Raw genomic sequence first — 115,343 nt, 5'->3', positions numbered from 1 at the left:
CGGAATGGCGTATTGACAGATGTCGTTCTCGAAAGGGGACGGCATTTTTTGTTTTTGACAAATAACATTAAGTACGTTGACAATGCAAAAAATAAAACAATTACGGTTTCAGTCTATCGGGTCTGTCGGGGGGGGGTAGGTGATTTTTTCGCCACACCATAGGCGTTACACCGAATTGCTTGCGGAAATTGTTGGTAAAGCTGTTTTGCGAATCGTAACCGAGTTCGTTGGTGATGTGCGCCATGGAAAAATCGGTAGCCGACAGTAGCTCCAAAGCGTAGTTCATGCGTAAATCGGTGACGTACGATTCCAAAGTTTGCCCCAAATATTTTTTGAAAATGCGACTCAAATGTTCGCGACTGTAATTCGTGACTTTTGTCAACTCATCGATTTTCAAAGACAAATGTTCGGGATTGTTCAAATGTATCAAAAATTTACGCAACCAATCGGGATATGCGTTTTTACTGAGAACAGCGTATTCGATATAATAGGAGAGCAAATTGAAACAAATACAGGAATGCAAACTTTCGTAATCGAAAGAATGAAATGTTTTTTTGTTAAACAAAAACAGTTGATGTTCCAATATTCTCATTCTGCTTGCGCTGATATCGAAGTAAATCGGCTCGACAGAAACCGTAAGTTCATCAAACAGCGATGGAGATAAAAAGTCGCAAATTCTACGCATTTTTTCGGGACGGATATAAATATCCCGATGTAGATGCGGCTCGTCGGGAAATACATCGATAGTATGCCAATCGCCGGGGCGCATAAGCACTATGTTGCCCGGAACAAGAATACGAGAGGAATCGTTTACCGTATTTTGTACTTTGCCGCTGAGTTGAATTAGTATTTCAAAAGAGATGTGCAAATGCCGAGCGGAAATTTGATTCCACAGCTTTGTGTAATCGGAAGGACGCGGCGCGCCTTGCGAATGAATCGGTGGAGTTTTCATAGCGCAAGTATACCATAAACGGGTAGTTTTGGCAAGTAAATATCACAATTTTGCGATTTGTTGTCACATAATTTGTAGAAACCGCGTTTACACTATGTTATAATATAAGTACTGTAAAATATGTAGTTGGCGTAAAAGCAATCAAATCTTGAAAAAGAGGTGCAGGAAAGTGAAGAGAACGAACAAAATCAAAGGGTTACTGCTTGTAGCGGTGTTGGCGCTGATAGCGACGTTCGGCGTTGCATGCAACGATAAACTTGCGGCAACAGATGTCACCGTTACCGGTATGCCCGAAAACGGCGTTGCGATAATAACCGATACCGAAAACACATTGCAACTGAGCGCTACTCTTACGGGTGGCGGCGGTAGCGTGCAATGGCGCTCGGGCGATGAGGACGTTGCGACGGTAGACGGTAGCGGCAAAGTCACGCTTATGGACAGCGGCGCGGTTGTTATTACGGTAGCGCTTGCGAATAACTCGGCAATCAAAGCGGAAGTTCTTCTCACGGTAAAAGACGAGCGCGCCATTAACGATACGATTACATTGTCGGGCATGCCCGATACGAATACGGTAATATACGACGAAGGGAACGTACAGCTTTCGGCGGAGTGTTCGAATGCTTCGGCTACGCTTGTATGGATTTCATCGAACGATAGCGTAGCTACGGTAAACAACAGCGGATTGGTTACGCTTACGGGCGGTGGAAGTACGGATATTACAGTATATAAGAAAGGGCAGCGCGCGGTGAAAGCTACGGCTACGCTTACCGTGGTGCGTAAGGTGGAAAGCCTTGCAATAGCAGACGTGGCAAGCGGCGCGATTGTTGCGGGGCACGATTACAGATTCAATAAAACATACTCCTATGCTTTGCAAACCGAGCATGCGCCTTGGAACGCGAGTCCGTTTGAATTGGAGTGGAGTGTAAGCGATACAAACATTGCCGAGATTAGTGACGACGGCGTTATAACGGGCAAACAAGACGGCAAAGTGACCGTTACGGCGCAAGTAAAGGGCGACGAACTTAAAGCGACCAAAGAGTTCAAGGTGGTAAAACCCGACGACAAAAGCGAAGATTTTACGTATGCGGTAGGCAATCGGTGTATCGTCAATGCAGTTTGCACGGACGCATGGCTTGATTATACGGGCCCGAAAGTTACGTCGCACAACACCGACATTTTTATCGATGAGTACGACACGAATAAAAAGATGCTAATTGTGGAAAAGAACACCGATTGGGCGCATTGGACGCACGTGTGTTTGGGTTCTTGGAATTTGTCGCCCGGAAGATACGTGTTGACGGTGGACTTGGAAGTAACAAAAGGGGAATTTCAAGGTAAAATTAACGGCGCGCAATATAAAAATACGCCTGCCGAGTATGAGTACGGAATACGCCCCGATATAATCGGCGAATTGGATTTCGGCGAACTTTCGGATATTACGCCTACAGATAATAAATATGAAATAGGTTTTGAGCTTACGCAAAGTTACGAAAATTTCGGTATTATGTTTTATGACGATAACGGAACTATTGATCCGTATGCGTTGCATATCAAGTCGTTTTCGCTTGCACGTGCGAATTATTTTACCGTGCAAACGGATATTTATTCGGACGGAATGTTGATTGTCGGCGAAGATTACAAATTTGTTCCGAGTGAAATAGAAGATTGCACGTATACCTATACGTGGACGGGGAACGGCACAAGCAACAACGAATTCATAGAATTGAAAGACGGCAAATTAACGCCTAAGAAAGCAGGAAACAACATACATCTTACGGTATCCACTACGCTGAACGGAAATCCGCTCAGTAAAGAATACGATTTTTCGGTTATCGAAAATCCGTTCAAAAAAAATGAGGACGATTATCAATATGCGGTCGACGTGAAAAATCGCGGTAACCTTGTTTACGATGTGCGACGCACAAGCGTATACATGAGAACGCATAACTGGATCATGTCGATAGAAAAAGGAAGCGACGGAAGTCAATCGTTGAAGATGAAAAAGAATTATGCTCCTGCGTGGGACGGCTCCGTGCAATTTATGTTCGGAACCGTAAAAAAGGGCGTTTATGAAGTTTCGTTTACTTTGCGCGGCGACGATGTGAAAGTTTGGGATAAGTTCAAAGGATATATTTATCCTATCACGTTAAAAGAGGATTACGAAACTACGTTTACCAAAGACGGCGCATATACGCGCGGTGTAACTCCGTATGGCAACATTCACGATGATGACTGTGTAAATAACGACAATACGTATACTTATACGATTAAGGTAGACAAAGATACGAATAATTTCGGTTTGGAACTTTGCGGCGGTACCGAAACGGATTATACGGTTTATCTCGATGCGTTCAAGTTCGTGAAATTGCCGGACATAGAGTCTGCAAGCATTTCGGGTATCGAGGATGACGCTAAATTAAAGAGCGGGGAAGTAAAAGATTTGACGGCAACCGTTATGTATGAGGGCAATGCCGAAAAGGGTCCGCAGTACAAATGCGAATGGAGCGCGGCAGGCGGTGAAACGAACGGCGGAAGCGCGCGCATTATCGACGGTGAAAACGGTAAAAAACAGTTGCAAGGCTTAAAACCCGGCGCTATCGTCTTAACGCTTACTGTGACAAGCGCAACGGGAAAACAAATTACCGTTACGAAAAATCTTACGGTAGAGCTCGGCGAACTTGCTATAGATACGGATATGTATTCCGACGGTATTCTCGTGAAAGGCGAAACATACAAGTTTGCGCCCATCCCCCTTATAGACGGCATGACGTTCGCGTATAAGTACAAAAACACCGAGAATGCAACCGATACGACCGATACGTCCGAAATAGCGGAAGTGAAAGACGGAAAACTTACGGCGAAAAAAGCGGGCACGGTATGGATTGTTGTGTCTTCGAATATCGAAGGTACGTCCGTGAGTAAGACGGTTAAGATAACGGTAAAAGAGTACGGCGGCACGGTGGACGAGAGCTACAACGACGCAGTTAATCCTACACAACACGGCGATTTCTATGACATAGAGCGTACAAACGTCTATTTGCGTACGTTTAATATGAAGATAGAAAAAACCGCCGACAATAAACTGAAACTTACCAAAGCGTATGTTCCCGCATCGGGGGCGGCTGTGAGTTTCTATCTCGGAAACGTAGAGGCGGGGCGTTACCGCGTAACGGTGAAACTCGGCGGCGACTTAGCTTGGGATTGCTTTAAGGGGTATTTGTATGCGCTCAACTGGGAAGATGATTGGCAAACAACTTTTAGCGATAAGGCGTATAAAAAGTTCGATGCTCCTTACGGCAACATTCATACGGCAGGATTTTGTTTGTATAGCGGAAGCGGAAGTTCGACCACCGGCGGAACATATACCATGTATATCGACATTGCTTCCGCGCAAACGAATTTCGGATTGATGTTGGAAACGTGGAAAGAAGGTAGTGAGGAGAGCAAAGCGTTTTCCGTTACGTTAGAGTCGTTTGAATTTGTAAAAGAAGAACTTACAAAGACGATGGGTTTTGAAGATGCGTCTGTTTACAGTTACAGTATAGCCGACTACGGTTCGGGTATTACCGTTGCGGGAAAAGACGGCAGTATGGCAGTCACGAAAGCTGCGACAAGCGCGAGCGTAGCGGGGGGGGGAGCCTTGAAAGTGGCAACGCCCACGACTTGGTCGGAAATTGCGCTTTGTTTCGGAACGGTGAAAGCGGGCATCTACACGTTGCAACTGGATATTGCGGCGGTAGATATGACGGGCAATTATTGGTTTACGGGAGTCGTTTACAGCGGGACTTGCGTGAACGGAAAAATTACGCATGACGGAACAACAGGATTATTAAACAATAATGCGGCGGAAGTTACCCATGCGGCAACGACAAAAACCGTTACCCTTACGGTAACGGTTGCGGAAGATGTCGAGAATTTCGCAATCATTCTTGCTTCGAAAGGAGATTGCGGGCAAGCCGTGAATGTTCAGTTATCGAACATATCGCTGTCGGCAAGCGCAGATTAAACACACGGAGAAATATATGAATGTAGCAATAAATAAAAACGCACCCGTGAGGGTAGTTAAAAAGAAACCGCGGGAGCACCGCGTAACGCTTGCCGTACTGTGCGTTATTTACTTTGTATACGCCGCAACGCTGATATTTCCGTTTTTGTGGCTGGTATACAATTCCATGAAAAACAAAATCGAGTTTTCTGCAAATCCGTGGGGATTTCCCGTTGAACCCATTAAATCGCTCGGGAATTTCGGTAAAATCTTTTCGGAATTCAATTTGGGTTCTATGTTTCTCAATTCCATAATTCTGTCGGTTGCTATGCCGCTCATCAATTTGTTTTTCTGTGCATGTACGGCGTATGCGTACGCATTGCACGACTTTAAGGGAAAGCATGTGCTGTATTGGGTGGCTATGATACCTATGCTTGTAAATATTACGGGTACGTTGCCTTCGCAGTATAATTTGTTTGTGAAAATCGGCATATTCGACAGCATTCCCGGAATACTCCTCACGGCAACAAACGGCTTCGGATTTGCGTTTTTGTTGTTCGGCAGCGTGTTTCAAAACATTTCGCGCACGTATCACGAAGCGGCGGAGATAGACGGCGCGGGACATTGGCGAATCTTCTTGCAAATCTATTTGCCGCAACTTTCCGCCGTGTTCGGCGCGCAATGGCTACTCGGGTTTATCGGTATTTGGAACGACTATATGACGCCGTATTTGTATTTGCCTTCGCACCAAACGCTTTCAGTGGGTATTTACTACATTTCCACGCAGGTCACAAACGGCTTTTCGCAGTTTTCGGGCGATTATCCCAAACTATTCGCCGCAATGATAATCTCCATTGTGCCTGTGGTTGCGTTGTTTGCGGCGTTCCAAAAGAAGATTATGAGTTTCAGCATGGGCGGCGGAATCAAAGGATAAAACTAATTTCAAAAATTATATAAGGTGGTAATAAACATGAAAAACGTCAAAAAAATGTTGTGCGCCGTTCTTACGGTAGTCCTGTCGTTTTCGGTAATGGTAGGACTTACGGGGTGCAGTACGGCGCTTCAAACCGAAAAGGGCGTACTTACGATTCGGTATTTTGAAGGCGGATACGGCAGCGATTGGCTCGAGTATGCCGCAAAGAAATATCAAGATGAGCATCCCGGCTTTAAGTATAAGCTCATTCCCGACACTACGATTACAAACACGGTAAACACGTATCTCAAATCGGGACAAAACCTTGCCGACATTTATATGACGCAAGGCTCGACGGCTTGGACGGAATGGGTGTCGCTCGGTTATATCGAAAATCTCGAATCGGTATACGAAGCCGAAGTGAACACTTCTTCAGGCAAACGCAAGGTCAAAGATTTTATGGATGCGGACGTTGTGAAAAAGAATTATTCGCAACGTATTTACGGGCAAGGCTCGTACTATCCGTGGATGATGCCGTGGGCGAGCGTAGGCATGTCTATTGCGTACAATGAAACCATATTGCTTTCCACGTCGCACACTACCGCTAAAGAGGGCGCTTGGAATGTGGGCGACAAATGGACTGCGCCTCCCGAAACGGTGGAAGATCTTGCGGCGTACTGCGCCGACGTGCTTGCGCGAAACGACGGAATCAAACCGTTCTCGCTTCCTTTTGCCGACGGTATGCACTGGCTCGAATACTACATGGCGGTGTGGTGGGCGCAATACCAAGGCGTTTACGAAGAAAATACGCTCGCCGTGAACGAAGGCGACGGCGCGTATTACGATTTTTATAACTTCGAAAGCGCCGAAGTGTGGAAACAGAAAGGTATACAAAAGGCTATCGACCAGTGGCGTACGCTTATCGTAGGCGAAGGCGGGGAGTGGAAAAACACCGTTGCCAACATAGAAGAACATACCGTGCAAGAGGCCGAAAGAATTTTTGCACGTGGAGAAAGCGCGCTTGCGCTTGTCGGTTCGTTCAGCTATAAAGAGATGGAGGAGTATATTACCAACAAAGATCACGTTTTCAAAATGATGAGTATGCCTTTATTCGACGATGGTACGAAAGCAATGAAAAATGAGAACGGTATGTCGGCGAAGATAAATTACTTTATGAACGATGAAACGATTTTTATTCCGTCGGGAGCCGTAAACAAAGATATGGCGAAAGAGTTCCTTGTGTACTTGTGCAACGAAGAAATGCTTTTGGACTTTACAAAAAGGACGGGAACGATGCGTCCGTTTGATTATAATCCGCTCGAAGCGGAACCCGATTACGAATGGAGTCCGTATACGCAAAGTTATCTTGATATATATTTCGACTCCGATATCCGTGTTTCCAACTATCCCGCAAATAAAGCGGTGGAAGACGTTTCGCCTATGTATTTGTATAAGCGTCCTACCATGTTCGGTCGTACCGCAACGTCTTCCATTATAAACGATATGCGCACCATGACGGGCGAACAAATCATGGTAGGTGAGAAAAACAGCAGAAACGTATATACGGTAACAAAATCATATTTTAACACTTGGAAAACAGAACTCGGTATCGAATAGGAGAACGTATGGATACAGCAATCCCCGTAAAAAAGAAAAAATTCAAGCTGAACCGTACGGCACGAAAGTATCTCTTTATTCTGTCGCTTATTATTATTCCGGTAATCAATTTTGCGGTGTTTTGGGTGTATGTGAATTTCGATACGATATTGCTTACGCTCAAGCGATTCGACGTGCCTACGGCGTCGTACGTGTGGCGCGGACTTGAAGGGTATGTTTCGGTTTTCAAATCGATGATATTGGGCGGCGATCCGGGCGAATTCAACGCTTTTGTCAACAGTTTCAGAGCGATTCTTATAAACATTGTGATATTCCCCATATCGTTTATCATCGCGTACAGTTTCTACAAAAAGATTCGCTTTCGCAAATTCTTTCAAGTCGTATTTTTCCTGCCCAACATAATATCATTGGTTGTGCTTTGTATGATGGTTCGGCACATGTTCAGTTCGGATTTCGGACCTATTGCGTTGCTTGTGGAAAAACTCGTTGGGCATCGTGTTGATTGGCTCGGCTATAACTCGGATAAAATGTGGGGCATTATCATTGTGTTTTGCATTTGGGCGGGACTGGGCGGCAACACCGTGGTTTTGTGCGGCGCTATGCAACGCATTCCCGAAGATATTACCGAATCGGCAAGACTGGACGGAATCGGTTTTTGGCGAGAGGCGTGGTCGATTGTTTTGCCGCTTGTTATGTCTACCGTAGGCGTGTTTATGATAGGCGTAGTGACGAGCGTACTCAGTTTTACCATGCAACCTATGCTTATCGCGATAAATCCCGGCATAGACAACAAATTTATGACGATAGGGTGGTATATTTTTACGAGCGTGGATACGGGAGGATCGGGCAATATGATACAGGCGGCGACGATAGGCATGACGTTTTCGCTGATTATGTTGCCGATTATCATAGCCGTTCGCTTGCTTGTGAAAAAGTTTACGCCCGACGTTCAATTTTAAGGAGGAAAGAGAATGAGAAATTCACAAACAAAATGCAAAAAAAGATTTGCCGCATTGGGATTCACGGCGTTGTTGCTTGCCGCAGCTCTTGCGCTTGGCATGACGTCTGTTTCCGTAAGACAAAAGGCATACGCCGCCGAAATACAAGCCGATATTTTTTCCGAAGATTTTGACGGAACGACTTTTTCGGAAGAATGGAAAGACCCCGTGAACGCCGAGTTGCAAACGGGCGAATATTCGCTTCGGTATAACGGCGACAGCAGATGGGGCTCGTGTATCAGTCCTATGGAGCATCACGTTACCGACGATGTCGAGATTTCGTTCGATATGCAAGTAAGCGGCGGCGGGTGGATAGCGTTCGTGTTCGGGTTGCCCCGCTATAACAGCTCTATGGAATACGCCGACGTCGGCACTTGGTTTTGGCCGGATAACCGCACTACTTTGATGGACGATAAACAGGGTACGAGCGGCGGGCCCGTAGACACGACGCAAAGCAATTTCGCGTCATATTCGGTTTCGCCTTTTGGTTTTGCCAAAACGTCAATGCGGTATGTGCTGACAAAGAAAGAAGATAATCGTGAAAGCGACGGCGCTACGATGTATAAACTCGATTTGTATATGTATGAAGCGGGTACGTCATGTCCGTCGGCTCCGCAAGCATCGTACGACAATGTGGAATGCGACGGCTATTACGGGTTTACGTCTATGGGAAGCATCAAAATGACCGTTACGAATTTTGCGGTAAAAGAGAACGAGCAAACGGTTTTCGAAGACGATTTTACGCAAAGCGCGTTTATGTTCGACAACATGAAAGTGCCGAACGCAAAATGGGCGGTTACGTATTTCGATTCATCTACGCTTGCCGTGGGGCCTACGGCAGATGTGAAAATCGTTACGGGAAAACAAGACGGCACTATAACCAATGCGCGCGGCATTACGCGCGACGTACGCGTGGATAAGCAATTTGCGTTCTCGGTAGAAGCCGAACTTTCGCAAATATCGCCGTCTACCGTGTTCGGTATGGAACTGGGTGGCGGAAAGTTTTTTGCAGGATTGGAAAAGACAAGCAATAAGTCATATCGTGCGGTTACGGTAGCAGATGGCGCAATTACCGAAACGACCGAAGCGGAACAAATAGACGACAACAATACCGTTACGGTTGCGTTTGAAGGATACAGCGACGGAAGAATAAAAATTACAATAGGCGAAGCAACGTATACGCTAAAAGGCGGCGATTTCGGCGGGATATTTAAGCTCGGAACCAAACATATAGGCGAAAGCGAAACGACTGCGGGATACGTGGTATTCGACGACGCGCGCATGCAAGGCTATTCTTATGATGCGGTTATCGACGCGCAAAATCGCGCTATCAATTTCAAAGGTATGCGCACGTATGAGGAATCGGGCGAAACGCTGTATCAATATTATGTAAATCGAAACGAATGGCTTATGCAGGGGTGTACGAGTCCGTTGTATAAAGCGGGGCAAACAAGGAATTACGTGCAGTTTTCCGAAAGCGACGTGAACATGCTGTTTGGCCCCAAGCAAAAATACAGCGAATATATTTGCCGTTTTACCGTTACCGTAACCGACGATACGGCGAAAAACGAAACCGCTATGTTGTTCTCTTTCGGGAGGCAAACGCTTTCGGGCGCGGCTTGGAGTAATCCGTATATTGTATTTACCAAAAAAACGCGCGGTATGGAGATTGCGGGCGGCGGCGGTGTGTCGGGCAAAACCGTTATGGGCGATGTTTCTTTTTGGAACAACAGAGACGAAGAAAACAATTTGATAGCGTATAACGTAATGCTTGTAGTGATAGAGGGCGAAATCGAAGTATATTTTGCACCCGTCGGTGCGCCCGCTTCCGAAATGGGTATTTTGCGCGGCACGTTTGCATATAACGACACAAACGGTTACGTTGTAGTGGCGGGGCATAATGCGGCATCGTTCCGTATAAGCAGTTTCTCGGTAAACAATATAAACGCGCAAAACGAGAATGTTGCGCAAAGTTTAACAAAGAGCACCGATGCGCAAGACTTGGGAGAAAGCGTATTGCTTTCGGGCGGCGCCACGGCTACAACCAAAGATAAATTCGGTGACTTTATTATGTACGCTAAAGTCAAATCGGTAGTAAACGGCGCGATTGACGTAATGCTACCGAACGGCGTGGGTATTACGGCATCGGAAGGCGCGGTAATCGGAAAAGGAATCAAAACGATCAGCACGGGAGCGCGCGCAGCTAAAATAATGAGCGGAGAAAGCGGTATTTTATGCGTTCGCGTTCAAAACGGAAATCTTTCGATAGGATATGCCGCTACGAATGAACCTATAAAACTGATTTACGAGCCGGCGGCGGTATTCGAATTACCGCAAGATAGGGCATTCGGCGAACTTACTTTTTCGGTCGGCGACGGATCGGCGGTATTGCTCGATACGGTAAGCGTTCATTCTTTGGACGCCGAGATAGAAATCACAACGCAAGATTACGATCCGAATATCGACGATGATATCGATAAAGTAAAACCCGAATTCGGGGAGAACGAAAACCAAGCGGAAGAAAAGAAAGGTTGTGGCTGCGGTAGCGTTGCGAGTGCGGAAAGCGTTGCGGGTATCGTTTTTGTGTTTGCGGCATTAACTGCCGTAGCGGTGTTGCGTAGAACAAAGAGGGAAGAAAAATGAAAAAAAGTTTTGTAGCGATATTGTTGATTTTGTGTTGCGCGTTTGCGGGTTGTACTGCGGGCGGTAAAACGAACGGAAAAACCGAGCGGGAAAAAATTCCTACAACTACCGACGTTTTAACGATAGACCAAAATAAATATATGTTCGGATTGAGCGAATTGTCGTCGGAAATGAACGGCGGCGTAGATGTAGAGGTCGACAACGATTTCATTATCGGAAACGTCAAAGCACTCGGCGTAAAGAGTATGCGCGTGTGGATGCATTTGCACAATATTATTCGCAGAGCGCCCGATTCGGACGAAATCAGTATTTTGCAAGGAACGGCGAATATTTATCACGAATATTTTGCACGGCTCAAAGAAGCGGGCGTTGAACGTATTTTAGTTATGAACCACGCGTTTATATATCCGGTAGGGTGCCACAATTCCGACGTGCAATGTGTGCCGCACCCGACCGATGACCGCGAAATGTACGTTCGGTTTTTGAAACTATACGGCGACTGTTACGAATTGCTTGCTACCGAATTTCCGGAAATAACCTATTGGGAACCTGGCAACGAATTCGATATGGTAGACGGTACGTTTTTGCACCCGATCGGTTGGGTGAAAGGAAGCTCCAACGTATTTACCGAGAGCGAAGCGGCAAGAATTACCGCCGACCTTTGTTGGTACGCCAATCGCGGGTTGCAAAAGGTAGACAAAAAGAACGTAACGGTGTTTCCCGGTATGACGATGTCGCCCAGCACTGCTCTTTATTTGGAAGAAACGTATCGGTGGATAGAATCCAAAAAGATTCCCACGGGCGAAGAGTATTCGGATACGAATTCATGGAATTATTTTCAAATTTGCGCATGGCATCCCTATCCGGATTACAGAGGCGTAGCGGCTGCGGCGGATACATGCGAAGATTTGCATGACGTGATGGTAGAACACGGCGACGGCGATAAAAAAGTTTGGATTACCGAAACGGGATTCAGCGAAGATAGGTTCTCTTACGATCAAGAACGTATCGATAGGCTGTATAAGGATTTATTGGATATAACAAAAAGCAGACTAAAATTCGTAGAAACTCTGTTTTTGTTCCGTATGACCGACTGCTATACTACGCCGATCAGCGATTACGAAGACCATTTCGGGTTGTTTTATGCGCCCGGCGATTCGGTAAATAAGGGTAAGCCGAAGCCGTATACCGAAACGATATACAAATGGTTCTACGGCGAAAATGCGGATACGTCGGGTCTGTATTGGTATTCTGCGGCGCAAGAAGAATAGACAACGGAAAATACAAGAAAATGTTGCGGGTGCATTGCAATGCGGTAATGCGCCCGTGACTGTATTCTAAGCGGAAGGGAAATTTATGGCTATCGAAAATAAAGAAAAACAAAGCGTAGAGGAAATATTTGCAAATCCGCCCGCAGAATATCGCGGCGCGCCTTTTTGGGCGTGGAATACCGATTTGAAAGAAGACGTATTGTTGTGGCAAATAGACCGATTGAAAGAAATGGGTTTCGGCGGCTTTTTTATGCACACGCGAAGCGGCATGAGTACCGAGTATTTGGGAAAGGAATTTATGCGTCTTGTGCGCGCTTGCAACCAACGCGCTCGTAAAAACGGAATGCTTTCATATTTGTACGATGAAGACCGTTGGCCGAGTGGAGCCGCAGGCGGCTACGTAACGCAACACAAAGAGTTTCGGCAAAAGATGCTTGTGATTTCGCGCACTGCGCCCGAAGATATGCGGAGATTGCACGCAAGCGATGAGCGAGAACCCGAGTTTCTTGTCGTCTACGATATATTGTTCGATGCGCAAGGAAAAATCAAGACGTATGCCGTAGTTGCCGATAACGAAAAACCGAACGGAGAAAAATGGTATGCGTATATGTTGCTTGCCGAAAAGTCGGGTATATTTAATGGATATACGTATCTCGACACTATGAATGCTACGGCGGTGGAAAAGTTTATAGAGGTGACGCACGAAGCGTATAAGCGTGAACTCGGTGATGAATTCGGCAAATCCGTTCCCGCGATTTTTACCGATGAGCCGAGCTATTACACAATGACGTTCAAACAGTACGCGCGCGACGGAAAAGACGTTGCGTATCCGTGGACGCAAGCATTTCGTTCTTCTTTCGAACAACAGTACGGATACGATATCGTTGCGCGTATGCCCGAAGTGGTTTGGGATAAAAACGACGGAACGCCCCATACCGCGCGGTATCATTTTTTTGCGCACGCAACCGAATTATTCGCCGTGAATTTCAGCGATAAAATCGGTAAATGGTGCAATGAAAACGGCATTGCCTTTACGGGGCATTATATGGAAGAGCCGTGGCTACTCTCGCAAATGCGGGCAATAGGCGAAGCAATGCGGCACTATCGTACATTTGAAATCCCCGGTATCGATATGCTGTGTAACCGTAAAGAATTCACTACGGCAAAGCAAGCGCAGTCGGCGGCGCATCAGTACGGCAGAAACGAAATGATGAGCGAAGAATACGGCGTAACAGGCTGGGACTACGATTTTCGCGGACACAAATTTCAAGGCGATTGGCAGGCGGCGCTCGGCGTAACGCTCCGCGTTCCGCATTTGTCTTGGGTGAGTATGCGAGGTTCGGCAAAACGCGACTATCCCGCAAGCATAAGTTATCAATCGGGTTGGTTTACTGAATACGGCTACATCGAAGACCATTTCGCGCGGCTCAATACGGCGCTTACGCGCGGCAAGTCTATGGTAAACGTGGCGGTACTCCATCCGATAGAAAGCGCTTGGCTCATAGGCGGCGTAAGAGAATATACGGCAACCGACATGGAAACGCTCGATACACAGTTTGTGAACATAACGGCGTGGCTGCTTCGCGGACAAATCGACTTCGACTTTTTCAGCGAAAGTCTGTTGCCTGAATTGTATCAAAAAAACCAAAACGGGTTTTGCGTGGGCGAAATGCAATACAAAGCCGTACTTATCCCGCCGATTAAAACCATGCGCTCCACTACGCTTGCCGCGCTCAACGAGTTTGCAGACTGCGGCGGCAAAGTTTTGGTATGCGGAGATTGTCCCGATTGCGTGGACGGAATACTTGATAATGCGGCGCAATCGCTTTGGAATAAGTCAAAAAGAGTCGGATTTTCACAATCGGAAATTTTGGACGCGCTCGGCGACGAACGCGAAATTTCGGTATTTGGCGGTAACGGCGAGCGAAGAAACGATTTGATTTACAATTTGCGGCAAGACGGCGAAAACAAGTGGCTTTTCATCGCGCATTGCGACGATATGACGCGCATGGACGGAAATGACTGCGCTTACGATGAATTACGCATTACCGTAAAAGGTATGTTTACGCCTTCGCTGTATAATACGCTCGATGGTACGATACGGCAAGCGGACTATATTCACGAAAACGGCAATACGGTGATTTTTGCCCCCTGTTATCCGCTCGATTCGTTTTTGTATTCGCTTGCGCCGAGCAAAGAAAAAACAGAGAAAAGAGTGCCGACAACGCAGACGAAAAAGGTTGCTCAACAAATAGCCGTTCCCGATTTTGTTTCGTATGTTCGCAGTGAGCCTAACGCACTTGTACTCGATATGCCCGAATGGTCGCGCGATGGCGAGCGATTTATGCCGCGCGAAGAAATTTTGCGCATTGACCGCATTGTGCGCTCCGAGTTGGGGTATCCCGCCGCCGACGGGTGCGATGTGCAGCCTTGGCGATTATCTGCTATCGAGCCGTGCGAATTCGTATGGTTGCGTTATACAATTGAAAGTGAAACAGCCGTGCCGTGTATGCTCGGATACGAGTATGCCGATTCGGTGCGGTTTAACGGTAAGGATATTCCCGTTGCAAAAGACGGTTGGTATGTGGATAAAGAAATTTATACGATGCGATTGCCGTCGCTCGTAAAGGGCAAAAACGAATTGCTCGTTCGCGTTCCCGTAAGCGCGCGAATCAGCATGGAGAATCTTTTTTTGCTCGGCGATTTCGGTGTGGAAACTCTCGGCGCACATGCTAAAATTACCGCGCTACCCTCCGTTATCACGTTCGATGCGTTGCGCAAACAGGGTATGCCGTTTTACGGAGCGAATGTTACGTACAAAATTCCTTTTACGTGCGAGGCGGGTGACCTTACAGTTACGACTGATTATTATATCGGCGCGCTTGTAAGCGCACGGTTGGACGGTAACGATGTGGGCAAAATAGTGTTGCCTCCGTATAAGTTGCAAATCGAAAACGTGGCAAAAGGCGAACATATGTTGGAACTCACGCTTTGCGGCACGCGCGGCAATACGTTCGGTACTTTACATTTGACAACGCCGAAAGATTGGAAAGGACCGGATATGTGGTATTCGGGTAACAATATGTGGTCGTATGAATATTGTTTGCACGATATGGGCATTATGAAAAAACCTGAGTTGACATTGGGAAAATAAGGTGTATCGGGATAAAAGTATGAATATTAAAGAATACTTTTTGCGCAATGCGTACAGGGTTTTGAAAAAGCCGATAGGCGAACTGCAATATCCCTTTCTCGATCCCGGTTCGGGATACGAGGGCGATTTATGGGATTGGGATTCCTATTTTACCGCCAAAGCGTTGTGCGCGGCGTTTTCGGTTTGTTCAAACGAGGAAATGCAAACGGCAGGTTGTTCGCGCGAAACGGTGGCGGCGCACGTAAAAGGTTGCGTGCAAAATTTTTTGTCGGCGCAGGAAAGCGATGGGTATATTCCCATTATGCTCTCGGGCAACGGACTGTTTGCGGGATATTTTCACGCCGAGCATGAAAAGGGCGTGCCATTAAATCAGCATAAGCCGTTTTTATGTCAGTCGGCATTGCAGGCGGGGGAATTTGCAAACGATTATGGTTGGATAGACGAAGACAAACTTGCGGCGTATTTACGGTATTACGAAACACGGCAATTCGATGCACGTAGCGAATTGTTTATATGGCAAGACGATATCATGATAGGAATAGACAACAATCCCACCGTGTATTACCGCGCGCCGCGCTCGTCTGCGGATATATACCTCAACAGCTTTATGATTGCCGAATACGACGCTATGGCGCAAATTTTGCGGCAAAAGGGCAAAGACGCTACCCAATTTGAACAAAAGGCGGCGGCATTGCGTACGACTGTCAATAGTCAAATGTGGGACGAAAAAGATGGCATTTACTATTCGCAAGACGTGGGATTTTTTAAAACAGAACGATCGTATAACGGATTTACGTTCCACGAAGGTTTTGCGCCCAAATGGAAAACCGTGCCGCTTAAAATTCGTTTTTTCGGTTGTTTTTTGCCGCTGTATGCAGGTATTTGCAACGATGAGCAAGCCGAACGGTTGTGCGTGCATTTACAGGATGCGGACGTTATGGCGTCATACGGGATTCGCACGCTTGCGCGCAACGAAAAAATGTATAATTTGGAAAAGAGCAACAACCCGTCTAATTGGTTGGGCGCAATTTGGACGGTGGCGAATTATCTTGCGTATAAAGGCTTATTGCGATATAATAAAACCGAATTGGCCGAAGAATTGCGCAATAAAGCTGTTTTACTGTTACAAAAGAGTTTAACGGAGTACGGCGAAATGTTCGAAAGTTATCATCCCGACACGGGAGAGCCGAATCTGTTTCCGGGATTTTTGAGTTGGAATTTATTGGCAATCGATCTTTGCGGAAAATTGCATAGCAACAAAGGAGAAGCGGAATGAAAAGAAAAGATATTCATATCAGAGATCCGTTTGTATTTACGGAAAACGGAATGTATTATTTGCTCGGTACAATCGGCGATGGCTCTTGGGGAAAGGGTAGCGATTTAACGCTGTTTGTTTCATCGGATTTGGAAAACTTCGAACTGAAAAACACCATGGTCACGGATGGTTCGCTTGACTCGTACACCAATATATGGGCGCCGGAACTGCACAAATATAGCGGAAGCTATTATTTAATACTTTCCGCTTTTCGGCAAGATAAAGGGCGCGGATGTTTTGTCTATCAATCGGATAGTTTGGAAAAGGACTTTACCGCGCTTACGGGCGAATACGTTACGCCGAACGGTTGGGAGTGTTTGGACGCAACACTGTTCGTATACGAAAACAAACCGTATCTTTGCTTTTCCAACGAGTGGGTGGCGCCCGTTACAAACGACGGCGACGGTAGTCTTTATATGTGTGAACTGAAAGACGATTTAACGGCGCTTGCGGGAGAACCTCAAAAAATCGTAAGCGGAAAATATTGCGGTTTTTCCGTTGAAGTGCATCATGGCGGCAAAAGCGGATATGTTGCGGAAGGTCCGTTTCTCTATGAAGAAAACGGCAAAATCGTATTGCTATGGTCTACCTTTACGCAAAATGGCTATGCGGTTGTAAAAAGCGTGAGCAGTAGCGGCGTTATGGGGGATTATGCTTTTGAAAAATTGTTATACGACCGCGACGGCGGTCACAGTATGAGTTTCGTTGATTTGCAAGGAAAGCGCAATCTTACGTTTCATCAACCGAATCGCACGCCCGAAGAACGTATGCAATACTTTTTATTGGAATAAGAAACACGGAGAGCCTTATGCAACACAACTATAAATACGAAACGTACGAACGGACAGGCGTAGAGCCGCCGCGCAGTTATTATGTGCCGTTTGGAGAGACGCAGGAGTTTGCGTTTACGCACGGCATTTTGGATAGAACGAAAAGCGACAGATTTATATCTTTGGACGGAGAGTGGGAATTCAAGGCGCACGAGGATATTGCGGACGTAGAAGTCGGGGAAGAACTGCCCGATAAAATTCCCGTGCCGAGTTGCGTGCAAATGCACGGGTACGACCAAATTCAGTACATAAACGTACGCTATCCGTTTCCCGTAGACCCGCCGTATATCCGCGTGACAAACCCTGCGTTTCATTATCGCCGCACGTTTGAAATTAAGGATATTTCGCAGAAATATTATCTGAACTTCGAGGGCGTGGATAGCTTTTTCTATGTGTATGTAAACGGTAAACAGATAGGATACAGTCAAATATCCCACGCGACGAGCGAGTGGGATATTAGCGGCTATATAAAAGCGGGTCAAAATACGCTGGACGTTATCGTCTTAAAATGGAGCGCGGGGAGCTATTTGGAATGTCAGGATAAGTTTCGTTTTTCGGGTATTTTTCGTAGCGTGTATCTGCTTGTTCGTCCGCAAGAGCATATCCGCGATTTTAAGATAGAAACAAAGTTACAGGGCAAAGTCGGCGTGCTTACCGTGCGTAACGACGGGGATATTCCGTTTACCGTATTGTTTGAAGATGAAAATAAAACCGTTGCCCCGCAAAAATCGGTGGAATTTACGGTAAAGCAAGTAGAAAAATGGACGGCGGAAAATCCGAAGTTATATGATATCGTTTTATCCGCGAACGGCGAAAAGATTTTACAACGCATGGGCTTCCGCACGAGCATAATTGAGAACGGCGTATATAAGATTAACTGTGAGAAGATTAAATTAAAAGGCGTGAACCGCCATGAGTTTTCGCCTACGGGCGGCGCGACTGTGACGGTAGAAGAAACAATCCGCGACCTTGAACTGATGAAAGCGGCGAACGTCAACGCGATTCGCACGTGCCACTATCCCGATTGCCCCGAGTTTTACGATTTGTGCGACGCGATGGGGTTTTACGTAATGGACGAAGCCGATGTGGAAACGCACGGCATGATAGAACGGCGCGTTGGTTACGGGCGGGAAAATTGGCAGGAATTTGCCGACAGCGGCATAGCGGATAAAGGCGTGACGGATAGGGAAATCACGCTGTACGAGCGCGATAAAAACCGCACGTGCGTAGTTATTTGGTCGCTCGGCAACGAATCGAGCTACGGCAAAATGTTTCATGCGGGCGCGGATTATATTCATGCGCACGATAATCGCCCTATTCATTACGAAAGCGCATGGGAGTTGGCGGATAAGTCGGACTATTATACCAAGCGCATAGATATGGCAAGTCGTATGTATCCGCCGCTCGAATTTTTCAACGAGTTTTTACAAGATAAAAAGGAAACGCGCCCGCTCGTGCTGTGCGAGTTTTCGCACGCAATGGGCAACAGCAACGGCGACTTAAACGACTACTGGAAGATAATTGACTCTAACGACCGCTTTATGGGCGGTTTTGTATGGGAGTGGCGCGACCATGCGATTAAGGCCGAAAAAGGCTACTTATACGGCGGCGACTTCGGGGAGAGCGAACACGACGGTAACTTTTGCGTGGACGGCTTACTCAACCCCGATTGTACGCCCAAAAGCGGTTACTACGAAATGCAGGCGGTATACGGAGGTAAACGGGAAAAGAAATTTGCGCCGCCGAAGTGCGAGCCGATAGAAAAACTTGCGGCGGATAAGCCGCTTGAATACAAGCTCGGCAAAAACGGAGAACTGTTGCAAGTCGGCGATGTAAAATTTTCGGAGCCGCTGAAAATAAATATTTTCCGTGCATATACGGATAACGACCGAAATATCCGTAGCGAATGGCAACGGTACGAGAACGCCGCGCAAATAGCCTATGATATTGCAGAGAACGGAAATACGGTGAAAGTAACGGGCAAAATGCTGAAAGCTTGTTTCGCGCCGATTATGGATTTTGTTCTTACGTATACGTTTTATAACAGTGCGGTAGACGCGGAACTTGACTACAAAGTTGCCGACTACGTTTCGTATTTGCCTCGAATAGGGATTACGTTCGCACTGCCCAAAAGCGCGGCGAACAAATTCACCTATAAAGGGTACGGTCCGCACGAGAGTTATATAGATAAGCATTTGGCAAGTGCATACGGTGAATATACTACGAACGCGGAAAAAGAATACTTCCGATATGTGAAACCGCAAGAAAGCGGAAGTCACTTTGCGAGCACGGAAGTTGTATTCGATAACGGCATAAAAATAACCGCCGCAAAACCGTTTTCGTTTTCGGTGTTGCCGTATTCGGCGACTTCGCTTGCGTGTGCCGCGCACGATTTCGAACTACAAGAAGACGGCAACGTATACGTGAGTTTGGATATAGCCATGAGCGGCGTGGGCACTAACTCCTGCGGACCCGAACTGAAAAACGAGTATCGCGCTCCCAAAGAGGGAAAGAATACATTTCGGATTACAATAAAGTAAAAAACAGAGAGAATATGTAACCAATTATGAAACATGGAGCGGAACAAAAGATACGGGGATTGGTTCTGTATGAAATATTGCAGGAGCAGACGGACGAGAAGAACGGACTGACCGCGCGGGAGATTATAGAGGAGCTTGGTATACGCGGAATATCTGTTGTGCGTAAAACCGTGTATGAAGATATAGCGGTGCTGAACGAGTACGGCTATGAAGTGCTGAGTGAGAAAGAGGGTAAGAGCAACCGCTATTACGTGGTAGACCGTAAGTTCGACCGCACCGAAGTGCAAATACTACTGCAAGCCGTTCGGTCGGCAAGATTTTTGACGGAAAGCAAAACAAAGAAGCTCACGGAGAAACTACTGAAACTATTGGGAAAGACCGAGGCGGAGCAACTGCAAAGCATAACGGCGGCAACGGCAGATAAGTCGAACAACGAGCGAATTTATTACAGCATAGACGCAATCACCACCGCCATAGCCGAGCGTAAACAGCTTTCGTTCTTGTATTTCGATACAGCTCCCAACGGCGAACGAATATACCGCAAAGAAAGGAAGCGATACATAGTAAACCCGCTCGGCATCACGTATAACAAAGAGAATTTGTATTTGGTGTGCTATTCGGAGAAATACGGCAATGCGGTAAACTACCGTGTGGACAGAATGGACGAAGCGAGAGCGGAAGAAACGGAGATACAAGAATTGCCGCAGTATAAAGACTTTAATATGACGGCGTATATGCACGAGCGGTTCGAGATGTACGGCGGCGAAAGCGAAACGGTGGAACTTACCTTTGGGCAAGAATTGGCGGAACTTGCAATAGAACGGTTCGGTGCGGAAAACGTGCATATAACGAATAATATGGCAGTTGTCCGCGCGAAAGTGCAAATAAGCAAGCCGTTTTTCGCTTGGCTTACCACGTTCGAGGGGAGAGCGAAAATACAGTCGCCGCCCAAAGTTAAAGAACGCTACAAAGAGTTTTTGGAAAACACATTAAGAGAGCTAATCGGTAACGTATAAGAAACACAACGAATTGAATTGTGTTTCTTTTTATGTTATACTGACTGCACTGAATATCTTACTGCGCCCGCCCCGGGCAATAAGATATTGGCGACAAGCGTATAGGCGTACTGCGTTCTCGGAAATCCCGACCGAAACAAAGCAGTTGTCTAAATCTACGGGCGTATTGTCGTTAAGGGAGAACGGAGGTATAGAAAGATGGCAAAGAGAACGGAGTTGAAATGCCCGCTTTGCGGCGCGTTGCAGATTCGAGTGAGAGTGTGTAAGGAGGTAGAGATTGTGTGCCATAAGTGTAGTGCATCGTTGCTAATATCCAAAGAGGAAGACGGCGCGTGCGTGGTAAGCGCAAGACCGTCGGAACAAAGTACGGCAGCACAGCAGTAGAAAAATAAGAGAAAAAAGAATAAGGAAAAAGACGTATCCGAAGTTGCGGACAGAGGCAGTAACCAACCGTAAGACCGAACTGCGCGCGCGGATATAAGTTGTAAGAAACAGAAGCTATCCGTAAAAGGAAGTTATCCACGCCTTGCAAGGATTAAACCCCGATAGGGTAATTCTTGCGAGGCTTTTTTATTGCCCCGTTTGCCCGATTTGCGGTTTAGTCCGACCGCGGTCGGGCGTTTTTCATATTACGGCAAATCCGCCCGATTGTGTTTTCAAAAACCAAAAACATAAATCGGAGGATTTTATATATGCAAAAATTCAAAATCAAAGTAATGAGAAAAAGCGGGGATGAGCGGACTGTTACGGTGTACTTGGACGATACTACCGCCGAACTGCTCAAACAAACAGACGATTCGGAACTGTTAGATACTTACTTGCGCGAGGAATATAAGGACAGCCGAAAGGCGCGGCAAGAAGCGTTTTGGAATCGCTCGTTGGATGAAGATTTGGAAAACGGCGTGGACTATGAGGACAAGCATACTTACGGCGATTATTCATTCGACAATATGAACGATGAGCGCTTGCAAGCGGCAATCGAACAGCTAACGCCGCGACAGCAAGAGATACTACGGCTTTTATACATAGAGGGCAGAACACAAAAGGAAATTGCAAAGATTTTACATAGAGCGGAATCGTCAATTTGCGAGAATTTACAGACGATTTACAAACAGCTCAAAGCAATTTTAGAAAAAAACTAAAAAATTTTTCGGCAAACCCGAATTATTGCCCGTTTCAACCGCTTTACAGTGAAGGGGTTTGTTTCAAACACCAAAAAGTATAGAGGTAAGAAAACAAATGGCAGACAGTAAAGTGAAGCAATTCATTCAAAATCTCGGTGCGACGAAACTGACGGAGAATGAAATTGCTATTGTTAAAGCGCATCACGAATACCACAAAGATAGGCAAATACAAATCATCGGCGCATTGCCGCAAAGAGCTGTATTCGTTAAAGTTATTGACCACATCGGGTATTGCGATTCGGTAATAGACGTTTTTTGTTACGAAAACGATTGTTCCGAAGCTTGCTTTATCCGAAACGCAAGCGAACGGCGAGAAATCAATTTTATCAAGAAATGGCTAAAAAATAATTTGTCTGATGGCGAATTGCAAAAGTTGACGGCGGAGGGAAAGATATGATGCAAGAATCGCAAAAAGGTTACTCGCTCAAAAAGCGCAAGTTGAAAGATTGGATATACGATAACGGCAAAACACAGCCGTATGTGGCGCGTAAACTCGGTATAACAAAAACCGAATTGCAACGTAAGCTCAACGAACACGAGCTGTTTGACGAAGAACAGATACGAAGCCTTGTGTATCTTGTGGGAGCGGAAGCGGCGATAGAAATCATATATTTTCCCACGATAAAAGAGAAATACAAGGTGTGGCAAAAGACCTTTGCGCAAAAGAGGTGAAGATACAATGAGCGATATGAAAAGACTGACAAATCGTAACGCACAAGTGGCGGCTATGCTTGCGGACGGCGAACAACTCAAAAACTTTTATAGGTTTATCGCACAAAACCCGCACATCAACTTGCACGACGCTTGCCAGATAGTCATAGAACGCCCGAACGCTACGGTTTGTTTTTCATTCAACGAATGGGCGGCTATGGATAGACGTGTAACAAAGGGAAGAAAAGGTATAGCCTATTACGACAATGACGGATATAAGCAATTCGTTTTCGATGCAAACGATACGCACGGCGACAACCGCTATTCGCGCCCCATACTTCCTATGAAGCGTTTGCTCGGCGGCTTGGACGAACTGAACGGTACGGACTTAACGCAAGACGAGCGGAGCGATTATAGTAAAATACATAAAGGCGTACAGCTTTACTTGCAGGAGCAGGACGCGCTTACGGGCAACAACGAAAGGGATAAGTTGCTTATAGAGGGTATTGCGTATTCGCTATATGCGAAAACGGGATTTCCGAAAAGCGCGGGAATCGCTATGAGCGGCTTGCCGTATTCTTATATTCAAAACGCCGAGTTTGTAAAGGACGTTTATATTCGTGCGGACAGTTTGACGCAGGATATAGAGGAAGCGTATTCGGATGCGCAGAACAAAACGGAAGAAATCAATATCGTAAACGATATTGATGAAGAAGCGGTATCGGACGAGCCTACTGTGCCCGTAGAACATACGGAAGTAATAAAGCCTATCGAACAGACAGAGCAAATTTCCGAAACGCCGAACCGCCCGTTATTGCCGATGTACGAGCAGTATATGAAAGCGCAGAACACAATGCCGAACGCGGTGGTTTTAATTCGCTTGGGCGATTTTTACGAGGTATTCGGCGAGGGTGCAAAAGCCGTAGCCAAAGAACTCGACTTAACGCTTACGGGGCGGGAAGTAGGCTTGCCCGAAAGAGTGCCTATGTGCGGTATGCCGTTTTACGCTGTGGATAGGTATTTGGACAAAATACTTGAATTCAGCGGCGTATTGGTTGTAGAACCGAACGGAGAAGCGAAATATTATCTTTCCCACGCGGAAACGCGCGAGCAATTCGGAACAAAAACAAAAGAGCCGAAGCCCGTATTGACGGAAAATGTGAACGATGAGCCTACATTGTTTGATGACGAACAGTCGGAAACGGAAGATTGGCGTAGCGAGCTTATTGCCGAGCTTGAAGAAACGGACGACGAGCAGTCCGAAGATGACGCCGAGTTTAACGAAAGCGAGGAATCGGACGAAATCGACGAGGATTTTGACGAGAATGAAGTCGAAGAACAAGATGAGTTTGACGAATCGGACGAGCCGACCGAAAGCATGGGCGAACAGCCGAAAGACAAGGTCAAGTCCACGCCGAGGAAAGAAGAAAAGGGTATCAAAGACCGCAAGCGCAAGCCTAAGCCGCAACTGTCTATGTTCGATTTGCTCAACTCGCAGGAACAAACGGCGGAAGAAGCTCTTATCGAACGCCAATTAAAATACGGAAGCGGTGTAGAATACGGCAAATTCCGCATTTGGGACAAATACCAAGAAAACCCGTCGGCAAAGACGTTTGCGAATTTTTTGAAAAAGGAATACGGTTGGGGCGGACACGGTTGTTGGGGCGGCGATGATGAAATGCACGACGCCAAAGGCATTAAAATGTCCGTTCGCGGCGAAAAAGGAGAATACCTTGTTCAAGTTTCGCTCAAATGGCCCGAGGTCGCTATCCGTATAGCCGACCTTATAGACGACGACAACTACTTATCCGAACAAGAAAAGAAACAGTACGTTGCATATAAAGAAGAACAAAACCGCTTACGCGAACAGCGATTGGAGCAGGAACGCCGGAGAAACAATTTTATCGAAAAGATATTGACGGACGAGCCGCGAGAACGAAAAGAACGGATAGCGGAAGCATATCATAATGCCGCAAGTTCGGAAGAATTCATAAATTTTATTAAGGGCGAATACGGAACATATACCACCAAAGAGCTTGACGGACAAAGCATTGTTTTCAACGATTACGGTGTGTTCGTGTCGGAAAGCGGCGATATGGGCGATATATCGAGCAGATATTCGGTAAGTTGGGTAGATGTGGAAAAGAGGTTTGTATCGCTCATCGAATCAAACAGTTATATCGAGCCGTTTCCGCAAACCGAGCAACCGTATTCGGACGCGAAAGAAGATGAAGATTTGGACGCGCTTATCGATGCAAGGTTTTCTCAACCCGTAGTGCATGAATTATCAAACGAAGATCGCGTCACAGCGTTGGTCGATTATATGATAGAAACGGGCACGAGTGAAGCGGAAGAAGGATATAAAACATTTTACATTGATGAATTGCCTGAAACGGAAGAATTTATACGAGAGTATATCGCAGATATTCAAGACGAAATTTATTCGAGCGAAAAAGCAATAGAAATTGATATCGATCTTGAAAAATGCAAAACTATCGGAATCAATTTTTACCTTGATTTTTGCACAAATCTTTCGGATGAAATCATCGAAGAATTTTACGGTGATAATACCGACTTAAACGGCGTGTTAGACCAAAGCGAGCTTGGCGGGGCAAAGACGAGATTTCATAACAACGTAGAAGCAATAAAGCTCGCAAATATGCTGTATGCCGAAAACCGCAACGCTACGGACGCCGAGAAAAAGGTATTGTCACGGTTTGTCGGTTGGGGCGGACTGAGCCAAGCGTTCGACGCGAACAACGAAAGTTGGAAAAAAGAATATGTCGAGCTGAAAGACTTGCTTTCTGCGGAAGATTACGAGCAAGCGCGTTCAAGTACGCTCAACGCCTATTATACGCCGAAAGACGTAATATGCGGTATTTATGCCGCGCTTGACCGTTTCGGCGTGAAAGGCAATAACCGAATCCTTGAACCGTCTATGGGAACGGGCAATTTCTTTGGTTTTATGCCGCAGGAGATAGCGGACGGCAGCAGACTGTACGGCGTGGAATTGGATAATCTTACGGGCAGAATCGCCGCTAAATTGTACCCGCAAGCGAATGTGCAAATTAAAGGCTTCGAGGATACGAGCTTTCCCGATGATAAGTTCGACGTCGTTGTGGGCAACGTGCCGTTCGGCGGTTACGGCGTAGCCGACAGCGCGTATAACCGTTATAATTTCCGTGTCCACGATTACTTTCTCGCCAAGTCCATAGATAAGGTAAAACCGAACGGTATCGTAGCTATCGTTACGAGCAAAGGCACAATGGATAAGCTCAACCCTTTGGCACGAAAATACGTTGCCGAGCGCGCCGAGCTGTTGGGAGCGATACGACTTCCGAACACGGCGTTCAAGCAAACGGCGGGAACGGAAGCCGTTGCGGACATCTTGTTCTTTCGTAAACGCACGGAGCGCATTAACACCGACACGGAAAACATAGAGTGGCTGGGCACGGGCAAGACCGAAGAAGGATACGAGATAAATAATTACTTTATCAACCACCCGGAAATGATACTCGGCACGCTTGCGGAAGAAACGGGACTGTACGGTGGCAAAGACGTAACGGTAAAACCGGACGGACGCGATCTGTCGCTTGCGCTATCGGAAGCAATAAAAAATTTGCCGCAAGGCTTTTATTTGCCCGCCGAAAATCAACCGATTGCAGACGAAAAAGAGGTTGACTACGATATAAAACCTATGTGCTATAAAGCGGAGAGCGGCAGACTGTATATGCGCGTGGGCGACGAAATGGTAGAACAACGCATACCCGCTTTCCCGAAAGACGCATACCAAAGAATTTGCTCAATGATAGCTTTGCGCGAAGAATTACATCACATTTTGGATATCCAAATAAAAGGCTGTTCGGACGAAACCTTGGCGGAAGAACAGGAGCGGCTAAACGGTATGTATGACTCGTTTGTAAGTAAATACGATAAACTGAACAGTCAAACGAACGTAAAACTTTTTAGCGGCGACGGCGACGCGGCATTACTGTTTGCTTGCGAAGACATAGATAAGGAAACAAAGAAAGTAAGCAAAGCGGAAGTTTTCTATAAACGCACAATAAGACCGTATATCGTACCCACGAATACGGACGACCCGTTCGAAGCGTTGCAAATAAGCAAGAACGAGCGCGGCAGAGTGGACATAGCGTATATCGAGGAGCTGACAAACAAGGACTACGATACCGTGCTATACGAGCTTGGCGACAGCGTGTTCCGCAACCCTGTAAAAGTAGCGCCGAACGACAAATATTCGGGTTTTGAAATAGCCGAAGAATACTTGTCGGGCAATGTTGCGAAAAAGCTCAACGATGCCAAATACCATGCCGAACAAAATGCCGAATATAAGCGCAACGTAACGGCGCTCACGCAAGTGCAACCTACGCCGCTCACGGCAAGCGAGATTTCCGTGCGGCTCGGAGCCACTTGGGTGGATAAAGAATATTTCAAAGAGTTTTATTGCGAGCTTATCGGATTATATTGGTGGGAGCGGAGCGACGTACAGCTCTTTTATAACCCGTTCGACAGCAGTTGGCGGTTAGACCAAAAAGACCAAGTGCGCCACAAAACGCAAATGAAGCAAAAGGAAGTGTTCGGAACGCACCGTGCGCCCGCGTATAGGCTGTTTATAGACGCAATGAATATGCGGGCGACTACGATTTACGACACGATAGTGGACGCGGACGGAAACGAGCGCAGGGTACTCAATCAACCCGAAACGATAGCGGCGCGAGAAAAGCAAAACCAAATAAAAGAGCTGTTTGCGAATTGGATATATTCCAAACCAGAACGGCGCGAAGAATTGGAAACAACGTATAATCGGCTGTTTAATCAAATACGTCTGCCGAACTATGACGGAAGCTATCTTAAATTCCCCGAAATGAATCCCGCGATAGAACTCAATCCGCACCAAAATAACGCCGTACACCGCATTATAACAAGTCCCGGCAGTACGCTTTTGCACCATGTTGTAGGAAGCGGCAAGACGTATACTATGGTTGCGTCCATAATGAAAATGCGACAGCTCGGTATCTGCAAAAAAGCCATGGTAGCCGTGCCGAATCATTTGGTGCAGCAATGGGCGGGCGAGTGGCGCAAGCTGTATCCGAACGCCAAAATCCTCGTGGCGACCAAAGAGGATTTGGAAAAGGATAACCGACAGAGATTTGTAAGTAAAGTCGCGTTCGGCGATTGGGACGGAATTATCATCGCGCAGTCGAGCTTTGCCAAGATTCCCGTATCGCAGGAACGGCAGATAGGGAATTTAGTTAAAGAAATAACGCGGATAGAAGAAACGATTCGAGCCGCGTGGGAAGAAAACGGTATGCCGCGCGGCGCGGTCAAGAACTTGGAACGAATCAAAAAGAGTCGCAAAGTTGCGCTCAAAAAACTGATGGACGGCAACAAGAAAGACGACGTGCTTACGTTCGAGAATTTGGGTGTGGACTATCTGTATATAGACGAAGCGCACTACTATAAGAATTTGTTCTTGTTTACGAAGATGAACAACGTGGCTGGCGTATCGAACGCGGCAAGCCAAAGGGCGAGCGATATAAAGCTCAAATGTGAATACTTGCAAGAACTTCACGGTAGCGACAGAGGCGTGGTGTTCGGCACGGGAACGCCTATCAGCAATTCGATGTCGGAAATGTATACGATGCAAAATTACTTGCAACCGCAAGCATTGGCGGCAAGCGGCATCACGTTTTTCGACGGTTGGGCGGCAGACTTCGGCGAAACGATAACGAGCATGGAGCTTGCGCCGAGCGGAGAAGGATACAGGGCGCGAACGCGATTCAGTAAGTTTACGAACTTACCCGAATTACTTGCAATGTATCGAAGTTTTGCGGACGTGCAAACGGCGGAGATGGTAAAGCTCAACGTACCCGAAGCCGAGCGGCACGTTATAAACCTTAAACCGAGCGATACGGTATTGGAACTTGCGCGGCAAATTACGGAACGAGCGGAAAAAATACATAACCGAGAAGTAAGTCCGTATGAAGACAATATGCTTAAAATAACGTCGGACGGAAAGAAGCTTGCGTTAGATCCGCGCTGTTTCGTACCCGAATCTGCGGACGAAGCGGGCAGTAAGCTCAACGTGGCTTCCGAGTATATTCACGAAATATGGGAGCGCACGTCGGACATTAAGGGAACGCAGATTGTCTTTTGCGATTTGTCCACGCCGAAGAAGCGGTTTGAGGACTACGAGTACGGCACGGACTTCGATGCATACAACGACTTGAAATACAAGCTCGTGCAGCGCGGTATTCCGCCGGAGGAAATCGCATACATTCACGAAGCGAATACCGATGAGCAAAAGCAAACTCTTTTCGATAAAGTCAACAGCGGAGCTATACGGGTACTTATCGGCAGTACGGAAAAGTGCGGCGCGGGAACCAACGTGCAAAAGCGACTTGTGGCTTTGCACCATTTGGATACGCCGTACCGTCCGTCGGATATGGAACAGCGCGAGGGCAGAATCATCCGACAAGGCAACGAGAACAAAAAGGTAGATATTTATACCTACGTTACAGAGCGCACGTTCGACAGTTACAGCTATCAGATACTCGAAAACAAGCAAAAGTTCATATCGCAAATCAATAAGGGCGATTTAACGGTGCGCGAAGCGGAGGATATAGACGAAACCACTTTGAGCTACGCCGAGATAAAGGCGATAACGGCGGCTAACCCGAAGATAAAGCGCAAAATGGAGGTGGACGCGGAAATCAGCAGACTGCGCGTATTGGAAGGGCAGTATAAAAAGAATATTTGCAATTTGCAAAACAAAATTCTCAAAGACTTTCCCGAAGATATTCGCAAGCAGGAGTTGCTTTTAGAGCGTGTAACGCTTGACTTAAAGCATTTGCAGGAAAACAAACCGCAAGACCCCGAAGCGTTTGCGTTAAGCGTGAACGGCACGGTTTATACGGACAAAAAAGAGGGCGGCAAAGCGCTTACGGAAGCGCTGTATAAAAGTAAACCCGAAACGGTTGTCGCGGAATATTGCGGGTTCAAAATCAGTATGCAACCCATATCTTTATTGGCAAACGAACGGGAAATAACGCTTGCGGCGAACGGGCAATATACGTTGGGCATTGGCGAAAGCGCAAGCGGAAATCTCACGCGCTTAGAGAACTTTATAGAGGACTTCCCGAAGCGTAAAGAGCGGCTTGAAAACAATCTTAAACAGTTAAAGAACGATTTGCAGACGGCAAAAGAGCAAGTGAAAAAACCTTTTGAACATAAGGAGCGTTTACAAGAACTTATGAAAGAAGAAACGGAACTGAACGTAGAACTTAATTTGGATAAACCCGAAGAAGAAATAGCGGGCGATGAAAACGATTTTGGCGATGATAATTTTATGGCGTTGCCCGCACAAAGAAAATTTAAGGAGGAAGATACTATCATAGATAAGGAAGATAAGACCGCTTTAATGCAGGTGGATTTATTGCCCGATTACACCGTAGACGCAAACGATATGCACGAATACGGCTATACATGGGATGGAATGTTGCCCATAAGAAAGAGAGCGGCACAGCGAATCTTTAATAACGGCATACAAGTATATAAACTCGGCAAGGACGATACCGAAACGGAAATAGAGCGATTGGACGATTTTGAGGACGGAGCGCTTTACGGCGTGGAAAAGCCGTTATGGAAAAATTATACGGAATCGGAAAACGGCAGAGCATATTTGGCGGCACGATTGGAGGTTGCAAAGGCGGCGAGTAAAACGGCTTCGAAAGATATGGACTATGTTGACGAGCGTTTCACGATAGACTTTATAGAGAGCAATTTTACCGAAAAAGCGGCGTTGAATAAATATGCGGCGGATAAATCGGAGCCTACAGCGGAAGCTATGCAACCGTATGTGTCGCAACTTTTGGACGAATATGCCGCACGTATTTGGAGCGATGCGCTCGGTTATTACGGATGGGACGAAATATCCGTAAAGCGTTCGATAGCGGAGAATATAGAAAATGCGGAGTTGAAAGAAGCGGCATATGAACTTACGAGATTCAAATTCGATCCCGAGAAAGAACTGATGACCGCACTCGGTAAGTTTAGCGAAGAAGAAATAAAAGATATGAATTTGCCTGCGTTCGACGACGAACTGACCGTTGTCGCAAAAGAACGGGCGCATTTGCTAAGCGAAGGCAGCAGTATAAAAAAGTATGCGGAAGGCTTATTGCTTTTCGAAAATAATGCAAAAGATACTTGGTATGTTCTGAACGATACGTTCGTACTCAATAAAGACGGCGAAAAGCTCGACGTCGGGGACAAAACGAACGTAATGACGGTGCTTGCTTATAACGGACTGCACAACGGGAATCCCTTGCGGAAATTCGATGCGGAAGAAGATGCGCATAGGTATTTTGAGGAAAAGGTAAAAGAAATCCGTGCGGTAAGATTATCTGCGGCAAGGCATGATTCGCTTATTGTAAACAACGGAACGACGCAAGAAAGAATTCTTGCCATTATAGAAGATTATTGCGACGGAACGGAACGTATGCACGGCGGAACGCAAGACAGTATCGATACGGATTTGTTGGCGGAAAATGCGGGATGCTCGGAAGACGACGTGAAAGCGTTTGCGGTAAAGTATGGCGCAAGCATAGACGCGGGTACGCTACGGCTTAACGATGCACTGCAATTCGAGCGGCAAGTCATAGCGGCGCGTCCCAACTTCTTGGACTTTGTAGGGGAGCTTCGTAAAGCCTATTTTATCTCGCAAAGAAAGCCGGACTATGTAAACGAAGTTATCCGATCGGTTGAAAGCGAGTACGATGCGTTTAAGGCAGATATGTTGCAACAACCGGCGGAAGAAATCTTTTACAATAACTATAAGATACATCTGTATAACGAATTTTCGGAAGTCATACAGTACGGCGAGGGGTATCTATCGGAGAAAGAATTCAGAGCGCTGTATGAAGATAAAGGGCATATTTTGGGTAGCCTTTACGACGATTACGTTGGAGCGGAAAATTACAGCGTGGAAACATACAGCGATACGGCGCAATTCATAAAAGACTACTGCGAAGATTTTCATAATGAAACCTACTATCCCACAACGTATTACGGCAAAGACACCGAGAACAGAGCGTATTTTTATATGACGCAAGACTTATCCGTTGCAAACATTTGGCGTTTGGAAGAGATGACCGATGCCGAAATGATTACGGTTGCCGCGCCCGGTTGCTATATAAGCCAAGACAAGCTGGATAAAAAGCATATTTTCTTCTTGAATATAGGGCGGGATATTTCGGAAGAACAGCTTGAAGGAAAAGAAGCTATGCGCAATATGATGGACGCTATGGATAACTATAAGCGGATATATCCGTTGTATCTCAATACGGGCGCGTATGCCCGCGAGCATAATGAAATCATCGCGCACCGCAATTCGCGGAAATCGAATATAGAGTGCAAACTTGCAATCGAGGACGCTATTCGTAACAACTACGACGGTATGCACTTAAACGAGGGTATTGAGGATAAGATTATCGAGCGCTTCGGTATGGAGCGCGTGGCGTTCGTATTGGCAACAACCGTCAACGAGCATGATTGGGACGGAAGATACAGCAAGGAGAATAAAGAATGGGCGAAGACTATTCCTATGTCGGAAGACGAAAACGTGCGGCGCGAGTGTTACCTTAACACGCACCCTGCCGTATTGGACGCCTTTATAAATCGTATCCGCGGAAAAATAAAAGAAAATTCGGAGGAAAACAAAGAAATGGCACAGGACAAATTCAAAAACTTTACCGCACGGGGCGATAAGGTATTAAGCATTATCAAAGACCGCGACAATAGGAATATCGCTATAATTCAAAGAGAGAAAATGGGCGATTTCGTAGTCGCGGCAAGATACGATACGATGGACGGAAAGTGGGGAGCGGCAAAATACGATTTTCCCACACTGGAAGCCGCCGAGCAATACAGAACGGAAAAATACGGTTTCGAAAACGTAGAAGATTCCGGAAAAAAGACGGTAAAGTTCAAAATAAGTCCCGAAGCGCTTATTAAAAAGTATCAATTCAATTCGCGTTTCATGATGCCCAAGGACAGCGGGTATGCGGGTTGCGCTTACAGTATATTCAACGATCATATTTACGAGAGTACGTTTACTGCGGACGCGGAAAGCGATACGCGTGAAAGAGCGTTGGAGATTCGCTTGCCCGAAGATTATAAAATCGATTTGTACGATGGCGGCGAAAAGGTCATGGACTTCCGCGCGTGGGAGTTGGCTAAAATGTTGGACGGAACTACGGCGGATAAGTACGAGCGCGAAGCGAGAATAAACATATACTTGCCGCGCGATGCCGTTATAAAAGATTACGAAACCTCGTTGCTTATCGCTATGCCCGCAAATTCGGAGTATGAAGGGTATGTGTATTATCTTCCGCAATCGGTGGTAAACGAAGATAAAAAAAGCGAGAACGGCGATTTGATTGCAAACGTAGGCGAAAATTTCAGAATCATTTTGCGGAAAGGCGAGGAGAAAAAAGAGCTTACGGCAAAACAGCTTTTTGACGATATAAACGGCAAAAACAATTATAAGCGCGAGCTTACCGCTATGGACGGGCATGAACAACAGGACGACGATGAGAAAAAGTGGGCAACGGTTCAAATGAGCGAGAACGCCGTTATCGCCAACTACGAAAACAGTACGCTGTTCAAAATGCCGAAAGGCGAGTATGCGGGATTCGTGTATTACATACCGAGCGGAATGGTGAGAAAGGAAAAAGACGGACTGTATTTGCGTATTCCCGAAGATTTTACCGCGCACTTAAAAGACGGCGAAGATAATAAAGATTTGTCGGCGCAGGAGTTTGTTGCGGCGATAGACGGCAAGACGGATGCGGATTACAAGAGCGTTTACCGTGCGCCGAGCGAGGAAGCAAAAGCGCAGTTTGCAAAGGTGGAACAGCAGTTGCGGCAAAACGTACCCGAAGAAATGCGGAATAAGCCGAATTGGGCGGTTTTGCGTACCCGCCGCAATAATGCAACGGGTAAATTGGACAAGTTCCTTATAAACGCACACACAGGCGATTATGCCGAGAGCGACAATCCCAAAACTTGGGCGGACTTCGATACGGCTTGCGCGTATGCGAGAGAGAACGGCGGCGTATGCCTTGCCTACGCATTGGACGGAAAAGACAATATCGCTTGTATCGACCTTGACGGGTGTATGCAGGAGAACGGCGATTTTTCGGAGATTGCGCAAAAGACGTTTATAGCGGCAAGCGGCAGTTATGCGGAAAAATCGATAAGCGGAAAGGGTTTGCATATCTTCGGTAAAACGAAAGGCGCGGACTTGCGCTCGTTCAGCAAAGACAAGACTATGGAGTATTATCAAGGCGGACAATTTATCGCAATGACGGGCGATTATTACGGCAGTTCCGAGCTTAAAAGCTTCGATACGCCTATGATGCAGAATGTTCTCGAAAGCAAGCTCGAAAAGCGTACCGAGTGGAAGCATACGGGCGAGGGCATAGAGGGACTTTCTTCTATGGACGACAGAGAAATGCTCGAAAAGGCGTTTGCGGCAAAGAACGGCGATACCGTAAAAAGACTGTATAACGGCGAGGACTTGCGCGGCAATCACAGCAATTCGGATATGAGCCTTATGAACTACCTTGCGTTTTGGAGCAATCACGACATAGACCAAATGCTTCGCGTATTTGCTACGAGCGGACTATACCGCGCCGAAAAGCCGCAGAGCTATTACGAGCATACGGCGATAAAGGCAATAAAGGAAACACCCGTTTATAACCCGCCCAAGGCAAGCAACAACAAGCCGAGCGGCAACGAAAGCAGTAGCGGCAAGGGCGGTAAGTAAGAGAAAGAAAAGCGGCTGTCCGTATGGGCGGACAGCCGTGAAAGCTGAGATTATTTGAGTAAATCTTCTATGGAGCAATCTAAAACCTTTGCGAGAGCATAAAGTGTTTCGGCTTGGGCATTGCTTATATTTATATCGCCCTGTTCGTAACATTGAATGGAGCGAAGTTTTACGCCGCTTAAATCCGATAGCTGTTTTTGAGATAAATTGCGCAAGAGGCGAATTCGTTTTAATGATGATTCTGCGGGGAATAAACTTTTGATATATTCTGCGGTTTTTAGCTCATTGGCTTCGTGGTAGGGGTGATATAACGAAATAAGTTTATCAAACGGTATTACATATAAAATTTCGGAAAACGGCTTGTCGAGATACCATTGCGTATAGGCGAGAACCCAACCTGCCCAATATTCGGGAGATCTGTCGAGCGGTATTTGTGTAAAAGCAACATTTTTGTCTAAAAGTTCCGATAAAAGTTCCGTAGCGGATTTTCCGCAAAGATATTTCGGGTTGCCTTTTTCGATTCCGCTTGCAATAGCGGATTTGGAAAAGCGCAAAGCAATATCATTGGGATCGAGTTCCATTGCATTTACGGCAATATCAAACATGGCGGACAAATTGCGCATTACGCCGCTTAAATAGATTTCATTGTAAGCGTGGATCATTAGCTTTTATACCCCCGCGGATAATATCAATCATAAGCAGACTGTCGGTGGGCAATATGCCGCCTTGTCGGTTTGTAAGATAGGCAGAGCGGGCAAGCTCATCGCGTTTTTTGCGTAAAGGATAATGGATTTGTTGAGGCGCTTCTTCGTAACCTAAAAATTCAATACGGGAAAAGGCGAGTTGGGATTTTAACACGATTTGATTCCCGAGATTTCCGAGTTTCATGACTTGGGTTAGCCGCTTTACGGTTATCGTATTGCTCAAAAAATCACGTGCATATGAAAAATAAGAATCATCGGCGCGATACCCTTTGATGATATCGTAGTTTTCAGTGTCAACAGAGAAATTGTCTAAAATATAGTACATCGCCGCCGTTTCTATATCGGATGAAAGCGTAACTTTACGGTTTTTCAAAAGTACGGAAATCCAATGGATAATGGAATAATCTTTTCCGTTTAGATTGAGAATTTTCAGTCCCGTTGTATTGAGCGCGTATTTATTTGCGTAACCGCCGGAAATCTGGTCACACGCCCATTCTTGGGCAAGGTTTAGATGTTCGGTGCAATAGAAACCGAGTCCGTAATCGTTATCCGGATTACCTTTTCCGAAAGTCGGCTTATCGACTATATTATGCGAGCCGTGATAAATAATCAATTCTTTTTTCATGACACATGTTCCTTATGGGGATATTATACCATTGTAATGGTATAAAGTCAAGAATAAATAACAATTAGAAGAATAGATTTATTGAAAATTTTGCAGGAGGTCAAAAAAATTGAAAAAGAAGAACAACATCATACCCGAAATCGTAATACCGAAAGGCTACGAGATAGACGAAATCTTGGATATGTCGGACGACTTCGGGGACGAGAAACCTAACTTGACGGAGGAGGTGAAAATACGTTTTGAGCGATAAAGACAAAAAATGCGTCTATGATAAACTCACGCCGCAGAGAAAACGGCTTGTCGATACGATTATGACAAACCTTGAAAATAACCATAGCCTTTGGCGGCAAGGTTGGAAAGTTACGGGCGCGCCCGTATCTGCAATCACGGGGAAACGGTATAACGGCGTAAACAGACTGTTCTTGTCGGCGGCAACAATGGAGCGCGGCTACTCGGATAACCGTTGGCTTACATACAACCAAATGAAAGAAAAGGGTTGGGATTTTAAGCGCGATGAAGAAGGCAACAGTATGGGCAAAAAAGCGGGCGTATCTATCGAATACTTTTCGCTTTATGATAAGCAAACCAAACAGGCTTTTGACAGAAATACGCTCGATGGACTGACGGAAGCCGAGCGGGACGATTATATGGACGAAAATGTAATCGCGCTTCGTAAATACTATTGCGTGTTCAACGGCGACGTTATAGCGGGTATTCCCGAACGTGAAAAACATGTTGTAGACGAGAGCGGAAAGAACAGCCGCGCGGAAGAACTTTTGCAGTATTGGAGCGACAACGAAGCAAAGATTATCTATGGTGGAAGCGAAGCGTTTTACCGTAAAGCTACCGATGAAATTCATCTGCCGGAACGCGATGCGTTTGTGGACTTGCCCGAATTTTACGCAACGGCTATGCACGAAGTCGGGCACAGCACAGGACACGTAACAAGACTTAACCGCGAATTGAACGGCGATAAAGGAACGCCCGAATATGCCGAAGAAGAATTACGCGCCGAGATAGCGTCTATGTTCATCGAGCAGGACTTGGGTATAGAAACAAGCGAAAAGCACATTGAGAACAACAGCGCGTATATTCAGTGGTGGCACGATAAAATCAAAGAAGACCCCAATATTTTGTTCAAGGCGATAGCCGATGCGGAAAAGATTTGTAAGTTCATAATAGAAAAAGATAAACAGGCAAAGGCAGAAAAAATGGCGCGACTTAGCGCCGTAGAGGAGGAACGGTCGGAAGTGTTTTTGCCGCCGAGCGAGGTCGCGGCGGAAGTCACGGACGAAGCGGCGGCAATTACGGCGGTAGCCGCAGTTGAAACAGCGGGCAGGGGAATAGATAGCCTTACGCGAATGGACGATAGGGACGTTGTTGACAAAGCGAGTAAGACGAAACGCGGAGATCAATTCCTTGCGTTATGGAACGGCAAATCGGTATATGGAACGGAAGAAAATAACGAACGGGCGCTTATGGCAAGATTGGCTGTGCATACGAGCGATACGCAACAGCTCTTGCGAATATTCCGCGCGTCATATCAGTTCCGCGAGGATAAGCCGAACGCCTATTACGAACAAATGGCAAAAGACGAAACGGCGTTTATTGCAAGTGTGCGGACGCCGAAAATATCCGATGTAGCCGCAAAAGCTACGGGCAGTCGATTTGCAAACACAAAATCATAAAAAAACGGAGGTAACTATGAAAAACATCAATATCAAGAGAGAGCATTACGATATGCTCAAAGAACTTACGGACAAACAAGCGGGTGAGTTCGTAAAAGGCGTATGCGCCTACGCTTTCGAGGGCAAGCCTTTTTTGACCAAAGACCGATATTTGAAAGGTCTGTTTATGTACGCAAAACGCGCGTTGGACGTATCGGAGATGAACAGCGTAAACGGCAAGAAGGGCGCGGATAAACTTGCGGAGAACAAGCGTAGAAATAAGACGGTCGGCGTTTTAGTCGGGAGCGTTATCATGCCTCGTGCGATAAAAAAGGAAAACGCGGACGGTGAATAAAATTCTTTGCGGCGACGCGGCGGAAGCGCTGAAAACGCTTCCGCCCGAAAGCGTCGATATGTGCGTAACATCTCCGCCGTATTACGGCTTACGGGACTACGGCGAAATCGGACAAATCGGGATCGAGCAAACACCTGACGAATACATAGCGCGGCTTGTTAAAGTCTTTGACGAGGTTTACCGCGTTCTGAAAAAGGACGGAACGCTATGGCTGAATATCGGAGATAGCTACGCGGGAAGCGGTAAGGGTCCGATGACGCTTGCAAAAGGCGGCAAAAACGAGAGCGTGTTTGATATGCAAAACCGCGTCTATGAAGTGCCGAAAAAGTGGAGCGGAATAAAGCCGAAAGATTTAATCGGCATACCGTGGATGCTTGCTTTTGCTTTAAGGGAACGGGGTTGGTATTTGCGCTCGGACATCATTTGGCACAAGAAAAACTGTCTGCCCGAAAGCGCGAAAGACCGCCCTACAAAGTGCCACGAGTATATATTCTTGCTGTCAAAATCGAGCAAATATTACTTCGATTACAAGGCGATACAAGAGCCGTTGAAAGAGGTAAGCAAGGCGCGTTACAAGCGCGGGCGTTCGGATCATTCCAAATATACGGGACAGGAATTACAGCAAAATATAAACCGACAGCACAAAGATTTTTCGGAATTTGACCAAGAGTTCCGCCGTAAGCGCGACGTATGGGAGGTAAGCACGAACACCTACAAAATGGACGAGCATTTTGCGATGTTTCCCGAACGGCTTATAGAGCCGTGTATCCTTGCGGGGAGCGCGGTAGGCGGCGTTGTGTTAGACCCGTTCTTCGGGAGCGGCACAACGGGCGCAGTTGCCAAGCGGCTTAACAGAGAGTATATCGGGATAGACCTAAACGCGCGGTATTGCGAAAAAGCAAAAGCGCGGATAGATAAAGTCTTAACCGAAACAGCGTAGGGAAACCTAATTTAACCGCAGGGAAAGGGCGGGGAAAGTGGTATCTTTTCAAAGAAAAAGGTAAGCAGGATAAGGAAGGTGGTATTATTTCCCACCTTCGAGGGGCAACAAGCGGGAAACCCGCTTTTGCGGCTACGCCGTATGGGAGATAATTATTTGACGGAGAAAAAAGAAAAAATCGGGATACAAAAACATATCCGCATAACCGACAGCGATATAACCGAGCAAATAAACCGCGTAATGAAACTACCCGAATACAAGAGTTTTAGTAAGGTAGTAAACGACGCGCTTTTCTACGGCTTGCCTATTCTTTGCGAAAAGCTGTTCGGGGAAACGAAATTACAGGAAGAACAAACGCCGCCTTCGGTGCGCGGGCAAGTGGGCGGCTTGGACGAAAAAAGTTTTGCGGTTATCGTAAAGCTACTCAAAGAAACGGTGTTGAACGTAACAATAAACAAATCAATTCTATCGTCGGTGTTCCACGATTTGAAAGGCATAAATAAAGCCTTGAACGTGGACGGGGAACAGTACGAGCAAGGCCTTTTAAGCGACACGCCGGACTATCTCTACGAGTACGAAATGAGCGGAATAAAAAAGATAAGAAGATAATTTGACTGTTGCCAAAGATTTTACGGAGAAAAGGAGGGATTCGATATAAGCAATCAACCCGTAATATTCAACGTGCAGTACACGCCGTATAAATTGCCGAAAGGCGCAAGCGCGGACGAAATCGCGGAACACGCAGGTAAGCGGGCGTTTTACGATATGACGGGCGCGGACAATATTTACAAGTATATCACGACGGAGGGCAAGCGCACGGGAAAGCGTACCGCGCTCGAATACTTGCAAAAGAATACGGGTGTTTTTAATGGAAGCGGTATGCTTTCCGAACAAACAGTAAAAGAAATGAAAGCGCAGCTCAAAGAAAACAAAGGGCATATCTTTCACGGCTTTATATCGCTGAACGAGGAGCAGTCGTACAAGATAGACACACCCGAAAAATGCATCGAACTTATAAGGCGCACGTTCCCGCAGTTTTTGGCGGACGCGAAATTCCATAAGGACAACGTGGACTTGATGTGCGCGTTGCACTTGGATAGACCGCACCATTTACATATCCACTTTGTGTTTTGGGAGAAAGAGCCGAAATATAAAAGCAAGGACGGGACGCCGCGATATAGGCGGCACGGCAAGATAGATAAGAAAAGCATAGATAATATGTTTGTGCGGCTCGGCTTATATTTGTCGGACAGCAAAGACAAGGTTTACAAAAGCCGCGACAAGGCACTCGCCGAGCTGAAAGAGCTGTTGGGCGTTCGCGCGGTAATGGCAAGCGACGAGCAAATCAAAAAAGAAATCATATCGCTTGCCAAAGACTTGCCGAAAAGCGGGCGCATAACCTACGGCAGTAAAGATATGGAGAGCTTCCGTCCGAGAATAGACAGAATAGTACAGCTTTTAATAGGCTCGGACGTAAAGGCTATGAAAGCGAACAGGCGGTTTTACGAAGCGGTGGCGGAACGGGAACGCGAAGTCAAAAACATCTGCGGGGAACGTACCGTTCCATCGAGTAAAGGCAAATCCGAAACCGTAGAGCGCGATCTGCCGAAGTACGGGAACAAAATCGATGAGAGCAATATTCACGTTATCGAGGAACTGAAAGCGGACTATAAACGGCGGCAGGGGAATTTGGTGCTGAACTTATGCAAGTTTATCAAACCCGAATTTTTTGAGTATAAGCGTAGGCATAAGCCTAACGATACGAAGCTCAAGCGTTCGCTCGGAATGTCAAGGAACAAGATAAACCGCGCTTGCCGAAAATTCTTCCGTTCGTTCGGGAACGAGAGCGAATTGTTGGAAAGAGATTTTACCCGCCGCTTGCAGGAAATCGAAGAAGAAATCGAGCGGGAGCGGAAGAAAAATCAAAGCTCGTCGGGCGGCAACGGGAGCGGAGAAACAAAGTAAAAAAATTTGGAGGAAACGAAATTTGAATGAATAGAAAGGAAGCACACAAACACAAAAAGCGCAAGGGGTGGAAAACTTGGCTTATAGTCGGCGCGTATATAGCCGTGTTTGTAAGTATTTTAATAGCGCTTTTGTTTTCTCTCGGCGGCAAAAATTTTGCGGATATATTCGGGAACAAAAACTATTGGCTTACGGTAGGCGTTGCAAACGGACTGTTGCTTGTCGGCTTTCTGATGCTATACCGAATAGACGCGCAGAACTTGGCGCTCAAAGAGAACGACTTGGAAGATACCGAGTGGCTGACGGTAAAACGCCTACGGAAAATGAAAGAGTTTACCGTAACGACTTGGGACGGTGTAACGGAAAAAGACGACGAAATCGTAATCGGCGCGGAAAAGAAAGGCAAGGTTTTGGAGCTAATATCTACAAGCCAACTACACGCGCTAATTGTAGGAACTACGGGTAGCGGTAAAACTACGGGGTTTGTAGACCAAAATATAGCGGTGCTTGGAAGAAGCAAAGGCAAGCCGAGTATGCTAATAGCCGACCCGAAGAAAGAGCTGTATGAGAAACACGCCGAGCAGTTAAAGAGCGAGGGATACACAATCTCTACGCTTGACCTCAGAGAGCCGTATTCTTCGGCAAGGTGGAATCCTATGCAAGTGCTTATAAGGCGTATCCGGCAAGTAAAGGAATTGCAAAATAACTTGCAATGCAAGGACGGGAAATATTGCGCTTGCGGCGAAGTTTTCTTGTCTTACGATGACGCGCGGACGAGAGTGCAGGAGTTAAAGGACGAAATCTTCGAGAACACAATGGACTTGGTATATACGCTATGCCCCGTGCAGAACAAAGACCAACCCACTTGGGAGGAGGGCGCGAGAAATCTGATTTTCGGACTAATCTTAGCGTTCTGCGAGGACGTAATAAGCGGCAAAATGGAAGAAAAGCAGTTACAGCTTTTCAACGTGTACCATAACATCACGAAGTATTGCTCGGAAGATACAACGGCGTTAAAGCAATATCTTTTGGAAGGGCGCGACGAGTATTCAAAAGTGCGCGGGCTTGTAAATACCGTACTCATCACAAGCGACAAAACGCTTACGAGCTATCTTTCGGAAGTAAACGCCTACATACAGCAGTTGTCGGACGACGGAATACTCTCAATGACAAGCGAGAACGACATCGACATTGTGAATATGGACGAAAGCCCGAACGCAATATTCGTAATCGTTCCCGACGAGCGGTTCACGCGCCACCGTTTTGTTACGCTGTTTATAACGCAAACCTACAAGGAGCTTGTGGAAAAAGCAAACTTGAATTTGCGGCGCAAGGATACGGAAACGGCGATATTAAAACGCAAAGCGTACTTCATCTTGGACGAGTTCGGCAATCTGCCGAAGCTCGAAAATATAGAGGGTATGGTAACGGTAGGGCGTTCCCGCGGCATACGGTATTTATTCGTCTTGCAGAGCTTTTCACAGCTCAATGCAAAGTACGGCAAGGACGTAGCCGACATTGTTAAGACTAACTGTAACGTGAAAATCTTTATAGGCAGCGACGACCCAGAAACAAGACGCGAGTTTTCGGAATTATGCGGACAGAAGAAGATTAAAAACTTCTCGGTCAATACAAGCGCGGAAGTGAACGCAAGCAGTAACACGGGCGCAAGCAATCAACCGCTTATAACGGTGGGTATGCTTGAAAGACTGAACGGCGATGAAAAGGGCGATGCCATTGTGAGCGTTCGCGGTTACGAGCCGATATGGTCAAGGTTTACGCCGTCATACGAACTGAAAGACGTTTACTTTGCGGCGGGGAAAGCGGATATAAGTAAGCGCGAAGCAAGGTTGTTTGAGAAGCGCGATTATGTATTTGACATTCTCGGCGGAAGTCAAACGAAAGAGGAAGATAAAGCATTGGATGCGATTGACCGCAGGGAACAGGAACAAGAAAAGCAAAAGCCGATTGTGGACGTTGCGGACTTGGACAAACAATGGAAAGCCAAAGTGGACGAGGTACACAAGAAGATTTTCAAAGCGGCGGAAGCACTCTTGGAAGAAGATGCGGCGGCATTACTTGAAGCCAAGCTCGAAAACAAGATTACGCTTATCCGTCTGATGATAGAAAACTACGACATAAGCGTACAGCAAAAGTTAAAGGCGTTGATTGCTTATTTGGAGCAGGAACTACCGAAACTTTTGGAATTGCAGGAACAGGCAAAAAACAAATAAAAATTATGGAGGACAAAATGACTAAAACAATCAAATCTACCATTGTAACGCTTGCGGCAAGCGCGGTGTTATTTTTAACCGTTTTCATGACTACCGGGTATGTGTCGGCAAGCGCGAATGAAGTTTGCGACCATGTTTACGTTGCTACGGAAATTGCGGCAACGTGTACGGAGCAGGGTTATACGCTTTACACTTGCACCGAGTGCGGCGACGAGAAAAAGGACAATTATACCGAAGCCAAAGGGCATAACTACACGGAAACGGCGGTCGCGGCAACGTGTACGACTGCGGCATATACTTTGTATTCGTGCGCGGACTGCGGACATACATACACCGAGCAAACGGAAAACGCAAAAGGGCATACCTTTGAAGTTGTCGTTGTGCCGAATACTTGTACGCATAAAGGCTATACCACGCACTTCTGTATTGTCTGCGGTTATGAGTATTCGGACAATTATACGGACGAACTCGGACACGACTATAAGGAAAAAGAGATTGCGCCCACTTGTACCGAACGCGGCTATACGGAACATACTTGCGAAGTCTGCGGCGACGTGTACTTCGATAACTATATCGACGCGCTCGAACACAATTACGAAGAAGTAATAACCGAGCCGACGTGCTTGGAGGGCGGTTATACGACATATACTTGCGCGACTTGCGGAGATGAGTATATTGCGGACTATACCGAGCCTAATGGACACGCTTATACCGAAACGGTAAACGCGGCGACGTGCGTAACCTACGGCTACACCGACCACGTTTGTAACGACTGCGGCGACAGATTCGTAACGGACTATGTTGCGCCCAAAGGACACAAGTATTTGGACGTGCTTGTACCCGCGACGCCCGAAAGTCTTGGCTATACGCGCCATATCTGCGTTGATTGCAATTATAGCTTTTTAAGCGACTATGTAACGAGCGGCGACGACGGATACATTCCCGAACCCGAAGAACCTGTTATTCCCGAAATTCACAAGCATACCTACGAATTGCAAGTGCAGGACGATAGCCAAAATATGAGTCTTTTGGTAATGCGCGTATGCGCTTGCGGCGACGTGAAAAACGGATACTTTGCGGTAACTTTCACGAACGACGAGGGGAACGTAACCGAGAGCAAAGAAACGGGAAACAAGATTGACTATTCCGAAATGTACGGACAAGTCATTATCACGCTTGCGGACGAGAACGGCGAACAGTTAAAGACGGTGGTAGTAACGGCGAAAGAAAAACCCGTAGAGCCTACCGAACCCGATACCCCCGTCGTACCCGATGAGCCGAGCGAACCTACCAACCCCGACGAACCTACCGAGCCTACTACGCCGGACGAACCGAACGTACCCGACGAGCCTACTACGCCGAACGAGCCGAACGTACCCGACGAGCCGAACGCGGACGTAACCGAAACGGAAAATAGCGGCAACGGCGTGGCGATTGCCTTGTTCGTAATTCTCGTTGTGCTTGCGGTAGGCGGCGTTGCGGGATTCATCATCTTAAGAAAATCAAGGCGAAGAAAGCACTGAAATAAAAGGAGGAACAGAATATAGTGTTTAATATCAATTTATTGGCGGCAGACGAAGGCTTGAACGGAAGCCTTGCTCAAATCGTCGAAAAATTAAAAGGACTTATGGACAGCTTTTGGCTGTACATCGTAATCGCGCTTGCGGCGGTAGTCGTAATTTGGGGCGCGTATATCGGTATCAAAATCGCAATCGCACACCGCAACGAAGAAAAAATCAATGCCCGCGATATGGTCAAAAACCTTATCATCGGCATAGTGATTATCTTTGTCGTGGCTATGGGCGCGCCGCTTCTTATCAATGGGTTGTCCGCTTGGGTGTCGGCGTGATTTGAAAGCGTAGTAAATAAAAATTGAAAGCGCAGTCGCGCGCAAGAGAAGAAAGCCGAGCGTTTTGCGAGAGAGTTTAGTTAAAGCTAAATGACCGAGCAAAGCGCAAAGGCTGACGCTCTATTTGCGCGATGAATGCGGTTTCAAAGGAGGAAAAATGCTAATCTTTTTTCAAGAATTATGCCTGCAATTATTCCTATGGCTGTTACAGCTCATAGACGGACTAATGGACATATTCTCGGCAATCGCGGGAGTAACGAACGTAAGAGTGAACGGACAGTCCGTGAACATAATCGAATACCTTGCGGGCAATAGTACGGTAGGCACGATATTTTGGTGCATCTTTATTTTGGCGGTAGGCTTGACGTGCATTTTCACAATAGTCGGTTTAGTCAAAAATATGATAGCTAACAATCGCAACATAAGCTCGATCGTCGGCAAATTCTTTTTGGCTCTGCTCGGCACAATGGCTATGCTTGCGGTGGTATTCTTGGGCATACTTATCGCTAACGCGCTGTTACAGCTGCTTGCGAGAATATTCCGCTTGGACGGATCTACGAAGCTCTCAAACGCTTTGTTTAATGCTTGCGTAGGGGATTGGATAAACGGCTACAACATCAACAAAATCAACGTGAGCGATTTATCGGTGTCGGATATTTTCGGCACATATAAGTCGGCGTTGTTCGGAGTATGGCCCACAAGTTGGAAGTGCAACGGAATGGTAAACCCGAATACGTTTATGTATCTGCCCGCGCTTATATCGAGCATCGCGCTCGGAATCGCGCTTATTATCGCCGTACTCAATCTTGCAAAGCGCATATATGAAATCATTTACTTGTACTTCTGTATGCCCGTTTCTATGTCAACCTTACCTTTGGACGACGGTGCGCGGTTTAAGAATTGGCGCGAACAGTTCGTAACGAAAATCATACTTGCCTACGGCGCGGTTTTGTCGGTCAATGTGTTTGTGCTTTTATTGCCGCTCATACAGCAGATGAGTATTCCCAACTTGGGTAGCTTTGGAAATGCCATATTCACTATATTTATGATAGTCGGCGGAGCTATGGTAATACCCGCAGGGCAGACGCTATTTGCTCGGCTTTTCGGAACGGCGGACGATATGCACGCAAGCGGCGGTTGGTTGCGTTCCGCGTACTACGGCGGTAGAGTCGTAGGAGCAATGACGATTGGACTTGCGGCAAAAGGCGTGAAAGGAATTTATCATGCGGTACGGCATCATAAAGAATCCAACAACGGCGGTAAATCCGGCGGTGATAGTTCGGCGGATAATGGCGAAGATGAAAAATATTCGGACGACGGAAGCGCGGATACGAGCGCAACGGAAGGAGGTGGGGAATGAGAATTATACCTAAAAAAATCAAGGTTAAAAATACGGTATGGAAGTGCTACGGTATGGCGGACATTATCGTTGCGCTCATTGTGTTCGGCATTATCTTTATCGCCGTTACAATGGGACAATGGGTAATCGCCGTAATACTTGGGGCTACGGCGGTGGGTATGTTTATTCCTACGCCGGACGGAATTTTCTATACTTGCGTGTATGAGAACATACGGTTTCTGTTCTCGAAAAAGAAATACACGTTAGAAGCGAAGAACGCAAAGGAAAGCGTGGACGCGCTCATTGACTTAAAAGAAATCAAGGACAGCGGTTTGATTGTCTATAAAGGCGGCACGTTCGGCAGAGTAATCAAAGTCGGACAAAAGAATTTCGGCATCGAGGACGTCGTTCAGCAGAATATAGACATCAATTACTTTGCGAACGCATTAAAACAATTAGACCAAAACCAGAGCGCGGACATCGTAAAGATAGACAGACCCGTGAACTTGGACGGTTTTGCAAGCGAGCTGTTTGGGCGGCTTACGGCGATGGACGGAAGCGACGAGGAAAAGTATATAAAGGCTATCAAGCAGAACATTTTGCGTGAACGCATTGACCGTATCGACAGTCTGAACAACATCCGCAAACAGTATCTTTCGGATTTTTATATTGTCGTATACGGGAGAAATGCGCTCGACCTCGACAGTACGGCGGTAAACGTGGCAAGCGAGATCGCAAAATGCGGACTCGGCACACAGCTTCTTGGGTTACGCGATACGGCGGTATTCTTGAAATACAGCTTCTCGCGCAACTTCGACGAGCGCGACATCAAGGACTTGAAAGACGAGGAGCTTGTCGATTGGGTGAAGCCGAAAGAGATAATATTCCACGCGAATAGATACAAAGTGGACGGAACGGAAGCGGCGGTTATGGCGGTGTCCGATTATCCCTTGCGCGTCAAGAACGCTTGGGGCGCGGAGCTGTTTAACATACCGAATACCAAAGTTGTAATGCACGTTAAGCCCGTAGATAAATTCAAAGCGATTCGCCGCATTGACAAGTGTATTGGCGAGATGCAGACGAAACAAATTCTGTCGGATAAGGCAAGCGAAGCGAACAGCGCGGAAGTATACCAAGAAACGATGGACACGCTCTTAAACGCTTTGCAGACGGAAAACGAAACGCTGTTCGATGTAACGCTTACGGTAACAGCGTATAACTACACGGGCAACGATAATTACAAAAAGAACGCGCGGCGGGCAATGCTTACGGGCAATTTCAGACCGTCCACGCTTTACGGCTTGCAAATCGAAGGCTTCAAATCGGCGGCGGTATCGCCCGTATCTACGCTCAAAAGCCAAGAGCGCGGTATAAACAGTTCGTCGCTTGCGGCGGCATTCCCGTTTGTTCGCACGTTCGTAATGGACGACGGCGGCATTATGCTCGGCGAGAACAACAAGAACGGCTTTCCGTTCATCTTCAATATTTGGAAGCGCGGGAACTTGTATCAGAATAGTAACGCTTTCGTTATAGGTAAATCGGGGAGCGGCAAATCGTATTTCCTTAAAAACCTTATCTTGAATGAGTGGTCTAACGGAACGCGTATTATTATGTTGGATCCCGAAGCGGAGTATCTTGCGCTAACAAGGAATTTGTACGGCAATGTCATAAACGTGGGTAACGCGAGAGAGGGCAGAATCAACCCTTTCCATATATATAAAATACTCACGGAGGACGGAACACCCGCCGAGCCGAGAGTTACTTTCAATACGCACTTAAAGATGTTGGAGAGCTTTTATAAAATCGTACTTGCGGACGCGCCGCTCGACGTGATAGAGCTTATAAACAATCTTACGGTAGAAACGTATGCGAGAATGGGTATCACGGAGGACACAGATTGTTCGGAGTTCCCCGCAGACTATTTCCCGTTGTTCTCGGATTTGCTCGATACGCTTAAAAGCAAAGGCACGGCGCAGATGGACGAGCTGACGAAAAGAGATATGAAAACGGCGGAACTGTATTTGCAAAAGTTTGTAAACGGCAGATACAGCGATATATGGAACGCGCCGAGTACGCTTAAAGTAAACGCCGATCTAATAGACTTCGATTTCCAAAGTCTGTTTGCGAACAAGAACAACGTAGTGGCTAACGCACAGATGTTGCTTGTTTTCCGCTTCATAGAACAGGAAGTCATAAACGCGCGAGAGAAGAACAAGAACGGCGCGAACTTGCGAACGCTTATCATAGCAGACGAAGCGCACCTTTACATAGACCCGAAGTTCCCTATAGCGTTGGACTTTTTCTATTCGATGTCAAAGAGAATACGAAAATATAACGGCAGTTTTATACCGGCTACGCAGAACATAGCCGATTGGAACGCGAACGAGGAACTCCGCGGCAAGACGAGCGCAATCATCAAAAATTCGCAGTACACGTTCATATTCAAATTGAGTGCGCCCGATATGAAAGACGTATTGGACGTTTACAGAGCGGGCGACAGTTTTAATGACGAGGAACAGCGTATGATTATCTCGGCGGTTACGGGACAGGCGTTTTTTGTAGGCAGTACGGAATTACGCGCTTGCGTTCGTATCAATGCGGGCAAATGCGCGAGAGAATTATTCAGCGAAGAAAAGAAAGAGGAGGGAGAAAATTGAAAACCAAAACAAAAGGTTTTTTGACGGGCGCGGCGATAGTGCTATTTACGGCGTTGGTTGTGTTGCTTGCCGTTTTTACGGAAAGTCCTACAACGGCAAGCGCAACATCTACGCCGCGATATGCGGTGGCTTTTGACTATAAGGCAACATATACATACGGCGCGGGCGGTGGCGTGTCGCAACATCCGAGTTCGGGAACGGGTGTGTATAGCGCTTCGTTTACATACGGAGCAAATAAGTCCAACTATACGCTTTCGGTAAATTTGTACGGCGGCTCGACTTCGGGCGCAGGCGCTTTTGAAAACGGCGGCTATATTGATTCGACGGATATTACGGTGGAAATTTTGTCAAACGTAAGTATGACCGTTACGATAAAAAATTCGAGCGGAACGAGCGTAGGGTCGGGGAATAAGAAAGCGACTGCGTCGAATTTGACCGAGGGAACATATACGGTGTCTATATCCGGTAGCGGCGGAGGTCCGATCAACTCGCGTGCGGGATGGTCATACGGTTTCAGCGGTTCGTTTACTTTCAATATAGACCAAGGCGCGCCAACGATAAACGGAGCGAGTACGTCTACAACGGGGAAATACACGAACAGCGCATTTACGGTTTCGGCATCGGATAGCGGTTGCGGCGTAAAAGCTATGTATATGAAAGTTCCGAATAACAGCACGTTTTATTCGGTGGGTGCTTCTACAACGGTAAACAAAGGGAGCGCAAACGGTAGATATACCTTTTATGCGGAAGATAATGCGGGCAACAAGTCGGGGTATTATTATGTGAATTTCGACGATACGCCGCCTACACTGAGCTGTTCGGGCGCGAGCTTCGGCTCGAATACGAATAAGAGCTTTACCGTAAAAGCCGAAGATAATTCGGGAAGCGTAACGCTCTACCGTAAAGTAGACGATGGCAGTTGGACGGCAAGCGGAAGCAGCTTTACCGTGTCAGATACGGCAGAAGACGCAACATACTATTTTTATGCTGTCGATGAATACTACGGGAATAAGACAAGCGAGGTGTGGATAAAACTCGGCGCGGAATTAAGTGGCGAGTTCGTAAAGTCGGACAGCGACAACAGTGTGTATTTCACTTGGGACAGACCGTCTTGGTCGGCAACGCTCGATGGAGAGCCGTATACAAGAGGCGCGTGGATAAGAGCCGAGGGAGAACACATAATTAAGTTATCTTCCAAAACAAAGAGCGCGGTGTATCCGTATAAGATAGACCATTATTATGTTCAGATGTTGGAAAAGCCTACGTGTACGAACGGCGGCTATTTGCAGTATGATTGCATTCAATGCGGCAACAGTTACACCGATTATTCCATAGAAGAAACAGGGCATTACTACGTTGCATCCACGACAGTAGCAACTTGTACGAGCGGCGGCTATACCGTATATACTTGCACTCGTTGCGGCGACAGCTATACGGATAATTATACCAATCCGCTCGGACATAATTATGAAGCAACGTATATGCCCGCTTCTTGCACGGAGTACGGAAAGACGGTGTTTACTTGCCAAGTCTGTGGTAGCGGATATTATGAAACGGACGGAACGCTTCCTACGGGGCATAACTACACCAACGAAGTAATAACCGCGCCGACGTGTACGACGGACGGACTGCGGCGTAGCACTTGCGAGATTTGCGGCGACGTCTTCGATACGAAAATAACCGCCAACGGGCATAGCTATTCCATTACAGAATCTATTACGATAAAAGGCAAAACCACAAGGACATATACATGTTCGGTTTGCGGACACAGTTATAAACAAGAGCTTGGCGATCAGTACGAGTAGGTAACGAGTTACGTTGAGTATCTGTTTGAACGGTATGAGCCTTATATGTGGTGGGTGCTGCTTGCTTCGGCGGGAGTATGGAGTATAGTAATCGGCGTGATGATAGCCATAGCGCAGAAGAACGAGGACAAGGAGAAAGCAAAGAAGATGCTTATAAACTACGTCATCGGTTTGGTTGTAATAGCTGTAATAGTCGTTGCTTGCCCGTATTTGATAAAAGGAATAGCGGCGCTTATAACATAAGAAAGTCGGTAGGGATGCGCTCGAAAACGAGCGTATCCCGTAGCCGAAAAATTTTCCTCGAAAAGTTTATAAAAAAACTTGACATTATCGTGATATCACGATATAATAGAGAAAACTAAAACATTTGGAGGTAGGATAATGGAAGCGCAGGAAATCATAAGAAAAGCGGACGCGGGCGAGGGACTTACGGTAGAAGAAATTAAAATCTACCGAGAAGCGGTAAAACCCGTAAAGCACGTATACGGAAAATACGGTACGCTTAAACGCAAGTATCTCGAAGAAAAGGGGATAGATTGGACGATTGCCGATTTGCCGACCTATCTTCACGGTGTAGATAAGCAAGCGGATGAATTGGAAGAAACGATGCGGGCGAAGCTCGCTCGTGACGAGCGGTTTACGCGGACGGGCAACTATATAGAAGATTGCCGCAGACTGAACGAAATGCAACGGCTCATCGAAGAAGAAATTCTACACGAAATCGTGTATGTGGCATAAGGAGCGATAAATGGAAAAGAAACCGGAAACGCCGATGCGGAAAGCGCGGCGAAAGTACGAAGAAGTAAACAAAGAGTACCGCGACCAAGCAACGAAGCAATTCAATACGCGGCTGTCGCGTGAAACGCACGATGAAATATGCGACTTTCTCAAAAAGCACCGCATAACGAAAGTAGAACTCATATACGCAGGGTATATGGCTCTGCAAACTCAGTATGGCCCGAAAACAACCGAATAAACGAATTAAGTAGCGATGGCGTATGGCCCTCGCTACTTTCAGTTATACGGCAAAAAATATTTTTGAAAGGAGCAAAACAATGGCAAAAGTAGGGATATATATTTATACATCACGGGGCGATGTGCTTATAGAACCGCAAATGAAAAAGTTGCAAGATTACGCAAGCGCACATGGCGACGTAGTTGTAAATAGATATTTGGATCGAGGATACGTGGGCGGAAAAAGGTGTAGAGCGGCATTAAACCGTTTAATGCAAGATTGCGCGGAGGGCAAATTGGAGAAAGTATTGGTTTTTCGCGTAAGGCATTTGAGTCTAAACGGCAATGAGTTTTTCAAAATATACAAACAAATTACCGAGAATAACGTGGCGTTAGATATATTGGAAGACCCTGTTGACAAAAATATCCTAAACCGCTTGGAAATTATAGGTGTTTTACAAGGAAATATCAAGCGCACTTCCCAAGAGTTTATTCTTGCGGGATATCAAGCTCTTGTAAATGCGCATGGCTCCAAAATATCTGAGTAGGTAACGATAAAAGCGATATTCGCTTTTATATATACACAATTTAATATTGCCGAACGGCATAACGAAGAAAGACATCGAAAGATGCGAGCGTTTCAAAGTTATGCCGTGTGCACTTGCATCTTTCAAAGGAGTGAAAGTTGGAAGCAACGGCAGAACAAGAAAAATATAAAAAAGAATTTACTTACCTTGCGGCGTATTCGCTTATAAAGCAAGTGCAGGCGCAAGGCGACGTGGATATTGTTATATTGAAACGATTAAATAAGCGATGTGCGGAAATTATGGGGTGCGAACCTATTCCGCTGTAAAAACATAAAGGAGGTGTGCCGCGTGAATAACGTAAAAGAAGTACGAATAATAAAAGCAACAAGACAGGATGATTTGTCGGATAAATTGCGTGTCGCGGCATATTGCCGTGTAAGTTCGGATGAGAACGACCATCTCGATTCGTTTTACGCGCAGGTGAGATATTACACCGATTATATCCGTGTAAACGAGAATATGCGTCTTGTGGATATTTATGCCGACGAGGGCATAACGGGCACAAGCATGGCAAAACGCGATGATTTCAAGCGTCTTGTAGCGGATATAAAAAAGAAGAAAATAGACAGAGTGCTTGTAAAAAGCGTAACCCGCTTTGCCCGAAATTCTTTGGAATGTATAGAAAACGTGCGGTTATTCAAAGCGCACGGGGCAAGCATATTCTTCGAGAACGATAACATAGACACCGAGCGAATGAACTCGGAAATGATACTGTATATTAAAAGCGCGTTTGCGCAAGGAGAAGCGATTTCGGCATCACGAAGAATGTGCGTATCCAATCGTATGAGAATGGCGGACGGCACATACAATCTCTCAAAAGCGCCGTTCGGATATAGATTGGATAAAGACGGACTTGTAGTAGAGCCGCGAGAAGCCGAAATTGTCAAAAAGATATTCGAGTTGTATTTGTCGGGTATGGGCGATTGCCTTATCTCGCAGACCGTAAACGAACAGTATAAAGAGCAAAGATTTACCATAAAAGCCATAAGTTATATTTTATCCAACGAGCGGTATATAGGGGATTGCTTATTGCAAAAAAGCTATTCGACCAATACGTTGCCGCTGACGAAGAAAGTAAATAACGGCGAGTTGCCCAAATACTACTATACGGGGACGCACGAGCCTATATTAGATAAAGCCGTGTTCTATAAAGTGCAAGCTATGCGCAAAGAACGAAAAGACAAGTTTTACGTGAATACGGGTGTATCCGATACAAATGTGTTTTTGCAAAAGAAAGTGTATTGTAGGCATTGCGGGTGGGCGTATAAAAAGAAAATACGCAACGGCGAACTGTATTGGTGCTGTCATAAGCAAGGAATGACAACCGATGCATGCAGAGCGCCGGCTTATGCGGATAGAACGCTTCGGCAAGCCTTTGTCAAAATGTTCAATACGCTCAAACAAAATTCTCGTGCCGTTATCCATGAAACGCTTTTGCAAATGCAAACGCTGAAAATGCGGGCAAACGGCGGTAAGAATGAGATAGCGGAGATAGACAAAGAAATACTGTCTTTATCCGAACAAAACAGAATCTATTCCGAATTGTTTGCACAGCACATTTTGGACGAAGTGTCGTTTTACGAACAAACGGACAAGTTGCAAAACAGAATAACGGAACTGCGTAGCAGACGTCTTAAAATTCTCAACGATGATGAAGACGAAAACAGTATAGAACAATTGCGCGCATTGGAACGTATCGTAGCGGAATATGATTTTCTTGCAATGTTCGATGCGGGTTTATTCGGTAAAGTAGCGGAACGAATATATGTGGAAAGCAGTGGAGATTTGACGTTTCGGTTGCGGTGCGGAATGGAACTTACGGTAAAAACGGAGGACGGAATATGAGAAACAGAACATTGCCGCTCGGATATAGAACGGAGAACGGCGCGGTTGTTATTACGGATAGCGAAGCAGAGATAGTAAAAACTATTTTTACCCAATACGGTAACGGCACGTCGCTAAAAGAGTTAGTCGGCCTTTTGAACGAACAAAATATTGAATTCAAACAAAACGCTGTGCCGTGGAATAAAGGAAGGGTGTATCATATTCTTACGGATAGCCGTTATACAGGCGAAAAGAATTTTCCGCAAATAATAACCGTCGATGTTTTCGAGAAGGTCAATCGATTAAAGAACAGTAAAGGCGGCAACAAAAAGGAATTATCCGAAACGGTTAGCTGTTTGAAAAAACTAATGTTTTGCGGAAAGTGCGGCGGAAAACTTTTGCGTAATGCAAACGGTAGGTGGTCTTGCGCTAACGGTTGTGCGTTTCACCGCCGTCCGACGGACGAGATGTTATTGTCTGCGATTGCGGAAATCATAGAAAAAGCAAACCGTTTGCCCGAATTGCTTTCCGTTGCGCATAAAGATACCGGGTATAAGCAGACACCCGAAATTATGCGGCTAACGAACGAGATGGCAAGAATGAACGAGCAAATGATACCGAGCTTTAACACGGGCAAAGCAATTCTTTTTCGGCTTGCGGCAAGTAAGTTTGCGGCTTGCAAGGAAGATAAAAGCGTATATACGGAATATGTTTCGGAGCAAGTTAAATGCGCGGCAATAAGTCAAGCCATAGATAAAGAGTTTTTGCAAAATGCCGTACAAAAAATTTTAATAGTCGGAAAGGACGAATACGAAATGGTTTTTGTCAACGGGGCGGTGGTATCCAATAAGGCGGTGGCGGAAAATGCAAGCTAAACTTGTAACCAAAATAGACGCCAATCCGTTGTTATCCAATCATACGAACGAGGACGCGCTTTTGCGTGTGGCGGCATACTGCCGCGTAAGTACCGATGCGAGCGATCAAATAGAAAGTTATAAAGCGCAAGTATCGCACTATTCGGCGGCGATTGCAAAAAATCCGAGATGGCGTTTTGTGGATATTTATGCAGACGAGTACATTCATTATGGGGAACAAAAATAACATATAAGAAACCAAAGCAATTTTTCACTTAAAATTACAATTTAGTATCCATGAAAATATTAAAAACAAATTTGCGTCTAATGTATTGACATTGGGCGCATATTTTGCTATAATGACAATATACTATAAATGGAGGGCTATTATGAAGGCAAATATGAATATAAAAGTTGATACGGACGTAAGAGATGCGGCAAAGAGTATATTCGGGCAAATGGGTTTGGATATGACGACTGCGGTCAATATGTTTTTGCTTGCGGCAATAAGAGAAAAGGGTATACCATTTGAACTTACCACGGTTTCGAAAGCAAGCGATGACGAAATAATCGAATTACTTGCAAGGAAACTCCGTAATGCCGAGGCGCAGGAGAAAGCGGGACAAATGAGAAATTTCGATGATTTTGCTGCGGAGATGAAATCCAAGTATGGAAGAGTGTAAATACAAAAGAGTCATCTTGCCGCAAGCGGAGCAAGACATTGAAGAGGCATTAAACTATATATCTAACGAATTATGCAATCCCGATGCGGCAAACAAATTGATTGATAATATGGTAGAAATAATGGAAAACGTTTCAATGTTTCCTTATTCGCTCCCGACGCTTAAGGATAAAAGATTGGCGCAGGGTAACGAATATCGTCGTGCCGATGTGAATAATTTTGTGCTAATTTATAAAGTTGCGGAAGATGTGCGGGAAGTGCGTGTAATGGCAGCGTTATATGCGCCGTCCGACGTTGTAGCGCGATTGCTGAAAAGGCTCTAAATCGATTGAGTACAAAAGATTCGGTGATTGTTGCAACATTACCGATTTGTAATTAAAATTGAATATTAAAATATGGGAAGCCGTAAGTCATTAAATGACCTGCGGCTTTTTTTGCATTTCCGAGATTAAAGAAAATCCGAATTTATATTAAAATTATTATAGTCTACGATAGGAGATAAACTTTATGCAATACAAAGAATGGTTAAACGAATGGCTTGAATGTTATGTTAAGCCGACAACGAAAAGCAAGACGTATATAAGATATTCGGAAATTGTACGCGGACATATTATTCCGAAAATCGGCAGTTATGAAATAGGCGAATTGACGCCACTCGTTTTGCAAAGATTCGTTACCGAATTATTAAGCGGCGGGAATTTGAAAACCGGAACGGGACTTTCGTCCAATTCGGTAAACGGAATTATTACCGTTATTCAAAATTCGCTAAAATCGGCATTTGCGATCGGGATTGTTCCCGAGTATAATGCGGATAAAATCAAACGTCCAAAAGTAAAAGAAAAGCAAGTCGTTTGCTTTACGAAGCAAGAACAGCGGCAGATTGAACAAGCGATATTAGACGGGTACAAAAGCAAATTATACGGTGTTATATTATGTCTTTATACGGGACTTCGAATAGGAGAATTGCTTGCGCTCGAATGGTCGGACGTGGATTTACAAAAAGGGATCATATCGGTAAATAAGACGCGACACGACGGAAAGGGGAATAGCGTGAATTCGCCCAAAACGGAGACTTCGCGCAGAATGATTCCCATACCCAAACAGTTGTTGCCGTTTATGAAGGAATGGAAAAAGAATAGCCTGTCGCGGTTTGTTGTATCGAATGGCGAAAAGTATATATCCGTGCGTGGGTATCAGAGAATGTTTGAAAGGCTTTTGAATCGGATTGGCATAGAGCATAAAGGTTTTCACGCTTTGCGCCATACATTTGCTACGCGGGCACTTGAGTGCGGAATGGACGTGAAAACGCTGTCGGAAATTCTCGGACATAAGAACGCGACGGTTACGTTAAACCGTTATGTACATAGTCTTGTTGAGCATAAACAAGAGATGATGAATGTGTTGGGTAAATTGATTTATGCAACGCAAAGTAAATCGAGAGTAACGATTGGCGAAATATAAAATGTGCGCCTAATAAAATAATAGGCGGTCGTTTTCTTGCCGTAACGACCGCCTAAAAGAACGTATTTGAACTTTATTGCAAAAATTTTTCCGTGAATGCCTATTATCTATTGATTTTTGAGTCATAATAAGGTATAATAATACCGTGAATGTGCGCCTATTATTTTATTAGGTGGATGTTTGCGAGTGTGTTTTGTACACCTATTATGAACCCGTGCGGAGCGTTCGTAGGCAAGGACTCGACGCAAAACGCGGCGGATATATCGGATATGCTTTCGTCCAAGACCTTGTGCGAAACGGCGAAGCATACCATTTTTATTTGATTATGATAGATTTATTCCCACACAACTTAACAGCCTACGAATCGGCGGTCGAAATGTTAGCCGAAACGGGCAAAGCGGCGATTATCCATCCCACGGGGTCGGGTAAGTCTTTTATTGCCTTTAAGTTGTGCGAGGATAACGAAGATAAGCGCGTACTGTGGCTTTCTCCGTCCGAATACATTTTCAAAACGCAAGTCGAAAATCTGAAAGCTGTGTCGAATGGCTATTGTCCGAATAATATTATATTCTATACCTATGCGAAACTCATGTATATGGGAGCAGACGAGATTGCCGAGATAAAACCCGATTATATCGTTCTCGACGAGTTTCATCGTTGCGGCGCAGAAGTGTGGGGAAAAGGCGTTCAGAATGTATTAAGCGCATATCCGAATATTCCCGTGCTCGGACTTTCGGCGACCAATATCCGCTATCTCGACAACCAACGCGATATGGCAGACGAGCTGTTTGACGGCAATATGGCGAGCGAAATGACGCTCGGCGAAGCAATCGTGCGCGGTATACTCAATCCACCTAAGTATGTGCTTTCGGTGTTCCAATATCAAAAGGATTTGGATAAGTACGCCTATCGTGTTCGCCACGCAAAAAACAAGGCGGTGCGCGACAGCGGCGAGAAATATCTCGAAGCGTTACGCAGAGCTTTGGATAAAGCGGACGGACTTCCCGAGATATTCAACAAGCATATCCCGAATCAAAACGGCAAGTATATCGTGTTTTGCGCGAACGTCGAGCATATGGACGAAATGGTGTCGCACGTGCAGGAGTGGTTCGGCGGCATAGACAGCGAGCTGCACGTTTACAAGGCGTATGCCGACGATCCCGAAACGAGCAAAGCGTTTGCCAATTTCAAGAAAGACGACAGCACTCACCTCAAATTGCTTTTCTGTATAGATATGCTCAATGAGGGCGTTCACGTCGAGGACGTAAGCGGCGTTATTTTGCTTCGTCCGACCGTATCGCCCATTATTTATAAGCAACAAATCGGACGCGCTCTGTCGGCAAGCAAAACGACGAATGCCGTTATTTTCGATGTTGTGATGAATATAGACAATTTGTATTCTATCGGCACAATTCAAGACGAAATGCAAGTTGTTATGACGTACTACCGCGAGCGCGGACTTGAAAGCGAGATAGTCAACAGCTCGTTTAAAGTTGTGGACGAGGTGCGCGACTGCATTGAACTGTTTGAAAAGCTCAACGATACGCTTGTCGCGTCGTGGGACTATATGTTCGCCGAGGCGAAAAAGTATTATGAACAACACGGCAATCTCGAAGCGCCGACAAAGTACAAGACCGAGCAAGGGTATTCGCTCGGGCATTGGCTTGCCACGCAGAGAAAAGTGCGGCGCGGCGAGCAGTTCGGAATACTCGGCGAGGATAGGATAGCAAAGCTCGATAGTATCGGCATGGTTTGGGATGGCTATAAAGACTTGTCTTGGAAGAAGAACTATGCTGCAGCGAAAGCGTATTATGCCGAATACGGCGATTTAAGAATTCCTGCCACATATACGACAGAAGCGGGTATCAAACTCGGCGCTTGGATAACGAATTTGCGCAATTATAGGAAAAACGGCGCACAAACCAATTATTTGACCGAAGAACGCATTGCCGCGCTTGACGAGATAGGCATGGTGTGGGATGTCCCGGATATGTTATGGGAGCGCAACTACGCCGCCGCGAGAGATTATTATGCAGAGCATGGCAATCTCGACGTGCCTATAAGTTATGTTACGAGCGATGGAATTAAGCTCGGAATCATACTTTGCAATCTTCGCAATGCCTATCGCGGAACCAATAAATCATATAAGCTCACGCAGGCGCAAATCGACGCATTAAACGAAATCGGCATAATATGGACGCCACGTTTCGACAGAGCGTGGGAGAAAGGATACGCTTATTTGCAAGCGTATTATGAGGAAAACGGTAATGCCGACGTACCGACGACGTATGTTACGAATGACGGATATAGGCTTGGCGCATGGGTATGCGACCAAAGAGAACGTGTTGACAAGATAACAGATGAGCGTAAAGCGCGGCTTGACAGTTTGGGGTTTGTTTGGAATAAAGAAAAGTCGTGGGATAAAGCGTTTGCCGTTGCGTTGGATTTTTATACAGAATACGGGCATTTGAATGTACCGTATTCGTATAGAGTAAACGGTATATGGCTCAACAAATGGCTCAATGAACAGAAACAGATTTATAACGGAAATCGCGGGACAAGAATGCTTGACCACGAACAGATTGTAAAACTCGAATCGATAGGAATATGTTGGGAACTCGGCAGTAAAAGAAGAATCGACGCGGCATGGGAAGAAATGTATGCGGAAGCCGAGAGGTTTTATGCCGAAAATAAGCATTTGAATATTCCGGGCGAGTATAGAACGGTAAGCGGGAAGAAATTGCAAATATGGATTACCCGTCAGCGAAAAGCATATAAAAGCGGCGAACTCACGCAAGTGCAGATACAAAAACTCGAAACGATCGGCATGGTTTGGCAGTTCGACGATCCGTGGGAAATCGGTTTTTCTCATGCGAAGGAGTATGCCGTTAAATATGGCGATTTGCTTTTGCCTATAAGTTATGTTTGCGACGATGGTTATAAACTCGGCAATTGGATTGCCAATCAACGAAACAATAAAGACAGCGATGATAAGTATAGACGGTTGAGTGTGGAACAGATTGAGCACCTTGATTCTATCGGTATGGTGTGGGATGTCGCTGAGTATGCTTGGACGAGAGGATATGAACAGGTATTGCGTTATTGGCAAGAAAACGGGCATATCCGTGTTCCGCGCGGAACGAGAATAAACGGTGTCGATTTGCAGTCTTGGGTTTGCGAGCAACGAAAGAGTTTTAAGAAAGGAAAACTTTCGCAAGAGAAGATTTTGAAGTTGGTTGCTATCGGCGTGATCGTTTTACCCGATGTGCGTATAGAAAACAGAAGCAGAAAGGCGGTGGCGAGCGTATGAATGAAAAACTATTGATTATCGGCGAGTGTACTGCCGAAATAAAAAAGTTACTATTGCAACTGTTTACGGCAGAAACAGAGAGTATTCAATGTTTTCCTACTGACAACGATTCGTTTATTTGTGTTGCGGAGGGACAAGCAGAAACACAAGAGCAATTAAAATCACTTGGCTACAAAACTGTTACGATAGCCTATACCAATGATCTTATAAATAAGATAATCGGCAACAGTGATTTAGAAAAGCACGGGTATAAATTTGAGGACGGTGTGTGATATGAATATTAAATTTTCGCCACCCGATATATCCGAAAAAGAAATAAAAGAGGTTGCCGAGGCCTTGAGTTCGGGTTGGATAACAACCGGACCGAGAGTAAAGAAACTCGAAAAAAAGATTGCGGAATATGTAGGAACGCCTAAGTGCGTTTGTCTTAATTCGCAAACGGCTTGTGCCGAAATGGCTTTGCGCGTCCTCGGGATCGGCGAAGGCGATGAGGTGATTACATCGGCATATACATACACCGCGTCGGCATCGGTTGTATGTCATGTCGGGGCAAAGCTCATCCTTGTGGATACACAAAAAGACAGTCTTGAACCGGATTATAAGGCATTGGAAAACGCGATTACCGATCGTACAAAAGCCATTATTCCTATTGATTTGGGTGGAGTGCCTTGCGACTACGACAAGATATTCGAGATTGTAAACCGCAAGAATAATCTGTTTGTGCCGAATAACGATATACAAAAAGCAATCGGCAGAGTTGCGGTTTTAGCAGACACCGCCCATGCTTTCGGCGCGGAATGGCACGGTAAAAAAGTGGGGAGTATTGCCGATTTCTCGTCTTTTAGTTTTCATGCTGTGAAAAATTTTACAACAGGCGAGGGCGGTGCGCTTACTTGGAAGCATATCGACGGCATTGACGACGAGGCTATTTATAAGCAACTGCAACTGCTGTCGCTTCACGGGCAGAATAAGGACGCGCTTGCAAAGACACAGCTCGGCGCGTGGGAGTACGACATTATCGGTACTTGGTATAAGTGCAATATGACCGACGTTGCGGCGGCAATGGGATTGGCGCAGTTCGAGCGTTATCCGCAAATGTTAAAGCGGCGGCGCGAAATTATCGAAAAATACGATAAAGCGTTTAAGCCGCTCGGCATAAAGGCTTTGCCGCATTATACGGACGAGCATACTTCGTCGGGGCATTTGTATATAACGCGAGTACCGAATATAACAGCCGAACAGCGCAGTGAAATCATCACTCTTATGGCGCAAAAGGGAATCGCTTGTAACGTGCATTATAAGCCATTGCCTATGCACACGGCATATAAGCAAATGGGGTTCGATATACGAAATTATCCGAATGCTTATGCGCAGTTTGCAAATGAAATCACTTTACCGCTACACACTTGTCTTACCGATGTGGAAGTGGATTATATCATCGAAAACTATTGCGAAATCGTTACCGAGTATTTGTATGCTGATTAAGAAATGGAAAAAAATTCCCGAAGAAATGAAGAATGACGCAGTATATCAATATTGGTTAATGCTTCGCAAAAAGAATTTTTCGTTGTTTTGGAAGCGCGTGTTTGACATTGTAGTGTCGTTATTGATGCTGATACTTTTGTCGCCGTTGTATTTGATTCTCGCGATAGCGATTAAGTGCGATTCGAAAGGACCCGTGTTTTATAGGCAAGAGAGAGTAACGCAGTACGGGTGCAGATTCCGTATTCATAAGTTCAGAACGATGTATGTGCATGATGAAACGGGCAATGACGTTACTGTAGCGAACGACGATAGAATAACAAGGCTTGGACGCAAAATCAGACACCTAAGATTGGATGAAACCGCACAAATTTTTGATGTATTCTTGGGTTCTATGACATTCGTAGGCACACGCCCGGAAGTGCCGAAATATGTGGAGCAGTATACCGACGAAATGAAAGCAACTTTACTGCTTCCCGCAGGGGTTACGAGTCTTGCAAGCATTAAGTATAAGGACGAAGATAAGTTGCTCGAAAATGCCGAAAACACCGATGAAACGTATGTAAACGAGGTGCTTCCCGGCAAGATGGAATATAACTTACGGGCTTTACGCAAATACGGCTTTTGGCGAGATATAGGCACAATGTTTCAAACCGTAGGTGCGGTGCTAAAGAGGTAGAGAATGTACGGAAAAGTTTCAATCATAATGCCCAATTATAATTGCGAAAAGTTTATCGAAGAAACGATAAGCTCTGTTTTGGCGCAAACTTATGAGAATTGGGAATTGTTGATAGTTGACGATTGTTCAACGGACAGTTCGGTGGAAATAATAAAGAATTACTGCAAAAATGACGATAGAATTAAGTTGTTTATCAATGAAAGAAACAGCGGTGCGGCGTCTTCCCGAAATTGGGCGTTGCGGGAAGCAACAGGTAAATGGATAGCATTTCTTGACAGTGATGATATATGGTTTCCCGAAAAACTTGAAAAACAACTCGCTTTTATGGTTGAAAATGGGTACAAATTTACGTTTACAAAATATAAGCAGATCGATGAACAATCTCAACCGTTAGGAAAGGTAGTTATAGGACCGCCAAAAATCTCAAAAAGGAAGATGAAGTATTGTTGTTGTTATTTGGGCTGTTTGACGGTTATGTATGATGCTGAAACGGTGGGGGTTATTCAAATCGATGAGTCTATTAGAAAACGCAATGACGATGCTATGTGGTTAAAAGTTCGTAAGTTTGCCGATGCATATTATCTTGACGAGTTGTTAGCGGCATATAGAGTTAGAAAAGGCTCTATCTCACATCAAGGCAAATGGAGTCTTGTGAAATATCATTATAAATTATATCGCATCGGGGATAACAGAAATCCGATAAGTGCGTTTTTTTGTATGATAAAAAATATCGCAAAAGTGTTCAAGAAAAAGAAGAAGTACGTAATAAACGAGGGAGTAAAATGATAAAAATAGCTGTCGCTGGAACGGGCTACGTGGGATTGGCAAATGCAATATTACTATCGCAACATAATGAAGTAGTAGCAGTTGATATTGTTCCCGAAAAAGTAGAAAAAATAAACAATAAGATTTCCCCAATTGCTGATAAAGAAATTGAGGAATATTTGACCGCAAAAAATTTGCATTTAACGGCAACTACCGATGCCGAGTCGGCTTATCGCGATGCCGAATTCGTCATTATAAGTACGCCTACAAATTATGATGACGAGAAAAACTATTTTGATACAAGTTCCGTAGAAAATGCTATAGAAACTGTGCTTGCCGTCAATCGCAATGCAACAATTGTAATTAAATCTACGATTCCCGTCGGCTATACGGAAAGTATAATCGCAAAATATAAATACAATAAAATCTTGTTTTCGCCCGAGTTTTTGAGAGAGGGAAAAGCTCTTTATGACAATTTGTATCCGTCGAGAATTATTGTGGGCAGTCCACAAGGCGTAGATGACATGAAAACACAAGCAGAGAAATTTTCACGACTATTACAGAAGGGTGCGATTAAACAAGAAATTCCCACATTGATTATGCAAGCGACCGAAGCCGAAGCTGTGAAGTTATTTGCTAATACCTATTTAGCGTTGCGCGTGTCTTACTTTAATGAATTGGACACCTATGCCGAAATTAAGGGGTTGGACACAAAATCAATTATTGAGGGCATAGGTTATGATCCACGAATAGGCAATTATTATAATAATCCATCTTTTGGTTATGGCGGTTATTGCTTGCCTAAAGATACCAAACAGCTTAGGGCGAATTATAAAGATGTGCCGGAGAATTTGATTAGTGCAATCGTTCAAGCAAACGAAACACGAAAAGATTTTATAGCAAGCGATATAATAAGATTTCTGGAAAGTAAAAAATCCGATAAACCCGTTGTTGGAATTTATAGACTTACAATGAAATCTGGTTCTGATAATTTTAGGCAGAGTGCCATACAAGGAATAATAGAAAGGTTGTTAAAGTGTAGCATAACGGTTTGTATTTATGAGCCAACGCTTTCATCGAGCGTTTATATGAATTGCAGTGTTATAAAAAATATTGATATTTTTAAGTCGGAGTCCACGATAATCGTTACCAATCGGTTTGAGAATCAGTTAAAAAATGTGGTAGGTAAGATTTATACTAGGGATATTTATAGTAGGGATTAAATATTGAAAACTCAATTATTATTTCCATCTAGAATAATTCTGTTATTCAAAAATAAAGTATTAAGTATAACTAAAAATGGAGTGAAGATTATAAGTGAAGGTATTGGTGTTGGCAACCGATTATCCGGATAATAACGGTAAAGTTTCTCTGATGTATATTCATACAAGAAATTTAGCTTATATTAAAAACGGGTATGAAGTGGTTGTTTTGAATTTTTCGGCAGAAGTCGGATATTTGAAAGACGGTATACGCGTAATAACTTTTCAAGAGTACAAGCAGAATATAGAGCCTGCCGATATTTTGTTGTGTCATGCTGCAAATTTGAGAAATCATTACAAGTTTTTAAAAAAATATCAAAAGTTATATGAGTCAATTGTGTTTTTCTATCATGGACACGAGGTTTTGAAAATCAATAAAGTATATTCCAAACCTTATTTCTATAAAAAGGAAAACGGATTTAAAGTTGTATTGAGAAATTGGTACGATTCTTTTAAGTTGCATGTTTGGCGAAAGTATTTGCCAAAAATTATGCATAAAAGTAAGTTGATATTCGTTTCGAACTGGATGAAAAATGAGTTTGAAAAATGGGTTTTTCCTTTGAAAGATTATTCAAACAGAGTATTTATTACGTATAATTGCGTTGGTAAAGAATTTGAGACATTACAGTTCGATTCGAAGAAAGATAAAGAATACGATTTTATAACTGTACGTTCGTTCTTAGACGGTTCGAAATATGCGGTAGACTTAGTAATTAAGATAGCTTCTAAATATCCACAGTACAAATTTTGCGTAATCGGTCGCGGAGAAATATTTAAGTATTTCGGTAAACCGGATAATATTACTTGGATTGATCGATATATGAGCCATGATGATATTTTGGCACAGTTGAATAATGCAAAGTTTGCTTTAATGCCGACCAGAACAGATGCGCAAGGTTTAATGGCTTGTGAAATGGCTACATTTGGAATGCCGCTAATAACCTCTACGATTCCGGTGTGTTATGAGATTTTTGATTCTTTCAAAAATGTTGCTTATATAGATAATGACAGTGAATTCGAGAATTTTGATCAACTGATTAATAATTTGTCTGCGGTAAAAGAAAAAAACACTAAATACTTTGAATGTAATACAATAGCAAACGAATTGCAAATTTTCGAGCGGGAGATACAGGAATGAAGAAAGTAATGTTAGTATTCGGGACTCGTCCGGAGGCAATAAAAATGTGTCCGCTTGTCAACGAATTAAAAAAAAGGGAAAATATAGAAACGGTAGTTTGTGTTACGGGACAACATAGACAAATGCTTGATCAAGTATTGCAGGCGTTTAATGTTATTCCCGATTATGACCTTAGTATAATGAAGGATAAGCAAACTTTGTTTGACATTACTACTAACATTATGAACTCAATAAAAACAGTTTTGGAAGAAGCCCAACCGGATGTTGTATTGGTGCATGGGGATACGTCCACAACTTTTGTAACTGCATTGGCGTGTTATTATTTACGGATTCCGGTCGGACATGTTGAAGCAGGATTGCGCACATATAACATATACAGCCCTTATCCAGAAGAATTTAATAGACAAGCGGTATCTATAATAAGCAGCTATAATTTTGCGCCTACGGAACTGTCCCGACAAAATCTTATTAGAGAGGGACATAAAGAAGAGAGTATATATGTGACCGGAAATACTGCTATTGATGCACTCAAAACTACAGTGCGAAAAGATTATGTTCATTCTGAATTGGAGTGGGCATCGGATAGTAGGCTTATTATGATTACGGCGCATAGACGTGAAAACTTGGGACAACCCATGCACAATATGTTTCGTGCGATTCGTAAAGTTATGGAAGAATATAGCGACACAAAAGCTATATACCCTATACACATGAATCCTGTTGTGCGCAAGGCTGCCGAAGAAGAATTGGGTGATTTTGACAGAATTCATATAATAGAACCATTGGATGTGTTGGATTTCCATAATTTCTTGGCTAAGTCATATTTGATTCTTACAGATAGCGGCGGCATACAAGAAGAAGCCCCGTCATTGGGCAAGCCGGTTTTGGTAATGCGAGATACTACCGAGCGTCCCGAGGGTATAGAAGCGGGTACATTAAAGTTAGTGGGGACAATGGAAGATGTTATTTATAATAATTTCAGCCGTCTTTTATCGGATGAACATGAATATCAAAAGATGGCGCATGCAAGTAATCCTTATGGAGATGGTTTAGCTTCTAAACGTATTGCTGATATTTTATCTCAAAAAGTGTGATAAGTTTACGATAAATTAAATTTATACTAATTTATTTGTTAATGTGAAAAGTAAGGTAACTATTACTAATAAATGATGATTTATTTTTGTTTGGTAATATGGCTTCTTATAATTGGAAAGATTTGTTTTCCTAATTATAGAAAATGTTATTCTAAAGCAACGCGTAAGAGTTTTATAGTGTTGTTCTTTTTTGCTTGTGCAATTTTAAGCGGTTTTAGGTGTTTGCATGTTGGAGTAGATACAATAAATTATAAACATCAATTTGACTTGGTTGCCGCCTCATCTTGGAGCGATATATTTAGTTCATTCTATTTTAATAGCATGGAAATCGGTTACGTGCTATTCATGAAATTATGTTCAACAATATTTAATAATTATATTATTTTTCAAGTAATAGAATCAGTTATTTTTTTGTGCCTATTTGGAAGATTTATTATAGATAGTACGAATCATGTGTTTTTAGCGTGTTGCGTGTTTTTGGGTATAGGTATTTTTTTGGATTTTATGAACGTAACTCGACAAGTGTTTGCTGTTGCTGTAGTAATCAATGGACTATGTGATTTAAGGAAAAAACACGCTATAAGAGCATTTATAGTGTTGATTATTGCAGTTACTATTCAAATTAGTTCAGCAGTATTTTTAATATCATACATCTTGTATTTTTTGAGAAATAAGAATTTAATAATGAAATTACTTCCATTGTGTAGCATATTTGTGCTCGTTTTTTCCGAATTATTTGTAAATATAGTAATCGCATTTTTTCCTAAATATGAGAATTATCTTATGAGAAATTCAATCAACCAGTCAGCGCATTTTATTATTTTGGTATGGTTGATTATTGTTTTTATGGCACTGTTGACCATTTATGGACGAAAGAAAGCGAATCCTTTTAGTAATGTAATTGCTTTATTTTGTATTTTTTACGTGATATGTAATTGTTTGGGATTTAAATATAATTATTTTGAGAGAGTTGGTTTGTATTTTGTTCCGTTTGTTTTATTGCTCTTGCCAGAATTTGTAGCAAGAATAAAAAATAAACGATTAAAGGACGCTATAAACTTTTGTATGGTCTTTGGATTTACTATGCTTTTTTTAATTAGTTCAACTGGTTCAAAGCAATATCAGAATTACCATTTATTAGGTGGAGATGATTTATGAGTTTAGTATCTATAATAGTTCCTATATACAATGTTGAAAGGTATATTAATGATTGTGTTAAAAGCCTACTAAAGCAAACTTACAATAATATTGAGATTATATTGGTAGATGATGGATCTACTGATATGTCGGGTATGATATGTGACAACTTAAAATCGAACGATAATAGGATTAAAGTAATTCACAAACGGAATGGGGGCTTATCTGATGCGCGGAATGAAGGGATAAACATTGCATCTGGCAAGTATTTAACATTTATTGATAGTGATGATGTGGTTGAAATTGACTTTGTGGAATATTTATATAATCTTTTAATCGAAAATGATGCTGAAATGTCGGTGTGTCATTATAGAAAAATAGATGAGCAAGGAAACATTATAAGCGAGACTATAAAAGATAATGATGAGCTTGTAATAGGAAATAATTCTTGCATGGAGAAGTTTTTTAAAGGCAATGATATAGGTACCGTAGCGTGGGGCAAGCTCTATAAAACAGAATTGTTTAGAAAAATAAGATATCCCGTGGGTAAATATCATGAGGATGTATTTACGACTTATAAAGTTGTTGCTCTATGCGACAAAATAGCAATCGGGGCAAAGGCGAAATATTTATATCGACTAAGGCATAACAGTATTGTGAATCAAGAATTTTCTCTTAAACACTTGGATGCAGTGGAGGCTAATATTGAACGATCGCAATTTATACTTGCGACATATCCAAAATTGTATGATTACGCTTGTGCTGGAATAATATATGCCGCAAATCAATGTGTGATGAAATTGATACAAACCAAAAAAAATTATCCAATACAAGTGTCATATTTAAAATGTCAATATAAAAATTATAGTAAATATTATCTCAAAATAACCCACAGTAAATTAAAAAAATTATTTGTAAGATTTGCTAAACTAAATCTTTCACTATTCATAAAGATATGTAAACCATTTAGAGGCTTTTTAAATGAATATAAAGGTAGATAATATATTTGTAGACTATTTTGATACAATAGCTTTCCGAAACATTCATCCGGATAAAACAAAAGAACTGTGGGCGCAAAGAATGGCGCGTGCAGTTGACTATTCTGTATTGCCCGACCAACTTTTGAAATATCGTTTATCGTCCGAAAAAATGCTGGCGATGTGGGTAGAAAACGGGCAGTATTCATATAATGAGTTAATGCAGTCTATATATAACAAGATAGAAAGACATACGCACGGCTACGCAATCACTAAAGATGAATTTATAAATATTGCAAAAAATATTGAGGAAGAAATTGAATGTGAAAGTCAGTATCCGAATATAAAAATCATTGATTTTTTGCGACAAGCAAAATTATCCGGTAAGCGCGTATATCTTGTGTCGGATTTTTATTTGGGTAAGGATTCATATAGTAAATTTTTTGAAAAACTTGGTATTAATGATTTATTCGATAAAATCTATATTTCGTGTGATTGCAAAGCAAGCAAAGCAAACGGTTCATTATATCGGTTTATTATGGAGCAAGAAACAATTGCTGCATATGACATAATTATGATAGGCGACACAAAAAGCTCCGATTATCTTGTCCCCAAACAAATGGGCATATCAGTAAAATACATTCCGAATAAACAACAAAAGAAAATGTATAAAAATCAAGTTAAGCAGAGCAATAAAAAAAGAGCAATACGAATTTCCAATAAGAGATCTTCGTGGAGCAACTACTCTTACTCGTTATATTTGTTCTGCGATAGATTATATGTAGAGTGTAAGCAAAAGAATGTAAATAAACTCTTTTTTTTGGCGAGGGAAGGCAAATTTTTAAAATTACTTTTTGACCGATATTTACAAACTAAGAAGGATGGTATTTCGACCGCATATTTATATGTTTCGCGTAATTCTACATTTATAGCTTCTATGCAAGATTTGAGTGCAGAAACTTTTGATGTGCTCTTTCGACAATATAATAAGTTTTCCATTAGATCATTTTTGAAAGCGTTATGCTTTACCGATAGCGAAATTGAGACTATATCTTGCGATAATAAAGATGAAATAATAATAGATTTTCAAAAGAGTTCGACTTTTGAAAAATTGAAATCCGATGATACATTCTGTGATATATATGACAGGAAACGAATGGAGCAGAAAAACAATTTTATTAAGCATTTGAAAAATGTCGGGTATAGTGAAGGAGATAATATAAATATAGTTGATGTTGGTTGGAAAGGCTCAATGCAAGACAACATACACAGAATAATGGGACATGGTATATCAATAAACGGTTATTATTTGGGGCTTGTCGGACAAGGAAATTTATCATCCGATAACGATAAAATAGGGTTACTGTTCGATTGGGCAACAAACCGTTCGATTGCTCATTCAGACGTTTATTTATATGAATATATTTTGTATGAGATGATTTTATCGGCGGATCACGGAAAGACAATAGGGTATGACGATAACGGACAACCTATCATTAAAGACGATGAAGATGTGCAGGCTTATAAGCGGTATGTGGGTAAAATTCAAAATGGCATATTAAAGAAATTTAGCGAAATATGCAAGCTATATGACGGCGATATTTTGATAAATAACGATATTAACATATTTGAAAAAATTCATTTGAGGCTTTTCAAACACATGTCGTTTAATGAAATAAACACATGGTATAATTTGTTGGTGTTACACCGTGATAGCTTTTTGGGCTTGAATTGTAATGAGTATTCACGAATTTCTTTTTTAATAAAGAAGAAAGTTAAACCTTATATAAGATTGAAACAATACGTGTTGCGGAGTATATGATAATGAAAAAACGAATGTTGATTTGCCATTGGAATATGGTAATAGGCGGAATAGAGACTGCGCTTATTAATATGTTAAAGCGCATCGATCCCAATCAATTTGAAGTTGATTTGTTATTGGAAGAAAAGCGAGGAGATTTTCTTGAATTTATTCCTGCTTATGTAAATGTGTTTGATAGTGCTTCTATAGGCTTATTGCACGGTAGCACCAAAAAAGCGTTATTACATGAGCTTAAACGCTTTAGATTTATTTCTGCCGCAAAGGTATTGTACTATTGGGAAAAAAGAGATTTGCGTCGATTTGATTGTTTTTATCGAAAGGCTAAACATATGCAATATGATATTGCAATTAGTTATAGTATGCATTCTCTCGGATTGTTGAGATTTGTCAACGATTACGTCGAAGCTCCGATAAAATTGGTCTTTTTGCATGGAGAACCGACTCGTGATAAAACTGATTCTTGTAAATTCTTGATGTTGGACAGGGAAAAATGCTTATATAATTATGATGGTATTTTTGGAGTTTCAAACGGAATTACAGAGAAATTTACATCATTATATCCTCAGTATGCGGATAAATGCCAAACGATATACAATTTTATGGATGTTGAGCGATATTATGAAAGAGCAGACGAGTTCCATTGTGTAGAAATGACACCCGAAAATGTAAATATCCTTTCGGTTGGAAGATTTGCTCAAGAAAAGAATTTTTTAATTATACCATATGTGTGTGAAGAATTAAATCGTAAAGGAATAAATTACAAGTGGTTTATTATCGGTGACGGTAGCGAACGTGAACAAGCGCAAGCAGAAATAGCTAAGAGAGGATTACAGAATAGATTATATTTGTTGGGAGCTAAAAAAAATCCATATCCATACTATAAAGCTTGTGATTTATATTGTCAGACCTCTAAGTCGGAGGCTTATTGTACGACTGTAAATGAAGCGCGCATCTTTAATAAACCGATTGTATCGACCATGTTTCCTGGGATAACCGAGCAACTTGCTGATGGACAAGGGGGAATTATAGTAGAAATCACCCCTCGGGCTATTGCCGAAGGCATTATTAAAATCATTGAGATGAGTGAGCTTGATAAGCAAAATATGCTAAAAAAATCGGCTTACCCTAACGCGCTTGAAGAAAACGCGGGAAATAAATTTTTTGAAATTATAGGGCAGAAAACTAATTAAATGGATAAAAAACGCGGCATACTTAACGTATCGATTTCAATAATATTCAAACTTGTCATTCTAGTAGTGAGTATTGTGACAAGAAGATTTTTGATACGTTATGTCGGTAACGAGGCAAACGGATTAGACTCACTATACACAAGCATAGTGGGGGTTTTATCGATTGCCGAATTGGGTATAGGTACGGCAATCGTTTTTTGTATGTACAAGCCCATAGTAGAAGGCGATTCGGACAAGGTGTCGGCGCTTTACGGATTATTCAAAAGAGTATATCTCATCATCGGCGGAATTATTGCTGTCTGCGGTTGCCTTGTTATGCCGTTGCTTCCGTACCTTGCAAAAGATTATCAAGCTATGGACGTCAATTTGTATTTGACGTTCGGACTAATGCTGATATCGGTTGTGCTTACTTATGCGTTCAGTGCAAAAATATCGCTAATCAATGCTTATAAAAACAACTATATCACTACAACAATCAATTCCGGCGGGCAACTGTTGCAATATGGATTGCAAATCATTGTTCTATTGTGCACGCAGTCGTTTGTATGGTATCTTGTCTGCCGCATCATTGCGGTTGCCGTACAGTGGGGTGTGACGGAAGTAGTTGCACACATCAAATATAAAACCGTTATCAAGAATAAGCGCGCCATAGACTCCGACACGAAAAAGGAAGTCACCAAAAACGTCAAAGCTATGTTTATGCATAAAATCGGCGGTGTGCTCGTCAATACCGCCGACAGTATCATCATATCTGCGTTTATCGGTGTCGTAATACTCGGAAAATACACTAATTATACCGTGATAATGACGGCGATGACGGGAACGATCACTTTATTTTTTACGCCGCTGACCTCGGTTATCGGACACATGTGTGTGGAAGAAAATAAGGAGCAAATACAAAAATATTATAATTTCTTTTATACATTTAATTATATTCTCGGTTTGATTTTCTTTTTGGGATATTATTCGGTAATAGACAATCTTGTCACGATATGTTTTGGTGGAAATTTGGAAATGGCAAAATCGATATCCCTTGTCATTACCGTAAATTATTTTATACAGTTCATGCGGCAATCAACACTGCTTTTCAAAGACGCAACCGGTATGTTCTATTATGATAGGTGGAAACCGTTAATAGAAGGAGTGTTAAATATAGGGCTGTCAATAGGTTTTGTATATTTGTTTGAATATCTTTGGGGTGCGGAGTTCGCTGTTGTCGGTGTAATTGCCGCTACAGTAGTTACAAATTTGACGATTTGTCATATAGTGGAGCCGTATGTATTATATAAACATGCATTACAAACGAGCGTCAAGCCATATTATATTCGCAATTATCTGTATATCGCAGTGTTTATTGGATTATTGTTTGCATTGCATTTTTCAATGATACAAGATGATAATCAATGGTTGGAGTTGTTTTCCAACGGGGGCATTTCGCTCGCGTATTCTTTGACGGTATCGGCAGTAGTTGTCCTTATAAATAAAGATTTTCGTCATTATGCCAAGAATTTCTTACTACGACTTAAACGGCATAAAGATAAGAAACTGCAGACCGTTGTTGACACGAGTGGAGTGGGTGCAGAGCAGACATTTGAAGATGTGAATATATCGAATGAGAATAGTATTATCAATGAAGATGCAAACAGTGATGTGGTTGTCGAAAAAGATAGTCTTGTCGTTAAAAATTCAGATGATAACAACAAAACTTAATGGGTAAGTTATAAGTTCAATAAGTTACATTTGCTCTTGAGATAATCAGGAGCAAATTTTTTATCCGAAACTAAATTAGGTGAGAGCGTCATTGCTTGATTAAGCGACAGGTTTATGGTATAATTTCCTTATGCAAAAGGGCTATAGAATAATCTCCGTTGAGGCGGCGGATATATACAAACACGAACAAGAAAACGGCGTTGCTGTCGGGTACAAGTTGCCTGATATAAAAAGCGACGCCTATTTTTGGTTATTCAAAAACAAATTGGATTATTCGTTGGATAGCATTGAGCTCGAAAAGGTGTATACTCGAATTTGCCGTAAGAAGTTTGCCTTTGTGGACGAACATAATAATAGCTATACCCTCGCCGTTGTCAATGTGAAGTTTAATTATACATATAAGCCGGAGAACGGCAAACCTATAAAAGTCAAACAACTGCGAAAATACTTTTATACCAACGGTTTTAACGTGAACGGTATTCACTATGTCAGATATAAGCGTAGTGCGGGAAGTTCGCGCGAAGGCACTTGCTTATTCATAGACGAGCGGTTATATAAACACATGACGAAATGGAGCGAGTGCGGGCTGAAACCGAAAAGCGATCTGGCTTCGTGGGAATCGTATAGAGCTTTGTCGCTTTCTTCCATTAAAGGCATAATAAACATTCCTCTCAACGGTATCCTTTTCGTTCCTGACTATAAAAGCATATTTACAGATGAAGTTGTTTCCGTAGAAATGCAGGACGGTAAATTGACCGCTCAAACGAAACAAACGCAAATCTGTAACGACATTTGGGACGGAGAAAGCCTTTTAGATGAGAGCTTGTTCGTAGGTAATTACGCGGATAAGCATATGCTACTTTTGCGAAATAAGTTTTTCAAATCGTGCGCCTTTAAGACAAAACTTCAAAAATGGATGCGCGTCAAAAACATTACTCTCGCCGATCTAAAAGCGCGTGGCTTTATCACGCTTGCAATGGACATAAGTCAAATTGTAATGGTAACAACGCCTAACAGCCTAAAATATCTTAAATTTGTTGGCGCGCTTAACGAAAAGAATTTTCGCCAATGGGCAGAGAGCGTAAACAGCACATTCGGCGTAGTCAAATGGGATAAACGTACAAGATATTTCGGCGGAAGATTAGTACAGAGCAGTTATCAACTGTTGAATACTCTTGGATTAAACGAACAACAAGCCGAACAGCTACTGCAACCGAGCATAAACTATATTTCTCTTATTCGTAAAGATATAGATTTTATGCGCTATCATTTCACCGATGCTTTTGCAAGGGAAAAGGATGAGGAATCGGAGAATCTCAACGGACTTGCCGAACGTGCCGACGTTATTTTTACTTTGATGCATAAGTGCCCGCATTTTGACGAAACCGAGCTGTATGCCAACTTCCGTGACGACGTGGTCGGGAGCTTAAAAGAAAGATTAAGGCGCGGACATATTCTTTTGAATGGCACGAACGCTACTCTGTTTGGTAACGGCGCGGAGCTGTTAAAATATATTGCGGGCGAAGAAATTACAAGCGAATTAAAGCACGGACAGATTCGCTGTGAAAGATTCGAGAACGGCACAAAGCTATTGTGCGCTCGTTCGCCGCATATAACTATGGGAAACATCTATCTCGTTGAAAACAATCTCGACGGAGATATTTGGAATTACTTTGATTTGGGAGAGAACATTGTCTGCGTAAACGCTATAAACGAAAACATACAGCAACGGCTAAACGGTTGTGACTACGATTCAGATACAATGCTCATTACGGACGATAAGTTGTTAGTTGAAGCGGCGGAGAAGTATAATGACTTTTTCAAAGTTCCCGTTTGTAGTATAGCGTCTGTAGGCGAAGCGAGTAACGCGCTTTCGGAACTCGACCACAAGACAAGCGAAAATAAAATCGGCGAAATCGTTAATTTATCGCAAAAGCTCAACAGCCTTATTTGGGATAAACTCAATAATGGTGCAAGTGTGCCAGATATACTTCCTATCTATGAGGACGTTTGTAAGCTTGCCGTTCTTTCGGGATTGGAAATAGACAAAGCCAAACGCGCCTACGACAATGTGAATGTCGGTACGGAGCTTAATGCCCTACGTAAAAAGTACAACGATCCCGCGCCTATATTCTTTCGGGAGATAGACGAAAATGCGAAAGACAAGCAATATGCTTTTTACAATACCGCGATGGATTACATATACAAGCTCGTAAATAAAGTGCAGTTTCGCAAAGGAAGAGAGCAATTCAATTTAACGATTCCTATTTCTATGAGCTTGTCATATAATATTGCTTCTGGTAACGCAACGGAATATAGACACAAGGATAGGATTGTCGAGATAATCGATGAGTATAAAGCAAGCATAAATCAGCTGTATATGGCGCTTCGCTCTGCGGACGAGCACGAACGTGAAGTTATATACGAAAGGATTTTCAATGAGAAAACGGAGCGAGATAAACAAGTTTCCAAATGGTTGACAAATGAGAACGTGTTTATTCTTGTGCTGCGGCATTACGAAAAGAACAGCGCTTCCGATTGGCATATATATGCAGCGCTTATAAATCACCCTATGTTTTCGGATCTTCTTACCGAACTATACGATAGATTTATTATCAAGGTAGTGGAAGATCCCAATGGCGAGTATTCTCTATACGGTCAAAAATTTGCAAAAAAGTTCTGAAAAATGAGAATGAGCTGATACGAAAGTGGTACTATTTGTGCCACAACCTGCGGCAATAACTACGTTAAATTACCTAAAACGGCTCAATTTAGGTTGAATTAAGGCTATTTTACAGAAAAAACTGTGGCAATTTGGTACACATAAATAATTCTCTAATCGGCGTAATAGGACGCGAACGAACAGAACGCGAATACGGCTCGACTGTGAACAACGGTCGGGCTTTTATATTGCTTGAACAAAGCATATAGCAAATAGATTTTCAAGGAGGAACAAGCAAACAAAAAACAAGGCGTAGCCGTAAGCCTTAAAATAACGGTAAACGACAATTAAATATTAGAAGTGAAAACTGTGTCTGTCGGTAATAGCGAGGAACGTATTTGGCTTGCCAAATACCCGCCGACAAGTCGTTGCCTCGTTAGGGGCAAGCCCCTAATACCCCAGATAAACGGAACGAACAAGGAGGGAAAATTATAGGTAACAGAACAAGACCGTTTGCTTATACATTCAGGGCAACGGACAAAGAAAGACAAATCATTGATGAGAAGATAAAACAAAGCGGACTTACTATGACCGAGTTTATAATAAGGGCGATTAAGGACAAGCCTATCACCGTAATCGAGAACGCCGGCGAAATTTTGACTGAACTGAAACGGCAAGGAAACAATCTCAATCAAGCGGTAAGGAATAATTATTACGGCATAGAAACGGAACGAGAGTTAAATGACTGCATTGGAGAACTCAAAAATTTATACCGTAAAAATTCTATTGCTATGGGCGGTGCGTAATGCCGCTTCTTAAATGCAGTGCCGGAAAAGCAAAACCGCAATCTGCTATCGGGTACATAACAAACCCGAATAAAGCGGAAATAGTATCTGTAAGGAATCTATTCGAGGATGAGGACTACGCCAAGCAGTTCGAAGAAACAGCGGCTATGTACGGAAAAGGCAAAGGATATAACGAGCGCAAGTATTATCATTTCAAGCTGTCGTGTGCGCGGCAAGATAACCTTACTCCACAAGAAGCACATAAGTTTGCGGAAGAAGTTGCGGAAAAGCTGTTTGGAGATTACGAATGCGTATTAGCCACGCATACGGATACCAATACGGTTCACAGTCATATAATCGTAAACGCCGTGGATCCGCTTACGGGCAAGAAGTTACAGTTCGGCCCCAAAGATTACGTTTCAATGAAAGATGAAGTGAATCGTTTGGGTAAAGAACACGGCTATACCGAAACAGACTTTCGTAAACGCGGCAAGAACAGTCGTACCGCCGCAGAAAGAAAGATTATACTCAACGGCGGCGTGTCTTGGAAAGAGGAATTGCGAGAAGTCATTGTTGAAGCTATCGGGAAATCTCATAACGAGCAAGAGTTCAAAGACTATCTCAAAGCGTGCTACGGCGTCGAGATAACACGAAGCGGTAAAGATTATTCCTATCTACATCCGCAAAAACAAAAGCCTATCCGAGGGGCAAAGCTCGGAACAAATTATACAAAAAGCGAGGTATTAGGAAAACTTGGAGAACAAAATAACGGGATTAAGTCCACGGAAAATAACGGACGAGAACGAAGCGGTGGATTTGTCGGACAATCTTCCGGCACAGGCATTGTGCGAGCAAATAGATCTACTCACCGCGGAAGCGCGGGAAGGGCTATTGTACAAAGCCTTGACTGTATCGAACGCGAAATGCAACAAATTAGTTTCGGAGCAGAATGCGCGAATCGAGGAACTGACGCGGCAAGTGAAGAACGTAAGATTGAGCGTGAACGAGCTCGAATGGAATCAGAAAGAAGAAAACGAGAGCTTGCTCGGCAGAATGCGGCAGCAGTCCGAGAATATGCAGACGAGCATAAAGGAGAATGTTCGAGAGCTGAAGAATCTGACGGAGCAGATACAAACCGAAGTAAGAACAGCTACAGCAAAGGCGACTGACGAGGCGGCAAAGGTTTTAACAAAACGGATTAACGACATGACAAATGACACAATAGAAAAAGTAAACGCACGTGCTGCCGCGATTACCGAGAAAGTAAAAGCCGCCGAACAAGAGATAGTCCATGTAAAAGATGACATACATTACGAGCGCGGCTTTCGTAAATTCTTCTTTTGGGCAACGCCGATAATGTTGCTCATACAAACCGTTGCCATAATCATCTTGGCAATTTAATTAAAGTAATATAAGAAATCGACCGTGAAGAATATGTCCATAGGAATATGAAAGAGCAAAGGATTGAAAGAGTATTCACGGCATTTTAATATGGAAAACCATAGTAATTCCGAGTGTAAGGCGTTTTGCATAATTTTATGCGAAGCGTCTTATAGAACGGATAACACAGAAAAATATGTCTCATTTCTGTGTTAAGATACGTGCATAGAACACGGAGGAAATCGAATATGAAAAACAGAAATTATTTGTAAAGAAATTTTGGAGGGAAAGTGGCGAGAAATCATAAACAGGGAGATAGTACGGATTATTTGTCCGCACCGAAAACGAGTGCGACTATGAATCTAAACGGGACGAGCTATTTGGTAGAAAGCTATTATACCGGGAATAAAAACATCCACGATACTATAATAAGGATAGCGGAAAATGCGGCGTATGCGGAAATGTACGATGATAGAAAAATTAAAGGAGCGCACATCGCATGATCCGCTTGAATTTAAGAGGTAAATATGATAGAATATAAGCAAGTGAAAAAATTGCTTTGGTTCGGGAGGTAAAACATGGGACCTAAGCAAAACAAAAACTACATAGTAGGAATTTATGTAAGACTCAGCAGAGACGACGAACGCGCGGGCGAATCGCTGTCTATCGAAAACCAAAAGATATTGGTTACCAAGTACGTTAAAGAGAAAGGTTGGCAAATCAAAGACGTCTATGTCGACGACGGCTACAGCGGCACGAATTTCGAGCGACCGGGAATCAAATGGTTGCTCGACGACGCGAAAGCGGGAGAGATCAATACGATTGTCGTAAAAGACTTATCCCGTTTCGGCAGAAATTATATTCTTGTCGGGCAATATATCGATTATGTGTTTCCATCGTTCGGAATACGGTTTATAGCCATAGAAGATAGAGTCGATACGGAAAGTAAAGATACTTCCGCAATGGATATGCTTCCGATCATGAATGTGTTCAATGAATGGCATTCCGCAAATACGAGCAAAAAGATTCGCGCCGTCAGAGCGTCGTGTGCGCAAGCCGGGAAGTATTTGGCGTCGAAAGCTCCGTACGGTTACACAAGGGCAGAAGATAAGTGCCATACGCCGATTATAGACGAAGAAGCGGCGCAAGTTGTGCGACATATTTTCGAACGACGTGCTCAAGGCGAAAGTCCGTATAAGATAGCGCTTGATTTGCAAGCGGCGGGAGTTCCGTCTCCCGCCGTGTATGCGGAAAGAAAGTTCGGCAAGCAATATACTCGTTCGAAATGGAATCTATGGTCCGCCGCGTCGGTGAAAATCATTTTGGCACAACCGCTTTATGTGGGAGATTTGGTACAGCAGAAAGTCAAGCACATTTCCTATAAGAACAAGAAAGTCGTAAAAGTTCCGCAGGAAGAACAAGTCGTAATTCCGAATAATCACGAGCCGATTATAAGCCGTGAGCTTTGGGATAAGGTAAAGGAAGTAGAAACGGCGGCAAGTAAAGGCAAGATGACGAAAGAGCGGGTTACGCCGCCGCTTTCGGGAATCATGCGGTGTTCGACGTGCGGTTGCGCTATGGAGTATCATAGGACGGCAAGCGGCAAAAGGCGTAAAGTTATCGTGACGTATGAATGCGGTAGAAGAAATCGATTCGGCGTGGACAAATGCACGAGCCATTATATCAACGGGGAAGTGATAGATAAAATCATTCTCGAAGATATACGCTCGAAAGCAAAGATCGTAGCCGAGGACGAGGATAGAATTCGCCAAAGGTTTATCGAACGCAACGCTCTGCTTGCGAAACAATCGGATAAAGAGGCGGTTAAGTCGATACAAGCGAAAAAGGCGAGAATCGCTACCTTGGACGGCTTGATGAGCAAGGCATACGAAGATAAACTATTGGGTAAAATGCCCGAAGAACTTTGTGTGAAGTTTATCGATCGATATACTGCCGAGCAAGCGACGTTGCAAAAGGTAGTCGCGGATTTGGAAGCCGGCTTGAAACAGGCAAAGGACATGCGCGAGAATATCGACGACTTTATGAGCCGAATCAAAAAGTATTTGGACGTTACCGTTATAACGCGCGAAATGGTACTCGAACTATTCGATCGGATTATCATAGGCGAGAAATTTACGCCTAACGGCGAGCCGCGTGTAATTCAACTGGTTTATAAGGTAGATATAAATTCTATTTTGTAGACCGAAACGGCGTAGAAACTGTTCCCCATACGGTAATTACGCAGACGAAGGTATCACGGGTACTATGGCAAAGAAGCGCCCGGATTTTCTGCGAATGATACGCGACTGCCGCAAAGGGAAAATAGACCTAATACTCACGAAATCCGTAGCGCGGTTTGCGCGTAATACGGTGGACAGTTTGAATTACGTGCGGCAGTTAAAGGCGCAGGGAATAGGCGTATATTTTGAAGAACAGAATATAGACTCGCTGAAAACCGACAGCGAAATGCTTATAGGCTTCCATAGCGTTATGGCGCAGGCGGAGAGCGAGAACATAAGCGCGAATGTGCGATGGGGCATACAACAGCGAATGAAATCGGGTACGTTTGCGTTTCGGTATAACATTTTGGGTTATAAAAAGGGAGAGAACGGCGAACCCGAAATCGTGCCGGAGGAAGCCGAAATCATAAGAGAAATATACAATTTGTTTTTGGACGGCAACAGCTTAGACCAAATCAAGGCATATTTGGAAGATCGGCACATAAAGACTGCGCGCGGTAATTCCGTTTGGGAAAAACACGCCATACAAAATATTCTTACCAACGAGCGATACACGGGAGATATGCTTTTGCAAAAGACGTTTACCGAAAATTGCTTGACGAAGAAAGTAAAAAAGAATCGCGGAGAAATGGCGAAATATTTGGTGGTGAACAATCACCCCGCCATTATAGAGAAAGATATGTTCAAACTCGTTCAAATGGAAATGGCAAGACGCAGCAATAAACGGGTAAAGTCCGATAAGAGTATCACGGGCAAAGGAAAGCACAGCGGCAAATTTGCCTTAACGGATTTGTTGATATGCGGTGAATGCGGCAGCGCTTATAGGCGCAGGACGTGGGCGAAAAACGGTAAAAGCAAAAAGATGTGGCGTTGTATGAGCAGATTGGAACATGGAACGGAATTTTGCCCGCATTCGATTAGCGTTGAAGAAACAAAGCTATACGATGCAATCCACAGAGCTATGCGGAAAGTTACGGAACAAAAGGACGCAATGGATTTGATTATGGCGGGACTGTCTTATGCAGTAACGGGCGATGACGAGGTGTTGAACGTCGGGGCAATAGAACAGGAAATAAAGGCATTGACCGAAACGATGAAAAGCTACGTTGCGATTATGGCGTCTACCGAGGGCGATAGGGAACGGTATAAGGCGGATATACAAACCATACAGAAAAAGATAACTGCGCTTCGCGGGCAACTTGAAACCGCAAAAGCGGTAATAGCATCGAGCGAAAAAGTGAACGCCGAAATAGAACGTTTGAAGAAACGGTTTGAAAATATAGACAACATCTTCGATTTACCCGACGAATTGATTCTACGTAAAATGGTTGAATACATACGGGTGATGAGCGAGGGCAAAATAATCATTACTTTCAAAGGCGGGATGCAAATAGAAGAAAACTTATAAATAATTCCGAGTCGGGGAACGGCTCGGAATTGTTTTTGTATTAGATAGAGGGTTGCAATTTATGACAATATATTGTATAATAAAATTATGTATTTCAAAGAGGAGTGACATTAAATATGGCAGAGCACAATTGTATTATGTGCAATAGGACATGTAGTGATTATCAAGAAAATGGTAATAAGGAATTGCGTGTTTTGCATTGCCCAATATGTGGCTGCTATATCGCGCCGCTTTACAATCCTTTGCTTTTTGATGTTAAATATATAGGAAACCCTTATGATGCGGAAAAGACTTCAATTTATATGTTTTATAATCAACGCACGGAATATCCTTTTTTCTTGGGGCAAGAAGCAAGATTTAATTCATATAAAAAAGATGTTTCCCATTCAAAGGCTAAATTTTTAGCAGTTGCTGATATTGAAAGTTGGTATCCTAAAACGATTGATGAGAAGATTGACAAAGTTATATTGAAAATTAAAGACTTGTCGCGTTATGATGGTGATACGATAAGTGTTAGTTTTAGCAAGGCAAAAGCCTTATTCTTTGTGCATATAAAAGATTGTTCAGAAGAAGTAGATGAAGATATAGTTGCGCAACAGCAAATTGAATTCTTAATAGAAGCTTTAATTGAACTAAATTATATATCGGTTGATGATTGGGATAATATCAAATCGAGTATGATGTCCTCAAAGACTTTTTTGCACATTATGCTTACCCCCAAAGGCTTGGCACAAGTTTATTATTTGCAAAAGACTCATGTGACAAATAAAGAAGTGTTTGTGGCGATGTCTTTTCATAAATCGGCAAATGCTATAAGAAAATCAATCAAGCAGGGAATAGAGGATGCGCAATACTCATCACTTTTAATGGATGAGGTAGTGCACAATCATCAAATTGTTCCGGAAATGTTACGTCTAATAAAAGAAACGCGATTTATGATTATGGATATAACACAGCCTAATTTTGGAGCATATTATGAGGCGGGTTATGCGCAAGGATTGGGAAAAGAAGTTATTATAACGTGTCGGCAAGATGTTTGGGAGCAAAAAGATTTTTCTTGTGAGTTTGACAAAAATTGTTATTATAAACAAGTGGCAACTAAACCGCATTTTGATATAGCTCAAAAACAAATATTAAAATGGAAAGATTATGCTGATTTAACCAAACAACTTGCAGAATGGATTATGCATATTATAGGATAGATAAAAAGATTTGTTTGAATAAAAAGTTGCTATACATAGTTAAATTTGATATAATTACAATATGCTTGCGGAAACAGTGTCCATAAGTCGATTTTATATGGAATGGATAGGGGTTCATTTCGTGTAGTGTAGACAAACAGCATATAAGGGCGCGTCTTGCGCCCTTTTTGCATGTCTTGCGCTCGGTCATTTACGTTTATGTAATCCCTATCGGGCTGCTCTTTTTTTCATGATTTTTTGCGAAAGAGTCGTTAAAACTTTGTTTTTACGAGGGAATAGGTGGGGCGGAAGAGAGCGCATTCGCCGTTTTGCCATTGTCCCGCAAAGTCGAATTCGCCGGGTCCTATGGCTACGGGTTCGTCGTCGGGCGCAAAGTGATGAGGTCCCAAAAGATTGCGGAGCGAGGTGGTGAGCGTTACTCGCACGGTGTTTACTCCGCCATGCGCCATGCCCGATACGTCGGCGGCGGTGTCGAACAGTAAGTCTTGAGTTTTGCCGTTCATTTCAACGGTTGCGGTCTGCCATCTGCCGCCTATTTCGAGCAGACGGTTGCCGTCGCCCATATCTATTTCGCTCTCGAGAGTTACGCTGCCCGCAAAGGTGGCGAGTCCGTCGGTGAGGAAATCGCGTATTTCGGTTTTGGGCGCGCCGAGCACGAAGCCGTCGGCTACGGCGGTGTTATCGGTCATGCCGCCGCGCAGGTTTACGGGATAAACTCCGAAATCGCCGATAAGATAAACGCTTTCGAGCGCGGTGTTGTATACCATGCAGTTTCTCAGGCTTTCGGTGACTCCTTCGCCGAAAAGCGCGTAGTATACGCTGTCGCTTTGGTAGTAATCGAGAGTTATAACTATTTCGTTTTTGCCCTTTTTAACGAGCTTTGCGGCGTTGTAAACAAAGGTGTGCGGCTCGTCTTCGAGCGCGTTCTCTTTGCGTATCTCCGCGCCGTTCAGTTCGATTTTGAGCGTGTTCATATCTTCGGCAACGAGCTTTAGGTCGGCGGGAATAGCGTCGGTTTCAAACTCGTATTTGAGTTTGAGCTTGCTCTTGTAGCGTTCGTCCAAAAGTTGCGAGAATATTTTCACGAGCGGCAAGTTTTCGCCGAAATCTTCGCCCTCCCGCGCTATGCGTGCGGAGTCTATCATGAAGGTGTTGGGAGTGCGCTTTACCATGCGCTGAACGCCCGAAAGTTTTATTACCGGCGTTTCCTTTTCGGCTACGGGCTCTTCGCTCGAGGGGAAGAGTATCGCGCTTTGCAGGGGGCGCAGAGAGCGCGAGAGCGGAAGCGGCTCGGTTACGGTGAGAGTATCGGTGCTTAAAATGCGCACGCTTTTGGCGTCCGCCGTTTTGAGCGTGAACTTTTGCTCTTTGTCGGTGGAGTTAATCACGTATACGAATTTGCCCGCTTCGCATACCCGCATGCTCGAACGAAGCTCGGGGTTGTCTATTCTGTAGGGCTGAACCGCCTTTATCTGCTCGAGCGTGCAGTTTGACTTAAAGCCGAATTTGTGCTTTACGCCCTCGAGTAACGTAGGCTCGTTGCCGAGCATAAGCAGTTTTCCGCCGCTCGCCGTGAATTTCTCTATAAGCTCGCAGGTGGTTTTCGCCATGTTTTTCATAGAGGGCAGAATGAGATAGTCGTAAGCGCATTCGCCGCATATCAGTTTGCCGTTTTGCGCTTTACCCATTTGCGCGAGCAAAGTTTCGTCTACGTAGTGGTGGGGAATGTGTTCGCTGCCGAGCATTTCGGTTTCGTTGTGGAAACTGCGCTCGAGAGCGTCGAACTCCTCGCAACGCTCTTCGCGTTTGTAGTCTATGTAGCCGCTCGATATGGGCGAAAGCAAGCACACGTTAACCTCTTCGACGCTGTTGCCGAGCAGTGCGCCGAGGCGGGTGTAGTTTTCGTTAAAGCGTTTGAAATGCAACTTTATCCAGGGATTGAGCGGGGTGTAGTGTTGGGGGTAGTCGCGTTTGCGCTGCCCGTATTCGCTCACGGGGAGCAGGTGGTGGCACAGCACGTTAACGCCGCCCAGGCACTGATAATCGTATATCTTTTTGAGTTCGCGGGGATTTACGTCCCAGCCGCAACAGGCGAAAGACTCGGTGAGTATGCGGTTTTTGCCGGTCTGCGCCGCAACGCTGCACACCTGCTTTACCGCGCGTTCGCCGGGGAGTCCGCGCCCGAGCCAGTCTATGCCGGGAATGTGTTCGTACGCGTAAAAGGGCATAACGCCGCCGCAACACCACATCTGACCGCCGAGAGAATGTTCCTCCACGTAATGGCCGGTGAGTTTAACGCCGTTCTCCTCGCAAAAGTCGTATATTTTTTCGGCGAAGTTTTTGAGCATGAGCGACTGCATGCCCTTCCAGTATTTATAGCGGAACGCCTCGTAACCCTCTTTTTCGGCGAACAGCAGTCCGAGCGAGTCCAAAAGGTCCTCTTTCAGTTGCTCGCGGAAATACTTTTCAATCATGGGGGTGTAAGCGGTGTGCCAACGGAAATATTGCGGCTCGTCGGTGAAAAAGCCCTTTATCTTTTTGGCGAAGTCTTTGCCGTAACGCGCTTTGTACGCGCGGTGGGTGAGGTCGAGGAACTTTTCCACAACTTCGGGATTTAATATGTCGGCGGTGGATACCGCTATGTGGCGGTATACGTTGAGATAACGCTTACCCTTTTCTGCTTTGTCGGCGCGAACGAGCGATTTTTTCTCTATCTTGTAGCTTACGAACGAGTCGGGGTCGAAATCGCCGATTTCGTAAGAAAGCCATTGGTCGCGGTTGTTTTCGTCCTCGAGCAGTTTGCCGCCCGCAAATCCGCTCGGCCAACCGTTTTCGTCGTACATGTACGCGTCCATGCCCAGCTCCGCGGCTTTGTCGCAGCACGCGTCGCAACACTCCATCCACTCTTCGCCGAGATACTCGGTAATGAGTCCGCCCCTCGCGTGCATGAAAAATCCGCCTATGCCGCAGTCGTTCATCCATTCGAGCTGTTTAACCAGCCTTTCGGGTTCGAGTTTGTCGTTCCAACTCCAAAACGGAACGGGGCGGAAATCGCGAACGTATTCGGGATTCGACAGGTCGTTTATAAGTTTGTCTATAGTTTTCAATGTTGTTGTTTCCTTTATGTATTTGCGGTAATCCACCGCTTAATTGTACCACTAAAAAACGAATAGCGCAAGAAAAATTTTGCGCTATCGTAATATGACTTTATCGGTAATTCGCTTATTCGGGTTTGGTTTCGAGCTTGAGGTCGAAATCCCCGAGTTTTTTCACTTTGAAACCGTTCTTCTTGTATTCGGAGTAGTCGAACGCTTCGAGTTCGTCTATGGCGAGCTTGTGGAACTCGTAAAAATTGTGCCACCATTCGTAACCGCTCCCGAGCTCTGCGTTTAAGTACGCGTCGGCTATATCGCAACCCATGGCGGGAGCTACGTAAAACGCGCCCATGGCAAGCACGTTTACGCCGTTGCCCGTGATTGCGCGAAGCGCGGCGGGAACGCTTTCCACAACTCCCGCGTGCACGTGCGGGCACTTGGAAGCCGCAATGTGTATGCCCATGCCCGTGCCGCAGAATATGAGCGCGCGCTCGAATTCCTTTTCGGCTATCATGGAGCCTACGCGCAGTCCCACGCGGTGAAACATAAGGTCGGTGTCGGCGGGATTGCTGTCGGCTTTTACGCCCACGTCGGTTATGGTCCAGCCCTTTTTGCGAAGGTGCTCGCACACCGCTTCTTTGAGAGGGAAGCCCGCGAAATCCGCGCCTACGAGCAGTTGTTTGTCTTTAACTGTTTTCATGTTCATTGTTCTCCCTGTTTTTTATAGGTTAAATGCTGCTTTAATTATAAAACTTTATTCGCGCCGTGTCAATGTAAAAATTTTAGATTTTAGTGTATAAATTACAGGTTACGGTCTATTTGCTTCGAAAGCGGCGGCGATATTCTCCCGGCGGTGTGCCCGCGAGCTTTCGAAACATGCGGTTGAAATACATTTCATTTTCGTATCCGAAGCGAAACGCTATTTCTTTTACCGTTTTGTCGGTTTCTATAAGCATGTTTGCCGCCGCGCCTATCCGCTTTTGCAAAACGTATTGCTTGGGCGAAACGCCGAACTGCTTGGAAAACACGTTTGAAAAATACGTTTCGTTAAGGCACATAATGTCGCTCAGTTGCGCGTTGGTTATCTTTTCGGTTAGGTGTCCGTCTATGTATTCGAGTACGGGCAAAAAGTTTGCGGCTTCGGCTGAAATGCTTTCGCTCGGCAAAAATTTGGAAAACAGGTATTTGGCAAGACTTACGCACGCGAGTGTGCGCGGCGAGTCGTTGCCGTTGTCGGATTTTTCGAAATTTTCTTTTATAAGCCGAAAGACCGTTTCGTCTTCTTGCGAGGCGGGCAGACAATGCAGCGGCTTGTATATGGTGAGATAACTCGCGGTGGTGGCATCGAGATTAAAGTGCATCCAGTAGTGCGACATGGAGTCGTTGCACTCCGCGCCCGTAATGGAGTAGGCGGGAATAAAGTATAAATGACGCGGCTTTAGCTCCAAGGTTTCGTCGAACAAAAACATCTTCGCACTGCCGCTTGTTATGTAATATATGCGGTAATAAGGAAAATAGGTTGCGAGATAGCTCCAATTGTTGCCGATTGTGGTGTAGTCGGTTTCGGTGAGCCGCAAATTCGTGGTAAGAAATGGGTTAGCCATAGCGGTATTATCGCACAATACGGCGCGATATGTCAAGCGCGTGCAAATAAACTGTAAAAAGTGCAATAAAATCCGTGCTTTTGCCATTGTAAAACAAAGAAAATGGATTTATAATGAGTTTGAAAAGATAAACTTTTTCGGAGGGGCAAAATGAAGAAGATACTCTCGTGCTTATTTGCGATTGTTATGACCGCGTGTTGCTTTGCTTGCGATAATTCTTCGCAGAACGGCGGCAAGACCGAGCCCGACTTGTCGCAGTTTCCGCTCTACGTAGAGCCCGAGCAAGCAGAATACAAATTCGATTTCGACGAAATGACCGCGCCGTATTTCAAGGGCAACGTGATTTACAACGAAACGGTGTTGCTCGTTGAGGACAAAGGCGCGATAAGCGGCAAGTTGCAGTATGCGCCCGTAAAAATTCTTTCGGTGCGCGATTACACTTGGGAAAAAGAATATTCCGCTTCCGACTTTACGGTTACGGGCAACGTGATAACGGCAAAAAAGGGGTCGGCGCTTCCTTTTCTCACCGCCGAGAACTTAAAGGGCAACGATATCCCCGAGCCGTTTCGCGAGGTTTCCAAAGTGGAAAACGTGCTCACCGACTACGTGCGAATGGGAAGCGCGATATATACCGAAAGCCCGCTTTTCTACGGGCATCAGATTTCGGTCAGTTACGTTTACGACGTATCCGACCTGAAAACCGAAGAATTCGCCTCTTACGCAAAGTCGGGCTTTCCCAAACTCAAAGCAAAGCTCAAAGCGGGCGACGACGTGAAACTCGCGGCGATAGGCGACAGCGTTGCCGAGGGGTGCTCGTCGAGCGGGCATTTCAACCACGCGCCGTTTATGGATAATTGGGTAACGCAGGTTGCCGACGGACTTGAGCGCAAATACGACGGCAACGTAACTGCGGAAAACTTGGCTGTGGGCGGAATGAAATCGGATTGGGGCGCGGCGGCGTCTCAGGTAAACAAGATAATAGCCGCCGAACCCGATATGGTAATGATACATTTCGGTATAAACGACAACGGTGCGAGCGTAACCGCGGGCTCGTATTACGACAACATGGAAGCCATAGTTTCGGGCGTGTTGGCGGAACTGCCCGATTGCGAGTTTATGCTCATTAAAGCCTTTCCCGCAAATCCCGTGAGCTACGACTCCAAACTGTTTTCGCAGTATTGGAGAAAGCTTGACGACCTTGCCGCCAAAAAAGACTGCCGCTCGTACACTCTCGATATGTATAATCCGGGGCTTACTTTGCTTAACGCCAAAAAGTACGTAGACGTAACGGGCAACGGCATAAATCACGTAAACGATTACAGCAGCAGACTGTATACCATGAACATACTGTCCGCGCTTATCGAATATTAAACAGAGGTGAAAAAATGAAAAAGAGAATTGCTACGTTTGTGCTTTCGGCGGTGTTGTGCCTTTCGCTGTTTGCGTTCGCCGCTTGCGAAACAACGCCGGTAGACCCGCCCGTCGATAAAGACCCCGACTCGATAACCGTAAATATCAACAAGAACGTGCACGGAGAGCTCGAGATAATGGTGCCGGGCGGCAACAAGAACGAAACGAGCATGATAGAGTGCCTAATTGAGAGCGTCGACGAGGACGTAATAACTTTCAAAACGCTCTTTCCCAACGTGGACGTAAACATAAGCTACATATCGGTAGACAACTACGCCAACGAGGTTGCGCAAAATCAGCTCGCGGGCACTCTCGGCGATATAGTGTGGAACAACTCGCCCGCGTTTTACGATATGATAGACTCGGGAACGTATCTCAACTTAAAGCCCTTTTTCGCCGCGAGCGAAAAGGCGGAAACGCTTCCCGCATATCTTAACGGCGACGGTGAGCCCCAAGCGTTCGACTACTCCGAAGATTTTTACACCGAGTTTTTCGATATGGCTACGGCGAGCGAAAAGTGCTACGTTGCGCCGCGCAGTTGCGACACCGTTGTAACCTTTATAAACACCGAAATACTTAACGCCGCGAAAGTGGATATGAGCAAGGTTGTCAACGGCTGGTCGTGGACTGACTTTATGGAGGTGTGCGCCAAAGTCCGCGACTACATGGACAAAAACGGCAAACAAAACGACTACGTGATAGACGCAAACCTTACGTCGTGGCTGAGCGTGTGCTATCCCATGCTTGTGTCTTACGGCGGCGACGTGTTGAACCAAAGCGGCGAAATAATCATAGACAGCGAAGCTACGCGCACCTGCCTGAACATGATAAAAGAAATGGTGGATAAAAGATACATAAACGACTCCACCGTGGCTACTACCGGCTCGTTCGACGACGGGCACAGCGCGATGCTCTTTCAGTCGGCTTCGGTTTCGCTCTACGCCGACAGGCTTGCGCTCAAAAACAAAATGGACCTCGTTTCTTTCCCGCTCATTAAAGACAACGACTCGCCCAAGATAGGCGCGGGCGTTGCGGGATACTCCATAAACGCGAAGAGCGAGCAACAAGACCTTGCCTGGGCGTTCTTGAGCTTTATGCTCAGCGAGTACGGACAGCAGAGAATGGCTCTCAACGGGCTTAACCTCGCCTCTATCCGCAAAGACCTTTCCGACCCCGCGATAGCGAACTGGGGTCAAAAATACAGCTCGCTCAACCTTGCGGCTTACACATTCGGCTCGGAATACAAACTCGCAACCAATTTCTTCGAGCGCACTATATACTCGGCGAAAGCGGGCATGGAACGCGCCGTGAAACAGCTTTTCACCGACGCGAGCAATGGGCAAAAGAACACCGACTTAAACGCCATAATAAACACGGCTGTAAGAGATATACGCGACGCAATGATAGAGTATTAAAAAGTACGGAGAGCAGATGAACGATACGCGAACGGGAAGCGGACGGCTTCTCGCAAAAAAGAAAGACGGGGTGCGCAAGTTCCTCAAAGACAATTACACGGGCTGGCTGTTTAACATGCCGCTCACCGTGGGACTGCTTGTGTTTACTCTCATACCCGTGGGCTATTCGCTGTATATTTCGCTTTGGAGCACCAACTGCATAAACATATGGCAATGGCGCGGCTTCGACAACTATATAAGAATGTTCACCGTAGACAGCCGCGAAATGGGCATAGTGCTCTTAAACACCTTTTATTACGTGGTTGTGAGCGTGCCGCTCGGGCTTGTGGTTTCTTATATGCTCGCCGCGCTCGTAAACAACAGCATGGTAAAGGGCGTAAAGGTATTCCGCATACTCTACTATCTGCCTTGCATGATACCCGCAGTAGCCTCCGCGCTGCTGTGGTCCGACCTCATGCGCTTTACCGCTAATCCCGCCACGCAGGGCATACTCAACAAAGTGCTCGTGCTGTTCGGCATGAGTCCGTCGCGGTGGTTTGCGGGCGAGGGACCGAGCGCGATAGCCTCGCTGTTTTTCATCAACCTGTGGGGCGCGGGCGGCGGCATGCTCCTGTGGCTCTCTGCGTTTAAGAATATCGACAAGGGATTGTACGAAGCCGCGGATATAGAGGGCGCGGGCAGGGTAAAGAAATTTTTGCTCATCACCATTCCCATGTCTACGCCCATGATATTTTATAACCTCATAATGTCGGTTATAGGTTCTATTCAGTATACGGGCACGCTCATGTACTCGGGCGGACCTCTGCCGGGACGGGGAAGCGACGGGCAGTCGCTGTATATGCTCGGCGTTAAGATTTACAACACGTCGTTCAAAATTCCCGCCGCTCGCGGATACGCCGCCGCGCTCGCTTGGTTTATGCTTGCCGTGATAGGCGCGATAACCGCCGTGCTGTTCAAAACGAGCAAATGGGTGTTTTACGGAGAGGAGGGCTGAGCGAAGATGACATTCACCGCAAATTCGAGCGAGCTTGACCGCCTCGAGGCGCAGAGAAAACGCGCCCGCGTAAAAAAGAGATGTTTGCAGGCGGCGATATACGCGCTCATGATAGTTATAGCCGCGATATTGCTGTTCCCGTATCTTCACATGATACTCAAAAGTCTTATGACCGCCGAGGAGGTAGACAGCCCGTACGGAAGCTATTTCCCCAAAACCCCGCAATTTATAAACTACGTTACCGTGTTCGATACGGGCGGATACGCCAAAGGTTTTATTTGGACTATGATTATAATCCTGTTTAACCTTGTGGCGGTGCCCTTTTCGGCAACGCTTATCGGCTACTCGTTCGCAAAGCTCAAATGGAAGGGCAGGAGCGCGATGTTCGCCATAATGCTTGGCACTATGATGTTACCCGCGGCCGTAACGCAGTTGCCGCTGTACATAATTTTCAGCAAGATAGGCTTTCTCAATACAGTACTGCCCTTTACCGTTCCCAACCTGTTCGGCGGCGGCGCGGTGTACATATTCCTGATAGTGCAGTTCATGCGCGGCATACCCGCCGAGCTCGAGAACGCGGCAAAGATAGACGGCGCGAACGCATTCACGCGATATATGCGCATAGTGTTGCCGCTTTGCAAGCCCGTTTTGGTGTACGTAATGGTGCAGGTGTTTCTCGCGTATTGGGGCGACTATTACGGACCTTTGGTGTATCTCACCGCGGCGGACTCGCCCAAAACGCTTGCGCTTATACTCTACAATTTCATTACCGACAACTCGTCGGGCACTAAGATAAACGTGCTTATGGCGGGCGCGGTGTTTATGTCGGTGATACCCACGATACTGTTCGGCATTTTCCAACGGCAGCTCATAGAGGGCGTAACCATGGGCGGACTCAAAGGTTAAAAAGGAGATATCCATGCGCAAAAAAATATCCGTAATAATACTTGCCGCGACAATGGCGTTTACGTTCGCGTTTGCAAACGCGTGCAAAACCGACGACCCGCAAACGCCGATTATAACGCGCGTAGCCGACGAGCGCAACCTCGACGCGTTCGAGTATACCCGCGCGAACCTTACGGCAACCGACCGCGAGGGCAGGGAAGCGGCGGCGGGCGACTTATACAACGGCAACGACGTGGGCGTGTTTTATCACACGTGGCACGGCGCGCACGAAACGGCGGGGCAGGTGCTCGATATAACCGAAATACTCAAAGAGAACCCCGACTACCTCGGGCCCGATTACCTCGAGGTAAACAAGAAGGCGTTCCATTGGTGGGGCGAACCGCTCTACGGCTATTACTGCTCCGACGACCCGTGGGTGATAACTCGTCACATAGAGCTTATGATGGCTATGGATATAGACTTTTTGGTGTACGACTACACCAACAGCGTAGCCTATGATAAAGAGGCGGATAAAATTTTCGAAATACTCGAAAAGTACCGCTTGCAGGGTTTCAAAGTGCCCAAAGTTACGTTTTACACAAACACCGGCTCGGGCAACATGATACTCAAACTGTACTCTAAGTATTACGAGTCCGAGCGGTACAAAGAACTGTGGTACGCGCCCAACGGCAAGCCGCTCATAATAGGCGTAAGCGCGATAACTTGCAGCAATCCCGCGCTTTACGAGGAGTTGCGCACCGAGTTTTTCGATTTCCGCGAGTCGCAGTGGCCCGACACCACCACGCCCGAAAATTTGGAAACGGGCTTTCCCTGGATGAATTGGTGCTATCCGCAAAAGAACTACAACGGCATGATGAGCGTGTCGCTCGCACAGCACCCCGGCGCGAAGATGAGCTACGGCAAGCGCACCAACTACGGGCGCGGCTACGATTGGAATAAACTGCGCAACTATACGGCAAATTCGAGTTTGGGCACAAACTACGAAGGGCAGTGGAAAACGGTGCACGAGAATAACGCAAGCGGCAAAGGCAAGTACGTAAATCAAGTGTTGCTTACGGGCTTTAACGAGTGGATGGCTCAAAAGTTGGACGACGGCAACGACGCGTTTTTCGTAGATACGTTCAGCGAGGAGTATTCGCGCGATATAGAGCCCATGAAGGGCGGCTACGAAGACAACTTTGTAATTCAAACTCTTACCAACACCCGCAAGTATAAGTACACCGAGGCAAAGCATTACGAGTACCGAACCCATACCATGGCTCTCGATTCCTTTTCTCGCGAGGCGTGGGCGGAGGTAAAGAGCGAATATCGCGATATGGCGGGCGACGCGCTCGAACGCGATTTCGAAGACGCTTTCCGCACAACGCGCTACGTAGACCACAGCAACCGCAACGATATAGTGAGCGTTCACGTAACGCACGACTCCGCAAATTTGTACGTGCGCGTGGAAACCGCGGAAGATATCACGAAATACAACGGCACGGATAAAAATTGGATGAACCTGCTTATTAAGACGGAGGACGGCGTTGAAAACTCCTTTGCGGGGTTTAACTACGTAATTAACCGCTCGCCGAACGCAAGCGGCAAAACGAGCATAGAGCGGAGCAAGGGCGGCTACGATTGGGCGAGCGCGGGCGAAGCCGATTACGCGGTGCAAAACAACGTGATACTCTACCGCATACCGCTTTCCGCGCTTGGATTGAGCGAAGAAAACTGCTACGTGCGCATAAAGGCGGCGGACAACGTTACGCATTACGACGATATAACCGATTACTACGTATCGGGCGACAGCGCGCCCATAGGCCGCTTCGCGTACAGTTACGGGTACTAAGGAGGAGAATATGAAAAAACTTTTAATAATACTACTTGCGGGGGTGATGTGTTTTACCATGGCGGCATGCGACAACAAAAAACCGTCGGACGGCGACGGAACAGCTACTGTGGAGCGTTCGCTCGATAGAAGAAAGCTCACGCCCGAGCAGTACACCGCGCTCAATACGGTGGGCACGGACGCGCTCGGCAGATACATAGCCGAAGCGGACGGATACCGTAGCGGCAACAAATACGTGGGCATATGGTACTCGCTGTGGCTCGGGCAGCACACCATGCAGCAAACGGCTATATACGATATAGAAAAACTCCTTCAAACCGAGGAGGGCAGAGCGGCGGTCGAGTCGCTCGACGACAGCGAGCTTTCAAAAACGGGCGAGTTTCATTTTTGTTCCGAACCGCTTTTCGGCTACTACAACATGCGCGACGAGTGGGTGGTAACGCGGCACATAGAGCTTCTAACCGCGGCGGGCATGGATTACCTTTGTTTCGACACGACAAACGCGGTTACTTACAAAGAGGTTGCAACGCTCGTGCTCGACACCCTCTTAAAGTATCACGAACAGGGCTTTAACGTGCCCAAAGCCATGTTTTACACAAATTCGGACGCGGGCAACACGGCGAAAAAGATATACAACGATTTTTACATAACCGACAAGTACGACGATATTTGGTTTGCGCCCAACGGCTCGCCCATGATAGTTACCATAACCGAAGATAACCGCAACGCGAGCGACCAACGCCCCGGACAGAGCTACAAATACTCTGTGTTCGAAGATATTTACGAGCGTTTCGACGTTCGCGAGTCGCAGTGGCCGCAGGGCGAAATCAAGCACGAAAACGCGCTTCCGTGGATGACTTGGAACTATCCGCAGGAAATCCACCCCGAACTCAAGGCAATGAGCGTGTCGGTTGCACAGCACGACCCGCAACGGTGCTCGTTCAGTTTCCAACATCCGCACAGCAGCCGCGGCTACGACCACACTACCAAAAGGCTCAACAAGAACTTTGCCGAGGGGCAGAATTTCGAAAGCCAGTGGAAAACGGTGTTCGATTACGAGGCGCGGGGCAAAACGGTGGAAAACGTGCTTTTATGCGGTTGGAACGAATGGATGGCGATAAAACAGCCCAACGGCGCGGGATTTGTAGACGTGTACAACGAGGAGTACGGGCGCGACGTGGAGATGAGCAAGGGCGCGTGCGGCGATAACTTTTTCTACCAAATGACTCGCAACATACGCAAATACAAGCTCACCGAGCCCAAGCACTACACCTACCAAAAGCTCAACATAAACATAGCCGACTCCGCGCTGTCGCAGTGGAAGGGAGTTAAAGCGCATTACCGCGACTTTGCGGGCGACGCTCTTGCCCGCGACGGCAAAAACGCGATAGGCGAGGCGCACGCGTACGTAGATAACAGCAACCGCAACGATATTACCGACGTTAAGGTGGTGCACAACGCGCAAAACCTTTACGTATACGTGAAAGTGGCGGGCGAAGAAATAACCGAATACAACGGCTCCGATAAAAATTGGATGACTCTTTTGCTCGGCACCGACGGAGAGGGCGAAAAGTTCGGCGATTGGCAGTTTATTATAAACCGCTCGCCGAGCGCAAGCGGCAAAACAAGCATAGAAAAAAGCAAGGGCGGCTACAGTTGGGAGAGCGCGGGCGAAGCCGAATACAAGGTGCACGGCAACGTGATAGTTTATTCGATACCGCTTTCGGTTCTCGGCGTTACCGCCGACTCTTGCCACCTGAAAATCAAGGCGTGCGACAATTTACAGCACCCCGAGGATTTCAACGACTACTACGTATCGGGCGACTGCGCCCCCATAGGCAGACTGAGTTATTCATACGGGTATTAAGCAGGAGATTGCCGCGGGCATAAATGCCCTCGCAATGACATGTAAACCGTTTGGATAAAACGGTCATTGCGAGGAGGGCGAAGCAATCCCATACATGAGAAAAGTAAAGGAGGAAAAACCATGATTAAAAAAATTTCGCTGTTTGCGCTGGCATTGTGTTTTGTTGCGTGCGTGTGCGCGTGCAATAATTCCGCGGGCGAAAACGGCGGCAACGGAGGTGATAATACGGAAGAAACAAGGGTAATGACAAATCATGCCGTGTACGACGGAGTGGAGTTCCCCGACAGTTTGTGGACCGCTCCCGAGTATAAGCGCGACGAGCAAAACGACCGAACCGACAAGAAAATAAAGGGCGAAATTCGGGCGATATACTACCGTAGCGACTACAACGGCGAGGAAAGCTATGCTTTTGCGTTTTTGGGAATACCCGAGGGCGCGAGCGAGCAAAACAAAGCTCCCGCGGTGTTGCTTGTGCACGGCGGCGGAGGTACGGCGTATTGGCAATGGGTGTGCGAGTGGGTAAACCGCGGCTACGTTGCTCTTGCCATGGACCTCGAGGGGCATGTGCCGCTCCCCTCGGGCACGAGCGACAATATGCCCGCAGACCTTTACGTAAAGAGCGAGTATACCGCTCCGCACAACCAAAACTACGGCGACGCGAGCAAGCCCATAGAGCAAACTTGGATGTATTACGCAACGAGCACGGCAATACGCGGCAACTCGCTTTTGCACAGCCTGCCCTATGTAAACAAATATAAAGTGGGCGTGTGCGGCGTGAGTTGGGGCGGCGTGATAACCTCTATTATTTCGGGTTACGACGACAGGTTTGCGTTCTCCGTCCCCATTTACTGCTCGCTCAATTTGGCGGAGAGCGGCAGTTGCAATTTGGGCAGCTATTACAAAAACCACGCCGAAGCGCAGGTGTGGGACAACGACGAAGGACTGAGCCGCGTTAATACTCCGCTGTTGCTGCTCGCCATGAACAACGACCCCAACGCGTTGGTAGACAGTCTTTCGTATACCGTGGAGAGTTGCCGCAACGCTCAAATATCGCTCGTGAGAGGATGGGCGCACAGCCACTCGCACGCGTTTGCTCGGCAAGAGCCTTACGCCTTTGCCGACTCCGTGGTAAAGGGCGGCGCGGGACTTATTAAGATTAGCGGAAAACTCAAAGGCGAAAAGGGAAGCGTTACTTTATCCGTGCCGAGCGGCGTAAACCTAAAAGCCGCCTATATAGCGGTAACGGGCAGTGCGTTTAACCGCATACCCGACTTTACGCACTTTAGACTCACGCCGAGCGGCAACACGCTCAAGTATGAGCTCACCGACGAAATGGCGCAGTCGGCGGGCGGCGCGATTACCTGGTGCTACATTTGGGTAGAAGACCATTTGGGCAGGGTGGTTTCCACCGTGGCAGTAGAGTTGTGAGCGGGATTGCCGTCATTGCGAGGATAATCGGGTTTATGTCATTGCGAGGAGCGAAAGCGACGAAGCAATCTCAGCCATGAGAAAGCAATAGCAACTGAACGAGTTCCGTGCAGGAGATTGCCACGGGCATAAGTGCCCTCGCAATGACATGTTAAGTAAAATGCGTCCGTAAATTCAAAAGCGCGGACTCAAAATAAAAAATTCAGGAGGAAAAGAAAATGAAAAGAAAATGGCTCGCGAGTATACTAATGCTTGTTATGCTGTGTACTTTGGTCGGGGGGGGGGCTGTTTTAGCCTTGGCTCTCGACGAAAGCAAAGCCGAGGTAAAAACAACGCAAACGAGTTATACATCTGATTTATTAGGGTTTGCCGGAAAGTCGATATTAGTGACATTGGATGCGAGTTCCGGCGTTAGTGATTTAGGTCAGTGGGTACCTAATGGTAAAGAATATGTAGAGTATATAAGTAAAAACAATGAGAACAAATTAACGATTTTAGGCGACGGACAGACAGCAGCTATTGAATATTTGAACGAAAATTTAATTATAAACAGAACATCTGCAGCAATTGAAATAGGTGATTTGGTAACTGTTAAAGCTGGGCTCGCGTGGGGTGAAAAAGAAACAAAATCTGCCGCTTCGTACTTATGCAATTCTTCTGCGGATGGAGCATGGCTTGTTTACGCTCCCACGGGTTTCACCGCTAACAAAACCGCAGAAAGCGTAATGGTTGGTGCGAACAAGAAAATAAATTTTGTTGCGGCGTATGAGGGCGGAAACTATGCCGACGCTCCTGTTACGTATGAGTCGAGTGACGAAAACATTGTTACGGTAGGCGGCGCGGGACTTAACGCTACTATCACAGCGGTTGCAAAAGGTACAGCCACAATAACCGCCACGCTTTACGGCGGCAAAACCGCAACCGTAGCGGTAACTGTGGAAGAAATTACTGCTCCGCTTAAAGCTATAGAGGTTAGCGGTAAAATTTCGGTTTACAAGGGAATAACCGCGCTTAAGCAAACCGACCTTGCGGGACTTACGGGCAAGAAAATATTCGGTACGGACGAGGGAACCACCGAAGAGTCCGAATTTACCGTAGAGCTTGGAATGCTCAAAAATCTTCCCGCGGATTTCAATACCGTCGGCACAACTAAGATAACCGTTGAAACCGACGGAAAGAGTTGCGAGGTTGATTTGGAGATAAAAGAACGCCCCGCGCTTACTATAACGGAGGTTGGGTATTGGCATACGTCTTGGGGATTTAACGTGGTGTTCACAAACGATGACAATACGGGAATAGTTCCGGGCGGCGAAACATTCGAGCAGGAAAAAATAGACAAAGTGGAAATAGTAAATTCGCAGGGCGTATCCATAAAATCGGGTTACAATTTCAACTATAACGGAGCGCGTTTCGTTGCTACTCCCAACGGTTTGCCGCCTGCCAAAATCGGCTCGAGGATTACAGTTAAAGAGGGATTTATTTGGCTCGAAAAAGAACTCAAGCAAGACCAAACTTTTGTGCTTACGGCGGCTTCCGACCGAATGGTTGAATACGACCCCGATACGCACGATGCGAAATCCATAACAATCACAACCGAAACCGACGATTTCTTTTTTGCTCAAACCACAAAACAGCTCGAGTGGAAATTGAGCGACGGTGCGGCGGCGTTCCCGTCGTTTACCTCGAGTAACGAGGCTATAGCCACGGTTGACGAAAACGGACTTATCACGGGCGTAGCCGAGGGCACAGCCACTATAACAGCAACGGTAGGCTCGGGCGACGGCGCGAAAACCGCTACTTACGAGTTGAACGTGAAACCCGCTTTGCCCATGGACAGAGTGGAGCTTAAAACGGCGTACAAGATTTGGATAGAAAAGGGCGAAGAGTTCTTTGTTCCCGAAGATTTCACCGCAGTGCCCGTATACAAAAACGGCGATAAAGACTTTTTCGGCAGAGAGTTTAAGCTCGTTACCGAGGGCGACAAAGCCAATACCGTTATAGACGGCACCGTAAACACCGCTGAGGCGGGCGAGCAAAAAGTTACGCTCAAAGTAACATATGAGGGCAACACGTATGACTTGCAGGTTGAGCTTAAAGTGTTTGCGCCCGTGGAAATGGAGATAAAAGAGGTTGCGATAGTGGAGTGGTTCAATTTCGCGTCGTTCGTGCAATTCCCCAACTCCACCACCAACAGCGCCAACATAACCGACACCACGTTCATACCTTCCTCGCTCAAGTTCTCGTACACGAGAGCCGACGGCGAGGTTGTGGAAAGCGGAGTTTACAACTTGGGCGGCGGCAACATAGCCATATTGCCCGCGTTTATAAACATAATGGACGGCGACAATCGCGCCATAAACCTCAACAACTTTAACACCGACGAAAGGTTTTACCGCGAGGGCGACAGAATAGTTTTGCAGGCGGGGTTTGCGGGCTATTTGTGGACGGGCGACAAGCTCGGCAACGAGGACCCCTCCAACAAAGACAGCATGAAACCCGGCACGGGCATGGCGGTGCGCGAGTGCGTGCTCAAAGAGCAGGTAACTTACATCTTCGACGGCTCGCTTTGGGTGGTGTTTGCGCCCACGCAAGACGTGAAAGTGCCCGACGGCTTAAACGTGATAATCGGGCAGGAGAAGAACATAGGGGCGCGCCGCTTGCCCGCAGGCGCAACCGAGGGGTCGTTCACCTATTCGGTGGCGGACGAAAGCATTGCCACGGTGAACAAAAACGGCAGAATTACGGCGAAGAAACTCGGCACAACCGAAATAACCGTTACGCTCATTAACCGCGAGGGCGGCGATATAGTTAAAAAAATAACGCTTAACGTGGTAGACGGCGTAATAGAACTCAGCTTCGGCGAGGTTGAGAAGATAACCGTAACTAAGGGCACCGAAACGCCGAACTTGAGCGGCATAGGCAAGCTCGTATACGCAACCGGCAAAACCGAAGACGCCGACTTTACGAACGCGGTGCTCGAGGGCTATGACAAGAATACTTTGGGCGAACAGCTCGTTACCGTAACGGTAACGGTGGGCGACGAAGAATTCAGCGCAACCATAACGGTTGTGGTGGAAGAAGAAGCGGGCTGCGGTTGCGGAAGCAGCGTTGCGGGATACGCGTCGATTGCGTTCGGCGCGGCAATACTCGCGCTCGCCGCCGTGCTTATGGTGAGAAAGAAAAGGGCGGCTTAACCGTCATTGCGAGCAAAGCGAAGCAATCCCCTGCATGAGAAAAGAAACCGAAAGTGCCTCATGCCTGGGATTGCCACGCTCGTTATACTCGCTCGCAATGACAGTAAACCGTTTGGGTAAACCTGTCATTGCGAGCAAAGCGAAGCAATCCCCTGCATGAGAACATACAAAAAATTACACGGAGAAATAAAATGACCGAAGCGTTTGACCTGTTGAAATTCAAAACGGAATATCAAGAAAACCCTCTTGCCGTGGAGGCGCGGAAACCGCGTTTCGGCTGGCAGTATCCCGCGGGCAGTTATGCCGCGCAAAAGAGTTACCGCATTACCGTGGGCACTGCGCCCGATAAGAGCGATATGTGGGACAGCGGCGTTGTGGAGTCGGAGAATTACGTTGCCGTGGAATACGGCGGCAAACCTCTCGAGTCGCGCGGCAGATACTTTGCGAGCGTTACGGCTACGGACAAAGACGGCAAAACGTACCGTTCGGGACAGAATTTCTTTGAAACCGCAATATACAATCAAAGCGAGTGGAAAGGAAGTTGGGTTTCCGTTCCCGCGAATTTCAACGGGGGAACGCTGTTGTTTCGCAAAAAAATAACCTTAGACCAAACAAAAGAGATAGCGCGGGCAAGGGCGTACATTTGCGGGCTGGGCTATCACGAATTTTTCGTAAACGGCAAAAAGGCGGGCAACGCTTTGCTCGACCCCGCAATTAGCGAATTCTCCAAACGGGTGTTTTACCGCGCTTACGATATGCAAAATCTCCGCAAGGGCGACAACGTGGTGGGCATAGAACTCGGCTACGGCTGGTTGGGCTCGCGCAAACTGCTCGCGCAGTTTTACGTTGAGTATGCCGACGGCAGCGTATACGAGGACCACTCCGGACCTGCGTATGGCTGGTGGGTGGGCGGAAGCCCCACGGTAGACAACAGCATATACGGCGGCGAGGTGTACGACGCTCGCATAGAGGACGTATATCCGCGCAATTGGAACACGCTCGATTACGAACCCACTTGGGGAAACGGCTGGATGTACACCATTGCCGCCGCCGCGCCCGCGGGCAAGCTCGAGGCGCAACAGATAGAGCCTATCGAGGTGTGCGCGAGCTATCCCGAAAAGGAGCGCACGGAGCTTGAAAAGGGTGTGTGCGTGATAGACGTGGGCGCGAACATTGCGGGGCGGTTGCGCATAAAGGTGAAAGGCCGTAGGGGCTCGGCGGTAACGCTCAAGTTCGGCGAACAACTGCGCGACGACGGGCGGGTGAACCGCTTAAATCTGCGGTCGGCTCGGTGTTCGGACAAATACATTCTTCGCGGCGAGGGCGTGGAAGAGTGGGCGCCCCGCTTTACATATCACGGGTTCAGATACGTGCAGGCGGAGATAAAGGGCAACGCCGAAATATTGGAAGCGGTGGGCGAGCACGTGCACACGGCAACGCGGTCGGCGGGGACTTTCGAGTGCTCCTGCGCTACGCTCAACAAGTTGCACGAGATAGCGGTGCGCACCGAGCGGAACAACGAGCACTCCATATTAACCGACTGCCCCCAACGCGACGAGCGGTTCGGCTGGCTCAACGACCTCAGCTCGCGCATTTACCAAACCATGTACAACGTGGATATGGCGCGGTTTATTCCCAAATTCATACGCGATATTACCGACTCGCAAACCGCGGAGGGCGCGATAGCCGACACCGTTCCTTATTACACGGGCGGCATTCCCGCCGACCCCGTTTGCGTGATTTATCCGCTTTTGGCTGTGTACGCCAACCGTTATTACGGCGACTCGAACACCTGCCTAAACGAATACGAGGGAGTTAAAAAGTGGGTTGACTACCTGCTGTCGCGCTCCGACGGGTACATTACGAACTACACCTATTACGGCGACTGGGTATATCCCTATCCCGATATAAAGGCGGACGGAATATATGTGTCGTCGGCGTTCCTTTACTGGCATTTGAAAGAGATGACTCGGCTTGCCGAAATCGCGGGCAACTCCGCAGACGCGGCGGAGTACCGCAAGCACGCCGAAAACAGCGCGAAGGCTCTCAACGCGAAGTATTTCCGAGCCGAAACGAACGATTACTGCAACGGTCTGCAAACCGAAAACGCGCTCGCCGTGTCGCTCGGGTTCGCGCCCGAAAACGCAAGGCAGGCGATTGCCGACAATATTTACCGCGATTGCGTAAAGCGCGGTCATCACTGCACGAGCGGCAACGTGGGATACAGACACGTGTTTTACGTGCTCGCCGAATACGGCTATGCCGAAGAAGTTATCGCAATACTCCGCAATCCCGAGTACCCGGGTTGGGGCTACATGATAGCAAACGGGGCAACGAGCGTGTGGGAGCGTTGGGAAGCCGAAATGCAAAACGAAATGCACTCTTTCAATCACCCCATGTTCGGAAGCTACGACGCGTTTTTATACCGTTTCCTTGCCGGCATTAACGTGCGCGACGACGCCGTTGCGTGCGACAAAATCACCATAGAGCCCGTTTTTGCGCAAAGCCTCGATTTTGTGCGCGGCAGTTTGGATACTGTGCGCGGCAGGATTGTGTCGGAGTGGAAGCGGGAGAACGGCAAAGTTGCGTTGCGCGTTGTCGTGCCGCACGGTACGAGCGCGGAAATTAAGTTCGCGGGCAACGTTTACCGCGTGGGCGCGGGCGAATACAAATACGAAGGGTGACGTTTCTCACGGCTGGGATTGCTTCGTCGGGCTGCGCCCTTCTCGCAAAGACATTGGGTTTTAGTCTGTCATTGCGAGCGAGCTGTGCGAGCGCGGCAATCTCCTGCGGGAAACAAGTTAGTATTGCTATCTCGTTGACATTTTGCGAGTGGTGTGATAATATGCAGTTATGAAATACGCCGAATACGATTTGCAAACTTGGCTTAAGCCGTTTTGGAGCGGCAACGAAATGTATAACGAAACCGTGCTAATGGTCGGAGAGAACGATTGCGCGCCGCTTTTGTATAAACCCGAGCGAATTATTTCGGTGCGCAATTACGGACTTGATATAGAATACGAGCGCGGCAAAGACTACGAGATAACCGAAAACGGCGAGATAAAGCGGCTTTCGGGTTCTCGCATGCCCTTTTTCGAAATAGACGAATACTATAAAACTCAGCCCGATATTGTGGGCATAAGCGTAATAGAGAAAGCTACGGGCTTGAAATTCAACGAACCTCGGTACATGAAATACGGCGAGGAAGACACGTTTACGCGCAAGCAGATAGCGGTAAGCTACGTTCACGGCGGCGAGTGGAAAGGGCGCGTGCCCGCGAGCAAGAGCGACAGGCTTGCGAAATTTACAGAAAAATTGCGCAAAAAGCAAAGCGTTACCGCGGTATTCTACGGCGACAGCATTACCACGGGTTGCAACGCGAGCGGCATGCCGCAGGGCGGACAAACCTTGCCGCACACTCCCTCTTTCGATAAAATGACCTGCGACTTTTTGCGCGAAAAGTTCGGGGCGGAAATCTCCGTGGTAAACACCGCCGTGGGCGGAATGAACACGCGGTGGGGGTTGGATAACGTGGGCGAGCGGGTGGTGAAATACGCGCCCGACCTTGCCGTTATAGCGTTCGGCATGAACGACCCCGCGCTTACTACCGAGCAATACAAAGAGCAGATACTCGGCATGATAGGCGCGATACGTGCGGCAAAGCCCGACTGCGCGATAATACTCGTATCCACCACCGTGCCCAACAACGAAAGCGATTGGTACTCGGGCAATCAAAAAGAATATTTCAAGGCGTTGTACGAAATAGAAGAAAATCCCCAATACCCGTTCGTTGCGGTTGCGGATATGACCGCCATGCATCTCGACTTGCTCGAGCGTAAACGCTTTAGGGATATGACGGGCAACAACGTAAATCACCCCAACGATTTTCTCGTTCGCGCTTACGCGCAAGTTTTGCTCGCAACTGTTTTGTAAGCCCAAAATACTCATTTTTCGTCATATTCTGCCGTAATGAAACATATATATTCGAGTACAATAAAACCGAATATTTATGTACGAGGTGGCGGAGCGTGAACTTCGAGAAAAAACTTGTGATACTGTCGGGCAAAACGGGCAAGGGGACGGCTCTTATAGAGCGCAACGGCGCGGGCGTGTTCGTAACTTTGAACGCGTTTTCGCTTCCCGACCTAACCGCAGGCGAGTACGCTCTCGGAGTAAAGACGAGCGCGAGCGTTTATCGCCGCGAGGTGGGCTCGCTCGGGCGGATAAAGAGCAAATTCGCTTTGCCCGAGGGCGAATATTCCTCGGTTCACCTCGTGGTGTTCCGCACTTACGACGAAGAGGTGGTGCTTTACGGCACCGCCGACGCGGGAAAGTTGTGGGAAGCCAACGTAATGGACGGACTGAGGAGAGAGCGGCTTGAGAAGAAGGCGTCTGTTACTAATGAAATTAAGAGTGCGGCGGCGACGGAATTCGAATACAGCGAGAGAAAAATAGGCGATTACTTTTTGGATATAGACCCGTCGCAATACAAAGACAACGCCATAAGCGAGGTTAATTATTTCGAATATTCGGCGCGCGAACGAGAGCCCGAATATCATTACGACGAGAGGTTGTCGCCCAGCGAAATGCAACGGCGTTATCTTTCGGGCAGGTTCGGGGAAATAAAGGGCGCGGCATATAAGCCACGCCTCGAGCCGGTTGCGGAAACCAAGCGCGTGCGCGACGAATCCGCCGCCGCCACGATTGAGGTTAAAAGCGCGTCGCGCTACACCGTGGAAGAAGCGGTGTCGGCGGTGAAAACGGGCGCGGACTTTTATTCTTCGGTGCGGCGCGATATAGAAAAGCTGTTTTCGAGCTGCGAAAAATTCGAGCCGCTCGAACGCGCCTTGCCCGATACCCGCTGGGTAAAAGTGGATTACGACTCGAGCGGCAGATACTACGTGGTGGGGCTAATCGGCTCCGCTCCCGATTTTATCGCCTACGGCGTGCCGGGCAAATACGGCGCGGTGCCCGCTTCTCTCGAGGGCGCGGATTTTGTGCCGCTCGGCGAAGAAAAGTCGGGAGAGGGCTTTTGGGTGCTGTTTCAGTCGGCGCAAACGGGCAAAGAAGCGGTGAAAGAATAGCATTTATCTTTCCCTTTTTGAGTCACACGGGTAAAAAAGACTTGCAAAATGGCACGTATATTGATATAATAAAGTATAATGTGCCAAAAAGGGAATTGAAATGCTCATAGATATCAGTAAGGGCTGGAAATACCGAGAAGGTTTTTCGAGCGACGGAAACGTAATTCCTTTTGACGCGGACGATATAGATTTGCCCGCGGACCTTTTGCGTAGAAAAAACCGCAATTACAACACCGCGCTTGGCATATACGGAAGCTATTACGACGGAGTCGCCGCAGAGTTTTACAAAGTGTTGCCCCGAGTGGACAAGTGCGAAAAAATAATCCTCGAGGTGGAGGGCGCGGCGCAGTTTGCCGACGTAGTGCTGAACGGCGTTACTTTGGGTCACATAGAGGGCGGCGGCAAACATTTCGTGGATATCACCTCGGGTTACTCCTTTTCGTCTAAAAACCTGCTTGCGCTCAAAGTGTGCGCTCCGCAAATGGCGGGCAGATACGTGGGCGCGGGAATATGCGGCGGAGTAAGGTTGCATACATATTCCTCGGGCGTGGCTATCGGCGCGGACGGCGTATACGTAACCACCGAGTTCGTAAACGGCAAAGCGGGTTTGACGGTCACCGCCGAAATAACCGACTACACGGGCGCGTGCACCGCCGCAAAAAAGCCGCTCACTCTCGAAGCCACGGTATTCAACGCCCGCGGCAAAAAGACGGCTCGCAAGTTTAAGAAAGTAAAACTCAAAAACGTATGCGTGAACTCCTGCGAATTGAAATTCAGGCTCGCCCGTTACTATACCTGGACGGTGGACGACCCGTATTTGTATTCCATTGAAATCGCGCTCAAAGACGACGGCGGCAAAACTTTGGACGTGCACCGCAGTAATTTCGGTATTTCGTCGCGCTCGCTGTCGCGCCAAAGAGGGCTGGTGCTTTGCGGCAGGAGCGTTAAACTGCGCGGCGCGGTTATGACGTTAGACAACGGCATACTCGGCGCGGAGAGCATACCCGCCGCCGAGGAGTACAAGCTGTCGCGGCTCAAATCCATAGGCTACAACGCCGTGCGATACGCGGGCGTGCCTTGCGAGGCGGCTCTCGACGCGCTCGACAGAGTGGGACTCATGGCGGAGATAGATTTGTTCGGAGTGTGGGAGCAGGGAAAGTTCCCCTACGACGGGCACGTGCGGTTTGCCGAAAATTTCGCGGCGGACTGCGAAAGATACGTTTGCCAACTGCGCAAGCACCCGAGCGTTGTATTGTACGGACTAAACGACGACGCGGCGGAAACTTACGAGCGCGGAGAGGGGAGCGCGGTTGCGAAAACGCTCGCCGAATGCGTTCGTTCGCTCGACCCGTCGCGCCCCATAGTGATTAACGCCCGCGAACGCGCGCCTCTCAAAGCGGAGCTTGAAAGGGCGGGTATAAAGAGCGCGAATATAGACGGAGAAAAGGCGGCGATAGGCGTGGCGCGAGAAAAAGACCTTTTCGGCAAGCTAACCGAAAATTCTTTCGAGTGCGCCGACGTGGCGGGTTACGCGTATTTGTATCCGCGCTACCAGTCCGACAGGAACGAATATCCCGACCGCCTTATAATAGGCTCGGCGGCGTATCCCTCCCGCGCTTTCGAAGCGTTTGAGGAGAGCGAGAAAAATCAAAACGTGATAGGCGAGTTCTTGTATTGCGGAGCGGACTACCTCGGGTATCCCGCGGGCAAGCCCGAGTACGAAAACGAGCAACTCAAGTTATTGCCGCCGCACGCGTCGTTTTGCGGCGATTTGGACCTAACTTACGGCTTTAAGCCGAGCGCGTGCTACAGGAGCATAATGTTCGGCGACCGCACCCGCAGTTGCATTACGGCTTCGAGCCCCGAGTCCAAGCAAAAGACGGACAACCTCGGGCACGCCGTGAAAGAAACGCACAGCGTATGGAATTGGCCGCACGACCTCGGCAAGCCCATAGAGATAGACGTGTTTTCGGGCGGCGAGGTTGTGGCGCTCTACCGCGACGGCAAACTCGTGGGGCGCAAGCTCGCGGGCAAGCTCAACAAGCACGTGGCGAGCTTTAAGACCGATTTTTATCCCGGCAAGCTGGAGGCGGTTAGCTATCATAAGGGCAGGGAGTGCAGCAGAGCGACGCTCGAGTCGGTTACCGCGCCGCGGGCGTTGAAACTCACGAGCGAGCGAAAGTCGAAATCGGCGGGCGAGCTGATATTCGTGGAAATCGCAATTAACGACAAAGAGGGCAGACTTGTGTCTTACGCGAGCCGCGAGGTGGAAATCTCGGTTACCGGCTCGGGCAGGCTGTACGCTTTGGGTTCCGCCGACCCCGAGTCGCAGGAGCACACCGCGGATAACAATATCGCGAGGGCGTACAACGGCAAGGCTCTCGCGGCGATACTCACCGAAGCGGGCGGCGACGGAAAAATATGCGTAAAAGCGGTGAGCGACGGTCTTTTGGCGGGAAAAATAAACTTGCGCGTAAAAGACTAATTGTTTGACGAAGCGGCAATAATTGTGATACAATATAAAAACACGTTAATTCCTACGGAGCATATCGATAAATGAAAAAGAAGATAATCCCCATATTCCTGTGCCTTGTGTTGGCGTTCGGCTTTTCGCTGTACGGCTGCGGCGGCGACAGTTTTTCCAAAATAAAGGTTGAGGGCAAGCAAGACACGAGCTACACCGTATACAGCAACGGCGGCAACGCGGTGCAGTACGGCAACTATATTTATTTTATCAACGGCTACTCGGGCTACGAGGACACCGACGGCAAGCAGAACGTATGGCCCGACGTGGTAAAAGGCGGGCTTTACAGAGCCGAGCTTTGCGGCGAGAAAAACGCGGACAAAGCGGGCGATTTCGATATAAAGCAAAACGCGGGCGCGATTAACAAACAGCTCGAGTTCAAAACATCTTCAGATAAGGTTATAGACGAATACGGTTTTGAAAAAGACGTTGTGAACGTGCAACTCATAGCTCCCAAGCGCATAGGCACGTCGGGCTATAAAGACGGCGGCATATTCATCTACGACGACTGGGTTTATTTCGCATCGCCCAACAACGAAAAGAACAAGGCGGGCGCGGTGCAGTACAACAAGACCGATTTCTTCCGCGCAAAGCTCGACGGCTCCAAATCCGAAAGAATTTACACCACCGAAAACGACAGCACTTCGGGCGCGTACGCATTCTACAAATACGACGGCGCAACCTACCTCGTGGCGCAGGACGGAAAAGACCTTGTTTCCATACGCATAGAGGAGAAGAAGGCGGGCGACAAAGTTACCATTGCGCAAAACGTAGACAAAGTGCTATTGCCGTATTCTCAAACCTATTATAAGGGCATGAACGAAAACACGCTCAACCACTTTGTGTACGTGCAAAGAGCGGTGGGCGACGGCGACTCGCAAAAAACGGGCAACGTAATAGAAATCATGCGTCCCGACGGAAGCGAGGGCGGCGTATATCTTCGTCAGGGCAGGAGCGACACGCTCGAGGCCGTGCGCGACGGACTGCTTTTCTACCGCACCTCCGACGACGCGGGCAACACGCTCATAAAGTACGACAACCTGCACAATTTCCTCATGGGCAACGATGGCGACGAGAAAGTGTTCGGCGACTCCGAGTACAAAGCCGAGCAGACCGAGCTTGCCGAAAAGGGCGACCCGAACGCTCGTTCGCAGGTGAGCGGCACTATACTGTCCACCTCGAATATTTCCGATTACAAGTCGATTTACTGCTTCCGTTTGGGCGGCGACGGTAACGGCAACATAGTATACATGATAGGCGCAAAGACCGAAAGCACCGAGCTTAGGAGTAGCGTTGCGCTCTCGGGCGGAAACGATGATAGCTCCAACGTTATAACGATATGCAACGCGGGCATGACCGTGCTTAACGTGGCGGGCGATTACGTATACTACACCGACAGCGAAGGAACGATAATATTCCGCACCGCATGGAACAAGGCGGCGAGCGAAAAGACCGAAGCCGAACTGCGCGAACAAATTTCGCACGACGACGTAACGGCTTCCACCTTTAACGGCGATTTCTGCGCGGGATATATAGTATACACGGGCAAAGCGGACGACCTTGCCGACGGATACGCCTTCTTCAAACTCGTAGAGAGAATAGAGGGCACGGAAAAAGTGTTCGTGGGCAAAAAGTCAGACGCCGACGTTCTTGCCGCTCCCGAGCTTTCCATAGACGGCAACACGATAAGCTGGAACGCGGTGGAGAGCGCGACGGGTTACAACGTGTACCGCACTGTAGACGGCGAAACCGAAATGCTCTTAAAAGGCACTACCGACACGAGCTACGCCATAGCCGACACTATGCACGGCAGTTACTACGTAATAGCCGTATCGGGCAACGCGGTAAGCGCGAAATCCAACGTAAAGAATTACTGATATAATGTGCGATTGCGAAAAGGCGCCTTTAGGGCGTCTTTTTTAACGCTTATTCGGAAAACGGCAAAAAAACGCTTGACAGCGCACTTAAATATGTGATAACATAGTTAGGCACCGCAATCGGGGTGTTATTTTTTCTATGGGAGCCGAAAGGCGTTGGGACCATAAAGGAGTTACGAACATGGCAGCTACCACGAGAACGCGTATCACGCTTGCATGCACCGAGTGCAAACAGCGCAATTACGACAATATGAAGAACAAGAAGAACGACCCTGACAGGATTGAACTCAAAAAGTATTGCAAGTTCTGCCAAAAGCACACCGTTCATAAGGAGACGAAGTAACAATGGCGAACAACAACGCCGCTCAGGGTGAAAAGCCCAAAAAGCGCGGCAGGGTTAAAGAAACGTTTGCCGAGCTCAAAAAGGTTACTTGGCCCACCTTCGGCAAAACGATGAAGCAGACCGGCGCGGTGCTCGTAGTAACGCTCTTTTTCTTTGTAATATTGCTTGTTATGGACTACCTTTTGGGACTTGCCCACGGCAAACTTATAGAAGAGCTCAACAAAATGCCCGACGCGGCTTCGGCGGTGTCGCAAATCGCCGCGGGATTTAAGAATACGGCAAACGCGCTGTTTTCCGGTGCGCCTACCGTGCCGCTTATAATATAGGCAGGAGATAATACCGTGGAAGAAGCAAAATGGTATGTGTTGCACACCTACTCGGGCTACGAGAACATGGTGCGCGACAACCTGAGAATGGTGTTCGAGAAGAACAATATGCTCGATAGATTGCTCGAGATAACCATTCCCATGGAAGACGTGGTGGAGGAGAAGAACGGCAAGCGCAAAATCGTGCAACGCCGCATGTTCCCTTGCTACGTGCTTATAAAGATGTATTACAACAACGATATGTGGCACATGATAACCAACACGCGCGGCGTTACGGGCTTTGTAGGCCCCAAAGGTTATCCGTTGCCGCTCACCGAAGACGAAATAAAGCGCATGCACCTCGAGCAGCCCACCAACGTTGAAACCGACTACCACGTGGGCGACACCGTAAAGGTAACTCAAGGACCGCTCGAAGGCTTTATGGGCGAAATCGAATCGGTAGACGCCGCCGCAAGCAAATGCCGCGTAATAGTGAGCATGTTCGGCAGAGAAACGCCCGTTGATTTGGAACTTTACCAAATAGAACGCGCGGAATAAGTATACGTTAAAACAATTCGGGAGAGCGCGAGAGCGTTCGTTATCACCGCGATTGCTAAATAAAAACAAGCAAGGAGAACAAACAAAATGGCAAAGAAACTGCAAGCAGTTGTAAAGCTCCAGTTGCCCGCCGGCAAGGCGACTCCGGGCCCGCCCGTAGGTAGCAGCCTCGGTCCGCACGGCATCAACATACCGGGCTTTACCAAGGAATTCAACGAAAAGACCCGCGGACAGGAAGGGCTTATAATTCCCGTAGTTATAAGCATTTACGCCGACCGCAGCTTTACTTTCGTGCTCAAAACGCCGCCCGCGGCAGTGCTCATCAAAAAGGCATGCGGCATAGAGAGCGGCTCGGCTAAGCCCAACAAAGACAAGGTTGCCAAAATCACCAAAGCTCAGCTTACCGAAATAGCCACTACGAAAATGCCCGACCTTAACGCGGCAAATCTCGAGTCGGCGATAAGCATGATAGCAGGCACGGCGCGCAGTATGGGCGTTACCGTGGTAGACTGAGGAGGGCATAAAAAATGAGCGGAAAGAATTACAGAGAAAGCGTTAAAGCCCTCGACCTTACAAAGGCTTACGAGCCCAACGAGGCTATGAACGCCGTTATAGCGTCGGCAAAAGCAAAGTTTGACGAAACCGTGGAACTCCACGTTAGATTGGGCGTAGACCCCCGCCAGGCGGACCAGCAGGTGCGCGGCACGGTTGTGCTCCCCAACGGCACGGGCAGAAGCGTGAAAGTGCTCGTTATCGCAAAGGGCGATAAAGCGGATATAGCCGTTAAAGCGGGCGCGGACATAGTGGGCGCGGAAGAAATAATCGCCAAAATCCAAAGCGAAAATTTCCTCGATTTCGACGTGGTTATAACCTCGCCCGATATGATGGGTCAGATGGGTCGCGTTGCCAAAATACTCGGTCCGAAAGGCTTGATGCCTTCGCCCAAGTCCGGAACCGTTACCATGGATATCGAAAAAGCAATCAAAGAAACCAAAGCAGGTAAGGTGGAGTACCGCGTAGACAAAACCGCGATAATCCATTGCCCCATAGGCAAAAAATCTTTCGGAGCGGAAAAACTCCTCGAGAATTTCAACGTGCTTATGGAAGCTATAGTTAAGGCTAAGCCCGCCGCCGCAAAAGGCACTTACATCAAGAGCGTATATTCGGCGTCCACCATGGGACCCGGCGTTAAAGTTAATTATAGGGTTTAACGGCGGCATATAGCGGCACATCTACGCACTACGTGCTCGTGCCCACTTGGGGCAGTACGCCGAAGTACAGCCCCGCGCGTGCACTGCGCCTGTTGTGCGTATCTGCACCGCTCTCCGCCGCCTTATTGCGGCATATCATTGTCATTGCGAGCGAGTGTAACGAGCGAAGCAATCCCAAACATGAGAAAGCAAAAGCCGCTGTACATGTTCCATGTGCCCTCGCAATGACCGTAATCCCATTCTCAAAAACATAACGCAACTGAATAAACCTAAGACAACAAGCGGCGCAACGCGCCTGAAATGCCTTTAGCGGGCGGCTTGTCGAGGTGCAAAACAAATCTTTCAATGAAAGACCTTACGCGCCTCGTTTAATCGGGGCGTTTGTTTTATAAAAGTTCGGCAAGTTTGCGCAAAATTTGCAGGACAAAAAAATAATAAAACAAGGAGGTAGAAAAATGTCTAAAGAAGCAATCGCACTCAAGGCTAAGCAGGTTGAAGATATCGCCGAGAAAGTGAAGAAAGCAAAAAGCGTGGTTATAGTAGACTATCGCGGACTCACCGTTGCGCAGGATACCGAAATGCGCGTAAACATGCGTAACGCGGGCGTTGACTATAAGGTGCTCAAAAACCGCTTGGTGCTTCGCGCACTCAACAATTGCGGTTTCGAAGGTTTCGAGAAAGTTCTCGAAGGGCCTACCGCCGTGGCGTTCGGATACGAAGACGCCGTTGCACCCGCGAAAATCGTAGCCGAAACCATAACCAAAACCAACAACAAGATAGCGATTAAGGGCGGCATCATAGAGGGCAAGCAAGCATCTGCCGAAGACGTAAACAAACTTTCCAAGATACCGGCAAAACCCGTTCTCGTCGGTCAGTTGCTCGGCATGCTCACAAATCCCATGCGCAGTTTGGCTGTGGCGCTCAGCGAAATCGCCAAAAAACAGTCGGCGTAACGGACTGTTTCCTAATGCGGGAGCGTTTATATGTTTCCCGTGTCATTGCGAGAGCGTTTATATGTTTCCCGTGTCATTGCGAGCGACTTTACCGTGTCATTGCGAGGAGGGCGAAGCCCGACGAAGCAATCCCAAACATGAGAAAGTAACATTACGTGTACCATGCCTGAGATTGCCGCGGGCACAAGTGCCCTCGCAATGACGAGGATGCGCTTGCCCCCCCCGTGTCATTGCGAGAGCGTTTATATGTTTCCCGTGTCATTGCGAGGGCGAAGCCCGCGGCAATCTCATTCAAGAGAAAAGCAAACCCACAAATTACCATACATTGCAAGCAATGTAAAACAAAATTAAAAATCAGGAGAAAATAATATTATGGCAGACCTCAACAAAATGTTGGAAGAAGTAAAGAGCATGTCCGTAATGGAACTTAACGAATTCGTTAAAATGCTCGAAGAAGAATTCGGCGTATCCGCCGCGGCTATGGCTGTGGCTGCTCCCGCTGCAGGCGGCGCGGCTGCTCCCGCAGAGGAAGAAAAGACCGAGTTCAACCTTATGCTTAAGGAAATCGGCGGCAACAAGATAGCCGTTATCAAAGTGGTTCGCGAAATAACCGGTCTCGGACTCAGCGAAGCCAAGGCTCTCGTAGACGGCGCACCGTCTACCGTGAAAGAAGCTATGCCCAAAGACGCGGCGGAAGAAGCAATGAAGAAATTGCAAGAAGCCGGCGCAACCGCAGAGCTTAAGTAAGTTACAAAAAAAGAGTAATAACGCAAAAAAAGCGGTGCACGTTTACCGTAGTTTCCATAGAGAATTATAGGTAAAAGGAAAATCAAAAAAAGGCGAGGCTTAAAGCCCCGCCTTTTCTCTTGTTTCATTGCCGTGTGCTCAAAAGCCCCACAGGGCGAACGAAACTTGTGTAGCGAAGCGCAATAAGTATAGTAAGCTACACTATTATAAACCGCTTGTATTTTCGTTTCAAATATGCTATAATGACTGTACGATAAACAGTAATTTACAAGTGAGGCGAGAAATTATGAACACCGAAATTCGGGTTGCTATTGATAAATTTAAAGAGGTAAAAGATA

The 115,343-nt window shown here is 46.1% G+C and carries 85 protein-coding genes and 1 other annotated feature; of the genes, 79 read left to right on the top strand and 6 right to left on the bottom strand.

The window, feature by feature from the left end; translation table 11 throughout:
- Positions 1-100: 100 nt before the first annotated feature.
- On the bottom strand, positions 101-952 hold the full coding sequence (locus tag NFR55_RS03835) for a helix-turn-helix transcriptional regulator (protein ID WP_251546398.1): 852 nt from the start codon (positions 950-952) through the stop codon (positions 101-103).
- A 169-nt stretch (positions 953-1,121) separates the two neighbouring features.
- On the opposite strand from NFR55_RS03835, the gene NFR55_RS03830 reads away from it, so the two are divergent.
- The 16 genes from NFR55_RS03830 to NFR55_RS03755 all read left to right on the top strand — a co-directional run bounded on the left by NFR55_RS03830 (position 1,122) and on the right by NFR55_RS03755 (position 34,914).
- Positions 1,122-4,958 carry an Ig-like domain-containing protein gene (locus NFR55_RS03830; RefSeq protein WP_251546396.1) on the top strand — a complete coding sequence of 1,279 codons (3,837 nt, stop codon included), beginning with the start codon at positions 1,122-1,124 and terminating at the stop codon, positions 4,956-4,958.
- Positions 4,959-4,974: 16 nt separating this feature from the next.
- Positions 4,975-5,871, top strand: coding sequence for a carbohydrate ABC transporter permease (locus NFR55_RS03825; protein WP_251546395.1), 897 nt, complete (start codon positions 4,975-4,977; stop codon positions 5,869-5,871).
- A gap of 36 nt (positions 5,872-5,907) precedes the next feature.
- A complete protein-coding gene (locus NFR55_RS03820) occupies positions 5,908-7,467 on the top strand; it encodes an ABC transporter substrate-binding protein (RefSeq protein ID WP_251546393.1) in 1,560 nt (519 codons plus the stop codon).
- Between the two features lie 8 nt (positions 7,468-7,475).
- Positions 7,476-8,426 carry a carbohydrate ABC transporter permease gene (locus NFR55_RS03815; protein WP_251546391.1) on the top strand — a complete coding sequence of 317 codons (951 nt, stop codon included), beginning with the start codon at positions 7,476-7,478 and terminating at the stop codon, positions 8,424-8,426.
- A 12-nt stretch (positions 8,427-8,438) separates the two neighbouring features.
- The gene (locus NFR55_RS03810; RefSeq protein WP_251546389.1) at positions 8,439-11,108 is read left to right on the top strand and encodes a hypothetical protein; all 2,670 of its coding nucleotides are present in this window, start codon (positions 8,439-8,441) and stop codon (positions 11,106-11,108) included.
- Positions 11,105-12,379 carry a hypothetical protein gene (locus NFR55_RS03805; RefSeq protein WP_251546387.1) on the top strand — a complete coding sequence of 425 codons (1,275 nt, stop codon included), beginning with the start codon at positions 11,105-11,107 and terminating at the stop codon, positions 12,377-12,379. The genes NFR55_RS03810 and NFR55_RS03805 overlap by 4 nt, the downstream gene beginning before the upstream one ends.
- 85 nt (positions 12,380-12,464) lie before the next feature.
- Positions 12,465-15,533 carry a glycosyl hydrolase gene (locus NFR55_RS03800; RefSeq protein ID WP_251546385.1) on the top strand — a complete coding sequence of 1,023 codons (3,069 nt, stop codon included), beginning with the start codon at positions 12,465-12,467 and terminating at the stop codon, positions 15,531-15,533.
- 19 nt (positions 15,534-15,552) lie between these two features.
- Positions 15,553-16,809: an alpha,alpha-trehalase gene (locus tag NFR55_RS03795; protein ID WP_251546383.1), complete on the top strand. Its 1,257-nt coding sequence runs from the start codon at positions 15,553-15,555 to the stop codon at positions 16,807-16,809.
- On the top strand, positions 16,806-17,639 hold the full coding sequence (locus NFR55_RS03790; RefSeq protein WP_251546381.1) for a family 43 glycosylhydrolase: 834 nt from the start codon (positions 16,806-16,808) through the stop codon (positions 17,637-17,639). Before NFR55_RS03795 ends, NFR55_RS03790 begins: the two co-directional genes overlap by 4 nt.
- Positions 17,640-17,656: 17 nt before the next feature.
- Positions 17,657-20,218: a glycoside hydrolase family 2 TIM barrel-domain containing protein gene (locus NFR55_RS03785; protein ID WP_251546379.1), complete on the top strand. Its 2,562-nt coding sequence runs from the start codon at positions 17,657-17,659 to the stop codon at positions 20,216-20,218.
- A 26-nt stretch (positions 20,219-20,244) separates the two neighbouring features.
- Positions 20,245-21,234, top strand: a complete 990-nt coding sequence (locus NFR55_RS03780; RefSeq protein ID WP_251546377.1) for a helix-turn-helix transcriptional regulator — start codon at positions 20,245-20,247, stop codon at positions 21,232-21,234.
- A gap of 198 nt (positions 21,235-21,432) precedes the next feature.
- On the top strand, positions 21,433-21,618 hold the full coding sequence (locus NFR55_RS03775; RefSeq protein WP_251546375.1) for a hypothetical protein: 186 nt from the start codon (positions 21,433-21,435) through the stop codon (positions 21,616-21,618).
- A 308-nt stretch (positions 21,619-21,926) separates the two neighbouring features.
- Positions 21,927-22,376 carry a sigma-70 family RNA polymerase sigma factor gene (locus tag NFR55_RS03770; RefSeq protein ID WP_251546373.1) on the top strand — a complete coding sequence of 150 codons (450 nt, stop codon included), beginning with the start codon at positions 21,927-21,929 and terminating at the stop codon, positions 22,374-22,376.
- 97 nt (positions 22,377-22,473) lie between these two features.
- On the top strand, positions 22,474-22,815 hold the full coding sequence (locus tag NFR55_RS03765) for a hypothetical protein (RefSeq protein WP_251546371.1): 342 nt from the start codon (positions 22,474-22,476) through the stop codon (positions 22,813-22,815).
- A complete protein-coding gene (locus tag NFR55_RS03760; RefSeq protein WP_251546369.1) occupies positions 22,812-23,090 on the top strand; it encodes a hypothetical protein in 279 nt (92 codons plus the stop codon). The genes NFR55_RS03765 and NFR55_RS03760 overlap by 4 nt, the downstream gene beginning before the upstream one ends.
- A 16-nt stretch (positions 23,091-23,106) precedes the next feature.
- Positions 23,107-34,914 (top strand): phage NrS-1 polymerase family protein, encoded by an 11,808-nt coding sequence (locus tag NFR55_RS03755; protein WP_251546367.1) that lies wholly within the window; start codon positions 23,107-23,109, stop codon positions 34,912-34,914.
- Positions 34,915-34,964: 50 nt separating this feature from the next.
- On the opposite strand, the gene NFR55_RS03750 is transcribed toward NFR55_RS03755, so the two are convergent.
- Together NFR55_RS03750 and NFR55_RS03745 are read right to left on the bottom strand one after the other, a co-directional pair.
- A complete protein-coding gene (locus tag NFR55_RS03750; protein ID WP_251546366.1) occupies positions 34,965-35,519 on the bottom strand; it encodes a helix-turn-helix domain-containing protein in 555 nt (184 codons plus the stop codon).
- A 37-nt stretch (positions 35,520-35,556) separates the two neighbouring features.
- On the bottom strand, positions 35,557-36,243 hold the full coding sequence (locus NFR55_RS03745; protein ID WP_251546364.1) for a DUF3990 domain-containing protein: 687 nt from the start codon (positions 36,241-36,243) through the stop codon (positions 35,557-35,559).
- A gap of 109 nt (positions 36,244-36,352) precedes the next feature.
- Between NFR55_RS03745 and NFR55_RS03740 the strand changes: the two genes are divergently transcribed.
- The 43 genes from NFR55_RS03740 (at position 36,353) to NFR55_RS03530 (ending at position 83,659) form a co-directional block, all read left to right on the top strand.
- Positions 36,353-36,493: a hypothetical protein gene (locus tag NFR55_RS03740; protein ID WP_251546362.1), complete on the top strand. Its 141-nt coding sequence runs from the start codon at positions 36,353-36,355 to the stop codon at positions 36,491-36,493.
- Positions 36,483-37,931 carry an ArdC family protein gene (locus NFR55_RS03735; RefSeq protein WP_251546360.1) on the top strand — a complete coding sequence of 483 codons (1,449 nt, stop codon included), beginning with the start codon at positions 36,483-36,485 and terminating at the stop codon, positions 37,929-37,931. Before NFR55_RS03740 ends, NFR55_RS03735 begins: the two co-directional genes overlap by 11 nt.
- A 16-nt stretch (positions 37,932-37,947) precedes the next feature.
- Positions 37,948-38,265 (top strand): DUF6291 domain-containing protein, encoded by a 318-nt coding sequence (locus tag NFR55_RS03730; protein WP_251546358.1) that lies wholly within the window; start codon positions 37,948-37,950, stop codon positions 38,263-38,265.
- The gene (locus NFR55_RS03725) at positions 38,258-39,205 is read left to right on the top strand and encodes a DNA-methyltransferase (RefSeq protein WP_251546355.1); all 948 of its coding nucleotides are present in this window, start codon (positions 38,258-38,260) and stop codon (positions 39,203-39,205) included. The genes NFR55_RS03730 and NFR55_RS03725 overlap by 8 nt, the downstream gene beginning before the upstream one ends.
- A 156-nt stretch (positions 39,206-39,361) precedes the next feature.
- Positions 39,362-39,814 carry a hypothetical protein gene (locus NFR55_RS03720; RefSeq protein WP_251546353.1) on the top strand — a complete coding sequence of 151 codons (453 nt, stop codon included), beginning with the start codon at positions 39,362-39,364 and terminating at the stop codon, positions 39,812-39,814.
- Positions 39,815-39,907: 93 nt separating this feature from the next.
- Positions 39,908-41,170, top strand: a complete 1,263-nt coding sequence (gene mobL, locus NFR55_RS03715) for a relaxase MobL (protein ID WP_251546351.1) — start codon at positions 39,908-39,910, stop codon at positions 41,168-41,170.
- A 26-nt stretch (positions 41,171-41,196) separates the two neighbouring features.
- Positions 41,197-43,404, top strand: coding sequence for a type IV secretory system conjugative DNA transfer family protein (locus NFR55_RS03710; protein ID WP_251546349.1), 2,208 nt, complete (start codon positions 41,197-41,199; stop codon positions 43,402-43,404).
- A 17-nt stretch (positions 43,405-43,421) separates the two neighbouring features.
- Positions 43,422-44,927 carry a hypothetical protein gene (locus NFR55_RS10500; protein ID WP_275556905.1) on the top strand — a complete coding sequence of 502 codons (1,506 nt, stop codon included), beginning with the start codon at positions 43,422-43,424 and terminating at the stop codon, positions 44,925-44,927.
- 23 nt (positions 44,928-44,950) lie between these two features.
- A complete protein-coding gene (locus tag NFR55_RS03700) occupies positions 44,951-45,253 on the top strand; it encodes a hypothetical protein (protein ID WP_251546348.1) in 303 nt (100 codons plus the stop codon).
- Between the two features lie 157 nt (positions 45,254-45,410).
- A complete protein-coding gene (locus NFR55_RS03695; protein WP_251546347.1) occupies positions 45,411-46,613 on the top strand; it encodes an Mbov_0396 family ICE element transmembrane protein in 1,203 nt (400 codons plus the stop codon).
- A complete protein-coding gene (locus NFR55_RS03690) occupies positions 46,610-49,249 on the top strand; it encodes a VirB4 family type IV secretion system protein (RefSeq protein WP_251546346.1) in 2,640 nt (879 codons plus the stop codon). The genes NFR55_RS03695 and NFR55_RS03690 overlap by 4 nt, the downstream gene beginning before the upstream one ends.
- Entirely contained in the window at positions 49,246-51,054 is a 1,809-nt protein-coding gene (locus NFR55_RS03685; protein WP_251546345.1) for a hypothetical protein, read from the top strand. The genes NFR55_RS03690 and NFR55_RS03685 overlap by 4 nt, the downstream gene beginning before the upstream one ends.
- 45 nt (positions 51,055-51,099) lie before the next feature.
- Entirely contained in the window at positions 51,100-51,297 is a 198-nt protein-coding gene (locus NFR55_RS03680; protein WP_251546344.1) for a hypothetical protein, read from the top strand.
- Between the two features lie 138 nt (positions 51,298-51,435).
- Positions 51,436-51,792, top strand: a complete 357-nt coding sequence (locus NFR55_RS03675; protein ID WP_251546343.1) for a TnpV protein — start codon at positions 51,436-51,438, stop codon at positions 51,790-51,792.
- A gap of 10 nt (positions 51,793-51,802) precedes the next feature.
- Positions 51,803-52,030 carry a hypothetical protein gene (locus NFR55_RS03670; protein WP_251546342.1) on the top strand — a complete coding sequence of 76 codons (228 nt, stop codon included), beginning with the start codon at positions 51,803-51,805 and terminating at the stop codon, positions 52,028-52,030.
- Positions 52,031-52,109: 79 nt separating this feature from the next.
- Positions 52,110-52,556, top strand: a complete 447-nt coding sequence (locus tag NFR55_RS03665) for a recombinase family protein (protein ID WP_251546340.1) — start codon at positions 52,110-52,112, stop codon at positions 52,554-52,556.
- A gap of 137 nt (positions 52,557-52,693) precedes the next feature.
- Positions 52,694-52,861: a hypothetical protein gene (locus tag NFR55_RS03660; RefSeq protein WP_251546339.1), complete on the top strand. Its 168-nt coding sequence runs from the start codon at positions 52,694-52,696 to the stop codon at positions 52,859-52,861.
- 22 nt (positions 52,862-52,883) lie between these two features.
- Positions 52,884-54,440, top strand: a complete 1,557-nt coding sequence (locus NFR55_RS03655) for a recombinase family protein (protein ID WP_251546337.1) — start codon at positions 52,884-52,886, stop codon at positions 54,438-54,440.
- Positions 54,437-55,294, top strand: coding sequence for a recombinase family protein (locus NFR55_RS03650; protein ID WP_251546335.1), 858 nt, complete (start codon positions 54,437-54,439; stop codon positions 55,292-55,294). Before NFR55_RS03655 ends, NFR55_RS03650 begins: the two co-directional genes overlap by 4 nt.
- Positions 55,284-55,520: a hypothetical protein gene (locus NFR55_RS03645; RefSeq protein ID WP_251546333.1), complete on the top strand. Its 237-nt coding sequence runs from the start codon at positions 55,284-55,286 to the stop codon at positions 55,518-55,520. The genes NFR55_RS03650 and NFR55_RS03645 overlap by 11 nt, the downstream gene beginning before the upstream one ends.
- A 112-nt stretch (positions 55,521-55,632) precedes the next feature.
- Entirely contained in the window at positions 55,633-55,956 is a 324-nt protein-coding gene (locus NFR55_RS03640) for a type II toxin-antitoxin system RelB/DinJ family antitoxin (RefSeq protein ID WP_251546331.1), read from the top strand.
- Complete coding sequence (locus NFR55_RS03635; protein WP_251546329.1) at positions 55,943-56,278, top strand: type II toxin-antitoxin system RelE/ParE family toxin; 336 nt, start codon at positions 55,943-55,945, stop codon at positions 56,276-56,278. The genes NFR55_RS03640 and NFR55_RS03635 overlap by 14 nt, the downstream gene beginning before the upstream one ends.
- Before the next feature lie 184 nt (positions 56,279-56,462).
- Complete coding sequence (locus NFR55_RS03630; protein ID WP_251546327.1) at positions 56,463-57,416, top strand: tyrosine-type recombinase/integrase; 954 nt, start codon at positions 56,463-56,465, stop codon at positions 57,414-57,416.
- A 325-nt stretch (positions 57,417-57,741) separates the two neighbouring features.
- Positions 57,742-60,726 carry a Helicase associated domain protein gene (locus NFR55_RS03625; protein WP_275556904.1) on the top strand — a complete coding sequence of 995 codons (2,985 nt, stop codon included), beginning with the start codon at positions 57,742-57,744 and terminating at the stop codon, positions 60,724-60,726.
- Entirely contained in the window at positions 60,723-60,998 is a 276-nt protein-coding gene (locus NFR55_RS03620) for a hypothetical protein (RefSeq protein WP_251546323.1), read from the top strand. The genes NFR55_RS03625 and NFR55_RS03620 overlap by 4 nt, the downstream gene beginning before the upstream one ends.
- A 1-nt stretch (position 60,999) precedes the next feature.
- Positions 61,000-62,211, top strand: a complete 1,212-nt coding sequence (locus NFR55_RS03615; protein WP_251546320.1) for a DegT/DnrJ/EryC1/StrS family aminotransferase — start codon at positions 61,000-61,002, stop codon at positions 62,209-62,211.
- Complete coding sequence (locus NFR55_RS03610; RefSeq protein WP_476748510.1) at positions 62,201-62,887, top strand: sugar transferase; 687 nt, start codon at positions 62,201-62,203, stop codon at positions 62,885-62,887. The genes NFR55_RS03615 and NFR55_RS03610 overlap by 11 nt, the downstream gene beginning before the upstream one ends.
- A gap of 3 nt (positions 62,888-62,890) precedes the next feature.
- Positions 62,891-63,673: a glycosyltransferase family 2 protein gene (locus NFR55_RS03605; protein WP_251546318.1), complete on the top strand. Its 783-nt coding sequence runs from the start codon at positions 62,891-62,893 to the stop codon at positions 63,671-63,673.
- Positions 63,673-64,875, top strand: a complete 1,203-nt coding sequence (locus NFR55_RS03600; protein WP_251546483.1) for a nucleotide sugar dehydrogenase — start codon at positions 63,673-63,675, stop codon at positions 64,873-64,875. The genes NFR55_RS03605 and NFR55_RS03600 overlap by 1 nt, the downstream gene beginning before the upstream one ends.
- Positions 64,876-64,969: 94 nt before the next feature.
- Entirely contained in the window at positions 64,970-66,052 is a 1,083-nt protein-coding gene (locus tag NFR55_RS03595) for a glycosyltransferase family 4 protein (protein ID WP_251546316.1), read from the top strand.
- Entirely contained in the window at positions 66,049-67,146 is a 1,098-nt protein-coding gene (wecB, locus tag NFR55_RS03590) for a non-hydrolyzing UDP-N-acetylglucosamine 2-epimerase (protein ID WP_251546314.1), read from the top strand. The genes NFR55_RS03595 and wecB overlap by 4 nt, the downstream gene beginning before the upstream one ends.
- A 90-nt stretch (positions 67,147-67,236) precedes the next feature.
- Positions 67,237-68,304 (top strand): EpsG family protein, encoded by a 1,068-nt coding sequence (locus NFR55_RS03585; RefSeq protein WP_251546312.1) that lies wholly within the window; start codon positions 67,237-67,239, stop codon positions 68,302-68,304.
- Positions 68,301-69,284: a glycosyltransferase family 2 protein gene (locus NFR55_RS03580; protein ID WP_251546310.1), complete on the top strand. Its 984-nt coding sequence runs from the start codon at positions 68,301-68,303 to the stop codon at positions 69,282-69,284. Before NFR55_RS03585 ends, NFR55_RS03580 begins: the two co-directional genes overlap by 4 nt.
- On the top strand, positions 69,265-71,082 hold the full coding sequence (locus tag NFR55_RS03575; protein ID WP_251546308.1) for an HAD hydrolase-like protein: 1,818 nt from the start codon (positions 69,265-69,267) through the stop codon (positions 71,080-71,082). The genes NFR55_RS03580 and NFR55_RS03575 overlap by 20 nt, the downstream gene beginning before the upstream one ends.
- A 2-nt stretch (positions 71,083-71,084) precedes the next feature.
- Positions 71,085-72,272 (top strand): glycosyltransferase, encoded by a 1,188-nt coding sequence (locus tag NFR55_RS03570; RefSeq protein WP_251546306.1) that lies wholly within the window; start codon positions 71,085-71,087, stop codon positions 72,270-72,272.
- Positions 72,273-73,982: a lipopolysaccharide biosynthesis protein gene (locus NFR55_RS03565; protein WP_251546304.1), complete on the top strand. Its 1,710-nt coding sequence runs from the start codon at positions 72,273-72,275 to the stop codon at positions 73,980-73,982.
- Positions 73,983-74,112: 130 nt separating this feature from the next.
- The gene (locus NFR55_RS03560) at positions 74,113-76,665 is read left to right on the top strand and encodes a hypothetical protein (RefSeq protein ID WP_251546302.1); all 2,553 of its coding nucleotides are present in this window, start codon (positions 74,113-74,115) and stop codon (positions 76,663-76,665) included.
- Positions 76,666-77,132: 467 nt separating this feature from the next.
- Complete coding sequence (locus NFR55_RS03555) at positions 77,133-77,450, top strand: plasmid mobilization protein (protein WP_420851538.1); 318 nt, start codon at positions 77,133-77,135, stop codon at positions 77,448-77,450.
- Positions 77,450-78,598 carry a relaxase/mobilization nuclease domain-containing protein gene (locus NFR55_RS03550; RefSeq protein WP_251546301.1) on the top strand — a complete coding sequence of 383 codons (1,149 nt, stop codon included), beginning with the start codon at positions 77,450-77,452 and terminating at the stop codon, positions 78,596-78,598. The genes NFR55_RS03555 and NFR55_RS03550 overlap by 1 nt, the downstream gene beginning before the upstream one ends.
- 37 nt (positions 78,599-78,635) lie before the next feature.
- A complete protein-coding gene (locus NFR55_RS03545; RefSeq protein ID WP_251546299.1) occupies positions 78,636-78,830 on the top strand; it encodes a hypothetical protein in 195 nt (64 codons plus the stop codon).
- 557 nt (positions 78,831-79,387) lie between these two features.
- Positions 79,388-81,010: a recombinase family protein gene (locus NFR55_RS03540; protein ID WP_251546297.1), complete on the top strand. Its 1,623-nt coding sequence runs from the start codon at positions 79,388-79,390 to the stop codon at positions 81,008-81,010.
- Positions 80,997-82,457, top strand: coding sequence for a recombinase family protein (locus NFR55_RS03535; protein WP_275556906.1), 1,461 nt, complete (start codon positions 80,997-80,999; stop codon positions 82,455-82,457). Before NFR55_RS03540 ends, NFR55_RS03535 begins: the two co-directional genes overlap by 14 nt.
- Positions 82,458-82,573: 116 nt before the next feature.
- A complete protein-coding gene (locus NFR55_RS03530; RefSeq protein ID WP_251546293.1) occupies positions 82,574-83,659 on the top strand; it encodes a hypothetical protein in 1,086 nt (361 codons plus the stop codon).
- 251 nt (positions 83,660-83,910) lie between these two features.
- Here the strand turns inward: NFR55_RS03530 and NFR55_RS03525 are convergent, their stop codons facing one another.
- From NFR55_RS03525 to NFR55_RS03515, 3 genes are all read right to left on the bottom strand, one after another.
- Positions 83,911-86,766 (bottom strand): hypothetical protein, encoded by a 2,856-nt coding sequence (locus NFR55_RS03525; protein ID WP_251546291.1) that lies wholly within the window; start codon positions 86,764-86,766, stop codon positions 83,911-83,913.
- Between the two features lie 115 nt (positions 86,767-86,881).
- Positions 86,882-87,454: an RpiB/LacA/LacB family sugar-phosphate isomerase gene (locus NFR55_RS03520; protein ID WP_251546289.1), complete on the bottom strand. Its 573-nt coding sequence runs from the start codon at positions 87,452-87,454 to the stop codon at positions 86,882-86,884.
- A 115-nt stretch (positions 87,455-87,569) separates the two neighbouring features.
- Positions 87,570-88,358 (bottom strand): AraC family transcriptional regulator, encoded by a 789-nt coding sequence (locus NFR55_RS03515; RefSeq protein ID WP_251546287.1) that lies wholly within the window; start codon positions 88,356-88,358, stop codon positions 87,570-87,572.
- Positions 88,359-88,508: 150 nt separating this feature from the next.
- On the opposite strand from NFR55_RS03515, the gene NFR55_RS03510 reads away from it, so the two are divergent.
- The 20 genes from NFR55_RS03510 to rplL all read left to right on the top strand — a co-directional run bounded on the left by NFR55_RS03510 (position 88,509) and on the right by rplL (position 115,005).
- Positions 88,509-89,729, top strand: a complete 1,221-nt coding sequence (locus NFR55_RS03510) for an SGNH/GDSL hydrolase family protein (RefSeq protein ID WP_251546285.1) — start codon at positions 88,509-88,511, stop codon at positions 89,727-89,729.
- Positions 89,730-89,743: 14 nt separating this feature from the next.
- On the top strand, positions 89,744-91,183 hold the full coding sequence (locus NFR55_RS03505; protein WP_251546283.1) for an ABC transporter substrate-binding protein: 1,440 nt from the start codon (positions 89,744-89,746) through the stop codon (positions 91,181-91,183).
- Positions 91,184-91,199: 16 nt separating this feature from the next.
- A complete protein-coding gene (locus NFR55_RS03500; RefSeq protein ID WP_251546281.1) occupies positions 91,200-92,177 on the top strand; it encodes a carbohydrate ABC transporter permease in 978 nt (325 codons plus the stop codon).
- Between the two features lie 6 nt (positions 92,178-92,183).
- On the top strand, positions 92,184-93,083 hold the full coding sequence (locus NFR55_RS03495) for a carbohydrate ABC transporter permease (protein WP_251546279.1): 900 nt from the start codon (positions 92,184-92,186) through the stop codon (positions 93,081-93,083).
- Positions 93,084-93,096: 13 nt separating this feature from the next.
- The gene (locus NFR55_RS03490; RefSeq protein WP_251546277.1) at positions 93,097-94,914 is read left to right on the top strand and encodes a hypothetical protein; all 1,818 of its coding nucleotides are present in this window, start codon (positions 93,097-93,099) and stop codon (positions 94,912-94,914) included.
- A gap of 10 nt (positions 94,915-94,924) precedes the next feature.
- Positions 94,925-96,781 carry a hypothetical protein gene (locus tag NFR55_RS03485; protein WP_251546275.1) on the top strand — a complete coding sequence of 619 codons (1,857 nt, stop codon included), beginning with the start codon at positions 94,925-94,927 and terminating at the stop codon, positions 96,779-96,781.
- A 120-nt stretch (positions 96,782-96,901) separates the two neighbouring features.
- Positions 96,902-98,209, top strand: coding sequence for an alpha/beta hydrolase family protein (locus tag NFR55_RS03480; protein ID WP_251546273.1), 1,308 nt, complete (start codon positions 96,902-96,904; stop codon positions 98,207-98,209).
- Between the two features lie 581 nt (positions 98,210-98,790).
- Entirely contained in the window at positions 98,791-101,403 is a 2,613-nt protein-coding gene (locus tag NFR55_RS03475; protein ID WP_251546271.1) for an Ig-like domain-containing protein, read from the top strand.
- 191 nt (positions 101,404-101,594) lie between these two features.
- Entirely contained in the window at positions 101,595-104,087 is a 2,493-nt protein-coding gene (locus NFR55_RS03470; RefSeq protein ID WP_251546269.1) for an alpha-L-rhamnosidase, read from the top strand.
- 169 nt (positions 104,088-104,256) lie between these two features.
- Entirely contained in the window at positions 104,257-105,336 is a 1,080-nt protein-coding gene (locus NFR55_RS03465) for an SGNH/GDSL hydrolase family protein (protein ID WP_251546267.1), read from the top strand.
- 95 nt (positions 105,337-105,431) lie between these two features.
- Positions 105,432-106,487, top strand: a complete 1,056-nt coding sequence (locus NFR55_RS03460) for a hypothetical protein (protein ID WP_251546265.1) — start codon at positions 105,432-105,434, stop codon at positions 106,485-106,487.
- A 100-nt stretch (positions 106,488-106,587) separates the two neighbouring features.
- Positions 106,588-108,972, top strand: a complete 2,385-nt coding sequence (locus tag NFR55_RS03455) for a DUF4982 domain-containing protein (RefSeq protein ID WP_251546263.1) — start codon at positions 106,588-106,590, stop codon at positions 108,970-108,972.
- A 71-nt stretch (positions 108,973-109,043) separates the two neighbouring features.
- Entirely contained in the window at positions 109,044-110,888 is a 1,845-nt protein-coding gene (locus tag NFR55_RS03450) for a hypothetical protein (RefSeq protein WP_251546261.1), read from the top strand.
- A 181-nt stretch (positions 110,889-111,069) separates the two neighbouring features.
- A complete protein-coding gene (gene rpmG / locus NFR55_RS03445; RefSeq protein WP_251546259.1) occupies positions 111,070-111,231 on the top strand; it encodes a 50S ribosomal protein L33 in 162 nt (53 codons plus the stop codon).
- A gap of 2 nt (positions 111,232-111,233) precedes the next feature.
- Positions 111,234-111,557, top strand: coding sequence for a preprotein translocase subunit SecE (secE, locus tag NFR55_RS03440; RefSeq protein WP_251546257.1), 324 nt, complete (start codon positions 111,234-111,236; stop codon positions 111,555-111,557).
- Positions 111,558-111,572: 15 nt separating this feature from the next.
- Positions 111,573-112,094, top strand: coding sequence for a transcription termination/antitermination protein NusG (gene nusG, locus NFR55_RS03435; RefSeq protein WP_251546255.1), 522 nt, complete (start codon positions 111,573-111,575; stop codon positions 112,092-112,094).
- Positions 112,095-112,181: 87 nt separating this feature from the next.
- Positions 112,182-112,607, top strand: coding sequence for a 50S ribosomal protein L11 (gene rplK, locus NFR55_RS03430; protein ID WP_251546253.1), 426 nt, complete (start codon positions 112,182-112,184; stop codon positions 112,605-112,607).
- Positions 112,608-112,621: 14 nt separating this feature from the next.
- Positions 112,622-113,305 (top strand): 50S ribosomal protein L1, encoded by a 684-nt coding sequence (gene rplA, locus NFR55_RS03425; RefSeq protein WP_251546251.1) that lies wholly within the window; start codon positions 112,622-112,624, stop codon positions 113,303-113,305.
- 250 nt (positions 113,306-113,555) lie between these two features.
- Positions 113,556-113,701, top strand: a sequence feature (ribosomal protein L10 leader region).
- 59 nt (positions 113,702-113,760) lie between these two features.
- Entirely contained in the window at positions 113,761-114,258 is a 498-nt protein-coding gene (rplJ, locus tag NFR55_RS03420; RefSeq protein WP_251546249.1) for a 50S ribosomal protein L10, read from the top strand.
- Between the two features lie 372 nt (positions 114,259-114,630).
- On the top strand, positions 114,631-115,005 hold the full coding sequence (gene rplL / locus NFR55_RS03415) for a 50S ribosomal protein L7/L12 (RefSeq protein WP_251546247.1): 375 nt from the start codon (positions 114,631-114,633) through the stop codon (positions 115,003-115,005).
- Positions 115,006-115,343: the final 338 nt, after the last annotated feature.

The organism is Pumilibacter intestinalis, assembly GCF_943193005.1.
In the GTDB taxonomy this organism is placed as follows: Bacteria; Bacillota; Clostridia; order Christensenellales; family Pumilibacteraceae; genus Pumilibacter; species Pumilibacter intestinalis.
The sequence above is the reverse complement of the archived record's forward strand: the minus strand, read 5'-3'. Positions and strand labels throughout refer to the sequence as shown.

Bases quoted from the DNA above. Each gene is read 5' to 3' on its own strand.
- NFR55_RS03775 (WP_251546375.1), top strand. From the start codon at position 21,433: ATGGCAAAGAGAACGGAGTTGAAATGCCCGCTTTGCGGCGCGTTGCAG.
- NFR55_RS03495 (WP_251546279.1), top strand. From the start codon at position 92,184: ATGACATTCACCGCAAATTCGAGCGAGCTTGACCGCCTCGAGGCGCAG.
- NFR55_RS03515 (WP_251546287.1), bottom strand. From the start codon at position 88,358: ATGGCTAACCCATTTCTTACCACGAATTTGCGGCTCACCGAAACCGAC.
- NFR55_RS03510 (WP_251546285.1), top strand. From the start codon at position 88,509: ATGAAGAAGATACTCTCGTGCTTATTTGCGATTGTTATGACCGCGTGT.
- NFR55_RS03625 (WP_275556904.1), top strand. From the start codon at position 57,742: ATGATAGATTTATTCCCACACAACTTAACAGCCTACGAATCGGCGGTC.
- NFR55_RS03560 (WP_251546302.1), top strand. From the start codon at position 74,113: ATGCAAAAGGGCTATAGAATAATCTCCGTTGAGGCGGCGGATATATAC.
- NFR55_RS03450 (WP_251546261.1), top strand. From the start codon at position 109,044: ATGAAAAAGAAGATAATCCCCATATTCCTGTGCCTTGTGTTGGCGTTC.
- NFR55_RS03800 (WP_251546385.1), top strand. From the start codon at position 12,465: ATGGCTATCGAAAATAAAGAAAAACAAAGCGTAGAGGAAATATTTGCA.
- NFR55_RS03785 (WP_251546379.1), top strand. From the start codon at position 17,657: ATGCAACACAACTATAAATACGAAACGTACGAACGGACAGGCGTAGAG.
- rplJ (WP_251546249.1), top strand. From the start codon at position 113,761: ATGTCTAAAGAAGCAATCGCACTCAAGGCTAAGCAGGTTGAAGATATC.
- NFR55_RS03620 (WP_251546323.1), top strand. From the start codon at position 60,723: ATGAATGAAAAACTATTGATTATCGGCGAGTGTACTGCCGAAATAAAA.
- NFR55_RS03780 (WP_251546377.1), top strand. From the start codon at position 20,245: ATGAAACATGGAGCGGAACAAAAGATACGGGGATTGGTTCTGTATGAA.
- rplK (WP_251546253.1), top strand. From the start codon at position 112,182: ATGGCAAAGAAACTGCAAGCAGTTGTAAAGCTCCAGTTGCCCGCCGGC.
- secE (WP_251546257.1), top strand. From the start codon at position 111,234: ATGGCGAACAACAACGCCGCTCAGGGTGAAAAGCCCAAAAAGCGCGGC.
- NFR55_RS03605 (WP_251546318.1), top strand. From the start codon at position 62,891: ATGTACGGAAAAGTTTCAATCATAATGCCCAATTATAATTGCGAAAAG.
- NFR55_RS03480 (WP_251546273.1), top strand. From the start codon at position 96,902: ATGATTAAAAAAATTTCGCTGTTTGCGCTGGCATTGTGTTTTGTTGCG.
- NFR55_RS03750 (WP_251546366.1), bottom strand. From the start codon at position 35,519: ATGTTTGATATTGCCGTAAATGCAATGGAACTCGATCCCAATGATATT.
- NFR55_RS03805 (WP_251546387.1), top strand. From the start codon at position 11,105: ATGAAAAAAAGTTTTGTAGCGATATTGTTGATTTTGTGTTGCGCGTTT.
- NFR55_RS03680 (WP_251546344.1), top strand. From the start codon at position 51,100: ATGTGGTGGGTGCTGCTTGCTTCGGCGGGAGTATGGAGTATAGTAATC.
- rpmG (WP_251546259.1), top strand. From the start codon at position 111,070: ATGGCAGCTACCACGAGAACGCGTATCACGCTTGCATGCACCGAGTGC.
- wecB (WP_251546314.1), top strand. From the start codon at position 66,049: ATGAAGAAAGTAATGTTAGTATTCGGGACTCGTCCGGAGGCAATAAAA.
- NFR55_RS03540 (WP_251546297.1), top strand. From the start codon at position 79,388: ATGGGACCTAAGCAAAACAAAAACTACATAGTAGGAATTTATGTAAGA.
- NFR55_RS03455 (WP_251546263.1), top strand. From the start codon at position 106,588: ATGCTCATAGATATCAGTAAGGGCTGGAAATACCGAGAAGGTTTTTCG.
- NFR55_RS03520 (WP_251546289.1), bottom strand. From the start codon at position 87,454: ATGAAAACAGTTAAAGACAAACAACTGCTCGTAGGCGCGGATTTCGCG.
- rplL (WP_251546247.1), top strand. From the start codon at position 114,631: ATGGCAGACCTCAACAAAATGTTGGAAGAAGTAAAGAGCATGTCCGTA.
- NFR55_RS03615 (WP_251546320.1), top strand. From the start codon at position 61,000: ATGAATATTAAATTTTCGCCACCCGATATATCCGAAAAAGAAATAAAA.
- NFR55_RS03485 (WP_251546275.1), top strand. From the start codon at position 94,925: ATGAAAAAACTTTTAATAATACTACTTGCGGGGGTGATGTGTTTTACC.
- NFR55_RS03790 (WP_251546381.1), top strand. From the start codon at position 16,806: ATGAAAAGAAAAGATATTCATATCAGAGATCCGTTTGTATTTACGGAA.
- NFR55_RS03770 (WP_251546373.1), top strand. From the start codon at position 21,927: ATGCAAAAATTCAAAATCAAAGTAATGAGAAAAAGCGGGGATGAGCGG.
- NFR55_RS03640 (WP_251546331.1), top strand. From the start codon at position 55,633: ATGACAATATACTATAAATGGAGGGCTATTATGAAGGCAAATATGAAT.
- NFR55_RS03545 (WP_251546299.1), top strand. From the start codon at position 78,636: ATGACAAATGACACAATAGAAAAAGTAAACGCACGTGCTGCCGCGATT.
- NFR55_RS03570 (WP_251546306.1), top strand. From the start codon at position 71,085: ATGAAAAAACGAATGTTGATTTGCCATTGGAATATGGTAATAGGCGGA.
- NFR55_RS03550 (WP_251546301.1), top strand. From the start codon at position 77,450: ATGCCGCTTCTTAAATGCAGTGCCGGAAAAGCAAAACCGCAATCTGCT.
- rplA (WP_251546251.1), top strand. From the start codon at position 112,622: ATGAGCGGAAAGAATTACAGAGAAAGCGTTAAAGCCCTCGACCTTACA.
- NFR55_RS03610 (WP_476748510.1), top strand. From the start codon at position 62,201: ATGCTGATTAAGAAATGGAAAAAAATTCCCGAAGAAATGAAGAATGAC.
- NFR55_RS03650 (WP_251546335.1), top strand. From the start codon at position 54,437: ATGAGAAACAGAACATTGCCGCTCGGATATAGAACGGAGAACGGCGCG.
- NFR55_RS10500 (WP_275556905.1), top strand. From the start codon at position 43,422: ATGACTAAAACAATCAAATCTACCATTGTAACGCTTGCGGCAAGCGCG.
- NFR55_RS03730 (WP_251546358.1), top strand. From the start codon at position 37,948: ATGAAAAACATCAATATCAAGAGAGAGCATTACGATATGCTCAAAGAA.
- NFR55_RS03500 (WP_251546281.1), top strand. From the start codon at position 91,200: ATGAACGATACGCGAACGGGAAGCGGACGGCTTCTCGCAAAAAAGAAA.
- NFR55_RS03530 (WP_251546293.1), top strand. From the start codon at position 82,574: ATGGCAGAGCACAATTGTATTATGTGCAATAGGACATGTAGTGATTAT.
- NFR55_RS03565 (WP_251546304.1), top strand. From the start codon at position 72,273: ATGGATAAAAAACGCGGCATACTTAACGTATCGATTTCAATAATATTC.
- NFR55_RS03765 (WP_251546371.1), top strand. From the start codon at position 22,474: ATGGCAGACAGTAAAGTGAAGCAATTCATTCAAAATCTCGGTGCGACG.
- NFR55_RS03635 (WP_251546329.1), top strand. From the start codon at position 55,943: ATGGAAGAGTGTAAATACAAAAGAGTCATCTTGCCGCAAGCGGAGCAA.
- NFR55_RS03630 (WP_251546327.1), top strand. From the start codon at position 56,463: ATGCAATACAAAGAATGGTTAAACGAATGGCTTGAATGTTATGTTAAG.
- NFR55_RS03690 (WP_251546346.1), top strand. From the start codon at position 46,610: ATGAGAATTATACCTAAAAAAATCAAGGTTAAAAATACGGTATGGAAG.
- NFR55_RS03670 (WP_251546342.1), top strand. From the start codon at position 51,803: ATGGAAAAGAAACCGGAAACGCCGATGCGGAAAGCGCGGCGAAAGTAC.
- NFR55_RS03645 (WP_251546333.1), top strand. From the start codon at position 55,284: ATGCAAGCTAAACTTGTAACCAAAATAGACGCCAATCCGTTGTTATCC.
- NFR55_RS03795 (WP_251546383.1), top strand. From the start codon at position 15,553: ATGAATATTAAAGAATACTTTTTGCGCAATGCGTACAGGGTTTTGAAA.
- NFR55_RS03755 (WP_251546367.1), top strand. From the start codon at position 23,107: ATGAAAAGACTGACAAATCGTAACGCACAAGTGGCGGCTATGCTTGCG.
- NFR55_RS03820 (WP_251546393.1), top strand. From the start codon at position 5,908: ATGAAAAACGTCAAAAAAATGTTGTGCGCCGTTCTTACGGTAGTCCTG.
- NFR55_RS03695 (WP_251546347.1), top strand. From the start codon at position 45,411: ATGCTAATCTTTTTTCAAGAATTATGCCTGCAATTATTCCTATGGCTG.
- NFR55_RS03835 (WP_251546398.1), bottom strand. From the start codon at position 952: ATGAAAACTCCACCGATTCATTCGCAAGGCGCGCCGCGTCCTTCCGAT.
- NFR55_RS03675 (WP_251546343.1), top strand. From the start codon at position 51,436: ATGGAAGCGCAGGAAATCATAAGAAAAGCGGACGCGGGCGAGGGACTT.
- NFR55_RS03745 (WP_251546364.1), bottom strand. From the start codon at position 36,243: ATGAAAAAAGAATTGATTATTTATCACGGCTCGCATAATATAGTCGAT.
- NFR55_RS03470 (WP_251546269.1), top strand. From the start codon at position 101,595: ATGACCGAAGCGTTTGACCTGTTGAAATTCAAAACGGAATATCAAGAA.
- NFR55_RS03665 (WP_251546340.1), top strand. From the start codon at position 52,110: ATGGCAAAAGTAGGGATATATATTTATACATCACGGGGCGATGTGCTT.
- NFR55_RS03825 (WP_251546395.1), top strand. From the start codon at position 4,975: ATGAATGTAGCAATAAATAAAAACGCACCCGTGAGGGTAGTTAAAAAG.
- NFR55_RS03580 (WP_251546310.1), top strand. From the start codon at position 68,301: ATGAGTTTAGTATCTATAATAGTTCCTATATACAATGTTGAAAGGTAT.
- NFR55_RS03505 (WP_251546283.1), top strand. From the start codon at position 89,744: ATGAAAAAGAGAATTGCTACGTTTGTGCTTTCGGCGGTGTTGTGCCTT.
- NFR55_RS03465 (WP_251546267.1), top strand. From the start codon at position 104,257: ATGAAATACGCCGAATACGATTTGCAAACTTGGCTTAAGCCGTTTTGG.
- NFR55_RS03760 (WP_251546369.1), top strand. From the start codon at position 22,812: ATGATGCAAGAATCGCAAAAAGGTTACTCGCTCAAAAAGCGCAAGTTG.
- NFR55_RS03810 (WP_251546389.1), top strand. From the start codon at position 8,439: ATGAGAAATTCACAAACAAAATGCAAAAAAAGATTTGCCGCATTGGGA.
- NFR55_RS03575 (WP_251546308.1), top strand. From the start codon at position 69,265: ATGAATATAAAGGTAGATAATATATTTGTAGACTATTTTGATACAATA.
- NFR55_RS03815 (WP_251546391.1), top strand. From the start codon at position 7,476: ATGGATACAGCAATCCCCGTAAAAAAGAAAAAATTCAAGCTGAACCGT.
- NFR55_RS03710 (WP_251546349.1), top strand. From the start codon at position 41,197: ATGAATAGAAAGGAAGCACACAAACACAAAAAGCGCAAGGGGTGGAAA.
- NFR55_RS03490 (WP_251546277.1), top strand. From the start codon at position 93,097: ATGCGCAAAAAAATATCCGTAATAATACTTGCCGCGACAATGGCGTTT.